This is a genomic window from Actinoplanes sp. NBRC 101535 (assembly GCF_030269225.1).
In the GTDB taxonomy this organism is placed as follows: domain Bacteria; phylum Actinomycetota; class Actinomycetes; order Mycobacteriales; family Micromonosporaceae; genus Actinoplanes; species Actinoplanes rectilineatus.
Genome location: NZ_BSSY01000010.1, coordinates 1 through 113,298, shown reverse-complemented (window position 1 = coordinate 113,298; position 113,298 = coordinate 1). Strand labels below are relative to the sequence as shown.

Genomic DNA, 113,298 nt, shown 5'->3' with positions numbered 1-113,298 from the left:
TGCTGGCCATCAGGGCGAGTCGCTGCCCGGCCGTGCCCGCGAACGTGAACAGCGTTGTCTGTCCGGGGCGGGTCACGTTGATCGCCGAGGTGCTTCCGACAGTCAGCGCGCCGCCCTGCACCCGCTGCGACCAGGTGACGACCAGGGAGCCGGTAACGGCTGTGGTGGCGTTGATCAGCAGGTGGAAGGTGCCGGTCGTAGCGGGGGTGAGATAGATGACGCCAAGTGATCCGGTGGTGAAGTCGTTGACGACGACGCCGGACGGGTCAACGATGCGGGTCCGCACGGAGCTGGTGGCCGGCAGAGTCCAGCCGCTCAAGCCGAACGTGTAGGCCTGGCCGGCTGTGGCGGTGAAGGTCAGGTCGGCCTGGGCGCCGGCCTGGCCGAGGGTCACCGTGGTGCCCGTTGCGGTCAGACTCAGCGTGCCCGCACTCTGCCGTTGCAGCAGCCCCAGGGTGAAGGTGCCGGTGCCGGAGTAGAGGCTGATCCGGGCCGTGTAGCTGCCCGTAGCCGGGAGTGCGGGAAGGTCGAATCGGCCGCTGGTCGCCGTTCCTTGGGTGAGCACCACGCCGTCCGGGCCGACCACTTGAACGGCCGGCACGTACGTGGTCGTCGCGTTGACGAAATCGAGGCTCAGCAGCTGCCCCGCAGTGCCGCTGAACGTGGTGGTCACGTCCTGGCCGGGCCGGGTGACGGACACGGACTTCGTGGCGGCGGTGGTCAGTGCCCCCAGAGCCTGTGCCACCGAGGCGGTGACCGTGACCGACCCGGTTCCGCCGTCTGCCGAACCCAATGTGAGCGTGTACGTGCCGGTGCTGGGCGCCACGAAGTCGACGTCGCTGCCGTCGAGGGGGATGTTGACGCGGGGATCTTTCGAGCCGTCGCTGCGGTTCCACAGCAGTGCCGCGCCGGAGGCATCGATGATCCGGCCGGTCAATGCCGTGGCGGTGAACGTCTTGCCGGTCAGGCCGATGCCGATCTGCTGTCCCGCGGTAGCGGAGAAGGTCAGGTCTGCCTGTTGGCCCGCACGGTTCAGCGCCACCGACGAGCCGGCGCCGGTGAGAGAAAGGGCGGTGCCGCCCCGGGTGGACAACGTCGCGGTGGCCGCACCGGTGGCGGTGGTGGTGACCGGCTTCAACGCGAACTGGTAGGTCCCGCTCGCCGGTAGAGGCGGGAGCGCCAGGCCGCCGGCCAGCGCCGTGACGCTCCATGGACCTTCCAGTTCCTGGCGTGCAAACGCGGCACCGAACGGCGTATAGCCGTACACGAAGATGTCCCCGGCGGTGGAGCCGGTGATACCGAGGCTGAGGCGTTGCCCCTTGGTGCCGGTGAACCGCAGCAGCGCGGCCTTGTCTGCGGTGCTGAAGTTCACGCCGGTAGCAGTGCCGTCGATGGTCAACGTGCCGGTGGTGCCTACCGATTCAGCGGTGAACGGCTTGGCCACTGCGACGAAATCCGCAGGACTGGTCGCCGTGCCGCCTGACGTAGCCACGGTGACGCGGCCGGTACCCGCCGCCTGTGGCACAGCCACCGTCAGGCTGGCTGCCGACGCTGCGGTCACTCGCGCCCTGGTCCGGCCGAAGGACACGTTGTTGCCGGCCGCGGTCGTCGAGAACCCGGTTCCGGTGATCGTCACGCTCGCGCCGGCGGCGGCGATCAGCGGCGACACGGCGGTGACGGTGGGCGCGGGCACCGACGTCAACACCGTGAACGTCTGTGTGCTGGTAGCCGTGCTGCCGGCGGTGGTCACCGTGATGGTGCCGCTGGTGACGCCGGAGGGCGCAGTCGCTACCAGCCGGGTCGCCGACGCCGACGTCACGGTGGCTGAGGTGCCGTTGAATTTCACCGCGTTCGACGACGTGGTCGTCGAGAACCCGGTGCCGCTGATGGTGACGGCCGCGCCGGCTGCTGCGCGGCTCGGCTCGATGCCGCTCACTGTCACGGTCCCGGCAGCGGACCTTGCCACTGACTGCGGGTTGCCGCTGTCGTCATAGCTGTAACGGGCACTGCCTTCCGCGGTGCTCACCCCACGCAGCTGACCTGCTCCGTCGTAGGAGTAGTCGCCGGGAACCGACGCTGCAGCGGCACGAACGTCTTGGCTAGCTGCCGAAGGTGGATCGGGTGGCTCGGCCACAGCAGCAGCGGATGCGGGCGCGGTCGGGGTAAGGAACGCGGGTGTGCCGGCGAGCAATGCCAGCAGGACGGCCCCCGTGAGCCGGCGAGGGGGATGGGACAGGGTACGCAAGATGGCCTCCAGGCGCGACGCCGTCCCCTTCGGACCGCGTGCGCGAGATCATCCTGCGATCAAGCCAACACAGAAAGCGATAGCAACATCACTCATCCGGGACAGATCCGGGACAGTCGCGATAGACATTCACTGTGTTCAAAGTTCCGAGGATGGGAAGCCCCGCGCGGGAGATCTTCGCCGAGAGGCTGCGCACGGTACGGGAGAGATCCGGCCGTACGCTGCGGGAATTGCAGGCTGCAACGTTCGTCAGTGACTCCTCGCTGTCGCGATACCTGTCGGGGCAGAGCGTGCCGCCCTGGACCGTTGTGGTCGCGATCTGCGAGCTCGGCCAGGTCGACCCCGACCAGCTGCGCCCGGCCTGGCTGGCCGCCCGGGGCCGGCGCGAGACCCAGGCTGCGGCCGCGGCTTCCGAGGGCCGCCTCGGCTCAGCGCTGCGCCTTGACATCGCAACGGTCGCGAAAGCCGTGACGGTCGCGATCCAGTCGGTCCGCAACGGCGAGGGCCCGGTCCTCGAGCCGCTGCTGGCTGCGGAGCGGGCGGCAACGGCTGCCGCACGTCGGCTGGCTGATCAGTCCGTCAGCAGACCGTTCAAAGCGCTGGGTGACGGCGGCACGAAGAAGTAGCCGCCCCCGAACGGCAGCACATAACGGTCCAGCGCTTCCCCGGCAAGGCGGCGCTGGACCGCCGCGAATCCCTGGTCAGGATCGCGTTGAAAGCAGATGAACAACAGGCCCTCGTCACTCGCGTTCTGATATGAGTAGCCTCGTCGCAGGATGCGGGTCGCCCGTGTCTGCGGCGTACGCGGGTTGGCCCGGCGGATGTGCGCATCCAGCGGGATGAGCTGGCCTGCAGGGTCCGCCGAGTAGTCGAACGTGGCGTCCTCGGGGCCACCCTGGAGTGGTGTTCCGTTGTCGCGGTGCCGGCCGATCATCAATTCCTGCTCCGGCACCGAATCGCGGTTCCACAAGTCGGTGGCGAACCGGATGAGCCGGACCACCTGATATGTCCCGCCGTCTTCGGTCCACACCAACTGGTTCATCAGGTTCTCGTCCGCGGGATCAGGGTTGCCCGCGCCCTCACGGAAGCCGAACAGGTTGCGAGTGCTCGGCTGCCCGGCGGCGGTGACACCGTTCTCCGCCCGGAACCCCGCCATCCGCCACCGGACCCGCACAGCCGAGCCGGCCGTCTTCAGCACGTCATCAGCGACCGCCGCCACCTGATCCGCGCCGTCTCCGCAGACCTGCAGCAACAAGTCGCCGTGGCAGTACGCCGGGTCGAGGACATCGTTGGGGAACTGCGGCATGGTGGTCAACAGCGGCGGCCGATGCGCTGCCAACCCGAACCGGGCATCGAACAACGACGCCCCCAATGCAAGTGTCGCCTCGACTCCGGCCGCAACCGCCTGCTCGACTCGCCCAGTCAGCGACCGAAGAGCAGCCCCCGGAGTGCCGACGACGTCGATCGCAACCAGGACGACATCGGCCGGCGGGGGCGTCACCACCCCCGGCTGATGGCTGATTCCGGCAACGCCCCCGTCAACGGAGTCGCCGCCCGAGCAACCACCGATCAGCCCGGCCGTCGCAGCCACGGCCCCCGCCGCCACCACCGTCCGGCGTCGAACACCCAGTACCATCGAGCCTCCCGACCACGTCCGAAACGCGAGCCTAAGAGCCACACCAACGGTCCGTCATCGACCCGACGGCAATCCGGGACAAGGTCGGGAAACTCAACAGTGCTGCCGATCCCCTCCGTCAGCGCTGCTGACCACGGTTCACCCATCAGTCCATCGAGTGAGCCACGGTGCGGTTCTACGCCGCCCCGGTCGCCGCCGAGAATGTCGTCGCCGAGCGCCCAGGCTGGGGAGATATCGTTCTCGGTTTCGACTCCGACGGACGTCTGCACGACGTGGAGGTCATCGGTGCCACAAAGCTTCTTCGCACAGCGATCCTCATCGCTGTGCGGCCGATTCTGACCCGCGTAACCCTGCACGGCCCGTAGAGCGCTGTCAGCGGCAAGAGAGTGCGACCGATACTCCAGCACTCCACTACGGGATTACCGGCCAACATCCTGCTCGACGAAGCGCGGGAGAACGCGGTCCTCGCCGATCTTGGCTCCGCGGGCAGAATCGAGCCGGACACCGACACCGCACCCAACTACGGCGGCACGCCTCTTTACCTCGCGCCGGAAGCGATGACAGTCGGCCGGGTGACTCGCAGATCGGACCTCTACTCGATCGGTGTCGCGACCGTAGAGATGCTCGCCGGCAGGTTCCCGTACGAGGAGTTTCTGTTCGACGACGTGGACGAGCGCAATGCGGCAGGCAAACGCGCCCTGATCGATAGCTTCTACTCACTGCCGCCGTCCGTGCCGCCGGCCGTGCGAAAGTTCATCGGATCCCTGATCCAGATCAATCCCGCCAAACGGCCGGCGACGGCACGCGCCGCCCTGCGTAAACTCAACAGCCTCGATTACGTCGATTGGCGGCGAACGGCCGGGACCGGACTGATCGGCGAGTGGGTCGGAACGTGGCCGCCTCGAAAGATGCCCGAAAGACGCAGGCAGTACCGCATCCGCTCATCACCTGTGGAACGCGGCGACAATGCCGGCAGGATCGGCCTCATCGCAGACTCGAAGAAGCCCGGCCGTGAATGGCGAAGCCACCGTGGCCTGCAGCGCTACGCGGAACCCCGCACACGGCCTGGCAACTTGCCGCCGTACTGCGCAGCGTCTTCATGCACAACAACGCCTTCACCGACTGGCTGGCGACCGCCCGGATCGGGCTCGAGGCAGCCCGGACGATCGGCGACAGGCGGGGCGAGGCCGAAGCCCTCGAAAGTCTCGGCAAGGCGCACTTCCAGGCACGCCAACTGACGGAAGCCGCCAGGTTCCACCAAGCCGCTCTCGCCATCCGCACCGACATCGGCGACGACTATGGCACCGCCGTATCCATCAACGCCCTCGGGCTGCTCGGCCTACGCCACCGCCGCCTCGACGAGGCCCGAACCCACTTCCAGAAGAGCCTGGCCATCTTCGAACGCCTCGGTAACCGGCGCTGGCAGGCGCTGCTGCTCAGCAACATCGCCGAAGCCGCCTACGAGACCGGCGACCTCACCGGGGTCGTCACCCTTCTGGAGAACGCGGTCGCCGTCCAACGCGAGATCGGCGACGAGGGCCAGGAGGGCAACTCACTGTTCTTCCTCAGCATGAGCCTGCGGGAACTCGGCCGCCTCGACGACGCCCGGCAGGCCATCACCCGAGCCCTCGACATCGCCGACAAACACACCAACCGACTCTGGACGGCACACTGGCTCGTCGAGTACGCCCGGCTCGAACGCGCGTCCGGCAGGCCGGCCATCGCCCTCGAAGCAGCCCACCGAGCCGCCACCATCCAGCGCACCATCGGCGATCAAAACCGTGAGGCACTGGCACTCGACGAGGCCGGCGAGGCATACCGAGACTCGGCCAGCCGGAGGAAGCCGTCGCCTTCCATCGGCGTGCAGTCGCCGTCCACCGGCAACTCCACGACACCTGGCAACTCGCACTCGCACTCAGCCACCTCGCCCTCGACCTGGCCGAGGACAGCCGCCCCGAGGAGGCCCGGCAACACTGGCGAGAAGCCGATTCCCTACTGGCCGGCTTTCCCGACTTCCGAGCCGCCAACGCCCGCGAGCACATCCACGGGCTCCTGCCGGATCAGTGACGGCGACCCCGGCACCGAGCCGATCGATCGCCATGGGATCACCACGTCCCGCATCCTGAGCCGAACACTCCAGCTCAGGAGACCTCAGGAACGGTGGTCAACAGCCATGCGATGGGTTGCGCACCGGCGGGGTCCGGCTCGTACTCACCGGTCTCGACGTTGAGACTGTGCCGGTGCACGGCAGTGACGCTGTCGCGCTCGACGATCCAATAACGCGGAATCCCAGCCTTCGCATACTCCGCCTTCTTGATCACTCGGTCGATCACCTCGGAACCCCGGGACACGACCTCGATCGCGAGCAGCAGCCCCGCCGTACCGGCATAACTCGACCGGGCGCGACGCGGGGGCATCCCCTCCGCCCACACCGTGAGGTCAGGCACCCGTCCACCGCCAACGTCGATGCCACAGTCCGTAACGACCTGTTCCGGACCATAGCCGTTGGTCAGAAACCAGGCGAACATCCTGGAGACGAGCAACGCATGGTCGGGATCCGCAGGCGGCACGACTGACAGCACTCCCTCAGGGCTCAGTTCGTAACGATGGTTCTCGTCAGCGGCAGCCATCTGGGCAAGGTCGTCCAGCGTCACCTGGGTCGGCATTCCCGCGCCTACGGCTTCGGCGCTCATCATGCCCCCACGCGATTGACGGGTTCGAAGCCCGATCGGGCGAATTCCAAGAGGGATCGACACGCCTGTGACACGCGATCACCATCCGATCACCACGGCCCCATCGTGTGGGACAACCAGAGCCGAACCCGGGAAAGCAACAAGGCCGTGACCGCATTTCTGCAGTTCACGGCCTTGATTACCTTGTGCGCCCGAAGGGACTCGAACCCCTAACCTTCTGATCCGTAGTCAGATGACTAGTGGTCGCGGGTACACTCTGTAGCCTCCGGGCTCAAAGCCGTTTACGAAGACATATTAGCAGCTCAGAGCGACTCTACGTTTCCGCAGGTCCGGGCCGAGTGTATGAGCTAAGCGCCTCGCTGATCGATAGCCACCACTCGAACGTGCTGAAACGGTCGCGCCCGTGCTGAAACGGTCGCCGACATCCGATCACCACCGGATCACCACGCGACACCATCACACAGCGTAGAACCCGCTTCATTTAGTGCTGCTCAGCGCGAAGTGCCAACGTCGCTGATATTGAAGCTTACTGCGTCGCGACACCCGCCGGAGCGACATCGGATCACCTGCGGATCACCATCCTCAACACGGCCGCGGCCCACCAGCCCGAGCCGCCGCCAATGCCCGTGGCTGACAGCGACCGCGAAGAAAGCATCTGATCCATAGCATCACGCATCGTGCGCGCTGTAGCAGCGACGCCCGGACCTGCAGCAAGCTCGGATAAGGGCCTACTCAAACACTTGCTTAGGCCCGGCGGCTGAGTTGCTTTGCCACTCAGTGGAATTGTAGCGGAATCGCGCCATCTCGATCGTGACGCTGTAATGATCGGCAATTTCCTCAATGCCCATCTTCCTGGACGCGGCTCGGATCAGCAACGGTCGCGGAAGCAGTAAAGTCCCGCCCAATGCAGTCGCCTGTTCTTCCTCGGCGGGAAGGCAGGTTCGGAAGGGCACGCCTTCGAACTCGGTAATCTCGGAGAGTTGATGCTCGAGAAGGATGTGTGATATCTCGTGCGCTAAGTCACTGGCGACCCGGCCGCCTGCTCTTAGCGGGTTCGTCACGATGAACTTTTTCCCGCTGATCTCGAACGTGACTGCTGAGAAGGCAAAGGCTTGGAGGCGTTCGAGTTCCTCAAGGCGCTCTAGTTCGACCAGCGAGGAGGCGCTGATGACCTTCAACCGCAAATGATCGGCGACAGCATGCATGTCTAGTGGGTCGTGCGGGGCAAGTCCAAGCTCTGCTCGCAGGTGCACGGCCCTCCGTTCGGCCGCGGTGAAGAACCGGCTCAAACGCATGCAGTACCGCCATGATCTTGTCGACAGATACCTCGCCGGAACCGGACTATCCCCACCAGCCCCCGCCAGACCCTGACCCCAAAAGGTGTCAAGCGGCGTCAAACGCGATCACCAAGGCACCATGCGACCACCTACGGAGCACTACCCTCAGCAAAGGCCATTGCTGACAGCCATGAATCATGGAAATCATCTGATCCTTAGTTTGAGGTTCAGATGATCGCCAATCTAAGCTCACGATACACCTCGTTGTCCGGAAGCGAGTGACCTGCCCCGAGCGCGGCTACCTGCCCCCCTTGTCTACGCCAACCACCGATGGCGTATGCGTAGTCGACGAGTTCGCGATATATCATGATGCCGGGTGGCTGCACGACCGCTTGCCAGCCATCAGGAAGGACTTCGATTACCCTGCGCAAATGTTGCATCAACGGCACGGGACCCGGTTCGAGAACGACAGTTCGGCCCCCATAGTCAACGACTGATTCACGGTCCGCCCGAATTTGGCTTCTCTCTGAAGCAAATTTGAACAAATCGAAAGGCACCGCCTTTTTAAGCGCGAGGAGAGCATCAAGCACTGGAATCTCCCGACCAGCTATTTCATGCAGATTAACACCTACTCTGAAATCCACTGGCCTGTCAATGAACCATTGACCAGGGCGGCCGTCTGGGCGCCCGCGTCCTACGTCTTTTGGTGCGAACCCTTCCGAGATGTTCCACCCGGCCAGACCTTCCTCCCGGTAGCGCTTAATCAGCACCGACTCTGGGGCAGCAGAGTCCACGAATTTATCGACATATAGACAGCGAAATTTCATGTCTCTCACGTCGATCCCCACCCGCCCCATGCATCGCCTTAGATGCTGATAAAGCCTTACCCGCAGAGTATCTTGGGACTTACCGAAGTACTTGGACTCATCTCGCCAAAATAACTGGTAGACGCCGTGTTCGAAACTCAGGATGTCGAGATTTTCGCCGGTTAAGGCGACCGGCTCAAGCTCATTCAATCTAGCCGGTAACTGCTCCAAAAGGGCAGCGTTAAGATCAATGGCGAATGCGTCCGCGAACGAAGTGATATCCCCGCGAGGTCGCGTACGAGGCGGCATTATTCCACATCCCAGCTCAAATTGAAAGACCGACCGCACATTAAGTTAACAGCACCCCTATCAAGAATTCTTGTCATTCTTTACGCAAAAATTCTCGTCGCTAGAACCTCTCCCCCTACGGGGATGAGACGACATTTTCGCTACAACTAACACGCGCCAAAGGAATTTATCAAATCTCATCTGTGATCTACCGACGCGACTCGTGGCTGATCCGTCGAACCCTGGCCTTCCTTCACCGACCATAAGGGACCGAACTTCTACAAGCCCGAATCAAGGACTATCAGAACGCGGGAAGATGATTTCCAGCAGCCATTCAGGATCTGTCAACAATGGCGACGTTGCGGGCTGATGTGACTCTGGTTGTGAATAAAACCAGACGTTTGTCTTTTCCGACCGCAGTCTGCGGCGCGACGAGATGGAATGCCAAGGTAACCTGCGAAGGTTTCAGTTCCTCATCGACTTTCCCCGGTATCGATGAATCCTCTGCTCTATCAACGAGGGGGTAGATAATGATTGCCCCGGACCGGCTTGCCGCCAATCGGGCGGCCTCGTCGCCGATATCCGGCCGTCCACGCTTGATGAGCTCGATAGGGCGGCGATGAGTGACCTCACTGATCGCGCTGTAATAGTCGGCCTTGAGTCTCCGACGGCTGAAAACGCTGATGGGTTCATGTCCAAGTATACGACGACGGGTACTTGTTCCCTTCTGTTGAGGAAGGATGACAAGCCAGCCGTCGATTTGCTGCTCGGTCAATGAGAGGAGCCAGCGAAGGTCGGGTGTGAGCGCGTCTGCGGGCACCAGTTGTAGCGATCGGACCGCTTCAACAAGTTGTTCGTGGCTGACTCTGCCGATCCACGCGTAGTAGTCCCATGAACCCGAGGTGTTGAATTCATCTTCATCTGGGAGCGTGCCCCATAGCCGGGTGCACGTCGTCGCGGCGTCGATCAGCGGCTTGAAGGCCTTAGTGTTTGCCTCCTTGAGCGTCGCGGCGGCGGGCCATCCGCGGGGTTCCACCGCCATGCCAGGCGACCGACGTTCTGCCAGCTCGGCGTTATACATCTTGTTCGTCGCGGCGGGCTTGAGCCAGCTCAGGTGTTGCGCGACCAAGGGCGGCACCTCAGCCGGCGTGACTTGTTTTTGGCCATCGACCGGGTCGGCGTACTGCTTGAGTTCGGCGCGGAAGTGTTCCTCGTCGCGGCAGCTGGCTTCGAAAGCGGTGTGCAAGGTGGGATCGATGTAGAGCCGCACGAGGTCCTTGTAGTGCGGACGGAAACCGAACCAGCGTCCCATCTGCATCAGGGTATCTTGCTGCTTCGTCATTCGTCGGTAGTACGAGATCGTCAGCCCTTCAACGGTGAAGCCACGAGCTAGGCTGTTGCCGCCGACGAGGATACGCCATACCGCCCCGCCATCGAAGTCAATCTCCTCATTCTCGAGGCTTTTCTCGCTATTGACAACGATGACCGGATCGCCACTCTGCCCGATCCGGCGAACGGCGCCTGAGATGTGATCCGACAGCTCCGCGAAGTCGGCTGGGATGGGTTCGCCAGGCGCGGTGGCGCGAGCGACGGGCGCGAAGTCTCGTTCGAAGAGTTCGCGAAGGCGATGAAAGCAGTCGGTGGAGTAGTAGCCGCCCGTCCGCCACGCGGTTCGCACGTCTTCGGCTCTCTCCGCGTGCACCGCGCGTTGCATCGCGTGATGCACCAGCATGGTGTGGTGTCGGAATTTTCCGGTACCGTGCGATTCTCGGTAGAGCTTGAACGCCCCGCTCAGGACGAAAGCGTCGATGGCCTCCTGCAGTCGCGACTTATCGTCTGGGTCGTCGCTGAGCATTCGCACATGGGCTTCGACGTTCGAGGTACCTATACTCGCCGATTGTTCGCTGAAGTCGGCATCGAGGTCCTGGAAGTCCGCAGCGCCCATGTAGCCGAACGGGCGCTTCAAGGAGATGAGGAAGTCGCTTGGGAAGATGTCCTCGGCGTCCGTTGGGTCGATGAAGACGTTGGCGAAGGGCGTCGCGGTATATCCGACATACTGGCACCGGTGAAGCAGGCCCATGAGTTCGCCGATGCGCTTGTTGATGATGGTGCGTTCCTTCTGGTCCTGCTGCCACTTCTTCGGGTTACTCGTGTTGGGTGAGGCCTGATCGGACTCGTCGTCGATGATGAGGGCTGGGATATCCGCGAGCCGGGTCGTGATCTTTCCGAGGTCCTTGACTAGTTTCCCGAGTACAATTCCGTTCTTCTTGACGACAACAAGTCTCGCGTTGCTGCCGGCTAGATTGACCGGGTCGTACATCGGCTTAGTGCGGTCGGGACGTTCGAAGTCCAAGGCGCTGATGCCTTGCTGGAGGCTTCGGTAGTCGAAGGCTCGGGTGGTGAGGCGGACGATGTCGGGACGCCCGGCGTCGGATGGTCGGATGCCGTGCTGGACGAACTTTCCGTCGAGCCAGTCGCGGTCCGAATGGTATTCGAAGGCCTCGGTGTCGGTCTCGCTGATTCCACGCAGTAGGTTCTCGCGGCCGACCAGTTCCATGTCGAGGCGCCGTTGGGTTTGTGCGCGCAGCAGGTCGGTGCTTCCGGTCAGCACGATGATCAGGCGGTAGCCGGCGTCGACTGCTTTGGCGATCACGCCGGTGAAGTTCGCGGTTTTGCCGCTCTGCACGTACCCGACGACGAGTCCCTTGGATTGGTAGCGAGCTGGGGCGGCCGGGTTCGCGAGTCGTTCGACGACCTTGGTGGTCGCGGCGTCGAGGCCGGCGATGGCAGGGCCGCCGAAGCCTCGGTTGTTCATGAGGTGGTCGCTGTAGTGCTGCCAGTAGAAGTTCCCGTTCTGGCGCACCTGCGGGGTGTACCACGGTGTCCAGTCACCGTCGATCACGGTGTCGTCGTCAACAACGACGGGAAAACGATCGAGAAGAATCTGGGCGATCTTGTCGCTGACCTCGAGCAGACGAGTGACATGCGCTCGCCGCTGGGGCGTGCCGGGTTCGGTGTCGCCGATCCAGGACTCGCCCTCAGTGGCGTCCCAGGTGGCCAAGGTGACCGCGAATTGCCGACGCAGTGGGTCGTCGGAGTCCGCCGCCATCAAGTAGGCACCGAGGCTGTCATCGTTGGCGGGGCTCGAGGGATCCTCGGCCATCGCTGTGGCTATGGCGTGGATGGGACGCGGTCCTCGCAACGACATCGCGTTCAACGCGGCGCGGTAGCTGAGGGCAAATGACTCGTTCATACGGTCACCTCGGTAGCGATAATGTCGGATAGGAGAGCCGGGACCGCGTCGCTATGGCTTTGCGTGCTGAGATCGATGCGGTAGTTGACCGAGACAAGGCGACTTCGGTCGTAGTCGACGTGGGCGAGCTGCGTTGAGGTGAGCCGAGGGAAACCAGCGGCGACGAGGAACGCCTTGGATGGCGATCGCCGCCGCCATCGGGTCATACACAGGTCGGCGAATGGCTCGGACCATCCGGCGGCGGCGAGACGGTCGTTGAAGGTGGCGGTGGCGCCTGTCGCGGCGAAGAGGTCGCGGGCTGTATCGACAAGATCCGGAAGACGCCACCCTTCCTGCGGGCCAGCCTCGGTGAGTTGATGGGAGACCACCCATAGGGGGGTGCCCTCATTACCGTCCAACTGTGTGAGGGAGTTAATCCAGTGCGTGCGGCGTTCCGTGGCGGTGGTCTTGACCTCGACGTCCATGCCGGCGATGGAGAAGTCGTGTTCCTCCGCATGCGGTCCCCGCCACCCCGCGATCGCCTCCTGAGGGCCGAGGTGACGGCCGGTGCCTAACAGGATGAGGAGTTCGCCGCAGAGGCCGAGTTCCCGTTCCCGGGACAACGCGCGGCCCAGTTGCAACAGCGAGCGCAGGCTGTTGACGCTCTCCATGATCGCCGACGCGAAGTCCTGGCCGCTCAGTTGGACGCGATCCGCGATCGCGCATAACAGCGGGTAGGCGTCGAGAAGTAGATCGGCGTCGGTGATGACGAGCTGGAGTTGGCTGGGATCGCGCGACCATCTGCTGATCTTGATGTTGTCGGTGTGGAGAGCTGGGGTCGGTTTCCCGCTCGGGTATGAGCAGCGCAAGGTCAGGGCGGGAATGTGTGGGTCGATGATCAGGGTCAGCGGCGGGTCGCCGTCGATGGGATGGGCGATGGCGACGCCGCTGGCCAGGTACTGGCGAAACCCGGCGAGGCTGAGATGCCGCTTCGGGATGGTCACTGGCGCGTACTTCGCGCGTGTTGGGACCGAGCCGCGGCGGTGAGGACTTCCTGCCACAGCGCGATGTTGTCCTTATCCTTGGCCCCGAGGTATTCGCCCTGGAACACATCCTCGATGAGAAGGTAGACGAGTGCCTTGACCATCGGGGCGTCGTTGAGCCCGCCGCGTGCCTCGCCGATGATCGATTGCCGGTATCGATCGTTGAGCCAGATCGTCCGGTTCTCCCGGTCGATGGCGAAAAAGTCGAGGCCTTCCTCCCGTCGCCATCGGACGTCGATTGGTTCTTCTCCGTCGATGAAGGGGATCTCCTCGCCGATGGCTCGTTTGACGGCGGGTTCGAAGCCCTTGCCAGGGGGAAGCATCTTGCGGCGGTCCCGGCTGCGCTCACGCGAGCGCTTGTAGACGCTTTCCGCGTCCCGTAGGTAGTCGCCGATGGTGGAGCCGTCGGGACTGCGGGCCGCTTCGATCAGGTGTGCGAAGTCCGGGCCGACGGTGATGCGCGACTTTTCGGGATTCATAGAGAACAAGCCGGCGATGTCGTCGGTTATGTCGATCGTGACCCGCGCCAACTGGAGGCGAGGGTCCGTCACGGTCAAGCCGTCCCAGCCGCCGGCGTGTAGGAGCCGATCGGCGCGGTAGAAGTAGAGGCCTTGGCGCTCGTTCGCGCCGCCCGGAAGCTTGAACTCCGGCAGCTTCGACCGTCCCGGCCAGATGTGGCAGGACAGGTTGAGCGAGATGCCGTCGCGTGCGGCGGTGAGCGTTTTCGGGTAGTCAGGGTGGCCGGGACGGTGGTATCCGAAGGGGTTAAGCGCCTCCGCCTCGAAACGCGCGCCAACGGCGGCGCGATCGACGTCCTCGACATCGACGAACACTCGAAGGGCGTCTCGAGCGAGGAATCGATGCAGCACTAGACCGAGGTGATTGAGAATCTTGGTGATAGTGGCGGTGAGGAACCCCTGAACTCGATCACGGTCATCGCTGGCCGTGAAGCCCGTCACGTCGTCCCACCGGATAACGGTGCGTCCGCCCGCGCCCGCCGACTTGAATCCCCAGTCTCGGTCGAGTTCTTCCCCGACGAACTCCGGCGCCACGATGTCACAGCGGAATTCCGTGGCGCTGCCTAGGTGCCACCGGCGACCGCTCGTAGCGCCATCACCCGTACGGGTTAACACTGTGAGACTACGGGCCTGGCTGAATGAGGCCGCCTTCATTCCCAGCCCGAACTTACCCAAGCTTCCCTGCTGGTAGTCACGACGCCCGCCGACTGTCATGGCGGAGTCGATCCGTGACGCCGCTATTCCCCGGCCGTTGTCCGCCACGTACAGCGAGCAAAGCCTTCCCCGACGCTGGACGAAGCGGATGACGACCTCGGTCGCGGACGCGTCGATAGAGTTGTCAACAAGATCAGCCAGCGCGGTCTCGAGGCTATGGTTTCGACCGATACCCTCGAGAGCGTGCGCATCTGGAGGTAGATGCACCGAACCATCGGTGGGGACGCTTTCCCGCCACGTTGACAAGCCAATCCTCCAGCTACCTCTAGTTATTGTCAGTTGAGTAGGCCGGTCGGCGCTGGCGATCGGCGATTGTTCTCATTCCAGGTGCCAGTAACGATGAGCGTTGAGTTCCGAACCCGCAGTGGGACGTCTGCTAGCCGCCTAGCGTTCGGGTGGCCCGAGTTGCACCGTAGTGTCGGCGAGCTGGCCGCCCTCAAGCACGAAACGCCCACCCTTGGTTCAACATTTCAGCCGTATGGCCATGCCACGAGCACCCGATCAGCTCGGGACTGGCGTACCTTCGTCAGCGTTGCCCGCTGGCAGTGCGTCAGACGGCCCTCGCCTGAGCGTCCGGGTTGAGTGTGCGGCGAGGTAGCCGTCGGGCCCGAACAGGGCGGCTCGGTCAAGATAGTGATTGAAGCGGTCACAAACGGGTTCTCCGAGATGCAAACAGGCTTGGCATGCGCCTCCATGACGGCGACAAGCGGGGTCGAGCGGACATCGAGTCTCGGCGCTTAGCATCGAGTTGAGGAAGTGGTGCAGATCGTTCTCGAATACCGCCTGCACCCCGCCGAGCACGAAGTCACCGCGGGTGGCGGCGTAGACGAAAAAGACGCCGTGGCTGGGAATGAGGTATTCGCCTAGGCTTTCTCTGTCCACTCCCGCGAAGACCGACAGGTTACGGATAACCCGGTGCGCATATGTATGGACCAATTCGATGAGGTCCCGGCCGGCCGGGGTGGCTTGCTCCTCATCGACGAAGCGGTCCGGTACGGAGATCGCGGCGGCGAGGATAGCCCGTGCTTCACTGTCGTCGGTGGCTGGATCGAGGTGGTGGCCTCGGCTGGCCAGCCAGTGGTGAACGCGCAGCGGGTTGAGGCGGAACATGAGCGCTTCGGAGTCTTGAGGGTCGGCGTAGATCCGGGTGCCGCGGCGACCGCTAAATAGGTTGAGCCGGGTCTTGCCGGGCTCCAGGCCGCCGCGGGTATAGCCGTAGGCCGCCCGCAGAATCGGGAATCGGTCGATCAAGTCGATGCCGGAGAAGCCGGCTCGGTCGATCGCGGCCGGGTACTCGGTCTCATAGGTCCGCCGGGCGTGGTCCGGCGTCTCCGGCTTGATGAGGTCCTCGACCAAGACGCGGGACTCGATGGTGGCTAGGGCGATATCAACGGCCTGACGTTCGGCGTCTTCGATGCGGGCAACTGGGGCGTTAGCCAGGGCGCCGATGTTGTCCTCAGGGCCGAGCGCCCCGGCGTCGGCGGCGACAGCAGCCATCTTTTCGGCTGTCTGTCGATCGAAACCCATGTCGAGCAGCTGGCTGATGGTCGAGGCGCTGGTGTGCTGGTCTGATCCGGGCTTGCGTGTGTGGAATCCGGAGATCGCCCAGGCGAGCGCGCGGCGAGGCCCGCCGGCATCGGTGACCTCAGCCATGCGCTTACGGCTGCGAGGGTTGATCAACGTGAATGTTTGTGGGGCATAGACGGTGGAGGCGCGGTGCACGTTGTATACCAGTGTCGTACCGTTGCGTCGTGTGCCCCACGATCGGCCGCAGGGGCATTTCCTGTGGACCATGCCCTGGCGGATCAGGGTTTTGCATTTCGGGCACTCGAAACGGATCCGGCTGGCGTCCATGCTCTTCTGGTACGGCATCCGGCTGACGTGATGGGCCGGGCACCGTGGGATGACGGGCGCCTCGAGGTAACCGCATTCGTGGTAGGCGACGAAGTGGAGCTGGTCCCATTGGCGGGTGGCGCCGCAGGTGGGGCAGGGTCGGTCGAGGCGATCCTCGACTGTCCTGCATTTGCGGCAGACGTAAACGTTGGGGAAGCGCTCGACGCGGACTCCGCGATCAGGGTTGACTTCGACGACCTCGAGCGGTCCGCCACGGCGGAGACTTGCCGTGATGCCGGTGTCGTCACCGTGGTTGGCCCATCCGTTTAGTTGGTCCATGAGCCGGCGGCGGATGATGGCGTCGTCGACGTCGACCGGTTTGGGGTCGCGCCATTCAGTGGTGCGGTAGATGCCGCCGCGGAGGTCGCCGGTTTGTTGCGGCAGGAATCCGTAGAGGACCTGCGAGCCGCTGCGTGTGTCCTTCATTGTGTCGCTGTCCCCGTACTAGTCGTCGCTGATCGGGATCTGCGCCTCGACGTCGCGCAGTGAGAGCATGGGCCTACGATTAAGCAGCTCGCTGGGCCACTTCAGTCCTAGTCCGTACTCCTGCAGCTTCGCGAAGTACCCGTCGATGAGGTCGGTCTCGAGGTCCTCACGCAGTAGGTACTCGGTGTCACGGACGCCGAGGATCGAGGCGATCGCGTCGACCTCGGCCTCGGGGGAGAGTCCGGTCAGGTTGACGTACTCGCGCAGTAGCTGGATGGTGGTGAGCCGTTGCTGGGGCGAGCGTGGCTCGTGGACGAAAAGGCGGCGGGCCTCGACGGCGGCAGGTGTGGTGAGCTCTAGTACTTTCCGGCTTGATCGTGTGATGGGTACGGGTTCGACGAATCGGTCGCCCTGTTCGACGAAGGCGCGAAAGTGGCTGTAGACGGTGGAATCTCGCTCGCGACCCACTTTGTGGATGACGTAGACCAGGCCTGGATGGGTACGTCCGACGCGGGCGGTCGCTTGGATGAATTCGGCGGTCGTAAGCGGGACACCGAGTACGGTCATGATGTTGAGGCGGTCGACGTCAACGCCATGCGAGATCATGGATGACGCAGTGACCACGTGGATGCGGTCGTTGAATTCGGTGCCGGGGTTGATGAGATCGGCGAGGACGTCACGGACCTCGGTGAAGCTGGTTTGGCCGGTGAGTGACTCGACGCGCAGCGGTTCGATGGGGACCTGGGTGCCCATGGATCGGCGGGCGGCTTCGACGTCGCGGACGGTGTTGCCGTAGATGACGTCGGTGCCGTAGAGGTTAACGATGTCGGTGGCATGCTGTGAGTCGATGCCGATGTCACGGCTCAGCGTCTCCGGATTCTCCCGCAGGTCTCGGATGCTCTGCTGCAGGATCGTCGTGGTGCGGTCCGACACCCATTCCAGGGTAACGCCGCGGGGCCATACAGCCACGAATCGGCGCAGGAGCCGATCGGTTTCTCGACTCCAAAAGCTTTGTCCGGCCGTCGGGCCGGCCTGTGGGAATACTCGACCCGGTCTCGAGTAGAGGGTGTCGACCTGACGGGCGTATCCCTCGAGGGTCGCGGATGACGCGATGATTTTGCTGGTGCGGCCGGTGAGTTCGCGCTGCAGCCCGTCGAGGATGGCTTCGTAGTGGGAGTCGACCGCGCCGAGAGAGTCTCGCAAGAGGTGTAACTCGTCCTGGAGGCGGAAGGTGGGTGCGAAACGAGACCTCTGTTCTTCGGTGATCGGCAGCGTGGGTGCGTCGCAGTCGGGTACCAAACATCCGCTCTTACGCGAACCGCGTTTGGCGTAGGTGAAGCCGTGCCCCTCTCGCGTGCACCAGGCGGTAGGACCGTGGACGAATCCGCGCATATTGGCCTGCATGCCGATGACTGAGGCCTTGTCGAGGGTGCCGATCACGACAGTGGGCAGGAATCGGTAGATTTCGGCGTCAACGATGTACAGCGGCAGTGGTTCTCCCGCGAGGTCACACTTCGCGTTGAGGCAGCGGTGCTCCAAGCGCCACTCGCGCCGGTTGAAGCGAGTCTCGACCGTGGTCGCGGCGCAGAAGGAGCAGCGGCTCAAGATCTGAAACTTCGCGGGCATCGTGTCGTCCTCGACGTCGATGGGGTTCATCTCGGTCGGCTGTTTCGGAATCTCATTGGGGGTGGAGGTGCCACCGATGAAGTAGCCCAGCGCGATGGGGTGCCCTTTGATCTCGTGCCTTCGCCGGACGAGTTCGCCGGCGGCGAGAGCGTCGGCGAAACGCTGGGTCTGCTGAAGTGAGAGCATCCTAAGCGGGAACCGGCTCCAGGCGGTGATTCCCGACCTCTTACCGCGTAGGCGGTCGTGGAACGCAGCGAGGAGCAGGAGCCCGAGGTAGGTCTCGGTCTTGCCGCCGCCGGTCGCGAACCAGACGATTTCGACGGTGTCCCACTCCTGCTGCCCGTCGACGAGGCTCGGCAGGACGGAGAGGATGAAGCCGAGCTGGAAGGGTCGCCAGTCGGGGTACTTCCCGCGAGCGGCGAGTGACATGGCCTCGTTCATCAACGTGAACGACCGGCGCAGTGTGGCATCCGAGGCGAGGATCTCAACACCGCGACGGATGCGAGCGGCCTCAGCGCGATACTCGTCGGCCTCCGCTCGTGCGTAGTCGGCCATCTCGGCACTCCAGCCTTCTTGCCGGGCTCGGGCGTCGAGTACATGATCGGACCAATAGCGGTCGCCCCAGCGGTGATAGGCGTCGGCCAATTGCCGGGTGGAGTCCAGCGGTGCCTGTGCCAAGGTGTCGAACTTAAGGTCGAGTACCTCCCTGGCTGTGTCGTCGAACGTGTACTCGGGACGGCAACGTTCGACCACGATGGTGTCCGCCGTCATCAGAGTTTCGGTCTTGGGATCCTTCTCGATCCCGCAGTTGATGCCGATGGCGTCGAGCGAGCGGTCGTAACGGAAGCTGTCGGGCAGCGACTCAAGAACGAATGGGACAGTTTTGAGCCCGCTGATGGTCAGCTTGGTTTGAAAGAGGTAGCGCTCACCGCGAGGCACCTGCTTCCCCTCGGGGGTCGTATTGACCAGTTCAACGGTGATCTCCGGCCGGCCGTCTCGCCATGACTCGTCGGTGACCCGGATCTCGGCTGTCGCCGACACCCCCACCGCGCGTAGCCGTGTCGTGATCGCCTCGGCGCCAAAGGTTCGCTCGACTCCGGCGGGCATGTCGATTGGCACGTCGACCGTCACGATCTCGGACTTGGCCCATTTGTCACTCCCGCCGCCACCCGAGCCCGCCTCGACACGGTGCCAGCCACAGGCCTCGACGCACACTCGAAACGCCCATGGGCCCGGCGCGGCGAGTCGGATCCGCGCACCGACGGCGCAAGGATCCATCCGCCGCTCGCGACCCGAGCGCGCGACTGCGGCGCTTTCAGGTGCCAGCCGCCCTAGCCAGAACACGCCCGAGGGGTCGACGTCCAGGGCCTGGAGAAGGTCGCCACGGCCTTCATGGGTAACCCGTGTGTCGAGCCAGCGAACGAAGCGCTCATATGCCACATGTTGGCTCACGCGACACCGCCCAGCACGGTTTCCGCCAACGTGCGGACCTCCTTATCGCTTCGTAGAATCTGGAAAATCTTCTTCTCGATCTGCCGGACTCGTTCTCGGGTGATGCCGAGTTCGGCACCCAGGTACTCCAGCGTCCGCTCCTCACCACCACCGAGGCCGAACCGGCCTTCGACGATGCGCATCGATCTTGGATCGAGGACCACCTCGAGTCGCCGGATGAGAGCTTGTGCCACCAGTTGGTCGATAACGCGGTCTTCCGGCCCAGGCTCCTGATCGGAGAGGACGTAGTCGGCGAGGGTGGCACTCCCGCCATCGTCCTCGCCGACGGGCGCGTCGAGGCGAGCGACGGGGGCTACCGCGTCCAGCATCGCTTGGACGCGACCCGGATCCTGTTCGACCCCCGTGGCCAACTCGGCCAGGGTCGGGCTTCGACCGTTACGCACCTCGAAATCGCGGGCGTAATGCTGGATCCGGCGGATCTCCATGCACAGGTGCACCGGCACTCGAATCATCGCGCCGGTGTCGTCGATGGCGCGTTCCACATGCTGGCGGATCCACCACGTTGCGTAGGTGGAGAACTTGTAGCCCTTCTCAGGGTCGTACTTGATCGCGGCCCGGTAAAGCCCTCGGGTGCCTTCCTGTACCAAGTCGTCGAAGTCCAGATCGCCGGCGCGGTAGACGTATCGGCGCACCATGCTCACGACGAGCCGGACGTTAGCGACGATCAGGTCGTTTCTAGCGCTTTCACCATCAGCGATGATGGCTTGCTCGTCCGTACGGGGCGGCCGCCGCTCGATGAAGCATCGGGACGCTGTACCAATGCCAGCTTGAATACGCTGTCCGAGAGTGACTTCTTGTTCCGGCCTGAGGATCCGGTGGACGCGCATGAGCGCCGGCAGTGATCCGGACACGTTCTTGTCGTCGTGCCCGGTGGCGAGCCGAACTCCGGACGGTACGCCGACGACATCGACGTCGAGGTCGTTTAGGGCCGCGAGCAGGTTCGCGACCTCGTCGGCGAGCCCACGCGCAGCGGCTACCCGTACGACATCAGACCAACTGATCCCGCCAGCGCGTTCGGCGTCGTCGACCAGCACATCGAGACACCGAGTGAACGGTTCGCCCTCCATGTGATCCCTCCTCATTCAACAGACCACCAAACCACGCCAAGAATGCGCGCGCCCTTCGCGTTCGGTAGCACCGTCCGCCTTACTGCACTACACAGTGGAGATTTTCCACGAGGCGCGCAAGGCCCTATCGGGAAAGGCACGGAAATTGCCTTAGGTACGCGTCGCCGCCGGTTTTTGAGGAATTGCCGCACCCGTCGGTTATGCCCAAAGCGTTGACGCCGATTCACCGCTCAGATAAGTTCCTGTCAGGGCCAGCCTTAGACCCTGCGGTCCATGGTTCGTACATCGAATCCTCCGATGCTTTGACCCTTGCGATCCGCCATCAGTTGCTCCGCCGCCATGAAGATCACGACGACACGCCTATTGGGCGCTGGCCGCCTCGCCTGGCGAGCGCTTCGCCGCGGTTGACTGCGACCACCGTATCGAGACGATGCTTTAGAGTGATCGCCTTGAGTGCTGACGGCTCCGGTACCACGGATGTCGCCGGCAGTGGCGTGATAGTTGGACGCGGGGAGATTCGGGATGGACGCATGGATCGCCGAGTTTCGACTGAGCATCACGCGGGCGTTGGCCGATCAACTAGCCACCACGCTTAAGCCGCTCTCACCAGCCGTGCTGGGCCCAGGGGCGCTTAGTAAGGTCGAGGCGCGGCCGGGGGTGTATGTTCTCTTCGTCGATGGGAAGCGCGTATACGTCGGCAAGGCGGCGAGCAACCTCCGTGCCCGCCTCGAGCAGCACTACCGGAAGCTCTCCGGACGTGCTGGCATCACGATGTCTGACGTTCGTTTCACCTGCGTCTACGTGGACGAAGACCTAGACTCCGCCGCGCCTGAGAAGCTCCTGATCAAGAAGTATCGACTCGACGACACAATCCCCTGGAACACCAATGGCTTCGGCAACAAGGACCCCGGCCGGAACCGTGACCGAAGCGTCGTGAAGGCCAAACACTTCGATGCCGTTTATCCGATCGATCTTAACTATCGGCTGAGCATCCCGGTCACTGGTTGGGCGGTGGCCGATCTCTTGGACAAGCTCAAACGCGAACTTCCGTACCTTCTGCGGTACGAGAACAAGAACGGGGCGCACCTGGCGGAGCTTAAACGCACGCGTGTTGAGTTGCCGGCTGTCGAGTTGCCGGCCAGGGAGGCGCTGATCTCGATCATCGACGCGCTGCCCGCAGGCTGGCAGGCGACCGCGCTCCCCGGATACGTGATCCTCTACAAGGAGGAGACCTCGTACGACAGCGCTCTGCTGTGGTGGCATCGTGACCCCAGGGACGGTGAGGTGTACGAGACGCCGGGTCCGCAGCGTTTTGACACCGGAGATGTCGAGACGTCGGAACAGGGTGACCTGTTCGACTGATGATCGCCTCATTTACGGGTGCCGCGGACGGCGGCCTCAACCCGCTCCGCCGCCGGCTGTGGCACCTCGTGCTCCCATACTCGGATCGTTGTCCAGCCCGCTGCCGCCAATAGCTGGTCGGTCTCCGCGTCGCGGGCTTTGTTGCCCTCGATCTTGGCGTGCCAAAACTGTTGATTCGCTCGAGACGGGCGGTAGTGCTCCGGACAGCCGTGCCAGTAGCAACCGTCAACGAAGACGGCGATCTTCAGGCGGGGGAAGAGTAGGTCCGCCGTGCGGCGCAGACCTGGTATCGGACGCGCGTTAACGCGGTAGCGAAAGCCTCGTTGGTGGAGATGGGTGCGGAGCTTGCGTTCGGGGGCGGTGTCGCGGCCTTTGTTGCCTTGCATGGAGGAACGCACCGCGCGGTTCTGAGCCCATGATTCCGGTGGTGGGGCGGCTGGCGCGGTCAGTCCTTTGGCGTGAGCCAGCCGCCAGCCCTCCTTGAGGTTCTCCCCACGAGTCGGGTGTCCGACCTCGCCGAGGTACCGCTCTGGGGATCGGCCCCTGTCTGACCAGCGCAGGTAGGCTCTGATTCTTCGAGTTCGCGAGAAGAGTTTTAGGGCTACCGAGGCGTGTGCCTGCCGGCCGTCGTCGAGGTTGACCCAGCGTTGGTCGGGTCCGCCAGCGGCACGGTCCTGTTCGGCGGCGAGCGCGCGCCGACTCCGGCCCTGGCGGCCGCGCCAGGCGCGGTCGTCGGGGCAGGAGTCGGCCCAGCCGCGTTCGCCTTGCTCGTGGGTCTCTTTCATCGCCGTTTGTCGGCGTCGTCCAGCGCGGCCGCGACGGCGGTGGCGAAGAACTCGGCCAGCTTGACGGGTACGGCGTTACCCAGTTGGCGCATCTGCTCGCCGCGAGGTCCCGCGAGTTTCCACTCGTCGGGGAACGTCATGACACGTGCGGTTTCCCGCACTGTCATGTATCGGTGCCGGAACACCGCCTGTTCGTCGTCGATGGTCTCGGCGAACTGATCGTCGGTGAGGAGCACCGACTCTCCGCCGGGGACGCCGTGAACACCCGCCTTCACGGTCTTGGCGGGCTTGTCCAACTCGTTGGGTGTGTGGCCGGGGTAGATGCGGGCTGCGGGCCAGCCGACGTGGTATCTGATCCCGTTCGGTTCACGGTCGATGCGGTCGAGGTGTTCCCAGGAGACCGGGGGTAGGGGGTTCTCCTGGTACTCGCCCTTGTCGTACTCGTACAACAGAGCGTCTCGGAGGGTCAGCCAGGGCACCTTTCCGTCGTCGAACGGCTCCTGCTTCGGCAGGCGCGACTCGACGAGCGCTTTTACCGCGGCGGGAATCGGTGGAAGCTTGGCCTTCTTCCGGGCCTTGTCGTGCCGCTTCCAGTAGGACCCGTCCTTAATCGAGCGGATGAGTGCCCCCTCCGAGTGGGTGGGCGCAATCGACTTCTTGAACTTCTCGACGTCGACGCCGAGATCGCTCCGGAAGGCCACGATGATGATTCGGTTACGGATCTGCGGGACACCGTAGTCGGCTGCGTTCACCCTGGTCGTGATGACCTGGTATCTCTTCTTCGGATCAGGCGACTCGGCCGACAGACGCTCTTGAAGGATCTTGTCGTGCTCTTGCCAAGTGGCACCCGCGTCACGTTCCTCGAAGGGCAGGCCGAGCTCGCGTTCGATGTATTCGAAGTACGGGCGGAACGAGGGCCGCAGCAGTCCCTGAACGTTCTCGCACATCACCACTTTGGGCTGGATCTCCCGGATGGCCCGGAACATTTGGGGAAACATGTTCCGTTTGTCCTCATCGCCCCTCGCGACGCCACCAAGGCTGAAGGGCTGGCACGGAGGCCCTCCAGCCAGCAAATGCACCCTGTCCCAGAGGTAGTGGAACTCGACCTCGCTGACGTCGCCGGGAACCAGCGGCCACTTATCGCCTGGTTCGGGTAGGCGCTCCTGATCACCACGCAACTCGGCCTTGTTGGCCGTCAGGGTCGCGCAGGCGTGTTTCACCAGCTCGTTGACCAGCAGTGGCCGGAAACCAGCGCTGTGCACCCCCCAGGCCAAGCCGCCGCCACCCGCGAACAGCTCGACCGAGGTGCGGTCATTAGTCTCGTTTATGCGCGGCTCAAGCATGATTAAACCATACCGCGGAGTTGTTGATCTTGACTAGTAACACGCCGATCGTTCTCGATCTGAGGCCTACGACACGAGGCCGGCGAGCCGGGAGGAGGTCGCGGGCGGTGCCGGTAGATTGGCGAGCACTCGGCACGGTCACCGAACAGACGCTGGCGGTTCGAGTCACCGCCTAGCGAGGAGTGCGATGGCCACCTGGAACGTCGGTCCGTTCGACAACGACGAGGCCGTGGAATGGTGCGATCGCTTCCACCTCACGCCCCCGGATCAACGCAGCGTCTTTGTCGAGACGACGCTGGCCGACGCGGTCGCGATTTCGGCGGGGCTGACCAGTGCGACGTGCTCGGAGGCTGTCGCCGCCGCTACGGTCGTCCTGCAGACCACGGCCATCGGGTTCGTCCCCGCGACGCCGTACGCCACCGTATCCCCCATCGATCCCATCGGTATCACGGCCACTCCTCGGCTAATCAGCCTCGCGCGGGGCGCGCTGCAGGCCATAATGACCGAGGAGTCGGCATTTCGGCATAAATGGTCCGGCGACATAGAGGAGGATCTGGCCTTGGAGACCATTCAGCGGCTCCAGCGTGGACTCGCCAGTCAGTAGAGCCGTGGCCATGCTAGGCCCGGGCTGATGTCTACGTTTGACTGGCGTCCATGACCCCACCCCGCAGTGACGATCTAGTCGGCGACGTCTTGAGCCTGTGCCGAGCCCTCCGGGACGCGAGAGGAATGCTCGGGCTGGACTTGGACACCGAATCCGAACTGCTCGAACACGTGGCCCTCGCAGAGCGTACCGCCACGGCTAATCCGATGGACCGTGCGGCCGTCATAGCTCATGTGCAGGCGATTCGCTATCGCTTGGTCGAGATAGCGGACGGTCCTATCGCAGCTTTCATGGCCGATGACGCGGCGAGGATTCTGGGCGATGGGATCGGCAGGCTGTTCTTCTAGCGCCGCTCGACGCCGCTGTCCGTGGCCGGCTTTACCGCAATCTCGGCGGAGGAGAGCCTGTGAGTACTGAGCACGCCCTCGTACAGCATCTGCTCATCCAACTGAGCAAACACCCGGTGACCGATCGGACTCGGCAGGTCATCCTCGGCGCATACGCGGGCGAGGAACAACTACAAGATGACCTGGGCGAAGCCACGGCTCAATTGACGGGACAGGCGGCACCAGACGCCGAGCGAGGGCATATCTTTCTGGAGCGGATCGGTGTGGCGGGTTTCCGTGGAATAGGTCCCGCCGCCACGCTGCACCTGCAGCCCAAGCCGGGTCTCACCCCAGTCATCGGTCGTAACGGCTCCGGCAAGTCGAGTTTCGCCGAAGCGATGGAACTCTGCCTCACCGGCGACAGCCGGCGCTGGGCCGAGAACAACCGGATCTTCCGCGAAGGATGGCGCAATCTTCATCAGCCGGCACCCGCAGGTGTTGTGGCCGTCACTCGCGTCGACGGGAGCGCCGATCCGATACGGCTGCGCCGCCGCTGGCACGACGACGACACGGAGGCGGGCCAGGCCACACTCGACATTCAGCACGGCGATCACACCTATGCCGGTATCGACGAGCTCGGCTGGCGGCAGCCACTGGAGACGTACCGCCCGCTCCTAACCGCTAATGACTTGGGCCAACTGGTCTCCTCACGCTCAGTGACCTGTTCGACGCGCTCGCTCCGCTGCTGGCCATCGAACCTGTCACCGACGCCGACAACCCGCTGAAAAGGGTCCGCCGGAAACTCGATACCCAGGTCAAAGCCATCGCAGAGCGGCGGAAGGCGCTCCGGCTCGACATGAACACTGCCGTCATCCACGCGCATTGAGCAACTGAGGTAACAGTGGGTTCTGCAACATGAACCTGAAAGTATCTCTGGTCGTACACCAAGTCGTCGGGCCGAGGAGTGGGTTCCTCTGGCTCATACCGACTTTGGTCGATGAGCGGAGGTGCGATGGAACAGCTATACGTCGATACGAACGGGCTCAATCAGCTCTACAACCAGATGCAGAGAGCCTCGGACGACGCCGCGAACACTCTCGACTACGTGCACAAGCACTGCGATCTCAGCTTCGTCGACGTCGGCCTGATCATGCGACTGATCTCGCCGCACCGGAAAGCCTACGGCGAACTCACCTCCGCTCTGGAGCGCCTGCAGCAACTCACCCAGACCGCGGGAACCCAGGTCAACCGGGCCCAGGTCGCTTACTCCCAGACCGACCTGCAAGCGGCTGCGGCGCTCGACGCCGCCTACCCCGGCGCCAAAGACGCCGACACCCTCCGACGGGCACTCGCTGAGCAGCAGGACCCTGGTGTCGGCGGCGCCGCGTTCGCCGATGTCACCGAGCCGGCCCAGTTCCTGCGCAACCCGGAGTACGCGATCGGGATCGAGATGTGGGCGATCAACCCCATGGTTGACCTCATCAGCCCTGCGGCATGGCTACGCCAGACAATCATCTGGGTCTTCGGCCATGACCCCCTCGAGGGATGGGCGAGTCAGTTCAGCGGCGACTGGAAGGCGTACGTGCACTGCGGCCAGGCCATGGGCCAGGCCGGCGGGACCGCCCGCGCGATCGGCCGCAACCTCATCGCCGGCGCGATGGACGTCCCAGAGGCCTGGCGCGGGAACGCCGCCGACGGATTCCGCGAATGGGACCTATCGCTCGGCAACGCCACCGCCGAACTCGAGCAGATCTGCCAGCAGTACAACACCCTCTACGACCAAGCCGCCGAAGCGATCAAGAAGCTGTACGACGTCACCGCCGGCCTAATCAGCGACCTCCTGGACCTGATGCTCGTCATCAGCGGTGCCCTGGCCGCCGGGACCGCGACGCTGGTGAGCGCGATCGGGCCGATCACCGGCTACTCCATCGCCGCCTACTACGCCTGGCAAGCCTGGGACCTCTACAACGAAATCTCGAAGTTCTACGGCCAGGCGGAAGACCTGCTCAAGCTCATCGGCGGCTGGATCGGCGGGGTCAGCGCCGCTCTGGCGGTCAAGGACATCCCGACCATCGCCCCGTACCACCACCCCGCCGGATACTAGGGAAGGGCCAGATCTCATGAGCGGTCGAGTCTTCCGCGATCCCCTCGCCCAGGCCGTCCTTCGGCACGTCGCCGAGGCCAAGGGCAAAGACGACCCCTTCGGCTCGCTAGCCGACGCCATCCTGAAAGGCGAGGCCACGCTGCATGACGTCGGCCACAGCACCTGGTACGGCGAAGGGCTCGTGAAGGCCATCGACACCGCGCTCGAAGCCCAGGCAGCCCTGCCCGCTGAGCAGCGCGCCATGATAGAACGCGATGCCGAGCGGCTCAGGGCGCCCGGACAGCCGACCGATTCCGCCGATGACAGAGAGAACACGTGAATGCACTGAAGCGGTGGCGCATCGCGGTCCCCCTGCTCTTTTTCTCCGTAACCCCCCTCGCGGCGACCATCATCGGCGCCGTCGCGTTCTGGCAGGACGACAGCCCGGCACGGCAGGCCATGACCGTCTTCCTAGCCTTCATGTTCGCGCTCTGCGCCGGGATCGCCCTGCACATCGGCTTCGACCGCAAGATGCAGGACCCGCCGTGGATGCGGATCGGCACGATCGTCGTGTTCATCGTGCTGGCCTGCGGCGTCAGCTGGGTTCGCGACCTGGTCTGATCAAGCCGGATGCATGAGTGCCCAATCACGGCCTCGAGGTGCTGCCGTCATGCCGTTACTCGCCGCTCAGATCGATGAGGCGGCAACCACCCTCGTCCTGGTAGGTCCAGACGCGTTCAGATGGCGACAGCCGTCGGGATGCGGCGTAGTCGCGGGCGCCGGTGGCTACCGGGACGAGACGGGGCAAATCAGCGAGTCTCTGGCGGAGGTTGCGTTCCCGCGTTGACGAATGGAGCCAAAACAGCACCGGCCAGGCACGGCCGATAGTGGTGAACAGGCTCGCGTAGCCGGCGAGTTTGGCGGTCAGGACGCTGAGTTGTTCAGTGCCGGTGTCGTACTCGAGGAAAAACGGCACCCGGCGGCCGTCTTCAATCCAGATGCCGTATCCGTCGGAACGTACCGTGGGTTCGAAGGCGCGGACCAGTGCGGGGTCGTCGTCGGTGGTGAATGTCCCGGCTCGCTGGCAGACGGCTTCGGGCAGCCACAGGTCGAGTCGGGTTCCGGGATGGGTGCGGGCGTGGCCGGCGAGGTCGGTGAAGAACTGGTTGACGCCGAGGCGGTGGTCGAGGGTTCGGGTGGAGGTCCAGCGGCGGCGTTCGAGGCGGGCGTGGTCGCGGCGGGGCGGGCGTTCGTCGCGGGCGGCGGCGACGACCTCGGCGCCGAGCTGGTCGATGAGCCAGTGGTACGGGTACGAGCCGCCGTCGGCGCGCTGGGGCCGGAAACGGGCGATCAGGCGCAGTTGGTAGAGGGCTCGCAGCCGTCGCTGGCAGAAGTCCAGTGAGGGGAACAGGGCGTGGGCGAGCTGGGGCGTGGTAAACACGCCATGGTCGTAGAGCCAGCCCAGCAAGAGCCGGTCGCGGATGGTGAGCTGGGACTGCACCCGCAGGACGGGATCATCCATGACGTACCCCCGGGGAGACCCAGAGGATGACGGGGTCTGTCGGAGGACGCGCCGTCGTCGGTGGCAGGCGCTCTGACCTGCGCTGTGAGGCGGTCGCGGGGGTCGGTTCGGGGGTCCGGTTGAAGACTGACGTCAACACTGACGGCAAGGCTGACATCCGACCGGACGATCGAACCGTTGTCGTTGATGAGTACACGGGTGGCACAGCGTTCTCCTCGAATGTCGAGTGAAGTGGGATGGGCGGAAGCCGTCCAGCGCCGGCCTGGTCGCGGCTACCGAGTTGAGGCGGGTAGGGCCCTCGCCGAGCACGATCTGGTCGGCGGTGGTGAACGCCTCCACCCTCGAAACGGGGTTTGTCAGCTGTGGCGAACACTCCCCGGACTGACAGTCGTCTGACAGGTCGGCGTGGATGTCTGACTCCGCAGGTCAGCGGTGTTCATAAGGAACCGGTCCTCACCTGCGGATGCAAGGTCGTCCGGTCTGGCAGCGCGTGGCGCGTCGGTCTGACAACATCGCGGGCCGTGAACGGCAAGGATCCGTGTCAGCCGCCTCCGCCGGTTTCGTGATCAAGGCGTTGAGCTGGGCTGTCAGGTGTTCGCGGGGTCGTTGTCAGACCGCTGTCAGCTCGGGGAGTGTTCGCCACGGCTGACAAACCCCGTTTCGAGGGGGAAGGCGCGTCTCGTCCGGTGTCGAAGGCCGAGGGATGCGTGCGAATCTCTCGTGCGACAGGAGCACTCCCACCATGAACGCCCACCGCCACCCCAGCGACTCCATCGCGAACGACCCCGCCAGTGTGTGGACCGAGGACCGCATCCGCGCCTTGGGCGCGGTCACCGATCTGCCCACCGCTGCCCGGATCTTCGGCCTCGGCCGGTCCCTGGCCTACGACCTCGCCCGCGACGGCCGGTTCCCGGCGCCGGTCATCCGTGCCGGCACCCGCTACCGGATCCCGGTCGCCGGCATCCTCACCGTCCTCGGGCTGTCCGCCGGCTGCGACTTGACCAGGTCGGCGATGCGAAGCGTGGATCACCACGGCGGAATCAGAACGACCGCCGCCGACGACCACGTCCAGCAGGGAGAACCGTGATCAGCGAAGGATCCATCACCAAACGGTGCGGCTGCAAAGACCCCGCCACCGGCAAACGACTCAACAGCGCCTGCCCGAACCTGCGACGCTCTAACGGATCATGGAACCCCGGCCACGGCACCTGGGGCTACCAACTCGAACTACCCAACGTCCCCGGACGCGGGCGCCGACTCCTACGCCGTAGCGGCTTCGCCGACCGCGACGCCACCCGTACCGAACTCGACCACGCCCGTTCACTGCTCGCCCTGGCCGGCGACGACACCGGCCTCGCCGCCCAGATCGGCGACCTGCTCCACGGCTGCAGGAACGGCGTACCGCTTCCCGACCGCGACACCGTCGCCGCCCGCGTCCGCGCCGGTGTTCCCGCCAGCGTGCCCACCACGACCGGCGAATACCTCACCGCATGGCTCACCGGACGACGCGGGCTGTCGCCCAACACCATCCGCTCCTACGGCGACCACATCCGCTCCTACCTCATCCCCCACCTCGGCGACATCCCACTCCAGAGCCTGCGGACCAGCCACATCCAGGCCATGTTCACCACGCTCGACCAGCGCAACGAACAGATCCGCGACGCGAAGGCCGGCACCGACCCGATCGAACGCACCAGGTTTCGGGGGATCCGGCCGATGGGACCGTCCAGCATGGTCCGTCTCTACGCCACCCTCCGCGCCGCGCTCAACGACGCCGTACGCCGCGCGCGTCTCATCCCTACCAACCCAGCCCTGGGCATCGAACTCGAATCCGGCGCCCGCCCCAAAGCCCGCGTCTGGACCCCGAAAGCCATCGAACTGTGGAAAGCCACCGGCGACCGCCCCAGCCCCGTCATGGTCTGGCGCCCCGAACAGGCCGGACAGTTCCTCGACCACGCCCAGAACCACGACGCCGTGCTCTACCCGATGTTCGAACTGATCCTGCACCGCGGCCTACGCCGCGGTGAGGCCATCGGCCTGCGCGACTACGACGTCGACCTCGACGAGGCCTACCTCAGCGTCGTCCAACAGATCACCGCCGTCGGCTACACCCCGGTCACCCGCCAGGTGAAAAGCGACGCCGGCGACCGAATCATCCCGCTCGGCCCCACCACCGTCGCCGGGCTCACCGCCTACCTCGACATGCGCCACCGCTGGCAACAGGTCAACGGCAACACCTGGCCGAACACCGGACTGTTCTTCGTCCGCCCCGACGGCCAGCCCTGGCACCCCCAGACCATCAGCGACCGCTTCGACCACCTCGTCAAAACCAGCGGCCTACCACCCGTACGCCTCCACGACCTACGCCACTGCGCCGCCACCTACCTACGCCACGGCGGCGCCGACATGAAAGAGATCCAGGAAGTCCTCGGCCACTCCACCCTCAGCCTCACCGCCGACACCTACACCTCCGTCATCCTCGACCTCCGCCGCCCCAACGCCGACGCCGCCGCCAACCTCATCCCCCGCAAAGCCGCATAGCCCAGCCCCACACGCCGCAGAGGTCAGCGCACACCGGAATCGCGCTGACCCTGCCCTGTTCGCCACGCCCCGGCATTCTCGGATGACGCTTCGTCGGCAAACCCGCTGTTGTCGAGGAACAGGTGCAAGAGGTCCGCGAGCACGTCGATGCGGTCCTGCCCGAGGAAGGCATGACTCCGCTCGGCAAGGTGGTCGGCGACCCGCTCGGCCAACTGCCGGGCAGCGTCCTCGCTGCCGTGCTCTACGGCTGCGCCCGACTGCTCTCCCGGCCGCCGGTCGCGGATCCAGGCCTCTACCTCGTGCGCCCACCAGACCCGTCCCATCGTCAACTCATGAAACGGCGCCGGAAAGTCCGCACGATCGGCCAACTGCTGAACCCGCTGCCGCGACACCCCGAGCCGAACCTCGATCTCCCGGGCGCCCACCAGCCGCAGCATCCCGCGCAGCCGATCCGGAACACGCGCATGCCTCACCGGGCACCTACCGGTCGTCGTGACCGTAGGCACCGCGGCCGCCTGGCCATTCCCCGCCATCTCGGCAGGTCACCTCGGCCACGAACCGGCGTAGCGCTTGCGGCACGTGTTCCGGATGTGGTCGCAGGAAGATCACGCCACGCCGTTCGTCGAGACCGAGCCCGTCGATGTCCAACGGGATGCCGTCCAAGCTGATCTGCACCTCGACCTCGATCCCGATGGCAGTCAACGCCGCGATCAGCTCACTTCGCAAAATCACACCCCACCTCACTTCGTGCTTGTCCGATACCCAGGTGTTCCGCTCCGTTCAGCCGCCTCTCGCAGCGCCTACGGCTCATCGGCTCTTAAGGCTCGAGCCTCGCCGGCCTTCTGGAACCACCCGGAGCCGGCGCGAACCGCGCCGACCAGTTCCGGGCGCGTGGCGCCGGGCTGACGGGTCGGCAGCCGCAACGTGCGGGAGAAGATCACCGCCGCGTTCTCACGCCGCCGGCACGGTCCGAACGATCCGCATGCCAGGCACCGGCCGGTCGCACTGGACGTCACGTGCTCGTCGAGGATCTCCTGCGCTTGATGCAGTTGGTTCTGAGCGGAAGCCGCGTAGTACGTGTTCGCCTCTGCCATCGTTCGTCTCCTCGTTCCCGCGGCAAGCACACCGGATACGGCCCCGATGGCCGGACTGCCGTGTTCTCCGCCCACCAACTGGCGGGTTGAGCTCCGGTCCTGCAGGTGGGGTCTGCGGTCCACCATGGCCCGCTCACACGGCGCGAGTGAAGGATCTCGGCCGGGGAGGGAGGGGGAGGGATCCGCAGGGAGGGGAGGGGATGGTTCCCGGGCCTCCCGTTCTGGCTCATGTCGGCCGGCTGATGCAGCACGGTACGCTGCGCGGGGTGCCATATCCGCGCATCCGCACTGTTCACCGTCTGGGATCTGGCGGAGGTGCTGGTTGATCAGTACGTATGTCCGGCGGCTTCGTCTGGCGGCGGAGCTGACCGCGCTGCGCCAGCAGAGCAAGCTCTCCTCTGATCAGCTGGCCCGCGCCGCCGGCCTGCCGCGGACCACCGTGTCCCGGCTGGAGAACGCCCGGATGCGGCCGGACCCCGACGACGTCATGCGGATCCTCCAAGCGCTCGACGTCGTCGACGGCGACCGGTGGCTGCAGATCACGACGATCGCCCGCGAGGCCGGCGAGCGGGGCTGGTGGGAGTCCTGGGCCAACGAGATGGGCACCCGGCAGGCGTTGTACGCCAATTTGGAAGCCGGTGCCGCCTCCATTCGCGAGTACCAGATGACCTTCCTGCCTGGCCTGCTCCAGACGTCCGCGTTCAGCGAGCAGCGGGCCCAGATCGACAAGGCCGACTGGTCGTCGCGGTTCGATCCGGCCCGCGCGGTCGAAGCCCGGGAGCGGCGTCAGCGGATGCTGCACCGTCCTGGCGGGCCGGACTACGAGGTCGTCATCGACCAGCTCGCCATCCGCAGGCCGGCTGTCACCCTGGAGGTCCTGCACCTCCAACTCGGCCACATCGCGGACCTGGCCACACGTGACCGGAAGGTTGTCGTCAGGGTGCTGCCGATCGATGCCCGCATCGCGGGGCTCAGCGTTCCGCGGTCCGGGTTTTCCCTCTACACCTATCCCGATCCGGGTGACCCGGTCGTCGTCGCTGTCGACACCGTCACCGACGACCTGGTCCTCACCGATCCGGACGCTGTAGGCCACTACCTGGAGCTGTACGCACGCCTCAACGACGCCGCGCTCACCCCGACAGCCAGCGTGCGACTACTCAAGGACACCGCCGGAAAGACCGGAAAGCTCACTTCGACAGGAACGGCAGCGTGACAGAACCGAACTTCACCCAGTGGCGGAAATCGTCACGCAGCAGCGGCGGCGCCAACTGCGTGGAGATCGCCCCCGCCGACAACGCCCCACTCATCGCCGTCCGCGACACCAAGGACCGCGACGGCGGCACTCTCGTATTCACCGACCAGGCATGGGCCGACTTCCTCGACGGCGTCCGGGCAGGCGAGTTCGACCCGCGCTGAATTCCACAGACAGAAACATGGCCGAGCCCGCTGGGCCGGCCATGTTTTTTCGTGCCGCCGACACATCCTTCGGGCTTCAGTTTCACCTGGACAGTTGATGACGATCACGCACGGTGCCATCCTGTTCTCACCGACGCACTGAACAGTTCAAAAGATGCGCCTTTCACATCACCTGTGACCTCGCGGAGGCCGTCGTGCCGAGTGCCAGACCCGAGCCCAACCTTCTTCTCCTGCGAGCGCGGGAGCGGCAACGGTCGCCCAGCCAGCCAGGCGAGGACATGTCCCGGGGCGAACTGGCCGGCGAAGTCAGCAAGATCCTGTTTCCCGATCCTCGCCAGCGCCTCACCAGCCCCTTCAACGCCAACTACGTCGGAAAGCTGGAGAGCGGCGTCATCAGACGCCCCCACCGGGCGGACTACCGCGCCGCGCTGCGCACTGTGCTCGGGGTGTCCTCAGACGACGAACTCGGCTTCCCCTCCCCCCGTAACGGAACTTCTCGCTGGGCCGACGCGCAGGCACCGCAAGCCGCCACCCCGGCTGTGTCAGGACCGGTCACACGCCGCCCGGCACCGGACCTGCTGGCCCCTGACCGCGACGAGGACGTCCTGCCGAGAACCGTGTCGCCGGAGGACGTCGCGCGGATCCTGGCCACCGCAGACCTGTTCGAGCACTGGGACAACACCCACGGCGGCACCCTGGCCAGAGAGATCGCCGACGACAGACTCCGCACGACAGCCCGCCTCCTCGACGTGACCTGCCCGCCGGCACTGACCGAAGACCTGGCCACCGCCATCGCCCACCTCGCAGGCGTCGTCGCCTTCATGCACTTCGACGCCTACGCCCACCACGCCGCGCGCCGCCGGTTCGCCTTCGCCCTGCAGTGCAATGACATCGGCGGCGACTGGCACCAACGCGCCGCCCTCTACGCGAACATGGCCCGCCAGGAAATCTGGTGCGAACGCGCCGACGACGGGCTCACCTACACCGAGATGGGCCTCGTGCGCGCCGACCGGCTCACCGCCACCGAACAGGCCATGCTCCACACCGTACGAGCCCGCGCCCTCGCAAAGATGGGACCACCACGTGCCCAGGACGCGCTCCGAGCGGTCGGTATGGCAGACGAGGCATTCAGCCACGCGAACCCCGGCGAAGACCCGGCCTGGATGCGGTTCTACGACGCCGCCCAGCACCACGTCGACACCGCACACGCGCTGTTCGACATCACCATGCGCTCCGACCGCATCACCGATGCAATCGACCGTTTCCGTTACTCCGTCGAGCATCACGAGCCCGAGTTCGCCCGATCACGCGCGATCTCCGGCACCAAACTCGCCGCGCTGACCATGGTCACCGGCGATCCCCGACAAGCCGCCGCAGTCGGCTGCCAGGCCCTCGACGACGCCGGCGCAGTCGGCTCCCGCCGGGCAGCCGACGACCTCCGCGAACTACACCGGCTGGCCGGCGCCCACACCACGATCCCGGAGGTCGCGGCCCTGCGCGCCCGGATCGCGGCCACGGTCGGAGCGGCAGCGTGACACCGGCATCAGACGTCCTGCTCACCGCGTGCCGAACGCTCGGTGTCGACTCCACCGGTGCTGAACTGATCCGCGCCGCAGAAAACACCTTGTACCGGCTCCCCGGTGGCGTCGTCGCCCGCATCACACGCGCCGGCCAGTTCGAGACCGCCCGCAAGGAAATCCGCGTCTCCCGATGGCTGCAGCAGGAAGGCATCCCGGTCGTCGAGGCCCTACCGGACCTCGCCCAACCGATAGAGGTCGACGGCCACGCCGTCACCTTCTGGCGCGAGCTACCCGCGCACCGGGAAGGCAGCATCCAGCAAGTCGCCGACGTCCTACACCGGATCCATGCGCTTCAGCCTCCGCCGGAACTCCAGCTCCCCCCGCTGGCTCCGTTCGTCCGGCTCCACCAGCGCATCGCGGAAGCAACAGTGTTCGGCCACTCCGACCGGGAATGGCTCCTCGAGCACCTCACGGACCTCGAACAACGGTACGCCGAACTGCCCGCCGGCCTGCCCGCCGCAGCAGTTCACGGCGACGCCTGGGGCGGCAACATCGTCGACACCACGTCCGGCCCGGTCATCCTCGACCTCGAACGCTTCGCCTCTGGCCCACCCGAATGGGACCTCACCTCCATCGCCGTCGACCACGACACCTTCGCCACCATGACAGCCCAAGAGTGGGCGACCTTCTGCCATCAGTACGGCCACGACGTCACCGAATGGCCCGGATACCCCGTCCTCCGCGCCGCCAGGGAACTTCGCAAGGTCACCTTCGCCGCCCAGATGGCCACCCAACACCCCCAGCTCGAAGACCAAGCTCTGTACCGCCTCGCCTGCATCAAAGGCGAAAGAGGGGACCGACCCTGGCATTGGACCCCCGTCCCCTGACGCGCCCCGCAGTCGCATCCACCGGCAGCCCGTTCGAGCCGGGCCAGGTTCGGGGGCCACTCAGGCATCACAGGACGGACGATCACCACCGGATCACCGCATAGATAAAGAAGACTTCCACCCGACAGCGGGACAAAACGGTGCCAGCGGCTCTGCCTTCGAATTCATATCCATTTCTGCTATGAATCGATTACCGAGGGCAACAATCGCCGCCAAACGGCCCGGTCTCAGCGGCCAGCCGATCCCACGGCGGCCCGCACCCGGGGGCGCGCGGACAGAAAAGAGCTGGTCAGCACCCAGACAGACGGAACCCGCGATCAGCACCGGATCACCACATCCCACATGACGGGATTTCTTGGCTCGAAAGCGGGAAACAAAAAACGCCGGAGCCTGCGTTTCCGCAGGTCCCGGCGTTAATTTCTCGGTGCGCCCGAAGGGACTCGAACCCCTAACCTTCTGATCCGTAGTCAGATGCTCTATCCATTGAGCTACGGGCGCTCCCTGTGTTGCTCAGTCAGCCTACAACACCGACTTTCGCGCGGAGACTCCGGGATTCGAACCCGGGAGGGGCTTTAAAACCCCAACCGCATTAGCAGTGCGGCGCCATAGACCAGACTAGGCGAAGTCTCCCCGGCAGCCCTGAAGCTACCGAGGCTTGAGAATACCGGACCCCATGAGCGTCGCACAAAGAGGATGCCCCACAACCCGCGAAAGATCTTCCCAAGGGGTCACGAACAGGCGAAACGTCGCGGGAGGGACTAGGCTGCGTGCGATGGAGGAAGACTCTGGTCCCCAAGCTCCGCGGGCTCGGGATCCGCGGGCCTCGTTCAGCGCGCCCGAGCCTGAGGGCTCCGAGGGGCGTCCGGCGCGTGGCCGGGCGCGTCGCGGTGTGCCTCCGGCGGTGACTTTCCAACCCCCGCAACCTGGCCAGGGTGCCGAAGGTCACTCTTCAGAACCTTCAGGGGGTACGCGCCACACCTCCCCACCCGCAGAGGCCCCCTCCCCGAAGAGCGGAGGTGTTCCGCGAACCCCGCGTAAGGCGGTTTCCCGCCCGCCCGTGGTCCCGCCCCAGCCGTCGCCGGCGCCGGAGGCGGCGGTCCCGCCCGCCAAGAGGGCCGCCCCCGCGAAACGCGCGGCACCCCGGAAAGCGGCCAAGAAGGCTGTCCCCGAAGCGGCCCCTGCGCCGCCGTTCCTGGACACCCTGGCCCGTGACCTTCGGAACTCACCCGATCGGGCCCCGGAGACCCTGGCCAGCGCCGCCGTCCAACAGCTCGGGCCGCGAGCCGCCGCCTGGGCCGCCCGCACCCGAGCCTCCTACCCCCGGGCCACCCCGGACGCTCTGGCCCGCCTCGCCGTGCAGCGGTTCGCCCGGGCTGCCGCCGTCCGCGGCGCTCTCGGCTCGTTCGCCGGCGCGTACACCCCGGCCGCCCTCTTCGCCTCCGGCGTGGTCACCCACGCCGGGCTGGTCCTGCATCTCGCCGCCGTCTACGGGCTGGACGCCACGGATCCGCGCCGCGCCGAGGACCTGCTGGCCTGCCTGCACCTGGATCGGCGGAACCTGGCCGGATCGGCCGGCGCGTGGGCCGCCCTGCGACTGACCGGGCGCGCTTTCCCCGGGCTGACGCTGCTCGCCACCGCCGTCACCGCGCACTCGACGGCGGAGGCGGTCGCGGTCCGGGCTCAGCGTCGATTCAGAGCAGTTCGGGCGTACCCGAAATAAGAGATTGAAGGGTCTAGGACGGGTCAGACTTGAGCCAGGTCAGCCACTCGTCGGGCATCGAGGCGTACCCGACGAACGCCACGATGTCGAGCAGGCTGTGCGCGACGATCAGCGGCATCACCCGCTTGGTCCGCAGGTAGAACAGGGCGAACACCACGCCCATCACCACGTTGCCGATGAAGCCGCCGAAGCCTTGGTACAGGTGGTAGGAGCCGCGCAGTACCGACGAGCACACGATGATCCAGGCCGGGGACACGTTCATCGCCTTCAGCCTGGTGATCAGGTATCCGACCACCAGCACCTCTTCGAGCACCGCGTTCTGCACGGCGGCGAGTGTCAGCACCGGCACCGCCCACCAGTACGGCTCCAGGGCGGCGGGCACGATCTGCGCGCTGATGCCGAGCTGTAGCGCGGCGTACACGAGAAGGAGGCCGGGAAGCCCGATGCCGGCGGCGAGGCCCGCGCCCCAGCCCGCGTCGAAGCCGGGTCTGCGGAAGTCGATGCCCATCTCACGGGTGGGGGAGATCCGGTCGCGCCACAGCAGGAAGAGGGCGAGTACGACCGGGATCAACGCGAAGAAGATCTTCAACAGTTGGTACGTGAGGTCGAAGTACGGCCGGGGCGACTGGCTGGCGTTGAGGGTGGCGGTCTGCTGGGCGAGCGGGGTGGCCGCGGTGAGGCTGGCGGTCAGCGAGACCACGGAGTAGATCGCGGACTTGCCGAGGGACAGCAGCAGGACGATGCCGATCTCGACGATGTACACCGTGCGGGTGGACTGCTGCCGCTCTTCCAGGGTCACCCGGCAACTTTACGGCAGGCACAAACACACCTAATTCGCCAAACGACGCGCCGGAGAGGGTGACGAGTCGCACTTTTGGTGCGTCGTGTACCCGACTGCGCTGACCACCCTGAATGCATGGGAGACCTCGCACGCTTGCTCAAGGAGAGCTGGAGCCTCGTCGAGGAGCATCAGGACAAGGTCGCCGGCTATTTCTACGCCCGCATCTTCCTGTCGCACCCGGATCTGCGTGATCTCTTCCCGGTGCACATGGACGTGCAGCGTGCCCGGCTGCTGGGCGCGATCGTCACCTCGGTGCAGACGCTCGGCGATCCGGACAGGTTCGACGACTACCTGCGTGCGCTCGGCCGGGACCACCGGAAGTTCCACGTGGAACCGGAGCACTACGAGGTTGTGGGCGGGGCATTGATCGAGGCGATGCGAGCGTTCGCCGGCGAGGAGTGGGGTGTCGAGTACGACCAGGCGTGGGCGGACGCGTACGCGGTGATCGCCTCGAAGATGCTGGCCGGGGCGGAGGCCGACACCAGTCCGCCGTACTGGTATGCCGAGGTGGTGGCGCACGAGCGCCGCTCCAGCGACATAGCCGTCTTCACCGTGCTGCCGATGCAGCCGCTGGACTTCCGGGCCGGGCAGTACCTGAGCCTCGAGTGCCCGCGTCACCAGCCGCGGCTGTGGCGCACCTACTCGCCGGCGAACGCCCCGCGGCGCGACAACACGCTGGAGTTCCACGTCCGCGCGGTCGGTGCCGGCTGGGTGTCCAGCGCGCTGGTCCGCAAGCTCGCGGTCGGCGACATGATCAAGCTGGCCGCGCCGATGGGTGCGATGACGCTGGACCGGCGGTCGACCAGGGATGCGGTGTTCGTGGCCGGTGGGACCGGCCTGGCGCCGATCAAGTCGCTGCTGGAGGAGCTGACCCGGTACAACCGGACCCGCTGGGTGCACGTCTTCTTCGGTGCCCGCAACCGCGACGACCTGTACGACCTGGCCGAACTGAACCGGCTGGCGGCCCGCTATCCGTGGCTGTCGGTGGTGACCGCGTGCAGCGACGACCCCACCTTCTCCGGCGAGCAGGGGAAGATCTCCGACGTGGTGTCCCGGTACGGGCCGTGGCAGGAGCACGACTTCTTCGTCTCCGGGTCGGGGGCGATGGTGAAGGCGACCCTGCGGAATCTCGCCGAGTTGCAGGTGCCGCCGATGCGCATCAAGTACGACAGCTTCACGGATCAGTAGTCCCAGGGGCGTCCGCTCTGCTGGTACTGAGCGACCGGCAGCAGTTTCGAGTCGGATTCCATCCGGTCGACGTAGAGCCGGCCCTCCAGGTGGTCGATCTCGTGGCTGATCAGCCGGGCCAGCGCTCGCTCGAACGTGGTGACCACCCGTGTCCCGTCGAACCGGGCGTGCTCCACGTGGATCTGCAGCGGCCGGGCCACCAGTCCGCGGTAGTCGAAGAATGACAGGCAGCCCTCATATTGCTCGTCGAGTTCCGGGGATTCGCCGACCACCCGCGGGTTGAGCAGGACGACCGGGTCGGTGTCGCGTTCCGGCGGGCGCACCACGGCGGCCGCCACCGGCACGCCGATCTGGATCGCGGCCAGGCCCACGCCCTTGCTGAACTCGTGCAGGTCCTCCAGCCGGCCCAGCGAGGTGAGCAGCCGGGTGACGGCCTCCTGGGCGGAACCGGTCTCCCGGGGCAGCTGGAAGTGCCGGGCCCGCTGCCGGAGCAGGTCGGAGCCGCGCTGGATGATGCCGATGCCCCGCATCTGGTGGGAGGCTCGCGGCAGGACCGGTTCGGCCGGCCCGAGTTCGTCGTAGACCGGGGCGCCCGCACCCCGGAATCGCCACTCCAGGCGGTACCGGGCGTTGAGCAGCGGCGCGTCGGTGGACCATTCGAATATGGCGCGGCCTCCCTCGGTGTGGCGTTCCAGGGGGGTACGCACCGGCACCTCGGCGGCCAGCGAGGCCTCCACACCCCAGACCTGCGCCTCGAACGTCTCGGGGAAGTTGAGGCGGACCGTCAGCGAGCGGGTCGGCAGGCGTACGGCCCGCTGGAACCACTGGCCCCATTTCTCCTCGCCGACGGTGTACGCGTACTCGATCATCGTCCGTTCGCCGGGGTAGAGCGGGAACTGCCCGCGCTCGTTGGCGAACAGCAGCCAGATCTCCTTGGCGGCGTCCCGGTCGAGTTTGACCCGCCACTGCATCGGCTCGGCGGCCTGTCCCTCGCCGGCCAGGGCCCGCACGTCCATCTCCTCGAACGTGAGCGGGTTGTCCCGGTGGTGGCGGTTGGAACCGGCCGGGTCGTGCGGGTACCGGTCCACGGAGATCTTCGCCAGGTAGCGGGTGACCGGTTCGACACCGGCGTTGTAGAGGGCCCGCCGCACCCGGCACCGGTACGCGCCGTCGGTGTAGATCAGCTCGGCGATCTCCTGCTCCACGACGAGCCCGGTGCCGGGTGGCAGCCACTGGACCGGCACGGGCGGGTCACGGTGCAGTGTGGACCCGCGGGCGTGACGGAGTTCGTCGTACTCCTGGAAGCGTTGCCAGATCATGCCGCCCGCGCCCAGGACCGCTTCGGCCCGGCGGGCGAAGTCCTCGGTGGGTTTGTGCCGGCGGCCTTCGACGTGGCTGACGTAGGAGGGATCGAAGCCCATGCGCGCGGCAAGTTGCTTCTTGGTCATCCCGCGCTCGACCCGCCATTGCGCCAGCGCCGTAACGAACTGATCTGCGGCCCGTTCAATGGGCGAGGTGGTCATCACGGATGTCCCCTTCGCGACGGCACATTCAGTGTCGCCGCGTCAGGTGTCCGCACGGAGTTAGTAGCGCGTTGCCGACAGATACCTTGACGAATCCGCCAACGCCGCAACGCTACGTCAAGTAATCATAGCCTTGGGTATTCGTCCGAAAGATCCCAGCGGGGACTGTGGTTAGGCTACCCTTAACCGAGTACGGTGGGTCGCCTTGAGGCCGTTCCGATCAGATCCCGGCTAGGAGTTGCGGTGACCCAGCGTTCCGTGTCGTCACTGGCAGGCGGCTGCCCGTGACGATCACCCTGGAACTCACCCGCTCCCTGCGATTCGGCGAGCCCCTGGCCCCGATCACCGCGACGCTGCAGGCCATGTTCGGCACCAGCACCGAGATCCCCGGCCTGGCCCCGGACCTGATCGTGCCGCACATGGCGGGCTGGACACCGACCGCCCGGCTAGCCGACATCCACCTCGCGACCCTCCTCGACGCGGCCGGCGCCCGCTGGAACGCGCAGCCGCACGCCGCCGCCGCGCTCGCCTGGAAGGCCTACACCTACTGGCTGACGTTACCCGCCGTGCTCGGCTGGGCCTCCGCGCGCCGAGTCCCGCTGCTCACCGCCAGTAATGCTGTCATGCATTTCGATGACCCCCGGCCTCTGATCACTCTGGGTATGCATCCGGACACTGAAATCGCCGTCCTCCCCAGTGATCCTCTGGCGGCGAGCGGCCACCCGAACGTCCGCGTCGTCCCCGACGAGGCCGCACTGCTGACCGAATTCCGCCGCTCCGTCTTCGACGAACACCTCGGCCCGCTGCTCGACGCCCTCCACACCACGGTCCGTCTCGGCAAGCGCCCCCTGCTGGGTTCCCTCGCCTCCGGCATCGCCTACGGCATCCTGCGCTCGGCCGACGCGGTCCCCGGCCTCCCCGGCTCGTCCGAGGAGAACATCGACGCGCTGACCGGCGCCCTCGGCATCCGCGACCTGATCGAGCTGCACCCGGGCCCGGCCGGCGCACTCGAACTGCGCCGCAAGACCTGCTGCCTGGCCTTCACCCTGCCCACCCCGAAGGTCTGCCCCGGCTGCTGCATCAAAACCGCATAACCCTTCCGGGGGTACGCGCTGAGCACTCGCAGCCGGCGAGAACGTCCACCGGCCCGGCACGGCGGCGACCAGCCCCTCTTCGCAAAGCAGATCGGCCCGGTCGACGTAGACAGCGTCGCCGTCGCAGCTTCGCGCACCGACAACCTGCGTCAGGTCCCCATCGACGACGCCACCGTGACGTTACGACTACCCGTGACGGTGGCGGATTCGAGCACAAACGGCGGTGTAGGTGAACATCTCGCCTTGCTGGACCCGGCTGCGAGCTGACGGGCAGGACAAGTGGGTCAGCGTTGACGGTCCGGCCGAGAGTGCACGCGAGCCCTGGGTCGGATTGTCCAGGCGCGCTGATCGCTTGGCGCCTTCATCTGTACTACATGTCTCGAGGCCACACGGATTCGTCACGGGGCGCTGAAGCCGCCCAGCGTTCGGGGGCGCCCGGTCGCGGTGGAGAAGGATGCACACTCTTTCGGGGGTGTCGGCTTGTCGGTGATAAGCCTCTCCGCATATGTATTACACCGTGGTACATTGGGCTGACGGAGAGATCTTCTGGACTGACGATTCGGTAGATCACATCGCGAAACACAACGTCACCCCCGATGAGGTCGAAGAAGTCCTCTATGGCCGCCCGCGGCTCCCCCTGCAGGGCCGTGAAGGCACTCGTCTCGTGTTCGGGCAGACCTACGCCGGCCGCTATCTGCTCGTCGTGACCGCGAAGTCCGGCAGGGATCAGCGATACATCGTGACCGCACGCGACATGAACGATCGGGAGAGGCAGCAGTTCCAGCGGAAGGGGCGATAAACGTGGACAACGTCGACGAACTGCGGCAGTACTACGACGAGACTGACCTGTCTGCGGACCTGAAGGCCGCCATCGACGACGGCACGGTGCAGTGGGATGACAGTGCTGACAAGGACCCCCTGGTCGGAACGTCACTCCGTCTTCAACGATCCTTGTTGCAGAGGATCAGGTCGATGGCGGGGCAGCAGCAGATGCCGACGACGATGTTCATGCGGTCGCTCTTGGTGAAGGCGCTGGCTGGAGCCGGGTCGCGAGCCGGTGACCCGGAACAGCTCGCGACAGAGGTGGCCGCCCTCAGGGGGCAGGTGGACGAGCTTCGCGATCTGGTGCTGCTCCTCCGGGAAGATCTCCGGGAAGCCCGCGATGCAGGCCTCTCGCCTGCACCCGCAACCCACGGAGGACAGACGGCGGCAAGTGACGTCGGCCTCGTTTTCGGTCAGGTTGACAGCGGAAAGATCAAAAAGTCTGTTGCTCGCAGTGCTCTTCGGAAAGTCGCTACCAAGAGGTCCGAGACCAGCCTTCTGCCGCTGAAACCATCCGGGCATGCACGCGGGGCCGGAGCCGAAGAATCTGGTCACCTGAAGAAGCGCTGAGGACTTCTGTCACGAGACCGGCATCGACCCATCCAGCGCTGACGCTCTGCCATCGGCGGGGGTCTCGACCGGCAGGTGTGCCGGACGTACGGAATCCCGAGCGGTCGGCGTCCTGTCGGCCGGCTCCTCGCAGGCGGCGAGCGCAGCCGTCGCGACGATCACGGCCACAAACGCGGTCGCCTCGCCAGGTGCGGTCACCGAGTGTCGGTCATGCGTCCTCGTTCGGCTGCTGCTGGGGTGAGCTGTCGGGACGACAGTAGGGTCCCGGAATGCGCATGAACGACTACCAGCAGGCCGCTCTCCGCACCGCCGCCCCTCGCGACAAGCACAACGAGGTGTTCCATCTGCTGCTCGGCCTGGTGGGCGAGACCGGTGAGATCGCCGAGAAGGCCAAGAAGATCGTGCGGGACCGGGACAGCGACTTCACCCGCTGGGACACCAGCGATCTGACGAAGGAGTTGGGCGACGCCCTCTGGTACCTGGCGGTGCTGGCCGACCACTTCGACCTGAGTCTGGACGACATCGCCGCCCAGAACATCGCCAAGCTGGCCGACCGTCAGAGCCGGGGTGTCCTGGGCGGCAGCGGCGACGACCGCTGACGGAACCACGGAGCGGAGGACGTGGGATTCGAACCCACGAAGAGTTTCCCCTTACCGGTTTTCAAGACCGGCGCCATCGGCCACTAGGCGAGTCCTCCCGTGATGCCGCTCCAGTCTGCCACCCGCCCGGGTTTCTTGTCGTACCGGTGGGGCAGAGTCGGATTCATGCACGCGATCGTGATCGACAACAAGCAGTTGGTGAGCGCCGAGGTGCCCGTTCCGGAGGCGGCGGACGGCGAGGTCGTCGTCGAGGTGACCGCCGCCGCCGTCAACCGGGCCGACGTCCTGCAGCGCCAGGGTTTCTATCCGCCGCCGCCCGGCGCCTCCCCCTATCCGGGGCTGGAGGTCTCCGGGGTGATCAGCGCGATCGGTCCCGGTGTCGAGGGCCGGCATGTCGGTGAGCGGGTCTGTGCCCTGCTCGCTGGTGGTGGCTACGCCGAGCAGGTCGCCGTCCCGGCCGGGCAGCTGCTGCCGGTTCCGGCCGGCCTGTCGCTGGTGGAGGCCGCGTCGTTGCCCGAGGTGGCCTGCACGGTCTGGTCCAACGTGGTGGACCGGGATCGTCTGCGGCCGGGTGAGACGCTGCTGGTGCACGGCGGCGGCAGCGGCATCGGCACGTTCGCGGTGCAGCTCGGCAAGGCGCTCGGCGCGCGGGTGATCGCCACCGCGAGCGCGGCGAAACACCAGCGTCTGGTCGCTCTGGGCGCCGATCTCGCGGTCGACTACAAGACCGATGATTTCGTACGGGCTGCCCGCACCCTGACCGGCGGAAAAGGTGTCGACGTGATCCTCGACATCGTCGGTGCGAAATACCTGGCCCGCAACATCGAGGCGCTGGCGCCGGACGGCCGGATCTCGGTGATCGGCATGCAGGGCGGCGCCCGCGCCGAGCTCGACTTCCAGCAGTTGATGGCGAAACGCGGCCGGATCTCGTCGACGTCGTTGCGGGCTCGTCCGGTCGCCGACAAGGCTCGGATCGTGGCGGGTGTGCAGGATCGGGTGTGGCCGCTGGTCGCCGCCGGCCTGGTGAAGCCGATCATCCACGAGACGTTTCCGCTGGCCGATGCGGCGCGGGCGCATCACCTGATGGAGTCCGGCGAGCACTTCGGAAAGATCATCCTTCTGCCCTGATCACTCTTTCCGGGGAACTTCAGCAGAGGTATATGCCGGATATTGTCAGATATGCGGCGAGTCGCGACGTCCTTTTGGCGCGCCGCACCCAGCATGGGCAACGGACAACGTGTCCGGTTTGACCGACACGTCCCGTATCCGATTGCTGGGGGACTCCGTGACGTACGCACCACATGGCTCCGCGACCAACCGGGTCGCCGCGCTGTTCGACTACGACGTCATCGACGCGCAGACGACGCGCGTGAAGACCCGGAACTGGATCGGCGGCGGAATCGCCGCCGTGTTCACGCTCGTCGCATTCGGCACCTGGGCGGTGGTGACCGCCGATCACCGCACACCCGCACAATTGCGGGCACTTCCCGGCGCCGCGCTCGCCGGCACCTTCGAATTGGCGGTGACCGACCTGAGGTGTGGCGTGGACTCGGTCGGCCCGAGCGGCATGGAACAACGGCCCTTCGGACAATTCTGTCTGCTCGGCGTGACGGTGAAGAACGCCGGCACCGAGCCGGAACTGTTCGACAGCGGCGCGCAGCGTGTCTATGACGCCAACGGAGTAGCTTACGCGGTCGCCGACCAGGCCGCGGTCTTTCTCAACGATCACGAGACCACGCTGCTCGACGAGATCCGCCCGGGTGACACCGTCGCCGGCGTGTTGCCGTTCGACGTCCCGTACGGTGCGCGCCTGTCCGAGGTGTCGGTGCACGGCTCGATGTCGACGCCGGGTGTCCGGCTGTTGCTCCCTCCCGAGGAGGAGCAGTAGCCGAAAAACGAACCCGCTCCAGCACCGCACACCGTTTATCGGCCCGTGATCGGCAAAAAATTACGTGAATCCGGCCACGTTGGATTCGATGGTGTGTTGGCATGGTCCACGGAATAAGCACGGTTGTCCGGGTTCCCATTGCCCTCATAGAACGAGGACAAACGAACGGTGGGACGCTTTCCGCCGTTCATCAGATGGGATTCGCGTGAGTGCCCCGGGCCTAAATCGGAGGCAACACTGCACGGTTCGTCCACACGCCGTGCGTTGACCGCCGGCGCTATCGCGCTGGCCGTCATCGCACCGGCCCTAGACTCCGCCGAGCACGCCACAGAGGCCGTGACAACGCCTCCCCAGGCCCTGCCGGCAACGCCGGAGAACCCGGAGATCCCGCTGCGAGCGGCCATCCGGGAGCGGCAGCAACGCATCGTTCACGCTTCACGATCGCTGCGGACCGTGCCTCTGGTCGATCCACCACTGCAGAGTCCCTTGCGGAGCGATCTCCGGGACGTCGCGCTCCGGGCACCCGGCGAAAGAGCACTGTGGGTGCGGGCTCTGGGCGAGCGAGCCCCGGGAGAGAACCTGTTGGACGCCGGCGTGCAGAGCCGTCTGCTCGCCAGGCGGGCCGGTCCGCGGGCGCTCCGCTCGTTTCCGCTGGTACGGCCTGGTGCGACGGCACTTCCGGGCGGCCGTCCCGCAACGGCACCGCCCCGCAGCCAGGTCAAGCCCCGGAGCACGCTGAAACCGCGCAGCGTGGTGAACCGGGCGATCCGGGCCGTGGAACGCGCCGCGCGAACCAATGCTCGCCGGGTGGACCGTGGACTCCGTCTCGCTCGTCCCCAGCGGCTGGCCCGGACCGCGGCGCACCGGGCCCTGGCCCAGCAGCGGCGGATCCTCGCACAGCGGGCCCTGGCCGAGCAGCGGCGGATCGCACTGGCGAACCGCGTCAAGCACCGGCGGATCGCGTTGGCGAACCGGGCCACGATGCGCCGGTCCGCCGTGCTCCGCAGGACGAGCGTGCGGAACATGCGGGCGGTCGTGGCGTTCGCGCGGGCCCAGGTCGGCAAGCGCTACGTCCGTGGTGGTGAGGGCCCGAACGGTTTCGACTGTTCCGGGTTCACCAAGCGCGCGTACGCCCGGGCCGGTCTTCGCCTGCCGCATTCGTCCGGGGCGCAGGCCCGCCGGGCGCGGCCGGTGTCGCGGGCCAAGGCCCGTCCCGGCGATCTGGTGGTCGGTCGTGGTCATGTCGGCATCTACATGGGCCGCGGCATGATGATCGACGCGGGGAACTCCCGGACCGGCGTGGTCTACCGCAAGCTCTACCGCGGTCTGCGGGTCGCACGTCTGTGACGACCGGCGCCTGTTTCGTGGGGGCGGGCACTGAGTAGTGGCCCGGCCATTCTGACGAAGCAGGCGCCACGGGCCGGACAGCAGTCAGCACCCGCCGTTCGCTGACGGGTGCCGACTTGCTGACCGCCGTCTCCGACGACCGATCGCGACCAGGCGCGGGGATCTCTGCCACACGCACCCGGTCGGATGTCTGACAAAAGCATGACCCGGCTTCCCTCGAGGTATGCGCACCACCTGTGCGTTTACTCGTTCGGGTGACGGAGTCCGGTTATCCGGACGAAAAGCGCTGGTCACGTCAGACGGTTAGTCTCGGCCCATCGTGGGTAGTCCTGCTCAGTTCCTCACCACGTCGCCGGAGGCCTGAACATGAGTCTTGACCGAGCCCTGGCTCCCGACCCGTACGATCTTCTGCCTCCGGTCCCGTCGTTCACGGTGACCAGCGCGGACGTGACGGACGGACAGCCGCTCGACGTGCTCTTCGTGCACACCAGCGTGGGTGGCAAGAACCTGTCGCCGCAGCTCGCCTGGTCCGGGTTCCCCGAGGAGACCCGTGGGTTCGTGGTCACCTGCTTCGACCCCGACGCGCCGACCGGCAGCGGCTTCTGGCACTGGGTGCTGGTGAACCTGCCGGCTTCGGTCACCGCGTTGGAGCGCGGCGCGGACCCGTACCCGGATGGTGCGTTCTGTGTCCGTAACGATTACGGCGAGCGGAACTACGGCGGTTCGGCGCCGCCGCCCGGCGACCACCCGCACCGGTACGTGTTCGCGGTGCACGCGATCGACGTCGACCGCCTCGACGTGACCCCGGACGCGACTCCGGCGTACGTCGGCTTCAACCTGGCCTTCCACACCCTGGCCCGGGCCACCGTCCGGCCCACTTTCCAGGTGCGCGCCTGACCCGGAGAAGAGATCCGCTCCTGAGGACAGCGAAGGCCGCCGGCTGAGCCAGCGGCCTTTCTGGAGAACTACGAATCTGAAAAGTCACGCACGCCTCAGCGCGGCACGCGTCCCACGCAGAAGACCGACTGACCGAACGGCGGCTTCATCAGACTCTCGGCGGCCTTGGTCACCGGCAGCACCGTGCTGTCGTAGAACTTGACCATCGGCCCCTCCTTGGGGGCGAGCTTGAAGATGCTCGTGGCGCCGTAGTAACCGATCAGACCCAGCGCGTTCGCGTAGTGGATCTTCTCGATCTCGAGGCCGGCCTCGGTGAAGGCCGAGGAGAGCGTCTTCTTGGTGTAACGCCGGATGTGACCGGTCGCGATGTCGACCTGACTCATCGCGAACATGAAGGCCGGCACGATGATGATCACGCGGCCACCCGGGCGGACCAGGTCCTTCATGCTGCTCAGGGCGCCGACGTGGTCCTCGATGTGCTCGAGAACGTTGTACGACACCGCAGCGCTGTACTCCCCGTTGGCCTCCGGCGCCGGAAGCAGCATCTGCTTCACGTCGATGTTCGGACGCTCCGCCATGCGCTCCTTGAGGAGCACCAGGCGGTCCGGGTCGGCCTCGGTCGCGGTGAACCGTGGCAGGTGCTCCGACCACTCCAGCGCATAGTCACCGAGACCACTACCGATCTCGATGGGGTTGTCGCCGAGATAGGGGAGAGCAAGCTCGACGAACCACCGACGGTGGTTCACAGCCGTGGCGAGGCCTTCGAGCACTTCGGACTGGATCCGCTGGTCTCCAGTGATGTCTGCCATAGGTGAGGTTCCCTCATCTTGCCGATCTGAGTTGCAGCGGGACCGGTGAAGTTAACCATCTGACGCGCCTATCCGAAAGTTGAGCGCGGGTCGACACCGATTTTTTGGCCTGATTGAGACATAGGCGGTGCGGGCACTCGTACGGGTTACGCACCTCAAGTCCACCAGGTGGACGCGAGTCTCGGACACGCGGAAAACACGCGTACATATCGTCTCTATCACGCCTGCGGCGCTCACCGCTGTTCTCTTGGAAACCTCGGTTAGGCTCGCCGATGCTATGACGATTACGGGTTATGACTCGACAGGCCAGTCGACCGGCGAGAACGTTCTCCCGCCTCGTCAGGTGACCACCACCGACGATCTGGATGCGGAGCTGCGCGCACTGGAGAGCGAGGTCGCCGCCGAACCGGCGACGATCCTCTCCACCGAGACGGACAAGGCCGATGAGCAGGAGATACAGCCTGCTCGTCGCCGCCTTCCATGGCGCGTGCTCACGTGGCGCGACGTCCTGGCCATCGCCTCTTTCGCCGCCGTGGCCCTCTTCGTCACCGCACCCTTGTGGCTCAATCTTGATCATGAACTGCGTGATGATCCGCAGGATCAGGCTTTCTTCGAGTGGATGCTGGCACACGGTGCCCGCGTGCTCACGGATGGCGTCTATCCGTTCTTCTCGGATCGCTTGAATTACCCCGACGGGGTGAACATGATGGCCAACACCTCGGTGTTGGCCGTTTCGTTGCCACTGACGCCCATCACTCTTCTGTTCGGCCCGCATGTGGCCTTCAACGTATTTCTCACCGGCGCATTGGCATTAACCGGCGCTTCGTGGTATCTGGTGCTGTCCCGGCGCTTCGTGGCTTCCCGGGCCGCCGCCTGGGTCGGCGCACTCGTCGCCACCTTCGCCCCGAGCATGGTGTCGCACGCCGGCGGGCACCCGAACATCGTCTCCCAGTTCCTCGTCCCGCTGATCATCTGGCGCACGATCGAACTGCGTACCCCGCGCCGTTCCGTCCGTAACGGGCTCCTCCTGGCCGGTCTGCTGATCTGGCAGGCGTTCATCAACCTCGAGATCCTGTTCATGACCGCGGTCGGTCTCGGCTTCTTCTGCGCGGCCATGTGGCTGGTGCGGCGCAGGGCGAACCCGGGCGAGCTCCGCCCGTTCCTCGCCGCCCTCGGCGTGACCGCGGTGACCACGCTCGCCGTGCTGGCGTACCCGCTGTCGGTGCAGTTCTTCGGCCCGCAGTCGTACCAGGGTCTCGCCGAGTTCGTCCGGGGCTTCGGCGCCGACCTGGGGTCGTTCGTGTCGTACTCGAGCCGCTCGGTGGCCGGCAACGACGCGGTCGCGGCCACCCTGTCGCAGAACCCCGCCGAACAGAACGCGTTCTTCGGGTGGGGGCTGGTCATCCTCTTCTTCGGGCTGCTCCTGTGGATGCGGCGTACCCCCGCGGTCCTTGCCCTGGGTGGGATCGCGCTGCTGTTCGCCGCCATGTCGCTCGGGCCGCGCATCATCCTCGACGGCGTCGACACCGGCATCCCGGGCCTCTGGTCGATCCTGCACAGCATCCCGGTCCTCGACTCGGCCGTGCCGACCCGGTGGGCGATGGCGATCGCCCCGATCGTCGGCATCGTGCTCGCCCTCGGCTGCCAGCGCGCCGCCGAGATGGTCCGCAGCCAGCCGCACACCCGCGGACCGGTCCGGGTCGCGATGGCCACCGCGGTGGTGATGGCGCTGGTCCCGCTCGCCCCGACCCAGCTCGAGACCGTGCAGATGGACCCGGTGCCCGAGTTCGTCACCTCCGGCGCCTGGCGCGAGTACGTCGACGACGACCACGCCGTGGTGGCCCTGCCGCTGCCGGACAGCAGCTACCCGGACCCGCTGCGCTGGAGTGCCGAGACCGGTCACGACATGCGCATCGCCGGTGCGTACGCGCTGCTGCCGAACGAGAACCCGCAGAACCCGGCGGACCGCACCGCGGTCTTCTCGCCGCCGTGGCGGCCCACCAGCGGCCTGATCACGTCGATCCGGATGGGCAACCCGATCCCGGAGATCACCGACGCCCGCCGGGAGATGACCCTGGCCGACCTGCGGTACTGGAACGCCGCGGTGGTGGTGCTCACCCCGCAGACCCGCGACATCGAGATGCTCCGCACGATGTCCGAGCTGCTCGGTTTCCGGCCCACCTGGACCGGTGGTGTCTGGCTCTGGGACGTCCGTGACCTGGTCGACGACCCGGAGGCCCGGCCGGCCGCCGAGGGCGACCGCTGACCACCTGACCTACCGGCGGCTGCGCTCGTCCTCCAGGTAACCCAGGACGGCGACCACCCGCCGGTCGGTCTGCATCCGGACATCGACCGACGCCCGTCCCGCCCCGCTGTGCCTGGCGACGTTCGTCAGCGCCTCAGCGACCACGAAGTAGACGGCGGCGCCAACCGCACCACCGAGGGCGACTCCTGCGCCGCCGTGGGCGGCGACACCCGCATCACCTGCGAACGCTGAACGACGGACGGCCCGGGCCGCCTTGAGGTTTCAACCCGTCACGAGACCGCGGGGTCGTTCACACCGGGCCGTCGCCGCTGGCGCGGTGGCAGATCGCCGGCACGCCCGGGGCCTGCCCTCCTCAATGGAATGGTAGCCACCGGCTGTAGATCACGTGCGCACATTCAGTCCGGGAGGGGGTTGAGTATCGCCTGGGGGCCGGCGCCCTGGACCGAGAGACGGTCGCTCGGGTTGACCAGTTTGCACCGCTGCAGCGACAGGCAGCCGCAGCCGATGCAGCCGCTCAACTGGTCGCGCAGCCGTTCCATCATCGCGATGCGCTCGTCGAGGCGGTGCCGCCAGAAGGCCGACAGCCGGGACCAGTCCGCCCTGGTCGGGGTGCGGTTGTCGGGGAGTGAGGCGAGTGCCTCGCGGATCTCGTCGAGGGAGACGCCGACCTGCTGCGCGATCTTGATGAAGGCGACACGGCGGAGTTCGGCGCGTTCGTAGCGGCGCTGGTTGCCGCCGGTGCGGGTGGCGTGGATGAGGCCCTCGCGCTCATAGAAGCGCAGGGCGGACTGGGCGACGCCGCTGCGGGCGGACAGTTCGCCGATGGTCAGGGACTCCACGCATCCTCCTTGAGCTGAAGTCAACTTCAAGTTGCAGCCTATGTCCATGACGGTAACCAGCACATCCGTCCACCGGCTACCGGCGCTGTTGAGCCGGATCACCGGGGACGAGAAGCACGCGCCGAGCGCCCACTCCACCCTGGACGTGCTCTGGACGCTCTACGACCGGGTGCTGAACATCAGCCCGGAAACCGTGGACGACCCGGCCCGCGACCGGTTCCTGCTCTCCAAGGGTCACGGCCCGGCCGCCTACTACGCGGTGCTCGCCGCGAAGGGCTTCATCCCCGAGGAGTGGCTGGACGGCGTCGCCGGATGGGACAGCCCGCTCGGCCACCACCCGGACGCCACGCTGATCCCGGGTGTGGAGATCGGCAGCGGTTCGCTCGGGCACGGTCTCGGACTGGCCGCCGGCGTCGCGCTCGGGCTCCGGGCGCAGGGCCTGCCCGGCCGCACATTCGTGCTGCTCGGCGACGCCGAACTGGACGAGGGCTCGAATCACGAGGCCATCGCGTACGCGGCCGCCGCCCGCCTGCCGATCACCGCGATCGTCGTCGACAACCAGTCCGCGACGCACGGCTGGCCCGGCGGGATCGCGATCCGGTTCCCCGGATGGGGTGTCTCGCTGGTGAACGGGCGCGACCACGACGAGATCGAACACGCCCTGCGCATCGACGACCGCCCGCACCTGGTGGTCGCCCGGACCGAACCGAAGTGGAGCTGACCGTGCGGGATGTCTTCGTGGCGACGACGACGGCGCTGCTCGAGGAGGATCCGCGTACCGCGCTGGTGCTGGCGGACATCTCGGCGGACGCGTTCGCACCCGCCCTCCGTCGTCATCCGGACCGGGTGCTGAACGTGGGGATCCGGGAGCAGCTGATGGCCGGAGTGGGTGGCGGGCTCGCGCTGACCGGGATGCGGCCGATCCTGCACTCGTACGCGCCGTTCCTGGTGGACCGCTCGTACGAGCAGCTCAAGCTCGACCTCGGGCATCAGGACGTCGGCGCCGTGCTGGTCAGCATCGGCGCCTCGTACGACGCGTCGACGGGCGGCCGCACCCACCAGTCACCGGGCGACGTGGCCCTGTTCGACACGCTCGGCGGCTGGACCGTGCACGTGCCGGGTCACCGCGACGAGGTGCCGGCGTTGTTGCGTGCGGCGGCCGGGCACGACGGCCGGGTCTACATCCGGTTGTCGACGCGGGAGAACCGGGAACCCCACCCGACGATGCGGCCGATCGGATCCGGACGGGGTCCGCTGGTGCTGGCGGTCGGGCCGATGCTCGACCCGGTCCTTGCGGCGACCCGGGACCTGGACGTCACCGTCGTCTACACGAACACGCCACGGCCACTGGACGCCGAGGGCCTGCGGGCGCTGGCCGGGGACGCCGTGATCGTGGTCGAGCCGTATCTCGCCAGCACGTCGGCGGCCCTGGTGGCCGAGGCGATGAGCGGTCGCTCGTACCGGTCGTTGCACCTCGGCGTCGGCCGGGGCGAACTGCGCCGTTACGGCGACCCGGCGGACCACGAGCGGGCCCACGGCCTCGATCCGGCCGGGCTCCGCGAGTCGATCACCCGGTTCCTGAAGGTCTAGCTAGGCCAGGACCGGCACGGAGGAGGACACCGTCCGGGACTTCCGTGCCGGCGCCGGCTCACCCCGTTTACCGAGGAAGATCCCGCGCAGCGATTCCTCGGTCTCCGCCACCGCCACCTCGTCGCCGAGTCGCAGCCGGAAGCGTTCCCGGATCCCGTCCATGACGGTGACCGCGAGTTCGAAGCCCGGCCGGTCCACGTCCGCCCGCCAGGTGACGTTGCTGAGGTGGCGCAGGTTCGTGTTGAGGTGCAGGCGCTGCCGGCGCAGGGGCCAGGTCCGTTGCACGACGACCAGCCGGCGGCGGGTGAGCAGCAGGTGGTGACTGCCGGCCATCGGCTGGCCGGGCCGGGTGCAGCGGGTCACCAGGATCACCGGGTCGTCCGGCTCCACACACCGGGAGAAGATCGACAGGTGCCGGTGGGCGGCCGGATCGGACTCGGCGGCACGGTGGAACGTACTCAAGAACACGTCCATGTGATGTTTAACGGAAAATGAACGCCACGGAGGCGGGTGAGCCCGCTGAATATCGAATTACAGCAGCGCACCGATGGTGGTGCTGGTCATTCCCGATGCCATAGTGAACGCATGCACTGGCGCGTGAGACCCGTCCTGCCGATCACCAAACTGCTGGGCGCGACGGCCGTCGTGGTGCTGGCGACCGCCTTCGCCGGCGGCGACCGGGTCCGCTGGGTGATCGCCGCGGTGATCGCGGCCGGACTGGGTCTCTGGGCGTTGCGCGACGTCCTGGTTCCGGTCCGCCTGACGGCGGACGCGGACGGCGTCACGGTGGTCACCGGATTCGCCCGGCGCCGGCATCTGCCCTGGTCAGAGGTTGAGCGGGTACGCGTGGACACCAGTGTCCGCCGCGGCCTGCGCAGCGAACTGCTCGAGATCGACACCGGCGAGGAGATCTTCGTGTTCGGTCCGCACGACCTCGGTGCGGTCCCGGAGGACGTCGCCACCGCGCTGGGCGACCTGCGCGCCACCGCCCGCGGTCTGCGGCCCTGAGGTCAGCCCAGGATGTTCTGGGTGCGCCAGACGGCCGCCACGACCAGCACCAGCAGCACCACGGCCAGACCGGCGGCCTGTTTGACGCCACGGTTCTGCTGAGGGGCGTACGCGAGGGCGAAGCTCGCGGCGGCACCGGCCGCCAGACCGCCCAGGTGACCGGCGATCGAGATGTTCGGGATCGTGAACGTGATGATCAGGTTGATGATCAGCAGTGGCATCAGTGAGCTGGTGTCGCGCAGCAGCCGCCGGTTGACCACGATCATCGCGATCACCAGGCCGAAGGTGGCCGTCGACGCGCCCGCCGAGGGCTGGTTCGGCGCCTGGAAGACGTAGGCCGCGACGTTGCCGCCGAGCCCGGCCAGCAGGTAGAGCGCGGCGAACCGCAGCGGTCCGAGCTGGGCCTCGAGATAACGGCCGAGCTGGACGACGAGCATCATGTTGAGCAGCAGATGCAGCACGCCGTAGTGCAGGAACATGCCGGTGATCAGGCGCCACCACTCGCCCTGGGCGATGCCGTGCACCTCGCCGTCGGCGTAGAGGGCCAGGCCCAGCACCTCGCCGAGGTCGGTGAGCGGGGTCCCGGAGCCCATCAGGCCACCGAACCCGCCACCGCCACCGCCGGCGATCGCGCCCGGGCCGCCCAGGACGACCGAGGCGACCATCACCAGTACGTTGACCGCGACGATGCCCTTGGTGACGTAGCCGAGCTGGCCGGCGCTGCTCCCCCCGAAGGCGGTGCGCGCCGGCCGCTGGCCACGATTTCCCTCTTTGACGCAGTCGGGGCACTGGTGACCGACCGCTGCGTCGTTCATGCAACTGGTGCAGATCGGACGATCACACCGGCTGCATCGGAGCATCGTCTCCACCGACGGATGGCGGTAGCACACCGGGACCGTCGACGGAGCCTCACTCATGGCACCAAAGGTACCCCGAGGTGTCAGGCGCGCTCGATCGTGACCCGCTCGATGACGACGTCCTCGCGGGGACGGTCGCCGGGACCGGTCGGGGTGTTGGCGATCGAGTCCACCACCTTGGCGGACTGGTCGTCGGCGACCTGGCCGAAGATCGTGTGCCGCCGGTTCAGGTGCGGGGTCGGGCCGACCGTGATGAAGAACTGCGAGCCGTTGGTGCCGGGCCCGGCGTTCGCCATCGCCAGCAGGTACGGCCGGTCGAAGGAGAGCTCCGGGTGGAACTCGTCGGCGAACTGGAAGCCCGGGCCACCGCGACCGGTGCCGGTCGGGTCGCCCGCCTGGACCATGAAGCCCGGGATGACCCGGTGCGAGATGGTGCCGTCGTAGTACGGCCCGCTGCCCGGCTGACCGGTGCGCGGGTCGGTGTACGCCTTGGTGCCCTCGGCCAGCTCGGTGAAGTTCCGGACGGTCGCCGGGGCGTGGTCCGGGAAGAGCTGCAACCGAATGGCGCCGTGATTGGTGTGAAGGGTGGCGTAAAGCTGCTCGGCCACGGGTACTCCCGTCTGCGTGGGGAACTGTTCTCGTGCAATTCGGATCCTCCCCCATGTCGTGGATCCGGCCGCGCGGGGGTACCCGAGAAGGCAACATGACGTGGGAGAAGACCACAGGAGGTGGGACTGGTGTTCGCAACGATTCGCCGCCGCAGCCGGAGCGCTCGGATGCGCAACGAGATCGGCCAGAGCGTGGATCACTTCAAGCGCGCTGCCACGATCGCGGCCAAGGAGACCAGCTCGACCGTCGGCCCGAAGATCAACGCCGCGCGTGACCGGGTCCAGCCGGCCGCCGGCAAGGCCCGTGACGCCGCCTCGAACAGCTGGGACAGCGCCCTCGCGGCTCTGACCCCGCTGGTCGCCGCCGCCACGGACAACGTCCGCGAGGCCGGCAAGACCAGCAAGAAGGCCGTCAAGCGGCAGGCCAAGGTCGAGCGTAAGAACGCCCAGAAGCTGCAGAAGCGGGCGTCCAAGGCGATGGGCCGCAGCTCCAAGAGCGGCCGCGGCAGCCGGCTGGCCGGGTTCGCCCTGCTCGGCACCGCGGTCGGTGTCGGCGCGGCGTACTACGCCAAGAAGCGCCGGGAGGCCCAGTGGGACGAGTACGACCCGGCGCCCCGCAGCGGCGCTGACGACGCGGCGTTCGAGCCGATCGAGCCGAGCGTCTACACCACGTCCAACGGGACCGTGACCGACAAGAGCGAGCAGAACCCCCGGTAACGACCGCTACGGACGGCCGGCCCGGACGGGGTCCAGGGCTGGTCCGGACGGCAGGTAGGCGACGAGCAGCGCCGGCACAGGCCGGGGCTGCTCGTCGGGGTATCCGAGGCGGTTCAGCAGTTCCGGGCCGGCCAGCGGGAAACGCAGTCCGGCGTCGGTGACCAGACTCACCTTCCGATCCGGGGTGGACGCGGCGGCCACGAGCGCCCCCGCACCCCGCGCTATGTGGATCCGGTCCACCGGGGCGGCCCCGCCGGGTGCCTCGCCACCCGGGAACGTGCTGTTCACGCGTACCCCGGCAGCGGTCGTGGAAGCGGAGAGCGTGACGCACGCGCTCGCCGGATCCGGCAGCAGGCCGGGAAGGACCGTCGGCGGGGCGGGCGCCTCCGGAATCGCCCGCAGCCACGCCGCCGCCACCGGCCAGGACGCTTGCGAGGCATCGGTCAGCGCCGCCGGCAGCAACACCCGATGACCGGAAAAGATCAGATGGGTACGCCCCCGAGCATCGTGCACCAGCAGGCCGCCGGACAGCGCCGTGCCGCCCGCCGGGGACGCGCCCACCAGCAGGGTGCCGCGGGGCCGGCCGTCCACCACGGCGGTGCAGACCGACCAGTCGCCGTCGAGCAGATCCGCCGCGGCGGGCAGTGAATCCGGTGCGCCCGGAATGCCCAGTGGAGCACCCAGTGGCACTTCGGCCAGCCGTCGCGCCGACATCGTCGCGATCGCCGGCCGATCCTCTCCCACCAGCAGCAGACCCGACGTGTAGTTGAGGATCGGGTGCAGGCGGCCGTCCTCGCGACGAAAGACGTAACGCGCGCCGGACTCCCGTTCCTGCAGGATCACCCCGGGATCGGTCGGTGCGGTCAGCGTGTGCCCGGTGACCAGCCCGTAGACGGCGAACAGGCCGGTCAGCAGCACCGCGACCAGCAGACCGGTCAGCGCCCGGGCCCCGGCCGACCGCAGCGCCGGACGGGGTGGATCCGGATCGTGGCCGACCAGGGCCGCCACCGCGCGTGCCTGCACGGCACCACTCTATGAATCGACGGGCGTCAAAGCCATCCGTTGCGGCGGAACGCCCGGTACAGCAACACCGTGATCACCGACAACAGCAGGACCAGACCGGGATAACCGTATTTGAAGCCCAGCTCCGGCATGTAGTCGAAGTTCATGCCGTAGATGCCGGCGAACGCCGTCCAGACCGTGGCGATACCGGCCCAGGCAGCGATCTTGCGCATGTCGTTGTTCTGGTCGACGGTGACCTGCGCCAGCCGGGCCTGCAGGATCGAGTTGAGCAGATCGTCGTAGGAGGAGACCTGCTCGACCGTGCGGGTCAGGTGGTCCTGGACGTCCCGGAAATACCGGCGGATCTCCTTGGGGACCACACCCTGACTGGAAGTGATCGCCGCCAGCGGGCGCTGCAACGGCACCACCGCCCGGCGGAACTCCACCAGCTCCCGCTTCAGCTGATAGATCTGCTGGATCGGGGCGGTCCGGTCCCGGGAGAAGACGCCCTCCTCGATCAGGTCCAGGTCGTCCTCGACCTCGTCGGCCACCTCGAGATAGTGGTCCACCACCCGGTCGGTCACCGCGTACGCCACCGCCCACGGACCCTGCTGCAACAGGACCGCGCGGCCGGTTTCCAGGTCGGCGCGCACCGGTGCCATCTCGGAGGCGTCACCGTGCCGGACCGTGATCACGAACCGCTCACCGATGAAAATCATCATCTGGCCGGTCTCGACCACCTGCGAACTCTCGGTCAACTCCTGATGCGGCACATACCGGGCGGTCCGCAGGACCAGGAAGTGCACCGCGCCGAACTGCTCCAGCTTCGGACGCTGCTCGGCCTTGACCGCGTCCTCCACGGCCAGCTCGTGCAACCCGTACGTCCGGGCGATCGCGGCCATCTCACCCGCCGTCGGCTCGTGCAGACCCAGCCAGACGAACCCGCCCTCACGCCGGCACGCCTCCACCAGCGCCTGGTCCGGGGTGAACTCACCGGGGATCCGCTCGCCACCGGCATAGACGCCACAGTCGACCACCGCGCTGACCGGACCGTGCACGCCATCCCGGTCGGTGTGCTGCTCGCCGCTGCCGAGGAGCCGGTTCACCCGGGCCGCCAACGACTTACCCAGGGGCTGGCCCCGGGTCCATGCACGCTCCGCCATGCCGACCTCCCCCGGTTGTCCCAAACCATCCGAGGCTAGCCCTTCACCGGGCGGTCGAGTGCCGGGTGGGTGACCGCGAGTCGGCGGGGGGAAGGAATCGCGGGCACCACCCGGCATGGAGAGGTATCCCCACGCCGGGCGGAAGCGAAACTCAGCCGCGGATCTCCTCGATCGCGTCGGCGATCCGGCGCACGCCCTCGTCGATCTGGTCGACGGTGACCGCGGAATACGCCAGGCGCAGCGAGTGGTTGCCGCCCTCGAGCAGGAAGTCACTGCCCTTGACCACCGCGACGCCCTTCTTCATGGCCGCCGGGAACAGCTTGTCCACATCCACGTCCTCGGGCAGGTCGACCCAGAGGAAGTAGCCGCCGTCCGGCTCGGTGAAGGTCGCGCCGGGGATGTGCTTGCGGATCGACTCCGCCAGCACCCGGGCCCGCTCGCCCAGGGCGGCGCTGACCGTCCGGACCGACTTCTCGATGGCGCCGGAGACACAGAACTGGTGGACGATCGCCTCGGAGACCATGCCCGGGGAGATGTAGAGGTTGGTCGCCTTCTTCGCGATCGCGTCGATCAACGCCGCCGGGCCGACCAGGTAACCGACCCGGACACCCGGGCAGACCGTCTTGGTGAAACTGGAGGCGTGCACCACGAGGTTGTCCGAATCCAGCGACAGCATCGAGGGCAGCGCCTCGCCACGGAACCGGATGTCGACATACGGGTCGTCCTCGAAGATGAGGAACTCGTACTGCGCGGCGAGGGCCAGCAGCGCCTGCCGCTTCTCCAGCGACAGCGTCAGGCCGGCCGGGTTCTGGTAGTTCGGGATGATGTGCGCGAGCTTCGGCCGCACCCCCGACTCGAGCAGCCCGCGCAGCTCGTCGATGTCGATCCCGTCCTCCTGCAGCGTCACCTGGTGCACCTTGGCGCCGAGGTTCTGCAGGTTGAGCAGCGTGCGGTCGTACGTCGGCTTCTCCACCACGACGTCGTCGCCCGGCTTCACCAGATGCCCGAACAGGAAGGCGTCGGCCTGCAGCGAGCCGTTGGTCACGATGACCTGGTCGGCGGAGGCGCCGTGCTTGTCGGCGATCCACTTGCGCAGCGGGAGATAACCGACGGAGGTGCCGTAAGCGGTCACACCGGCCGGATCGGCGTCGAAAGCGCGCGTAGCCGCGGCCTTCAGGCCCTCCACGTCGACGATGTCCAGCGACGGGGCGCCTCGGGCAAACGAGATCAGCTGCTCAGCGGTCATGCCCACCAGCTTAGAAGCCGGGTCTATACCATTTTATCGGCGACCCTCACGAGTCCTGCAGATGGGACACGTGCCGCTATCCTCGCTGGGCACCCCCACACTCGTTGGAAGGAACCACCCCATGATCGGTCTGGTACTCGCCGCCGGCGCCGGGCGCAGGCTGCGCCCCTACACGGACACGCTGCCGAAGGCGCTCGTCCCCGTCGACGGGGAGACCACGATCATGGACATCTCGTTGCGGAACCTAGCCGCTGCCGGGCTGACCGACGTCACGATCGTGGTCGGATACTGCGCCGGTGCGGTGGAGGAGCGCGTCGAGGCGTTCGAGAAGAAGTACGGCGTGAAGATCTCCCTGGTTCACAACGACAAGGCCGAGGAGTGGAACAACGCGTACTCCCTCTGGCTCGCCCGGGACCACTTCGCGCAGGGCGCGCTGATGGTCAACGGCGACACCGTGCACCCGGTCAGCGTGGAGCACACCCTGCTGGCCGGGCGCGGCCCGAGCATCCTGCTCGCCGTCGACACTGTGAAGAAGCTGGCCGACGAGGAGATGAAGACCGTCTTCAATGAAGATGGCCAGCTGACCAAGATTACGAAGCTGATGGAGCCCTCCGAGGCCTACGGCGAGTACATCGGCGCCAACATCATCGAGGCGTCCGCCGCCGGCAAACTGGCCGACGCGCTCAAGGCCACCTGGGAAGCCAACCCCGACCAGTACTACGAGGACGGCTTCCAGGTGTACGCGGACCGCGGCGGCGAAGTCCGTGCCGCCCCGATCGGCGACCTGCCGTGGGTCGAGGTCGACAACCACGACGACCTGGCGAAGGCCCGGGACATCGCATGCCGCTACTAGCCCGTAGCGTCCAGACCCCGCTGCACATCGAAGTGCGGCGGGGCGCGGTCGCCGACCTCGGCAAGATCCTCGCGGACGGGCGCATCTCGTCCGGCGGCGAGGTCGCCGTGGTGGTCGGGCCGGGCCTGGGTGAGCGGGTCGTCGAACTACTGCGCCCCTCCCTCCAGTCGGCCGAGGTCTTCGTCACCACCGGCGGCAGCCTCGACGCGGCGCTGGAACTCTCCGGCAAGCTGCGCTCCGGCCACTACGACGCGGTCGTCGGCATCGGCGGCGGCAAAACGGTCGACACCGCGAAATACGCCGCCAGCCGCTGGGGCCTGCCGATGGTGACAGTGGCGACCAGCCTCGCCAACGACGGCATCGCCTCCCCGGTGGCCAGCCTGATCAACGACGGCATCAAGGGGTCGTACGGCGTACACATCCCGTTCGGTGTGATCGTCGACCTGGACTTCGTCGAGAACGGTCCGGAACGGGTCAACCGGGCCGGCATCGGCGACGTGATCAGCAACATCAGCGCGCTCGCCGACTGGGAACTGGCCCGTGAGGTCCGCGGCGAACCCGTCGACGGCCTGGCCGCGTCCCTGGCCCGGATGGGCGCCGAAGCGGTCCTCACCATGCCCGGTGACATGTCCGACGACGCGTTCGTCACGGTGCTCGCCGAAGCACTGATCTCCAGCGGCCTGGCGATGGCGGTCTGCGGCAGCAGCCGGCCCTCCAGCGGCGGCTGCCACGAGATCATGCACGCCATCGACTCGCTGTTCCCGCGCACCGCGTCCCACGGCGAACTGGCCGGCCTGGGCGCGCTGTTCTGCACCTTCCTCCGGGAGGACGAGCGCCGGTTCGTCCAGATGGCAGAATGCCTCCAACGGCACCAGCTGCCCCGCACCCCGAGCGACGTCGGCCTCGACGCCGACCAGTTCGTGCAGGCCATCGACTTCGCGCCGCGGACCCGACCGGACCGCTACACGATCCTCGAACACCTGGCCATGACGCCCGAAGAGACCCGGAGGAAGCTGGCCGAATATGACGACGCCGTCGCGGCCCTCTGACCAGGGCAGAACTCCCCCACCACCGACCGCCACCATGCCGCAGCCGTCCGGTGCCGGCGCCCCCACCGCGGCCGACTACTACGCGGTCAACCGGGGCGGCGGCCTGTTCAGCGAGGCGATCAGCCAGCGACTCGGCTCGCACATCGCGGTGTGGGCCCACAAGTACAAGCTGACGCCCACCGTGCTGACCGTACTGAACCTGGGCATCGGCGGCATGATCTCCTTCGTGGTGATCGCCGCCGCCGGACCGGTGGCGGACGACCGCGTCTGGGCCTTCCCGATCGGCCTGCTCGCGCTGATCGGCTGGCAGTTGGCGTACGCGTTCGACTGCGCCGACGGCCAACTGGCCCGCGTGACCGGACAGTCCAGCCCGGCAGGCGGCCGCCTCGACGTACTCTGCGACGTCGCAGTGCAATCCGCCCTCGTTGCGGCGCTGGCCCAGGTCGCGAAAGCACAGGAGGCGGACACCCCGGCGTGGCTGCTGGCCGCGTTCGCCGCCACCTGGATGGTCAACCTGGTGACATCGGTCATGCAGTCCGGCGCCCAGGCATCGAGCATGGTGAGCAGCACGTCACTGCCCGTCCGAGCCGTCAAGCTGGTGCGCGACTACGGGGCGGTGATCGCGCTGGCCGGCGCGATCCTGACCGTGGCGCCTCAGTGGACGGTCTGGTTCGTCGGCCTGTTCACCCTGATCAACGGCGGCTTCCTCGCGGCGAGTATCGCTTTCACCGGCCGGGCCGCCCTGCGGGGCTGACCGTCCTCCCCACTCGCGCGGCCACCACAGCCGACCGAGCCGCACCACCCGGCACCGACGGGCCGAGTCCTATCCGGACTCGGCCCGTCGCCGTTCCACCTGGTTCCCGTCACCACTCCACCTGGCTCCCGTCACCACTCCACCTGGCTCCCGTCACCGCCGTTTTGCCTGCCTCAACCAGAATTCCGCCGCTAAACAATCGGCTTCACCAGAACTCCAGTAGTGGGCGACCTGGCCTCGCCAGAACTCCAGTAGTGGGCAACCTGCCCTCACCAGAACTCCAGTAGTGGGCAACCTGCCCTCACCAGAACTCCAGTAGTGGGCAACCTGCCCTCACCAGAACTCCAGTGGTGGACCCTGGATTGATCAACAGATGAATCCCGCACCCGATCAAGCCACTGGGTGAGGGCACCGCCCCAAGTCGACGGGCCCACGCCCCCAAACCCTTGATCGCGCGCGCCCAACCCCTCGGTTCGCATGATCGGGAGCGGCCACCTACCCAGCCCTTACAAGTAGGACGGCAAACGCACCCGATCACGAGACTGGGCGCAGCCAACACCCCAGAGCCGAGGGCCCACGCACCCGATCAAGCCACCGGGTGCGACCACCACCCGAAACGACAGGCCCACGTCCCCAAAACCTTGATCGGGTGCACCCACCGTCCAGCCCCGACCGACGGTGCAGCAAACGCACCCGATCAAGCCATCGGGTACAACCACCGCCCCAAGCCGACGGGCCCACGCACCCAAACCCTTGATCGGGTGCACCCAACGCCCTCGATCCGCACGATCGGGTGCGGCCACCGTCCCAGCCCTCAGAGCGGGGCGGTAAGCGCACCCGATCACGTCACCGGGTGCAACGACCGCCCCGAAACGACGGGCCCGCGTCCCCAAAACCTTGATCGGGTGCAGCCACCACCCTCCGACAGCATGATCGGGTGCGCCTACCTTCCTTGCCACCACAACGGGTTCGACCAACGCCATCGCCATCGCCAGTGGGTGCGGCCGCCGCCCTCGCCAACACCAACGGGTGCGGCCACCTCGCTGGCCCTGCCAACGGGTGCGGGCACCGCCCTCGGGGCCGTTGACGGACGCCGCCGGGTTGGCCGCCGTGACTGACGGCCGCCATGACAAGCGACCCCCGTCGACTGGCGACCGGTATGACAAGCGACCGCCGTCGACCGGCGACCGCGATGACGGGCGACCGCCGTCGACTGGTGACGGCCGGTGACGGGCAACCGCCGTCGACCGATGACGGCCGATGACGGGCAGCCGCCGTTGACCGGCGGCGGTCGGGCGGGTGCGGAGGGCTGGGATGGTGGGGACTGTGCTTTGGGCGTACCCGGCAAGAGGATCAGACCCGGACCGGGATCGCCGAAGAGGAACCAAGGACCTGGTTTGAGGCGTTCAGGGCTTCTGCTACGACATATTCGGGCAAACCCGTGATCGTCAACTCGGTCTCGAAGCCGGCATGGTCCGCCTCGACCGCAGCGGTCAGCGAACCCGGCTGGGAACCGGACCGGGCACGCCACCGTGATACGCCCGTGTGACCGTTCCAGCTCATCGTGACGACGACGTTGCCGCCTTCGGCCCGTAGACCCAGGGCGGGCTGATCTCCGGGCGCAGCGGCCCACTCAGCCTTGTACGCCCGGTACGACTGGTTGTCCGCCGGCAGGCTTCCCGCCAGCCGGACAGTGCCGTCGGCGTGATGTTCGGTGAAGTGTGGCCGCTGGCCCCAGCCTACGAACGAACCGCCGTCGGAGAGTTCCCGGAAGTTGCCCTGTGTGGGGGCGGAGACCCGGTCCGGGTGGACGTGTTCGGCGACAAACGTGACCGTTTTTGCCTTCTCGTCGAGGGTGAAGATCAGGCCGCGGGAGTAGGCCCGTTCGACGGTGATTCCGGCGCCGTTGTCGAAGATGCTGTAGGTGCCGTCGGACCGCCGCTGGAAATCGTGCTGCCACGAGAAGGACGAACGTTCGTCCACCTGGAAGTCGCTCTTCTTGCCGCCGAGTCGCCAGAGCACCTCGCCACTGGCCCGGTCCACCTTGTAGAGCCCCCACGTGTGCCGGGCCGAGAAGAGCAGGTTGCCGTCGGCGTCCAGGCTCACCGAGTTGGGGTGCAGGTAATCGTAGGGCAGGTGCGCCGAGTCGCCCTGTGGCAGCGGCGCATACGACTCGTCGACGCCGAGGTGATCGCGGGCCCGCCACTGCGACACCAGGGAACCGGTCGCGATGTCGACCTCCTGGAGCACCCCGTCGTGCAGCACCCCGTCGGCCGGCCCGCCGAACGCGGTCAGGTCGAACGCGACCGGGTCGTAGACCCAGAACAGTGCCGTCCCCCGGTCGGTGATCACGAAGTCGTGCTGGTCGGCCTGCTCGGTGCCGGACGCCCGTACCCGGGTGATCTCCCGGTACGACTGGTCGGCGATCACGAACTCGCCCTGTCCGACGCCCTGTCCGCCGGTGCCGCCGATCGTCCCCTCCCACCAGGTCAGCACCGGCCTGCCCTGGTAGGTCTGTGCCTTGAAGTCGATGGCGACGGTCGCCGGGTCGGGCACCTTGCGGAACCAGACCGGCGAACCCGTCTCGTCCACGATCAGCGGGCCGCGCAGTGCGGTCGCCGCGAACGGGGTCAGGAAGATCGAGCCGGGGACCGTGCCGGCGGCGGGCACGGTGATCGTCACGTCGGGGAGCGCGTCGAGATCCGGCCGCGAATGGTATTCAACCGATTTTCCCGATGCATCCGAAGCAGCGGGCGGATCGTCGCCGGCCGACGCGCTGAGACGACCGCCGAAGAAGCCCGCCGTGGCTGCGGCACCGGCCGCCCCCACGACGCCTACCAGCAACGCACGCCGTGAGACGACGGCCGAATTCGAGTCAGGTCCGGGGGCGGCATCATTCACCCGCCCCGTTTTCCCCGACCAGCCTGTGGATTACCTCAGTAAGCCCTGTGAATCGGCCGCCATCTCGGCGTACACCTCGATGAGACGCTTGGTGAGCACGTCCGGATGGAAGTTTCGCAGGTAGCGCTCGCGGGCCGCACGTGCCGCCACCGCCGCGCCGTCCCGGGCCCGGGGCAGCATCTCGGCGAGCGACGCCGGGTCCGGCGCGGCCAGCCAGCCGGACGCCTCCGCGCCCGCGCCCACCATGTACGGGATCCCGCCCACCGAGGTGCCGAGCACCGCGCGCCCCGCCGACATGGCCTCCAGGATCACCGTCGGCAGCACGTCCTCCCAGGTCGGCACGGCGATCACCACGGCCGACGCGCGGCGCGCGGCGGTCATCCCGGCCCGGTCCAGCGGGCCCAGGTAGGTCACGTCCGACCGTTCCGCGGCGACCTGCTCGGCGAGCGGCCGCAGTTCCCCGTCGCCGGCGATCCGCAGCGGCCCGAGTGATCCGTCCGGGTGCCGCCGCCAGGCGTCCAGCAGCAGGCCGAGGCCCTTCTCCGGGGAGAGCCGGGCACCGTAGAGGAAGCCGTCACCGAGTGGTTCCGGGGCGCCCGGGTCGGGCAGGCCGTTCGGCTTGATCACGATGCGCTCACCGGCGATGCCGTAGTCGGTGAGATGGGCGGCGATCTTGTCGGTCAGGGCGATGTACCGGTCCACCGAGTGCCAGGTCGGCCGGTGCAGGGCCAGGGTGGTCGCCATGATCGCGCTCTGGGCCGCGGAGCCGCGGTAGCACCTGTGCTTGATCGCGGGCAGGCCGATCAGTCTGCCGCGGCAGTCCTGGCAGTTGTGGCCGTCGCGGAAGTACAGGCCGGACGAGCAGACCTGGCGGTAGTTGTGCACGGTCTGGATCACCGGGACGCGGTGCTGGTGGGCGGTCCGGATCACCCAGGGCGACAGCAGGGGATACGGATTGTGGAGATGGAGAACATCCGGTTTCTCCCGCTCCAGCAGACTGGACAGCTCCTTCTGCGCCTCGAACCCGAAGATCGGCGAGACCGGCAGCAGCACCTTGCGTGCCGCCGACATCGTCCCGATCGCGTCGGAGCTGCGCTGGAACGGCACCACCGCCACGCCCGCCTCGCGCAGTTGACCGATCTCGGTGTCGACGATGACGTTCTCCCCGGAGGGGATCGCCTCGCGGTACCGGTTGTGCGCTACCACCACCTTCATGGCGCGAAACGCTACCGTGAGGAGGTGCCCGAACTCCCCGAGGTCGAGGCGCTCGCTGCTTACCTGCGGGAGCGCGCGGTCGGCCACACCGTGCAGCGTCTGGAAGTCTCCTCGTTCAGCGCGATGAAGACGTACGATCCCGCCCCCACCGCGGTCGCCGGGATGCCGGTCGCGAGCGCCGGCCGGCACGGCAAGTTCCTCGACATCGGCCTCGGCGAGGACGACGGGCTGCACCTGGTCGTGCATCTGGCCCGCGCGGGCTGGCTGCACTACCGGGACGCCTTCAAGTCGCCGGCCCCGCTCAAACCGGGCAGCGGGCCGATCGCGATCCGGATGCGCCTCGACGACGGTTCCGGGTTCGACCTGACCGAGGCCGGCACCCAGAAATCCCTCGCCGCCTATCTGGTGCGCGATCCGTCCGAGGTGCCCGGCGTGGCCCGGCTCGGCCCGGACGCGCTGGCGGTCTCCCGCGACGCGTTCGCCGCGCTGCTGAAAAGCCGCAACGGCCAGGTCAAAGGGGTGCTCACCGATCAGGAGGTGATCGCCGGGATCGGCAACGCGTACTCCGACGAGATCCTGCATGTGGCGAAGTTGTCCCCGTTCGCCCTCACCGGGAAGCTCACCGGGGAGCAGGTCTCCGCGTTGTACGAGGCGATGCGAGACGTGGAGACGGACGCGGTCGAACGCTCGGTGGGGCAGCGGGCCGCGGAACTGAAGAGTGAGAAACGTGCCGGGATGCGGGTACACGCCCGGACCGGCCTGCCCTGCCCGGTCTGTGGCGACACGGTGCGCGAGGTGTCGTTCGCTGACAAGAGCCTGCAGTACTGTCCGACGTGCCAGACCGGCGGCAAGCCGTTGGCGGATCGTCGCCTGTCCAAGTTGGTGCGCTGATTTGCCACCAGGCGATTACCCACCGTACAAGTCGGGATTGCCGCCGCATCGTCACCTTTTCTCCGGCCGATCCATCGGTATAGTGGCTCGGTCCCTGGTAACCGTTGTGAACCGAACGGGTACCCACGGACCTGCCGAGATCCAAGGGGTCGTGGCGGTGCGTAATCTTTTTCCGGATGCGGGAGGACGTAGGCGAAGTGACGACTAGCCTGCATCGCCCACCGACCGACAGCAGCCGGAGCCAGCCCGTGCGCTACGACAGCTTCGAGTGGCAGGAACAGCAGCCACCGAGCAACGGCGTTCCCCGTTCGGCGTGGACGCGACAGCAGCGGCGACTCTCGCGCTGGCACCGGCCCTACACCGCGGTCCTGATAGTCCTCGATCTGCTCAGCAGCCTGCTGGCCTCGGCGATCGCCGACGTCGTGCTGGAGAAGTCCAAGAGCGGTTTCATGTACCGCTCGTGGGGACCGTTCGACGACATCGAGCTGTTCAACTTCTTCGCCTACGTGGTCCTGCCGATCGGCTGGCTGATAGTGCTGTGGGGCGGCGGCTCCTACGACCGCCGGGTCCTGGGCCTGGGCAGCGAGGAATTCAAACGGGTCGTCCGCTCGTCGGTCACCGTCGTCGCCGGGGTCTCACTGCTCGCGTTCGCCACCAAGACCGACCTGTCGCGTGGCACGGTCGCCGCGGTGTCGCTGAGCGCGGTCATCTTCATCCTGATCAGCCGGGTCGCCGCCCGGCAGGTGCTGCACTTCTCCCGGCGGCGCACCGGCCACGGCGCGCACCGGATGATCCTGGTCGGCACGCTGCCCGAGGCGCTCGAGGTCTACACCGCGGTCACCCGCAGCCCCGCCGCCGGCCTGATCCCGGTCGCGATCCACCTGACCGACGGTTACGCCGCCGCCCGCGGCATCGAGACGCCCGTCCCGGTCTTCGCCGGACGCGACGTGTTGTCGCTGGTCCGTGAGGTCGGCGCGGACACCATCGCGGTCTGCGGCTCGGCTAGCGCCGAGCCGGGTGAGCTGCGCCGTCTGGCCTGGCAGCTCGAGGGCACCGGCGTCGACCTGGTGGTCGCGCCGCAGCTCACCGACATCGCCGGCCCGCGCGTGCACATCCGCCCGATCGAGGGCCTGCCGCTGCTGCACGTCGAGGAGCCCACGCTCTCCGGCCCCGGCTGGCTCACCAAGAACCTGCTGGACCGGGTCGCCGCCGGCCTCGGCCTGATCGCGGTCAGCCCGATCCTGCTGTTCATCGCCATCGGCATCCGCCTCTCCGACCCGGGCCCGGTCTTCTTCCGCCAGCCGCGGGTCGGCCACGAGGGCCGCACCTTCCGGGTGTGGAAGTTCCGGACGATGTATGTCGACGCCGAGGAACGCAAGGCCACGCTCGAGGAACTCAACGAGTCCGACGGCATGCTCTTCAAGATGAAGCACGACCCGCGCATCTTCGCTTTCGGTCAGAAGCTACGGGCCACGTCCCTCGACGAGCTGCCCCAGCTGATCAACGTGCTCAAGGGCGAGATGTCCCTGGTCGGCCCGCGCCCGCTGCCCGCCGACGACGGCGACTACCTGGGCGACGTCCGCCGCCGCCTGCTGGTCCGCCCCGGCATCACCGGCCTCTGGCAGGTGAGCGGCCGCTCCGACCTGAGCTGGGACGAGGCGGTCCGGCTGGACCTCTACTACGTGGACAACTGGTCGCTCACCTACGACCTGTCCATCCTCTGGCGCACGATCTGGGTGGTCCTGAAGCGCAAGGGCGCTTACTGAAACCCACGATCAAAATCGGAAGACCGATGTCGTAGCGGGGCGGTGGGTACAGACCGTCGCTCCCGCCGAGGGCCCACCGGCCCGAGCTGGCCGCTACGCGTCCAAAGCACTCGACCCGGTGGGCGACCTGCGTGAATGGTCAGTCCCACAACCACCACCCACGGCGGCATCACCGATCCAGCCTGGTGGATTTCGGGCGCAGGGTCCAGGATCGGGACGTGCAGGGACAGGTCGGGAGTCTGGTGGCGGTGATAGCCGTCCTGGCGATGCTGGGCGCCACCGTCGGGGCGGTGTTCCGGCTCCGCGCACGACGGGGGATCGCCACCGCGATGCAGCGGGCCACCTACGACGTGCTGCACACCGCCACGCTGGCCGCCGAGCCCCTGAAGACCGGGCTCACCACGGATTCGGCCGGGAAGGCGTCCCGGCATCTCAGGACGCTCGTCGGCGCGGTCGGGCTGGCGATCACCGACGGGGAGCGGTGTCTGGCGTACGACGGTCGGGGCGGCCACCACGCCGACCAGCTCACCGCCGCCGCGAGCCGCGCGGTGAGGAACGGCCGTTCGGTCGTACTCAATGGATCTGATCTGCCGTGTGACCGTGTGGATTGTGTGGTCGGCGGCGCGGTGGTGGCGCCGCTGACCGGTCCCGGAGGTGCGGCCGAGGCCGCGCTGGTGGCGGTCTCCGACGGCCAGCCGGCGCCCGGTCTGGTGCAGGCCACCCTGGAGGCCGCGCGGTGGGCCGGTTCGCAGCTGGCCGTGGCCGAGCTCGAGTCGTCGCGGGAGCGTCTGGCCCGGGCCGAGGTGCGGGCGTTGCGGGCCCAGATCAGTCCGCATTTCATCTACAACGCGCTGACCGCGATCGCCTCGTTCGTGCGCACCGATCCGGTCCGCGCCCGGGAGCTGATCCTGGAGTTCGCCGAGTTCACCCGGTACTCGTTCCGGGCGCACGGCGAGTTCACCACGCTCGCCGAGGAGCTGCGGTCGATCGACCGTTATCTGACCATCGAGCGGGCCCGGTTCGGGGACCGTCTGCAGGTGCGGCTGCAGATCGCGCCCGAGGTGCTGCCGGTCAACCTGCCGTTCCTGTGTCTGCAGCCGCTGGTGGAGAACGCCGTCCGGCACGGGCTGTCGCGGAAGCCGGGCGTCGGTATGGTGAGCATCGAGGCGCGTGATGCGGGCGCCGAGTGCCACATCACGGTCGAGGATGACGGGGTCGGCATGGATCCGGCGGTCTTCGAGCAGCATGCTCCGGAGAGCGAGGACGCGCATCACGTCGGTCTGGTGAATGTGGACGAGCGTCTGCGTTCCGTCTTCGGTGATCACAACGGTCTGGTCGTGGAGACCGCGCCCGGCGCGGGTACGAAGGTGAGCATGCGGGTGCCGAAGTTCCACCCCGGGGTGCGGGCATGAGTCTCGTCGTGCTCGCCGTCGACGACGAGCCGCCCGCGCTGGACGAGCTGGCCTATCTGCTGAACGCGGACGGCCGGGTGGCGCATGTGCACCGGGCCGGTGACGCCACCGAGGCGTTGCGGGTGTTGCGGGACACCGAGGTCGACGCGGTGTTCCTGGACATCCGGATGCCCGGTTTGGACGGCATGGAGCTGGCCCGGGTGTTGCGCCGGTTCGCGCAGCCGCCGGCGATCGTGTTCGTGACCGCCTACGACGTGGGGGCGGTGGACGCCTTCGACCTGGGCGCGACCGATTATGTTCGCAAGCCGGTGCGCGCCGAGCGGCTGGGCGAGTCGTTGCGCCGGGTGGCCGGTCTGCGGTCGTCGCCGGCGGCGGGCCCGTTGGACGAGCCGTCGATCCCGGTGGAGTTGGCCGGTACGACCCGGATGTTGCCGCGGTCGTCGGTGCGCTGGGTGGAGGCGCAGGGCGACTATGCGCGTCTGCACACCGGGGACGCCTCGCATCTGGTGCGGGTGTCGTTGGCGACGTTGGCGGAGCGCTGGGCGAACGGCGGGTTCGTCCGGATCCACCGGTCGTACCTGGTGCAGTTGCGCCTGGTCACCGAGCTGCGGTTGACGGGTTCGGGTTATGTGGTGGCGTTGGACGGGGCGGAGCTGCCGGTGAGCCGACGGCACACCCGGGAGTTGAAGGACCGCCTGATCCGGGCGGTCAAGCACGACTGGACCCGGTAATCCACACGCTTATCCACAGCTGAACAGAGTTTTCCACCGAGTTATCCACAGGCTGGCGCGCCTGACGGTGCACAACCTGTGGACAACGATCTCCACAGGTCGTACACATCTCCACCCCCGCCCCTCCTCAGCGGCTGAATAGGCTCTGGCCACCGGCCGGTGAGTCACGGGGGCGCACCGACCGGTTCCGAACAGAGCGGTGATGGGGGTGCGGACGGCGTGGAGACGATCGAGCGGCGGGTTCTCGTGGTCGAGGACGAGCGGGCCATCGCGGACGCCGTGGCCGCCCGGCTGCGCGCCGAGGGGTTCGCGGTGCACGTCGTCGGGGACGGTCCCAGCGCCGTGACCGCGGCCCGCGAGCTCCAGCCGGACGTCATCGTGCTCGACGTGATGCTCCCCGGCTTCGACGGTCTGGAGGTGTGCCGCCGGGTCACCGCCGAGCGACCGGTGCCGATCCTGATGCTGACCGCCCGCGGCGACGAGACGGACCTGCTGGTCGGTCTCGCGGTGGGCGCCGACGACTACATGGCGAAGCCGTTCTCGATGCGGGAGCTGGCGGCCCGGGTGCACGCGCTGCTGCGCCGGGCGGCCAAGCTCGCCCCGGCCGTCCCGGCGCCGCCGTCCGCGGAACCGGACAGCACCCTGCGGTTCGGCGACCTGGAGATCAACCAGGCGGAACGGCGGGTGCTGCGGGCCGGCGTCGAGGCGCACCTCACCCCGACCGAGTTCGACCTGCTGCTGCACCTGGCCCGCCGGCCGCGCACGGTCCTGCCCCGGGAGCGTCTGCTCGCCGATGTGTGGGGCTGGGCCGACGCATCCGGGACCCGGACCGTGGACAGCCACATCAAGGGCCTGCGCCGCAAGCTGGGCGCCGACCTGATCCGTACGGTGCACGGCGTCGGTTATGCCCTGGAGGTGGACCGGTGATCGACCGGCTCGCCCCGATCTTCGCCTGGCTGCCCCGGCCGCTGGACCCGGTCCGCTCGATCAAGGCGAAGTTGTCGCTGGCCTTGGGCCTGGCCGGCGGCGTGGGTCTGCTGGTCTTCCTCTGGAGCATCGACTTCTACGGCGTCGACCTGCTGTGGATCGCCATCGCGGCGGCGCTGGGCCTGGTCACGCTGCAGGTGATGGCGCACGGCGCGACGATCCCGTTGCGGGAGATGACGGTGGCCGCCCGGGCGATGGCCCGCGGTGACTACACGCGGCGGATCCGGGCCAGTTCGCAGGACGAGGTGGGTGAGCTGGCCGCCGCCTTCAATCAGATGGCCGCGGATCTGGCCGCCGCGGACCGGCAGCGGCGCGAGCTGATCGCGAACGTGTCGCACGAGTTGCGGACGCCGATCACCGCGTTGCAGGCGATGCTGGAGAACATCGTCGACGGCGTCGCCACCGCCGAGCCGGAGACCATGGAGACCGCGCTGGCCCAGACGCAGCGCCTGAGTCGTCTGGTCACCGATCTGCTGGACCTGTCCCGGCTGGACGCCGGGGTGGTGCCGCTGCGCACCGCTCCGATCGACGTGCCGTCGTTCCTGGCCGCGGTGGTCCGGGAGGCCGCGGTGAACGCCGAGGGCAGCGGATACTCCGTGCACTTCGAGGTCGCCGCGCCGGAGCTGGTGGTGGCGGGCGACCGGGAACGCCTGCATCAGGTGTTCGCGAACCTGCTGGACAACGCGGCCCGGCACAGCCCGCCCGGCGGCACGGTCGCGGTCCGCGCCGAGCGTCACGACGAGCAGGTGCTGATCGTGGTGACGGACGAGGGCGCGGGCATCCCGGCCGAGGAACGGGAACGGGTCTTCGAACGCTTCACCCGCGGTGAGCGGGCGACCGGTGGCGGCACCGGTCTGGGTCTGGCCATCGCCCGCTGGGTGGTGCAGATGCATCGGGGCACGATCGCGGTGGCCGAGCCGGACGGCCGTCCCGGGTGCCACATCCAGGTACGTCTCCCCCTGTAGAGCAGAGCCCGAGAGGCAAGGACGCCATGACTACGGCACCAGAATCTCCTTCAAAGGGACAAATCACCTTAATGCAGGCGCCGCTCAACGGTCCCTGGCCGCTGTCGACGCCCTGGGGGCGCCGCTGGCCCGGACCGGGACTGCCGGCCTCGGCCACCACCGTCGTCGCCCTGCTGGTCGCCACGATCGTCGTCGCGCTGAGCGTCCCGCTGGACCGGCCCGGCATCGGCTGGCTGGTCGCCGTGCTGGCCGCCGTCGTGGCCCTGATCGTGGCCCGGCTCGCGCCGCAGGCTCCCGCGGTGGCGCCGCTGGTCAGCCCGGCGCCCGCGGAACGGCCCTGGGACCGGTACGCCTGGACCACGGCCACCGTCGCGCTGCTCGCCGTCGGCGCCTTCCGGGCAGCCGGCTGGCTGTTCCTGCTCTGCCTGATGACCGCGACGCTGACCACCGTGCTGGCGCTGACATCCGGGCGGTCCCTGCGCTCGATGGTCGCCACCTACCTGCTCATCCCGGCCGCCACGCTGCGCGGTGTGGGCTGGCTGGTCCGGGGCGCCGTACTGGCCCAGCGCCGGGGACGCGACGGCGTCCCGGTCCGGTTCGTCACCACCGCGGTGCTCTCGCTGGTGCTGCTCACCGTCTTCGGCTCACTGTTCGTCTCGGCCGACGCCGCATTCGCCAGGATCTTCGCGGCGGTGATCCCGGATCTGAACCTGCCGGTGGTCAGCCGCTGGATCTTCGTCGGCCTGGTCACGCTGCCGCTGCTGGCCGGAGCCGCCTACCTGCGGGCCGCCCCGCTCGCCCTCGGCGAACTGGACGCCGCCGAGAGCCGCAAGGTCGGCCGCCTGGAATGGGCGGTACCGCTCGGCCTGCTGGTGCTGCTCTTCGGCGCGTTCGTCACGGTGCAGCTCACGGTGCTGTTCGGCGGCGCCAAGCACGTGGTGGAGACCGACGGCCTCACCTACGCCGAGTACGCCCGCAGCGGCTTCTGGCAGCTCTGCACGGTGACCGCGCTGACCCTGGCGGTGCTGGCCGGCGCGGCCCGGTGGGCGTCACGGGAGACCCCGGCCGACCGGACGCTGCTGCGGGCGGTGACCGGCGCGCTGGCCGTGCTCACCCTGGTCGTCGTCGCCTCCGCGATGCACCGGATGAACGTCTACACCGACATGTACGGGCTGACCCGGCTCCGCCTGCTGGTCGCCTGCTGCGAGGCGTGGGCCGGCCTGGTCCTGCTGATGGTCCTGGGCGCCGGGGTGCGCCTGCGTGCCCCCTGGCTGCCCCGGGTCGCCATCGCAACCGGTGTGCTGGCGCTGCTCGCACTGGCCGTGGCGAACCCGGACGCCCGGATCGCCGCGAACCACGTGGACCGGTTCCAGCGGACTCAGCAACTGGATCTGGCGTTCCTCGCCGACCTGTCCCCGGACGCCGCCCCGGCCTTCGCGGAGATCTCCGACGGGTACCGCCGCGACTGTCTGCTCTGGGCGGTCGGCGGGCAGATGGCCGACCCGGACGACTGGCGCGGCTGGAACCTCGGCCGGGTGACCGCCCGCTCGTTGGTGGCCGGCGATCCCCCGGCCGACCCGCAGAAATGCGCCGAAGAGATCTACCGGTATTGACATTGCGGCGAGGGCGGCGAGACTGCCGGACATGGCCGTCGATCCGTCCCCGCTCCCGCGAACCCGGGTGGTCCTGGCCGACGCCACCGCCCGCCGCGACCCGGCGGACCGGACCCGCACCGACCTCACCGAGCAGACACCGGTCGGCGAGGCACTGGTGAAAGGTCTGGTCCGGGCGCAGCTGGCACTCGCGCTACGACTGGCGGCGGTGGTCGTGGCCGGCCTCGGAACGCTGCCGCTGCTGTTCGCGGTCGCCCCCGCCGTCGGCCGGTTCCGGGTCCTCGGCGTGCCGCTGCCGTGGCTGCTGCTCGGCTTCCTCTCCTTCCCGTTCCTGGTCGGGGTGGGGGCGGCGTACGTGCACTGGGCCGAACGCAACGAGCAGGACTTCACCGCCCTGATCCGCAGGCCGGACCGGTGAACCCGTACCTGTTGCCGGGCCTGGTCGTGGTGGTGCTGCTGACCGTGGCGATCGGCGCGTACGGCCTGCGGTTCGCCCGGACCACATCGGACTTCCTGGTCGCCTCCCGGTCGGTGAGCCCGTCCTGGAACGCGGCCGCGATCAGTGGCGAGTACCTGTCCGCGGCCTCGTTCCTCGGGGTGGCCGGCCTGGTCCTGCGGTACGGCGTCGACGTGCTCTGGTACCCGGTGGGTTTCGCCGCCGGCTATCTGGCGCTGCTGCTGTTCGTGGCCGCCCCGCTGCGCCGGTCCGGGGCGTTCACCCTGCCCGACTTCTGCCAGGTGCGCCTGCGGTCGGTGCCGGCGCGCCGCCTGGCCACCCTGTTCGTGCTGTTCATCGGCTGCCTCTATCTGCTGCCGCAGTTGCAGGGGGCGGGGCTGACGTTCCGCACGCTGACCGGCGGGCACTACGCGTGGGGTGCGCTGCTGGTGGCGGTCGTGGTCACCGGCAACGTGGCGTTCGGCGGGATGCGGGCCATCACCTTCGTGCAGGCGTTTCAGTATTGGCTGAAGTTGACGGCTCTGGCCGTACCCATGATCTTTCTGATTCTGCAGTGGCAGGCGGACGCGCGACCGGCTGTCACCCCGCCCGCCGGCGCGGTCTTCCCGGCCGCGACGACGGTGGTGATCGAGCAGGACGCGGTGCTGGACAGCGGGCGAGCGGTGCACGCCGGTGAGACGCTGAGCTTCGCGGCGGGCGACCCGGTGCCGACGGTGAGTGCGGTGGACGCCGGTTTCGGCGACGGGTGGCTGCTGCCCGGCGGCCAGAAGTCCCTGTTCGCGACGTATTCGCTGATCCTGGCGACGTTCCTGGGCACGATGGGGTTGCCGCACGTGCTGGTCCGTTTCTACACGAATCCGGACGGTTCCTCGGCCCGCCGGACCACCCTGGTCGTGCTGGCCCTGGTCGGTCTCTTCTATCTGCTGCCCACCCTGTACGGCGTGCTCGGGAGGATCTACACCCCGCAGCTGCTGATGACCGGGAACACCGACGCGGTGGTGCTGCTGCTGCCGGAGGCCGCCCTGGGGCACGGGCACCTGGGCCGCCTGCTCGGTGCGCTGGTCACCGCGGGTGCGCTGGCCGCCTTCCTGTCCACCTCGTCCGGACTGCTCACCAGCGTGGCCGGGGTGATCTTCACGGATCTGCTGCGCAGCGGGCGCAACGGTTCGGTCCGCGACTTCCGGCTGGCCACCCTGCTGGCCGCGGTGGTGCCGACCGGCCTGGCGCTGTTCGTGTCCGACATGGACGTGTCGCAGGTGGTGGGCCTGGCGTTCGCGGTGGCCGCGTCGAGTTTCTGCCCGCTGCTGGTGCTCGGCATCTGGTGGCGCGGGTTGACCGACACCGGGGCGATCGCCGGCCTGATCACGGGTGGCGGGGCGGCGGTGGCCGCGGTGCTGCTGACCGTGCTCGGCCCGCCGCTGGACGGCTGGGCCGCCGAGGTGATCGGCCAACCGGCCGCCTGGACCGTGCCGCTGGCCTTCGCCGTGATGATCGGCGGATCGCTGCTGACCGGCCGACGCCGACCGGACGACATCAACGCCACCATGCTGCGGCTGCACGCCCCGGAATCGCTGCGCACTTGATTTAAGGATCTTTAAGGTTGGATTCCCGGCTGCGATCGAACCCTCTCCCGTAAACCCGGGCATGAGACGACGCAGTGCATACAAGCGACCGGGCCGGGGAATCTCCGGGGGCAACCGCAAGATCGCCATCGGCGCGGCGGTGGCCGCTCTGGTCGCCGGTGGGCTCGCCGTCGGAACCGGGCTGAGCAGCGCGTCCACCGCCTGCGACGGCCTGGACCAGTCGCTGCGGGACACGCAGCAGTTCATGGCCGAGCAGCGGGCCAACCCGAACGCGCAGACCGAGGCGATCCTGAAGAACCGCCAGGAGGTCATCGACCTGATCAACCTGCAGCGCCGGCAGGCGGGTTGCACGGGCGACGTGGCCGCTCCGCCCACCGCGCCGCCCGCCGCGCCGCCCGCCGCTCCGCCGGTAGCGGAGACCACGGCACCCGCTCCCGTCGAGGAGACGACCGCGCCGCCTGCGAACAACGGCGGAGGGGACGCAACGGGCGAGGTCGTCTGCAAGGGCTCGACCGTGACCCTCTCCGGCGAGGCCGGCGCGCCGTTCGCCTCCAGCGGCACCTTCCCGCTCGGGACCCGTCTCAAGGTGACGAACCTGGACAACGACAAGAGCATCACGGTCAGCGTCGAGAGCACGTCCGGCAGCTGCATCCTGCTCAACAACGCCGCGTTCGAGGAGGTCCGCGAGCCGGGCAAGTTCCTCATCCGTCGCGCTGTGATCGAGCGGGTGGGCTGATCGGATCCCGCCCGGACCGGCGGAGGGGTGCCGCCGGTCCGGGTGTTCCTGTTCCACCCGGTCAACCGATACGTTCGGATGCATGAGCATTCCCGCACAGCGCACACCCGGCGCGGGCACCCCACCGGCGATGGCGCTCCGCGGTCTGGTCAAGCGTTTCGACACCCGCCTGGCGGTCTCCGGGGTGAGCCTGGACGTGCCGGCGGGCTCCTTCTTCGGACTGCTCGGCCCCAACGGCGCCGGCAAGACCACCACCCTCTCGATGGCCGTGGGCCTGTTGCGGCCCGATGCGGGCCAGGCCGTCCTTCTGGGGTACGACGTCTGGCACGCCCCGTCCGAGGCGAAGGCACTCGTCGGGGTCCTGCCGGACGGTGTCCGGATGTTCGACCGTCTCAGCGGGCCGGAGCTGCTGGCCTATCACGGTCTGCTGCGCGGGATGCCGGCCGACGTGGTCGATCAGCGGGCCGGTGACCTGCTCGACGTGCTGGAGCTGGGCGCCGGCAACCGGACCCTGGTGGTCGACTACTCGGCCGGGATGAAGAAGAAGATCGGGCTCGCCTGCGCGCTGCTGCACGCGCCGCGGCTGCTGGTGCTCGACGAGCCGTTCGAGGCCGTGGACCCGGTGTCGGCCGCGCTGATCCGCGACATCCTGCAGCGGTACGTCGCCGGCGGTGGCACCGTGGTCTTCTCCAGTCACGTGCTGGAGGTCGTCGAGCGCCTCTGCTCGCACATCGCGATCATGTCGGACGGCGTGCTGCGGATGCACGGCACACTCGGTGAGGTCCGCGGCGACCGCACTCTGCAGGACGTTTTCGTGCAGGTGGTCGGCGGCCGGGTGGCCACCGGCTCGGAGCTGGCGTGGCTGTGAGCGTCCTGCCGTTCGTCCGGCTCAAACTCCGCATCACCCGCAACGGCCTGCGCGGGCGCCCGGCCCGGATCGCGATGTTCGTGGTCGGCGCGGTCTTCGCCGGTCTCTTCGCGGTCGGCGGCTACCTGATCTTCGCCCTTCCCGGCCTGCTCGAGCACAGCCGCTCGGCCGGGATCCTGCTGCCGCTCGGCGGCGCGCTGCTGGTGCTGGCCTGGACCTTCATGCCGCTGCTCTTCTTCGGCGTGGACAGCGCCCTCGACCCGGCGCAGTTCGCCCTGCTGCCGGTGCCGCGGCGCACCCTGCTCGCCGGCCTGTCGGTGGCCGCGCTGATCGGTTTGCCGGCGCTGGCCACCCTGGTGGCGACCGGCGGCATGGTGCACACCGCGGCCCGGCTCGGCGGTCCGGTCGCCGCGGTCGCCGCGCTGCTCGGCATCGTCTCCGGTCTGCTGCTCTGCGTGGCGCTGAGCCGCTCGGTGACCAGCGCCTTCGCCACGGCGCTGCGGTCCCGGCGGTCCCGGGACACCGCGACCATCCTGTTGGCGGTGGTGGCCGCGGCTCTCGGACCGGCCCAGTTGCTGCTGCTCGGCCTGCTGGACCGGGCGGACTGGGACACCGTGACGATGATCGCCCAGGTCGTCGGCTGGACGCCGCTGGGCGCGCCCTGGTCGGTGGGCGTCGACGCCGCATCCGGGCGGCTCTGGGCCGTACCCCTGAAGCTTCTGATCGTGCTGGCCGTCGCCGGTGTTCTCGTCTGGTGGTGGAGCCGGACGATCGAGCAGGCGATGCTGGGCGCCTCGACCGCGGGCGGCCGGCGCGCGACCACGGCTCCGGACACCCGCCGGCCGGTGGAACGTCTGCTGCTACGGGGTCTGCCGCGCAACCGGTTCGGGGCGTTGACCTCGCGTGAGGCGCGGTACTGGTGGCGGGAGACGCGGCGGCGCGCCACCCTGGTCACGCTCGGCGTGGTCGGTGTCTTCCTGCCGCTGTCCAGTGCCTTCGGCGGCGCGCCGGAGGGTGCGGGCGGCCTGGCGGTGGTGGTCGGTGCCATCGCACCGCTCGGTCTTGCCAACCAGTTCGGGTACGAGGGCAGCGCCTACGCCACGAACATGGCCACCGGGGTGCCCGGCCGGCTCGAGGTGTACTCCCGGGCCGCGGCGCACGCTCTGTTCACCGTGCCGATCCTGCTGCTGGTGGCGCTGGTGACCGAGGTGTCGGCCGGCAAGCCCGAGGTGGTGGCGGCGCAGTTCGGCACGTTGCTGGCCACCTACGGCGTGGGGCTGGCGCTGGTGCTGCCGATCTCGGTGTGGGCGGCCTATCCGCAGCCGGACACCTCGGGGCCGTTCGCCCTGTCGTCCGGCGGTGGTGCGGCCAAGGCGCTGCCCAGCCTCGGTGCCATGCTCGGCGCGTCGATCGCCACCGTGCCGCTGCTGATCGCCGGTTTCCTGCTCGGTCCGGCGTGGTTGTGGGTGGGCCTGCCGCTGGGCCTGGCCTACGGCGCCGGGGCGTTCTGGCTCGGCGCGATCCTGGCCGGCCGGATGATCGACCGCCGGATGCCCGAGTTGCTGGCCGCGGTCTCGGCTTAGGGATGCCGGGCGCCGCCTCCGGTCCGGGGGTCCGGTGCCCGGGTGAGGGCCATCGGCCGCAGACCGTCGCGGCGCACGAAGATCCGGCGGCGCTGCAGGGCGTTGCCCGTCGCGCCGAGAACGTAGCCGTCCAGCCAGATCCACCCGTCGTAGGTGATCCGAGGGTCGACCCGAATCACCCGAAATGTCAGCGCCCGATCCCCAGAAAACTGGACGCTTGCCTCATTTCCAACATGCACGACATCGCCCGGCCGCAACGCCACCTGGGGCATCCGCCATCCCCTCTCCGCTGGTCGCCGTCGCCTCCTAAAATAGTTGTTGATCAATTACACGGGATAGCGGCATGCACAATCTGTAATAGGCAGAATGATCGGGTGAACTCGTACGAACCGGGTGGCCGCATCCACTCCACCGATCCGTTCGCCGTTCCGGAGTCGGACAAGTCCGAGATCCGGCGCCTGCGCGGGCGTCTCGCCGCCCCGGTGACCCTCTGGACCACGCCCGGGACGTCCGGTGCGTCCGGCCTCACCGTCTCGTCGATCGTGGTGGCCGACGGCGATCCGGGACGGATCGTCGGCCTGATCGACGAGGAGAGCGACTTCTGGGATGCCGCCGAGCAGTCCGGCCGCTTCGCGGTCACCCCACTCACTCCGGCCGACCGTCAGCTCGCCGACCGGTTCGCCGGGCTGATGCCGTCACCGGGTGGCCTGTTCGCCCTCGGCGAGTGGCGGCAGACCGACTACGGACCGGTCCCCGCACACACCGGCACCTGGGCCGGATGCCGGCTGGACGGCAGCCGTCCGTGCGGGTGGTCGCTGCTGGTCGAAGGCGTGATCGAGACGGTCACCGCGGCCGGCGGCGAGGCGCCGTTGCTCCACTATCGAGGCCGGTACGCCGATCTGGGGTCCACCGCTTAGCGCAGTCAGACCACCACTCAGCGCAGACGATGACCAGTCTCAGGTGACCTGGGCCACTCCTTCGTACGGTGCCGGAGAGTCCGACCCCACGAAGGTGGTGATCCCGTGCCGGCACCCGCCGAGAAATACCTCGAAGTCCAACGCTCCGACGAATTCGCCCAGCTTCGCCACAGGCTGCGTACCTTCATCTTCCCGACCACTGTCGCGTTCATCGTCTGGTACTCGCTCTACGTGCTGCTCTCCGCGTACGCGCGAGACTTCATGGGCATCAAGCTGATCGGCAACGTCAACGTCGCACTGATCTTCGGTCTGCTGCAGTTCATCTCGACGTTCCTGATCGCCTGGTACTACTCGCGGTACGCGGCCCGCAACCTGGACCCGCTCGCCGACGACATCCACAGCGCGATCGACAAGGCCCCGGCCACCACCGACGGGGGTAAGAGCTGATGGCGCCCGTACTGCTCGCCGCCGAGGCGTCCGCCGGCACCTCCCGGACGCTGACCATCACCCTGTTCCTGATCTTCGTCGCGATCACCCTCGGCATCACCATCTGGGCCAGCCGGCAGACCAAGACGGCCACCGACTTCTACGCCGGCGGCCGCCAGTTCTCCGGTTTCCAGAACGGCATGGCGATCGGTGGCGACTACATGTCGGCGGCGTCCTTCCTGGGCATCGCCGGCCTGATCGCGCTGTACGGCTACGACGGCTTCCTCTACTCGATCGGCTTCCTGGTCGCCTGGCTGGTGGCGCTGCTGCTGGTCGCCGAGTTCCTGCGCAACTCCGGCCGGTACACGATGGCCGACGTGCTGGCCTTCCGGATGCGGCAGCGGCCGGTACGGACCGCGGCCAGCGTCTCCACCATCGTGGTGTCGATCTTCTATCTGATCGCGCAGATGGTCGGCGCCGGTGCGCTGGTGTCGCTGCTGCTCGGCATCAAGCCGGACACCGAGTTCCTCGGGATGAACGCGAACACCGCCAAGATCGCCACGATCATCCTGGTCGGCGCGCTGATGATCATCTACGTGACGGTCGGCGGCATGAAGGGCACCACGTACGTCCAGATCGTCAAGGCCTTCATGCTGATGACCGGTGCACTGATCATGGTGCTGCTGGTGCTGGCGCACTACAAGTTCAACCTGTCGGCGCTGCTCGGCGACGCGGCGGCCCAATCCGGCAAGGGTGACGCGTTCCTGGAACCGGGACTGCGGTACGGCGTCGAGTCGGCCAGCGCCTCGGCCACGTTCTACAGCAAGATGGACCTGCTGTCGCTGGGCCTCGCCCTGGTGCTCGGCACGGCCGGCCTACCGCACATCCTGACCCGGTTCTACACCGTGCCGACCAGCCGGATCGCCCGCAAGAGCGTGCTCTGGGCGATCGGCATCATCGGCACCTTCTACCTGTTCACCCTGGCACTGGGCTTCGGCGCGGCGGCCCTGGTGGGCGGCGCGAACATCACCGCGCAGGACAAGGCCGGCAACACCGCCGCACCCCAGCTGGCCCAGCAGCTCGGCATCGACTACCTGGGTGGGGACAGCGGCGGCGCGATCATGCTGGCGGTGATCGCGGCGGTCGCGTTCGCCACCATCCTCGCCGTGGTGGCCGGGCTGACCCTGGCGTCGTCGTCGAGCCTCGCGCACGACTTCTACGCCAGCGTGATCAAGCGGGGCCAGGCCTCGGAACGTGACGAGGTCCGGGTGGCCCGGTTCGCCGCCCTGCTCATCGGCGCGGTCGCCATCGCTCTGTCGATCTTCGCGCAGAGCCTGAACGTGGCGTTCCTGGTGGCGCTGGCCTTCGCGGTGGCGGCATCGGCGAACCTGCCGGCGATCCTCTACAGCCTGTTCTGGCGCCGGTTCAACACCCGCGGCGCGCTCTGGTCGATCTACGGAGGCCTGGGCGCCGCGGTGCTCCTGGTCTTCTTCTCCCCGGTGGTGTCCGGTTCGGCCACCGCGATGTTCCCGGACCAGGACTGGCACTGGTTCCCGTTGTCCAACCCGGGCATCATCTCCATCCCGCTGGGCTTCCTGTTCGGCTGGATCGGCACGGTCACCTCGAAGGAGACCGATCCGGAGAAGTACGCCGAGCTCGAGGTCCGGTCGCTGACCGGCCACGGCGCCCACTGACCACACTCCCGGTACGGGCCGGCGTCGTCGCCGCGCCGGCCCGTAGCACCCCGGCGTACGGGCCGGCGTCGTCACCGGCCCGGCCCGTACGCCGACTACGGTCAGCATCCGCCCGGCTGCGAATAGCTCCCACGTTCGTGCCGAAGGCACTCTTCGATCCGAATCATCGGGCATCACTCCGTAATCTGGAGTCATGTCAGCCACCACCTCCCCCAGCGGCAACTCCTCCGGCCGGGCGTCGGTGCCCGGGGCCGGCTCCTCCGGTCACGACTGGCCGCCGCGAGGAGGTGGCAGTGGCAACGGCCTCGGTCCGGGCGGTCCCGGGGGCCCCGGCGGACCCGGCGGACCCGGACGGTCCTACCGGGGACGCCGTCCGCGACCGCGCTGGGGCCGCATCGCCCTCGTCGCCGGTGGCGTCATCGTGGTCATCGCGCTGATCGCCGGCATCGTCGGATACGGATACGTGTCCGGACTGGACGACGACCTGAAGCGCACCAACGCCTTCTCCGACATCACCTCGGACCGGCCGGAGAAGACCATCGACGGCGCGTTCAACATCCTGCTGGTCGGCAGCGACTCGCGGGACCCGGACGCCAAGGCCGACGAGGCCGGCCAGTGGCGCGCCGACACGCTGATGATCATGCACGTGCCGGCCGACCACAAGTCCGCCCAGATCGTGTCGATCCCGCGTGACCTCTACGTCCAGATCCCCGGCGGCAACAACGAGTCCTGCGACTCGGGCACCCGCAACAAGATCAATGCGGCGTTCGCCTTCGGCGGCCTGCCCCGCGCGGTGCGCACCGTGGAGTGTCTGACCGACGTGCACCTCGACCACGTGATGGCCATCGACTTCGGCGGCTTCAAGGAGGTCACCGACGCGCTCGGCGGCGTGGACCTCAAGGTCGACCAGTCGATCACGTCGATCCACAAGCCGTTCCGCAAGTTCACCAAGGGCACCATGCACATGAACGGCGCGCAGGCCCTGGACTGGGTGCGCCAGCGCAAGCAGTTCGCCCGTGGCGACTTCGCCCGCGTGCAGCACCAGCAGGAGTTCCTCAAGGCCCTGATGGACAAGGCGGCCAGCAGCGGCACCCTGACCAGCCCGACCAAGCTCGACGCCTTCCTGGACGCGGTCGCGAAGGCGGTGACCGTCGACGAGACCTTCTCGCTCAAGGACATGGTGGTGCAGTTCCGCAGCCTCCGCGGCGAGAACCTGACCTTCATGACCGCCCCCAACAAGGGCAGCGAGACGATCGACGGCCAGTCCGTGGTGGTCCAGGACAAGGAGAAGGGCGGGGCCCTCTATCAGGCGATGGCCGGCGACACGATGGCCGCATATCTGGCGGCCAACGAGCAGAAGAAGTGACTTCAATCTGAAACGTGGAAGATCTTCAGTTGGCCCCTGAGTGTCCGTAAGGTGATGCAGCCTTCGATCTAGCCCCTGGAGCGCTGCATGACCGTCACGTCCGAACGGCAGACGCCGGACCAGGATCGTGTCGAACCTCAGGAACCGCCTCCCGTCGCGGAATCAGCTCCAGCCGGGGCCGTCGAGCCGGCTCCGGCTCCGGCTCCGGCTCCGGCTCCGGCCCTGAAGATCAAGAAGAAGGCTCCGCTCTGGGCCAAGCTGACCACCTCACTCGGAGTGCTTCTGCTCCTCTCCAGCGGCGGTGGGCTGATCGGCGGCCGGATGCTGATCAGCCGCACCACCGAGACCATCGTGGTGGAGGACCTCACCGGTGAGGCGCAGAAGACCGAGGAGGAGGGCGGCGGCAGCACCGTCGAAGGCCCGATCGACCTGCTCCTGATGGGCGTCGACGCCCGGCTCCGGCTCTCCGAGGACAACCTGCGGGCCGACACGATCATCGTGCTGCACATCCCGGCCACCCACGACCGGGCGTACCTCATCTCCATCCCCCGCGACACCGAGGTCGAGGTCCCGGAGTTCGCCCCCAGTAAGTACGAGGGCGGCACCGCCAAGGCCACCGAGGCGTTCTACTGGGGCGCGCAGAACGGCGCCGGCTGGGGTGGTGGCGCCCAACTGCTCGCCAAGACGCTGAAGAAGTCCACCGGCATCAGCTTCGACGGCGCCGCGATCATCAACTTCGGCGGTTTCAAGAAGGTGATCGACCAGCTGGACGGCGTGACCATGTGCGTCGACCAGCAGGTCACCTCGAAGCACATGGTCTACGTCGGCGGCACGGCGATGTTCCTGGCCGACGCCCGCAAGACCGGCAAGGCGACCAAACCGGTGGTGCACAAGGTGGGTTGCCGGGAGATGGAGGGCTGGGAGGCCCTCGACTACGCCCGTCAGCGGTACGGCCTGAAGAACGGCGACTACGACCGGCAGCGCCACCAGCAGCAGCTGATCAAGGCGATGGCCAAGAAGGCCGCCTCCAGCGACCTCCTCACCAACCCGCTCAAAATCAGCAACCTGGTCAAGGCGGGCGGCGAATCGCTCGTCCTGGACACCGGCGACATCCCGATCACCGACTTCGTGCTGGGCCTCAAGGGCATCGCGGCCGGCGACATGGTGCTGCTGCGGACCAACAACGGCACCTTCGCCGGCAACGACAGCGGCCGGGAGATGATCACCGAGGAGAGCCGGGCGATGTTCGAGGCCGTCAAGGACGACGACCTCGACCAGTTCGTGCTCGACCACCCGGACGTCGTCGCCAACGAGAAATAGGTCCTAAGATTCTGGCGTGTTCGGACCTCAGGTACCCAGTGTCTCCGCCGCCGACGTCACCCCCGGCGCCTACCTCCTCGACGTGCGCGAGCCCGACGAGTGGACAGCCGGGCACGCCCCCGGCGCGCACCACCTGCCGATGATGGAGGTGCCGGCCCGGATGGCCGAGGTGCCCACCGACGGCGAGGTGGTCGTCGTCTGCCGGATGGGCGGCCGCTCCGGTCAGGTGGTGGCCTACCTGATGAACAACGGCTGGGACAACGTGCGCAACCTCGACGGCGGGATGCGGTCGTGGGACGCGGCCGGTCGTGACATCGTCAGCGAGGATGGTCAAGCGGCCCGGGTGATCTGAACCCCTGGCCCGGTCCGGCGGAGGACCCGATGGATCACACCCCACTGGTGATCGCCCACCGCGGGGGAGCCGACGCGCTCCCCGAGCACACGCTCGGGGCCTACCGGCGCGCCCTCGACGAGGGCGCCGACGGCGTGGAATGCGACGTCCGGCTCACCCGCGACGGTCACCTGGTCTGCGTGCACGACAGCAGACTGGACCGCACCAGCAACGGCCGCGGCCGGGTCAGCGCGAAAACGCTCGCCGAACTGGACGGACTCGACTTCGGCTCCTGGCATCCGGGCTGCCCGGCCGACGAGGAGTTGCCCGACCTGTTCCGGCTGCTGACCCTGGAGCACCTGCTCGACACGCTCCTGCACAGCGGCCGCCGGGTCCGGCTGCTGATCGAGACCAAGCACCCCACCCGGCACGGCGCCGAGGTGGAACGCCGTCTCGTCGCGATGCTCCGGCGCTTCGGGCTGGACGAGCCGAAACCCGGCGATCCGGTCCAGGTGACGGTGATGTCCTTCTCCGCCATCGCACTGCGCCGACTGCGGGCGTGGGCGCCCCGGCTGCCCCGGGTGTACCTGATGGAGTTCGTGCCACCGGGCGTCGGCCGAGGACACCTGCCGTTCGGCGCGCGGACCGCCGGCCCCGGGGTGGAGCTGATCCGGGCCAAGCCCGGACTCCTACCGGCATTCCAGGCGGCCGGTCACGCAGCGTACGTGTGGACTGTCAACGAGCCCGAGGATCTCGAGCTGGTGATGCGGCACCGCGTCGATGCGGTGATCACGGACCGTCCCCGCTTCGTACTGGAACAGCTCGATAGAGTGTGACGTACACCACGAGGGGCAGGTCCGGGCACCCGATCCGTGCGGGTTCGTCTGCCCAAATCGGCCGCGGCGAGGCAGACTCGCAGTCATGCCGGAGCGCCCCGATTACCCGACCCTGATCCGGGGTCAGATCGCGGTCCTGGACCGGATCACCACCGGCGCCCCCGGCCTCTCCGTGCTCCAGCAGATCGTCCGGCTCGCCGAGGAGACCCTCGGCGCGCGCGGCGCCTGCTTCGTGGAGTTCGACGAGGGCCACGGCCGGATCATCGCCGCCTCCGGGGTGTGCGAACCGTCGATCGGCCTGCGGGTCGACCCGCTGCCCCTCGAGACGGCGGACGCCGTCGTCGCCACCACCGGCGCCGGGTCGCTGCACGCTTTCTTCGGCGACGGCGGGCCACCCGGCAACGTCGATGACGGCAGACCGCCCGGAGACGGCGGGCCTCCCAGAGAATTCAGTAATGACGGCGGGACACTCGGGGACAGCGGGACGCCCGGAAACCTCGGGGACGGCGGGACACTCGGGGACTTCGGTGACGAGCACCAGGCTGTCCTGGCCGTGCTCGCCGGCCTCGTGGACCGGGTCTACGACCTGCGGTCCGGCCTGCCCGCACATCCCGAACCGGCCCGTCACCAGGCCGACCGGGACCTGTGGGTGGCGGTGACCAGCCACGAGCTGCGCACCCCGGTCACCGTGATCAAGGGGTACGCGGACACGCTCACCAACCACTGGGACACCCTCGGCGAACCGGGCCGTCGCGAGGCGGTCCGCGTGATCGGCGCCCGGGCCGGCGAACTGGCCCGGCTCGTCGACCGTCTGCTCTCCGCGGCCAGCGAGGACGGCTCGGTCGGTTCGTCGCCGGCCGGCCCGTTCGACCTGACCGAGGCGCTGCGCGAGGCCGCCGGTGAACTGCCGTCCGACCTGCGGCAGCGGATCCTGTTCGGCGAACTGCCGAGCGGTCTGCCGAAGGCGTACGGCAACCGCGATTCGATCGCCACCATCCTCACCGAACTGGCCACCAACGCCGGAAAATACAGCGCCGACGGCTCCACGGTCGAGATCTGCGCCGGCACCGACGACGACACCCTGCGGTTCCGGGTGTCCGACCGCGGCGTGGGCATCCCGCCCGAACACGTCGAGCGGGCGTTCGAACGCTACTGGCAGGGCGACACCGGCGACCGGCAGCACCACCCGGGTGCGGGTCTCGGGCTCTACCTGGTTCGCCGCCTGGTGGAACGTCAGCAGGGTTGGGTGTCGTTGCGCCCACGCGAGGGCGGCGGCACCGTGGCCGAGGTGCGCCTGCCCCGCGCCTGACCCACCGATCTCTCCGCGGCTCTCGACCTCGACAGTTCCGGCCGACGCCGCCCTCCGATCGACGCCGCCCTCCAACCGATACCCGCCTCCCATCGATGCCGCCATTCGACCAACTCCGTCATTCGACCGGCACTGTCTCCGACCAGCGCCACTTCCGGCCGGCGCCCTCTTCCGGCCGGCGCCGCCATTCGACCAGCGCCGCGTTCCGGCCGGTGGCGTCCTCCGGCCGACGTCGATTCCGGGTTCGACCGTGGCGGCCTCAGGGCTGGACCATGGCGCCTCCGGGGCTGGATGTCGCTGATACAGGTGGCCCACGTCACGGACGCGCCGGTCACCGTTAGGCTGGTTCCTCGTGAGTAAGCGTCGCAAGTCCCGCGAAACCGCACCGAAGACGAAGGTGCGTGACATCTTCGTCGCCCGTCCCTTCGAGGGTCTGGCCGACGAGCCGGAATGGGTGGCCCTGCGCGAGCTGGTCCCGGCCGCCTCCGCGCCGCTGACCCTCAAGCCGGAGTTGGTCGAGGAGTTCAGCGAGTTCGGCGCACGCCCGATCACGCTCTCGACGGTGCTGCCGATGGCCTGGCCGGCGATGGCCCGCGCCGACGGGCAGATCTTCATCGGACTGCAGCGGCACGTCCAGTCCGGTGACGTCTCCCGTGACCTGGCCGTGGCGATCCTCAACGCGCTGGGCACCGCCCCGGGCAACACGGTCGCCGTGCCGGCGCTGCCGGGTGAGGGTCCCCGCCTGCAGGACCTGCTGGTCGACGGTCCGCTCGAGATCACCATGCACGAGGGCTTCGAGTACTGGCTGGACGCCGAGCAGATCCAGGACGCCAACGTGAAGGCGTCGCTGGAGCGGGCCAACGCCTCGATCTACCCGACGGTGCGGCTGGCCGCGGCCAAGTCGGCGTACTGGTGCCGGGTCGCCCCGGACAAGAGCCACGTGCGCTGGGTGCTGTCGGACCCGGAGGACGACGCTCTGGACGCGCTGGCCCGGCTCTCCGCCGCCGGGGAGCTGTTGCTCGGCGAGGACACCAAGTTCGCCGGCATGTTCCGGGCGCACGGCCTGCTGGTCCCGGTGTGGGACGTGCCGGGCGGGCCGGAGGGTGCCGACTTCGAGGAGCCGCTGGCCGCTTTCGCCAAGCGTTACGCCGACACGCTGGCGATCACCGAGCCGCTCGACGCGGCCGGCCGCCGGGCGAAGCAGGGCCTGATCGGCCGCCAGCTGACGCTGCGCTAGACACGTTTCGCAGTCAGGGTCTGCCTCCGTGGTGATTTCGGGCGCTCAGCACGCCCGAATTCACCACACCCACAACAGCGTGGTGATTTGGGGCGTCCAGCGCGCCCGTATTCACCACACCACCAGGGGTGTGGTGATTTGGGGTGCCCAGCGCGCCTGAATTCACCACACCCGCGCTGGAGCGTGGTGACTACGGCCGCGTTGGGCGCCCCAAATCACCACGGACGTTGAGCGCGGGGCGTAGACCCTTCTTCGGGTACGCGATGATGGGCCGTCCTCTCCAGGGCGGCCCATCCGTCTGTCCCCGCATCCGACACGGGCGCTGTCCGTTTTTCCGACATCCGGCGTGAGCGTCGTCCGTTTTTCACCACGTCCGGCGTGAACACCGCCCGACTGAGAGCCCGCGTGGTCGAGCGTGACCACTCACTCACGTCGCCCGGCGGGCTGAGCGTTCTGGACGCGCCAGCGGCCAGCGAGGACCGCCGGGCCCTCGGCGGGAGCGACGGTCTGCACCACCCACCTCGCTACGACATCGGTCCTCAGATTTTGATCTTCAGGGATTCGCGTTCGACGGGGCAGCTCATGCATCGCGGGCCGCCGCGGCCGCTGCCCAGTTCGGAGCCGCTGATTCGGATGACTTCGACGCCGGCCCGCTCGAGTTGGACGTTGGTTTCGACATTCCGCTCATAAGCCACACAAAGGCGCGGGGCGATGGCCAGCGTGTTGTTCCCGTCGTCCCACTGCTCGCGTTCGGCGGTCACCGGGTCGAGACCGGTCTCGATGGTTCGCAGCCGGTCGATGCCCATCGCCTCGGCGGCCGCCTCCAGGAAGGGCCGCGGCGCCCGGACCAGCAGCTCGTCGTCCGCCCCGGCGGTGATCGTCCAGGCCTGCAGCGTGTCGGCGACCTTGGGGTACATCACCACCGCATCGACGTCCACCATCGTGCACACGGTGTCCAGGTGCATGGTGGCGCGCTCCTGGGCGATCGGCACCGCGAGCACCGTGTGTGCCAGACCGGCCCGGATCACCCGGCGGGCGAGACGTTCGGCTCCGGCGGGGGTGGTGCGCTCGCCGACGCCGATGGCGAGCACCTCGGGGCCGAGCACGAGGACGTCGCCGCCCTCCACGTGCTCAAGTGTCGGATCAAAGAGCATCCTGGTGCCGGCGAAGCGGGGATGGTACCGATAGATGGCGTGGGTGAGCGTGCTCTCCCGGCGGCGGGCACGCATGGCGAGGCTGGTCACGGCCACCTGATCGCCGACCCAGACCGACGAGTCGCGGGTGAACAGCAGGTTGGGGAGGGGGTCGACGACGAAGTCGTGGCGGTCCATCATCGGATAGACCAGCCCACCCGTCCGCGGTGTGATCTCGTCGTGGGCCAGGCCGGCGGTGAGCACGCCGGCGAAACGTTCCGGGGTGAGGTCGGCGAGGTAGGACGCGACGCCGGCGCGCAGCGAGTCGCCCAGGCGCGGGTCGGAGAGGATGCCGAAGGTGAGTTCGGCGCGGGCCTCCTCGACGGCGAGCACCTCGGTGAGCAGGCCACCGAGATAGAGCACCTCGACACCGTGGGAGCGCAGCGCCTCGGCAAAGGCGTCGTGTTCGTCCTGTGCCCGGCTCACCCAGGGGATGCCGTCGAACAGGAGGGAATCGTTGTTGCGGGGGGTCAGGCGGGCGAGCTCAGGTCCGGGGCGGTGCAGCAGGACCGTGCGGAGCCGGCCGACTTCACTGTCGACGTACACACGACGACGGTAGTCCGTACCGCCTGCGAGCGTGCGGTGACAGATCGACTAGATCTTGGGACACTCATGCATCGTTCACGGTCCGGGGATAGCTTGTGGGGGTGCGACGAGAAACGCGGCGCTCAGGCGCACAGATGCACCATGCGAAAGAAGATGCTGTCGTGAATGCGGCATTCATCCCTACTCATTCCCCTTTCTTTCCCACCCGTCGCCCTGTTCCGTAGGGATTCGAGCACGTACGGTAGTTGGAAAAGAGAGCCCAACTGACCTTTTGCCGGAGGTCGCAGTGACTGTCTTCCCCGCCCGCCCCGCTCTGCCCGTGCCGACCAAAGCGCTCGACGCCGGTGAGCATCCGTCGCCCGAACTCGACCAGTCCCGTCTCACTCCGATGGAGTGGGCACGCCGCCGCCGAGCCGAGCGTGGTGTCCGCCGCGTCGAGGCCGCCGGGGCACGGGCACTCACCCGTCTCGACCGTCTCGGGCCCAACTGGCACATCGTCGACTGGCCGCGGACCGACCTCACCAACGCTTATCACGAGCCGGACCCCGCTGACGACCGCGCCGGTTTCCTGGCGATCGGTCCCGGTGGCGTATACGCGGTGACCGTGGCCGACCACGGCCGGTCCCGGGTGTTGATCGCCGGTGACGTCGTCCAGATCAACGGCAAGCGCCCGGCGTACGTCGCCGAGGCCCGCCGGGACGCCCGTCGCGCTGCCAAGGCCCTCTCCGCCGCCGTCGGCCTCAACGTTCCGGTCACCGCCGTCCTGGCGTTCGTCGGCAACGGGGTGATCAGCGTCCACGGTCTGCCCAAGGACTGTCTGGTCGCCACCGACAAGGAGCTCGACCGCCTGCTGATCGCCGGAGGCGCGAAGATCTCCCCGGCCACCGCGATCAAACTCTCGGCTGTCGCCGCCCATCCGGCCACCTGGGCGAATGCGCCTTACCGGCCGGCCGGTGACTACCGTTGGTACAGCAACGGCCAGACGGCCGCTGACAAGCGGCCGACCCGCCGGTAACGTTCCCTCCTGACGTCGTCGATGTCGGCGTCGCCTCCGACCCGCCGGGAGACCGGCCGGCCGGAGGTGACGCCGGTGTCGCCGCGAAGGAAACGAGGAGGAGCGGGTGGCGCATGTTGAGCTCTCCCTCTCGGGAGCGTTCGTCCCCCAGGCGCGGACACCAGCCGAGGCCGAGTTCGTCAGCAGTGTCGAGCGATGGGCCTCGACGGTGGCGAGCGCCGTCGAGCCGTGCCTGGTCGTCGACCTCAGCGGCCTGATCATCGCCGTCTCACCGTCGTGCAGCGAGCTGCTCGGGCTGGGCAAGCCGGTCGAGGCGCTCGGTCAGCGGCTGGCCTCCGCACTGCGGCTGATCGACTTCACCGCGGGCGCCGGCCGGCTGGAGACCGCCGAGGCCGACAACATCCCGCCGCTGCAGGCGCTGCGCACCGAACGGCTGGCCCGTGGGCTGATGCGCGCGGTGATCGGCGTGGAGGAGACCCCGGTCACGGTCGACGCGGTCGCGACACCGCTGTTCTCGGGTGACCGAGTGGCCGGATCTTTGACGTTCCTGTCCCCGGTGCGGTTCTAAGTCCGGTTTGTCTACGACGTTGTGTCGTTCGACGCAGGCGGTGGGGATTGGGTGTTACCGACTCGCAACGTAGTCTGCCCTCATGCTCGATCTAGACCTGTTACCAGATGAGTACTCGGTGTGCCGATTGCCCGTCGGCTCCACCCTGCCCGACTCGCTGACCGCAGGTCCGGACGACAAGACGGTCGTCTCGGTGACGTGGGGCCTCGACGAGCTCTCGGTGATCTGCCCGAGCAACCGGGCCCCGGCCGGTGCCGAGACCGACACCGCCTGGCGATGTCTGCGCGTGGCCGGGCTGGACCTGGCCATGACCGGCGTGCTCGCCTCGCTGGTGGGCCCGCTCGCGGAGGCCCGGGTCAACATCGTGACCTTCTCGACCTTCGACACCGATTACCTGCTGGTGCCCACGGTCCGGCTGACCGAGGCGGTCAACACCCTGACCCGGGCCGGTCACCGTATCGCCAGCTGATCGACGGACTTCTACCATGGGCGCGTGTCCCCCCGCACGCGCCGCATCCCCCTGACCGTCGGCGTCCTGCTGCTGAGCGCGGCCTGCGGCGCCCCGCCGGAACCGCTGCCCACCGCACCGTCGCTGCCGCACGGCAGTGGTGCGCCGGTGGCGGTCCCGTCGATCGTCATCCCGCCGCCGGCCACGGTCCCGACTGCCGCTCTCCCCACGGTCGCGCCCACGTACACGACGTACACGCCCTACCCGACCTACCCGACCTACACCGTTGTTCCGACGCCGACCACCACGGCGCCGCTGAGCAAGTCGCCGACACCGACACCGGCCCACGCCGCCGCGTGCACCGGCCAGCCGACCGGCGCGGAGATCCTGGCACTGATCGCCGACGACCCGGGCGTGCCGGACAGGGAACTGGAAGTCGCCGAAGGACCGTTCTGCTCCGGTGACTGGTCCTTCACCACCGTGCGGATCGCCGGCTCGGCCACCTCGGTGGAGCCGCTGATGGTCGCCACCACCGGCAAGGGCACCACGCTCGCCCTGGTCGCCGCCGGCACCGACGTCTGCAACCCGCGGATGCAGGCCGAGGCGCCGTCCGGCATCCGCGTCCTGGCGTGTGGTTTCTAGATCCGTTCCGGGCGGTCATAGACTTTCGGGATGTCGACGCGCTTCACGTACCTCGGCCCCGAGGGCACCTTCACCGAGGCCGCCCTGCGCACCATCCCCGCCGCCGAGCGGGGTCGGCGCGTCCCGGCGCGGAGCGTGCCCGAGGCGCTCGAGGCGGTCCGCTCCGGCGACGCCGACGCGGCCCTGGTCCCGTTGGAGAACTCGGTGGGCGGCGCGGTCCCGGTCACCCTGGACGAGCTGATCACCGGCAGCCCTCTGATGATCACGCAGGAGGTGCTGCTGCCGGTCGAGTTCGTGTTGGGCGCCCGGCAGCCGACCCCGCTCGGTGGCATCCGGTCCATCGCGGCGCACCCGCAGGCCTCCGCTCAATGCCGGCACTGGCTGCGGGCGAACGTGCCGGACGCCGTCGTGGTCGACGTGCTGTCGAACGCGGCCGCCGCGGTCAGCGCCGCCACCGGGGAACACGACGCCGCCCTGTGCGCGCCGATCGGCGTCCCCCGCAACAACCTGACCGTGCTGGCCGAGAAGGTCGCCGACCACGCCGAGGCGGTCACCCGGTTCGCCCTGCTCACCCGCCCCGGCGCCCCGGCCGCACCGACCGGCGACGACGTGACCTCGCTGGCCGTGTCGATCCGGCACGACCAGGTCGGCGCGCTGCTGGCGGTGCTGACCGAACTGGCGGTCCGCGGCATCAACCTGTCCCGGATCGAGTCCCGGCCGACCGGGGAGCAACTCGGGACGTACGTGTTCTTCCTCGACTGCACCGGGCACGTGGCCGAACCCCGGCTCGGCGAGGCGCTGCAGGGGCTGCGGCGGATCTGCGCCGACGTCCGGTTCCTCGGCAGTTACCCGAAGCACCGCCTGCAGCCGGAGGCACCGGTCGCGCCCCCGGCGAACCTCGCCGACGCCGACTTCGCCGCCTCCGCCACCTGGCTGGCCGCGATCAGGTCCGGCACCTAGGGCCTAGTCGTCGAAGAGGTTCTCCAGGATGCCGCCGGATCCGCCGGAGCTCCCCTTCTGGGTACCGGCGAGACCACCGGGCGGTTCCTCGGAGGGCTGCACGATGACGAAGCCCTGACCGGCGAAGCTCATCGTGAAACGCTCACCCGTGGTGCGCCCGAGCAGCGTGCCCAGACCGAACTGCTCGGCCTTGTGATAACCGGTCTGCAGGCTCGCCGACCAGGCGATGGCCGCCTGCGGGTCGACATAGGTCGGCTGGTCCACGTTGAGCACCACCGGCGTTCCCTTGGTCGTCACCGCGATCCGGCCGTGGCCGCTGAAGACGCAGTTGAACAGGCCCGCGTTGGACATCATGCCGACGCCGCCGACCACCTTGATGTCGTAGTTCAGCGTGCTGTCGAAGGCGAGCACGTTCGCGCCGTTGATGGAGAGCGCGTCACCGGGCTCGAGGTCGATCAGGTGGATGTCGGCGGCGTTGTCGGCGAAGAAGACGTCGCCCTGCCCCTTCACCCGCATCAGAGGGACACCCTCGCCGGTCAGTTTCTGCTTGAGGAACTTGCCGAGGCCGCCGGAGCCGAGCGCCTCGAACTGGACCTGACCCTGATAGGCCACCATCGAGCCGGTCCGGGCGAGCACCTCGCCGTTCAACTCGGCCTTCAGCAGCTTCGCGTTCTGCAGACGGAGACCGGGCTGGGCCGACTCCTTCTCGAGGTTCTCCGGGGAGAAGAGTTCGCTGCGCATGAGTCCAGGTTAGGACGGGGACACAACGCGTCAGCCCCATCCGAGGTGGTGCAGCTGCTCGTCGTCGATGCCGAAGTGGTGGGCGATCTCGTGCACCACGGTGACGGTGACCTCCTCCACCACGTCGTCCTCGGTGTCGCAGACCTTCAGCGTGGGGAGCCGGTAGATGGTGATCCGGTCGGGCAGGAAACCGGCGTAGTCCCAGCCCCGCTCGGTGAGCGCCACACCCTCGTAGAGCCCGAGCAGATCGTCGGTGCCGTCCGCGGGCCGGTCCTCGACCAGGAACACCACGTTGTTCATCAGCGACATCAGCTCGGTGGGAACCTCGTCGAGGGCCTCACCGACGAGTTCCTCGAAGCGTTCGCGACTCATCTCGACCGGCACGCCGACCATTGTGCCCGGGAACGCCGGCGCGACCAGCGCGCCGGCGTCACGGAACCGGACTCAGGCGAGCTTGGCGACCAGGCTGATCTGGGCGCCCGGGCTGAGCAGGCGGGAGATCGGGCAGTTCTCCTTGGCGCTCTCGGCCAGCTTCTGGAAGGTGGCCTCGTCGATGCCGGGCACGTCGCCGACCGTCTCCAGCTCGATCCGGGTCACCCCGAAACCGCCGTCGGTCTTGTCCATGTGCACCTTGGCGGTGGTCTCCACCGAGGTGGGCGTGTGACCCTCGTCGGCGAGACCCTTCGAGAAGGCCATCGAGAAGCAGCCGGCGTGCGCGGCGGCGATGAGCTCCTCCGGGTTCGTCCCCTCGCCCTCCTCGAAGCGGGACTTGAACGAGTAGTTCCCCTGGAGGCCGCCCTTGCCGGTCTTGACAGTTCCGGAACCCTCGGTGAGGTTCCCTTCCCAGCGAGCAGAAGCAGAACGAATAGGCATAACCAGAACGCTAACCCATTTCCGGCTCGGCCATGATGGATCGCATGTCCGAAGAGGTAGTCAACTTCGGCTCACCGGACCCGGAGTCCGGCGAGCCCCGCGGTCGCAGTGTCTCGAACCGGGTCACCACGTTCCTGCACGGACTGCGGGCGGACCGGCGGCTCCCGGTGCTCACCGCCGGGCTGGGCGCGGTGGCGCTCTTCGCGTCACTGGTCTCCGAGTGGCAGGTCACCACCGTCGAGGGCATCTCGTACAGCGACGAGGACCTGGCCGACCGGCAGATACTACCCGCCGACCTGATCGACCTGGGCGGGATCGCCGCGGGCTACCTGGGCGGGCTGTTCCTGCTGGTGATCGCGGTGGTGCTGACCCTGTTCGGGCCGCCGGCCGGCCGGCGGTACGCGAAACTCACCGGCCTGGCCACCGGCGGACTGCTGACCGCCCTGCTGATGGCCCTGGTTCAGCTGCTCGGCAGTGAGACCCGGCTGGTGTCGCGGTACTTCACCATGCAGCTGGACACCACCCAGACGGCGGTCGCGTACGGGCGCGGCCTCTGGTGTGCCCTGGCCGGGGTGGCCGCCGCGATGATCGCCCTCGGGATCGGCGACCGCACCGACGCGGAGGAGGAGGCGCCGCTGTGGTCCCGAGACGACGAGGACGAGGACGAACCCGAGGTGGACGAGCCCCTCGACCTGACGATCACGTCGTCGACGCCGTTCGCCGCATACCCCGATCAGCCCGGCCAACCGCACCGATCGTGACACCGGGGCATATCCGGGTGTCGACCGGACCGGGCCGCCGGTAGGCTCGGCAACCGTGATTGACCTGCGTCTGCTTCGCGAAGATCCCGAACTGGTCCGCGCCAGCCAGCGACTGCGTGGCGAGTCCACCGAGCTGGTGGACACGCTGCTGCGCGCCGATGAGGAGCGCCGTTCCGCCACCCAACGGTTCGAGGCGGTCCGGTCGGAGCAGAAGTCCCTGGGCAAAGAGGTCGCCAAGGCCAAGGGCGACGAGCGTGCCGCGCTGCTCACGCGTACCAAGGAACTCGCCGTTGAGGTGAAGGCCGCCGAGGCGGCCGCCGGCGAGGCGGAGCAGACGCTGCGCGCCGCGCACATGGCGGTGCCGAACATCGTGCAGGGCGCCCCTCCCGGCGGTGAGGACGACTTCATCGTGCTGCGCGAGGTCGGCGACCGGCCGGAGATCGCGGCGCCGAAGGACCACCTGGAGATCGGTGAGGCGCTGCGCGCGATCGACACCGAGCGTGGGGCGAAGGTGTCCGGCTCGCGGTTCTACTTCCTGACCGGCGTCGGCGCGCTGCTGCAGCTCGGCATGCTGCAGCTGGCGATCCAGCAGGCGGTGGAGCACGGCTTCATCCCGTCGATCACGCCGACCCTGGTCCGGCCGGAGTCGATGGAGGGCACGGGTTATCTCGGTGCCCACGCCAGCGAGGTCTACCGGCTGGAGGCCGACGACCTCTATCTGGTCGGCACGTCGGAGGTGGCGCTCGCCGCGTTCCACTCCAACGAGATCATCGATCTGGACGGTCCGCGGCGCTACGCCGGCTGGTCGTCGTGCTACCGGCGGGAGGCCGGCTCGCACGGCAAGGACGTGCGCGGCATCCTGCGGGTCCACCAGTTCGACAAGGTGGAGATGTTCTCCTACTGCCGTCCCGAGGACGCCGAGGCCGAGCACCTGCGCCTGCTCGCGATGGAGGAGGAGATGCTGGCCAAGGTCGAGATCCCGTACCGGGTGATCGACGTGGCGGCCGGCGACCTCGGCACCAGCGCGGTGCGCAAGTTCGACTGCGAGGCGTGGGTGCCGTCGCAGCAGCGGTACCGCGAGGTCACCTCGACGTCGAACACCACCACGTTCCAGGCCCGGCGGCTCAACATCCGGTACCGCGACGAGGACGGCAAGCCGCAGACCGTGGCGACGCTGAACGGGACGCTGGCCACCACCCGCTGGCTGATCCCGATCCTGGAGAACCACCAGCAGCCGGACGGTTCGGTGCGGGTTCCCAAGGCTCTGCAGCCGTTCCTGGGCCGCGAGATCCTGGAGCCCGTCAAGTAATGATCTGTAAACCGGGCGGCTACCAATTGTCATAGCAGCTGGTCGCCGCCCGGGTGTACCGTTCTCCTTCCGCCCTCCGCGGGGGTTCATGACCCCGGAGGTGGAAATGCGTAAGCCCGGTCTTCCGAAACTGATCGCCACCGACCTCGACGGCACGCTCGTACGCAGCGATGACACCGTCTCCGCGTATACGCATGAGGTCCTCGACCGGGTTCGCGCCGCCGGCATCCGGATCGTCGCCGCCACCGGCCGCGGCCCCCGCCTGACATCGCTGGTGCGCACCGACATCCGGGTCGCCGACTATCTCGTGCTGGCGCAGGGCGGCTGGGTGCTCGATCAGTCCGAGGACCGTTACCTGCGGCAGGCCCGGATCTCCGGCGAGGCCCTCGGGCAGGCGCTCGGCACCATCGAGTCGGTGGTCGGTCCCCTCTCGGTGATGTTCGAGGCGCTGCACCACGACGAGTCGCCGCTCTGGGGCGACTACGACCCGACCTGGCGTTACCCGGTCCGGGTGGAGGCCCGCACCCGTCCCGAGTGCCTCACCGGCGACGTGATCAAGGCGTTCGCCCGGTCGTTCCAGATCGGTGTGGACGATCTGCTGGCGGTGGCCCGCCGGGTGGTGCCGCCGGAACTGGCGACGGTGACCCAGGCCGGACTGGACTACGTGGAGATCTGCCCGCCGGCCTGCGACAAGGGCACGGGCCTGTCGGTGGTCGCCGAGGCGGTCGGCGTCGATCCGGCCGACGTGCTGGTCTTCGGTGACATGCCCAACGATCTGCCGATGTTCGCCTGGGCCGGCTGGGGCCGGGTGGCGGTCGCCAACGCCCATCCGGAGCTGCTGGCGGTCGCCGACGAGGTGACGCTCACCAATGACGAGGACGGCGTGGCGGTGTTTCTGGACCGGCTATTGTCGAGGTGATGGCACCTTTCCGGCTCGTCGCCACCGACATCGACGGCACCCTCATCACCTCCGAGCGCGTGATCTCCCCCGCCACCATCGACGTCCTCAGCCGGGTTCCGGTTCCGGTCGTCCTGGTCACCGGCCGGCCGGTCCGCTGGCTCGCCCAGCTCAACGACCAGTTGCCCACACCGCTGCCGGCGGTCTGCGCCAACGGAGCGGTGATCTACGATCCGGCCGCCGACCAGGTGCTGCGCGCCCACACCATCGGCGTCGACCTGCTGCTCGAGGTGACCAAGCAGCTCCGTGACGTGGTGCCGGACGTGTCGCTGGCCGTCGAGGTCGAGGACGGCCGGGCCTTCCGGCACGAAGAGACCTGGCAGATCCGGTGGGAGCACGACCGGCGGATCCGGGTGATCGCCTCCCCGGAGGAGCTGACCTCCGAACCGGCGGTGAAACTGCTGGCCCGCTCGGCGACCGCGGACCCGGACGACTTCCTGGAACTGGTCAGTCGCACGCTCGGCGACCGCGTCGAGGCGACCCGGTCGTCCTCGTCGGCGCTGGTGGAGATCTCGGCGGCCGGGGTGACCAAGGCGGCCGGGCTGGCCTGGTTCTGCGAGCAGCGCGGCATCACCGCCGACGAGGTGGTGGCGTTCGGCGACATGCCCAACGACATCCCGCTGCTGGCCTGGGCCGGCCGGGGAGTGGCGATGGGCAACGCGCACCCGGCGTTGCGGGCGGTGGCCGACGACGTGACCGTCACCAACGACGACGACGGCGTGGCCACCTATCTGAGCCGCCTCTTCGCGCTCTGACCCCTTTTCGGGTACGCCGGAGAGCCTTTCACGCGTACCCGGAGAAGAGGTTCTAGAGGTATTGCCCGGAGGGCCCGTGCGCCTCGCCGGCCTTGCCCGGCAGGATGCTCCCCATCGGTAGCGCCGGACGGCCGGTGCCGCCGCCACGCATCTGCTCGAGCTGCAGGCGGGCGGCCATCTGCTGGGCCACCAGTGCCGCCTGGATGCCGTGGAAGAGGCCCTCCAGCCAGCCCACGAGCTGTGCCTGGGCGATCCGCAGCTCGGACTCGCTCGGCGGGGTCTCGCCCTCGAACGGCAGCGTGATCCGCTCCAGCTCCTCACGCAGCTCGGGGGCCAGACCGTCCTCGAGCTCCTTGATCGACCGCTGGTGGATCTCCCGCAGGCGGCCCCGGCTGGCCTCGTCGAGCGGCGCGGCCCGAACCTCCTCGAGCAGCTGCTTGATCATGCTGCCGATGCGCATGACCTTCGCCGGCTGCTCGATCAGGTTGCCGGGCTCCTCCGGGGTGAGCATGCCGTCCTCCCCGACGGTGCCCATCGGACGGCCGTCCGGGCCCACGACGATGACCGTGCCATCGTCCTTGTGCTCAGTGGTTCGGGTGTCGTCGGTCATGCGATCCATCTTTGCGCAACGGGTCTCAGGGGCGTAGTTCGGCCACCGCGCACTTGACGCTACCGCCACCACGCTTGAGCTCGGAGAGGTCCACAGATATCGGGTTGTACCCGGCAGCTCGCACCTTATCCCTCATCGCGGCTGCCTCGGTGTTGAGGATCACATTGAGGCCGTCACTGACCAGGTTGAGGCCGAACGCCTCCGCGTCGCCGCGGTCGGCCAGGACCGCATCCGGGAAGAGTTGCGCCAGCACCCGCTGGGACGCCGGGGAGAACGCGCCGGGGTAGTACGTGACGTGCCGGTCGTCGAGCGCCGCCAGCGCGGTGTCCAGGTGGTAGAACGCCGGGTCGATCAGTCTCAGCGAGACCACCGGGCGGCCGAGCACCTCCTGCGCCTCGGCGTGCGCGGCCGGATCGGTCCGGAAGCCGTACCCGGCCAGTACGATCCCGCCATAGGCGCCCGGGAGGTACGCGAAGTCGCCCTCACCCTCGTTGACGTGCTCCGGAGCAACGAATCGCCACGACGGCACGGTCCGGTAGAACGCCTGATGCGCGGCGGCCTCGTCGGCCCGTTGCGGGTGCCGGAACCGGGCGCCGTAGACCGTGCCGTCCACCGAGAAGGCGCCGTTCGCCGAGTACACCATGTCGGGCAGGCCGGGCCGCGCGTCGAGCACGTGCACGGCGTGACCGAGTTCGGTCAGGGTGTCCTTGAGCATCGACCACTGTTTCAGGGCGAGCGCCGGGTCGACCGGAACCGAGGTGTCCATCCACGGGTTGATCGCATACTCGACCGTGAAATGCTCCGGCGGACACATGAGGTATGTCCTGTTTCGCGGCAAGCGCTCCGTGTAGCTCATGAGGTTAAAGGGTAGGTAGGCTCCGTTGCAGCAAACAGCTCGAAGTCTTGCTCCCCGGAGGGGATTCGTTGCAGATCGACGCCGTTGACCAGCGAATCATTGCGTTGCTCGTCGCCGACGCCCGCTCTTCGTACGCCGACATCGGCGCGAAGGTCTCCCTGTCCGCCCCGGCGGTGAAACGACGCGTCGACCGGCTCCGATCCTCCGGCGTCATCAAGGGATTCACCGCCGTCATCGAACCGGCCGCGGTGGGCTGGACCACGGAGGCGTTCGTCGAGCTGTTCTGCACCGGGCGGACCACACCGGCGCAGATCGCGGTGGCCGCCCGGCGGCACCCGGAGGTGATCGGCGCCTACACGGTCTCCGGTCAGGCGGACGCGCTCGTGCACCTGCGGGCGGCCGACATCGGCCACCTCGAGCAGGCGTTGGAGAAGCTGCGGGCGGAGCCGTTCGTGACGTCCACCCGCAGCATGGTGGTGCTGTCGCGCCTCCAGGAGACGCCGACCACGATCCCGATCTAGAGGTACATGCCCGGCCGGTGCTCGTCGCTCGACGGAGCCTCCTTGGCCGGAGTCGGCTTGTCGCCCTCACCGAAGAACCGCTTGCCGCCGAACTCGCCGTGCAGCCGATCGTCGAGTTCGTCGGCGAGACCGGTCATCACCTGCACCGCGAGCATCAGGTGGATCGCCTGGAAATTGCGGCCGAACACCGGGATCGACGCCCAGACCGTGTCCTGCGCGCAGTACAGCCGGCCGATCGGCATCCGGTTGGTCAGCTCGGACAGCTTCACATAGAGCTGCTCGGTCGGCTCGACGTCGGTCAGGATCGGTGAGAAGACGTCGACCAGCGGCGGGTTGTCCCGCACCCGGACGAAGACCATCGCCGAACCGGCCCGGATGCCGATGTCGCCGTCCGCATCCACCTGGAGCTGATCCACGGTCGTCTTGGACATGGTGGCGACCACCGTGCGGACCCGGTCGTCGAGCGGGACGACATCGCCGGTGACACCCTCGAGCGCGGCGTCCAGGGCCGCCTCGTCGTCGAGGTCCTCGAGGCTGATGCCGGCACTGATGCTCGGCTCGTGCCGGGCGGTGCCCAGCGGAGCGGTCTCGATCGGCTCGTCCTCCTCGTCGTGCACCAGATAGACGAGGAAAGCCGGGTGCGGAGCGCCGTAGACGTCCCGCAACGTGCGGGTGACCACGGTGGCCAGCTGGCTCGCCTTGTCCTGGGAACCACGCACCCCGAAGGAATCGCCGGAGTCGGCCAGCACACCGGGCGGGGACCAGCCGAGCGCGACCATCGCGGCGACCGCCGCACGGTCCATCCGGAACTCGGCCGGGAGCGCCGCGTTGCCGACCGCGAGTGCCTCGACGACACCGTCCGCCAGCACCCGGATGCTCACCGAGTAGATCGCGGTGCCGGTGCCGGAGGCAGTCGGGTCGAGGGTGATGTCGACGTGCCCACCCGACGGCAGCTCCGGGAGCAGGCCGGACAGTGCGGTGGCGAACTCGCGCCAGGCCTGCGTCACCTTCTCCCGCAGGTCAGCCGTGGTCGGTTCGTCTAGCAGGCCGCCCTCATAGGCGTCGCCCGTGGCGCCTTCTGCCGTCATGATCGCACCTCCGTTCCCGTCACCCTATCGAGCGGCGCCGCGAATTTTCACCGGGTGCGATCGGGCCATCTCAACGCCAGCTCGCTGATCGTGGCAGCGGCCGCCGCCGGGTCCGCGCCGCGTCCCACGGCCACACCGATGAGGTACGCCGTGACCGGAGCCCCCGGCCGCAGAACGTTGTGGGCCACATCACGGGCCATGTCGAGCAGCTCGGTCGTCGGCACCTCGTCGGGTCGCACCCCGAGCGCCGCGCCCGCCTCGGCCACCCAGGCGTCCAGGTCACTCAACGCGCCCACTCCTCAGCGGTCCGCAGGTCGTCGTCGGTGTCGCAGTCGAACCAGGGCGGTGGCCCCGGTCGCCGCCAGGACACCTCGGCGACCCGCAGGTGGGAGAGCAACTCGCGCATCGAGGCGCCGTGCAGGCTGCCGCGGTCGTGCGCCAGCCGGACCAGGGCCTCACGCAGCGGTTTCGTCCGCCACACGCCGCACAGCATCTGCAGGTGTCCGTCAGCGTCACGGTAGACCGCACCGGTCATCGGCGCCGACTCCATCGTGAGACGCAGCACGTCGATCGCCTCGCCGGTCAGCAGCGGCAGGTCGGCCGCGAGCAGCGCGGTGAACGCGATGGTCTCGGGCACCAGGGCGAGGCCTGCCGCGGCCGCCGCCACCGGGCCGCCGCCGGGCGGCTCCTCCCGCGTGACGTGCACCGGAACAGGCAGGTCATCGGGCACCCGGCCGACGACGACGCGTGGATCAGCATCGTGCACGGCGGCCAGGACCCGGGTCAGCATCGGCTGGCCGGCAACAGCCAGGTTCGGCTTGTCGGCACCACCCATGCGCCGAGCCGCACCACCGGCCAGCACCACCGCCGCGAATCCCCCCACCCGAGTACCGTATCCCGCCCGGCTGTCGAGCGTGACCGCGCGCTCAGTAAGACGTGCTCGCCGTCTCCGTATCCGCGCCGTAAGCTCCGCCCATGGGGAGGAAGACGACACGCCGGTCCGTGGTCACCGTCGATCTGAGCGCGTCGCCGGGGTCCCGCCGCCGGCAGGACGAACTCGCCGCCGAGGAGCCGCTGGAGATCCGGGTCGGCAAGAAGCCGCTCGCGGTCACCATGCGCACCCCGGGCGACGACATCGATCTGGCCATGGGGTTCCTGCTCGGCGAGGGCGTGATCGGCAAGTCCGGTGACATCGTGACCGCCCAGCTCTGCGCCGGTACGGACACGCCGAACACGTACAACGTGGTGGACATCGTCCTCGACCCGCACGTGCCGCCGCCGGTGACCGACCTGAGCCGCAACTTCTACACCACCAGCGCCTGCGGGGTCTGCGGCAAGGCCAGCATCGACGCGGTCCGCACCAAGTCGCTGTTCGACGTCACGCCCGACCCGATGCGGGTCGCCGCGCAGACCCTGGTCGAGCTGCCCGGCAAGCTGCGGGCGGCACAGCGCACCTTCGACCGCACCGGCGGGCTGCACGCGGCCGGCCTGTTCACCGCCGAGGGCGAGCTGCTGGTGCTGCGCGAGGACGTGGGACGGCACAACGCGGTCGACAAGGTCCTCGGCTGGGCGCTGAAGGAGGGCCGGCTGCCGCTGGCCGGGCACGTCCTGCTGGTCTCCGGGCGGGCCAGCTTCGAGTTGACGCAGAAGGCGTGGATGGCCGGGGTCCCGCTGCTCGCAGCCGTTTCGGCGCCGAGCACTCTCGCGGTGGAACTCGCCGACGAGGCGGGGATGACACTTGTCGGGTTCCTCCGCGAGCCGCGCATGAACATCTACGCTGGGGCGCAACGCGTCACGTTCTGACCACATCGCATTTCCGCTACGGCATATTTGCCGTCATCCATGGCCGCGAGGCTGCGAACATGTCTGTCTCGCGTCGTACCCTGCTGCTGAGCTCCGCCGCCGGAGCCGCCGTCGTCTGGCCGTCGGGCGCCTTCGCGGCGCCCCACCGCGGGCCCTTACGCACCGACCCGTTCACCCTCGGCGTCGCATCCGGCGACCCGGCACCGGACGGATTCGTGCTCTGGACCCGGCTCGCCGTCACCCCGCTCGCCGAGGACGGACTCGGCGGCATGCCCGCCCGTGACGTCACGGTGCACTGGGAACTCGCCGCCGACGAACGGTTCCGCAAAGTGATCCGCAAAGGCACGGCCACCGCCCGGGCGAGCCGGGCCCACAGCGTGCACGTGGAGTTGGACGGGCTCTCGGCGGGACGGGAGTACTTCTACCGGTTCCGGGCCGAGGGCTACACCTCCCCGGCCGGCCGGACCCGCACCGCACCGGCCCGCTCGGCATCCGGCGGGCCGCTGGCGATGGCATTCGTCTCCTGCTCCCAGTACGAACACGGGTACTTCACCGCGTACCGGCGGCTGGCCGAGGACGAACCGGACCTGATCCTGCACCTGGGCGACTACCAGTACGAGTACGCGCCGGACACGTACACCGTCCCCGGCGGCAACCCGCGCGACCACGAAGGGCCGGAGACCGTCACGCTGGCGAACTACCGCCAGCGGCACGCCCAGTACAAGGCCGACCCGGACCTGCAGGCGGCACACGCGGTCGCCCCGTGGGCGGTGGTCTTCGACGACCACGAGGTGGACAACAACTGGGCCGGCGAGGTGCCGGAACAGCCCGACCCGGATTTCCGTACCCGCCGGGCCGCCGCGTTCCAGGCGTACTACGAGAACATGCCGCTGCGCCGCACCTCCATCCCGCGGGGCATCGACATGCAGTTGTACCGCCGGCTGCACTGGGGCAGGCTGGCCACCTTCCACATGCTCGACACCCGGCAGTTCCGCGACGACCAGGGCTGCGGCGACGGATACCGGGACTGCCCGGCGGCGTCCGACCCGGCCCGCAGCATCACCGGCCCCGAGCAGGAGAAGTGGCTGCTCGACGGGTTCCGCCGGTCGACCGCCCGCTGGGACGTCCTCGGCCAGCAGGTCTTCTTCGGGCAGCGGGACAACAACGCCGGGCCGCAGAAGGTGCTCAGCATGGACTCCTGGGACGGCTATCAGGGCTCCCGGGACCGGATCACCCGCGGCTGGGTGGACGCCGGGGTCCGCAACCCGGTGGTGCTCACCGGCGACGTGCACGCCCACTGGGCCGACGACCTCAAGCTTGACTACGACGACCCGACGTCACGGACGGTCGGCACCGAACTGGTCTGCTCGTCGATCACCTCCGGGGGCGACGGCGCCGACGTGGCGAGCGGCAACCACAGCTGGTCGGCATGGAACCCGCACCTGCGGTTCTACAACAACCAGCGCGGGTACGTCCGGACACGGATCACCGGTGACGCGCTGACCGCGGACTTCGTGGTCCTGCCGTACGTGACCACCCCGGGTGCGGCGGCGCACACCCGGGCCACCTTCGTGATCGAGGACCGGGTGCCCGGCCTGACCCGGGTCGCCGACAACCCGACCCCGTCGGCGACGCTGCGGTCGGCGGCGGAGCAGGGCGCGGAGACCGTCCGTCAGGAGACCGACCGCCCCTGACCGGTTCGTCTCCGGCGCGGCCGCCGCGGCCGGGCACGGACCTCGGTGGAGATCAGCATGCGGGGCGGCACCGCGAACCCGAGCAGTTCGTGCAGCATCGACGCCAGGCGGTGGTCCGGATTCTCGGCGAGCCCGCGGTCCAGCGCGACCCGGGCCAGCGCGCCGTGGCCGGACCGCCAGGCGGCGTACGCCAGCAGGCAGGCCGGGCCGGGCACGTAGACCGGCTCGACCCGGCGCAACACGTCGGTCCAGAGCCGGATCCGCCAGTCCTCACCGTCGCACCGGTCCAGCGCGAAATCCTCGGTCCGGACGTCGACGAGCAGCATGCCCAGCCAGGCGGTCTCGTCCGGGTCGAGCGTGCCGCCGTCCCGGTAGCGCCGCTCGGCCGCCCGGATCGCGTCCCGGCCGGCCTGCCGGATCATCCGCCCGTGCCGTCCGGCCCCGAGGTCCGCGGCGGCCAGGTCGGTGAGCCGCTGCCGGGCCCGGTCGGTGGCCGCGACCATCGCCACCCGGACCGGACCGTCCAGCCGGGACACCTGCGCCACCAGGTCACGCCGGCTGGGCAGGGCCACACTCCCGCGGTAGGTGGCCTCGGCGGCGATCACACTGTCGGCGGGCAGGCACGGTGTGCCCTCCGGCGGGCAGCAGCGCGGCTCCCGGCAGACGTAGGACCACCACCGCCCGCCGGTCACCCGGATCGCGTCCTCCACGAACAGGCCGGCAGACCGCAGTGCCTCGCCGAGGACCGCGATCGCCGTGGTGATCCGGTCAGCCGGCCCGTAACCGATCAAGATCACTGTCTGCGACCCCTGCACCGCGACGGCCTCGACGAACTCCGCCGTGCGGGTCGTGGCCGCCGGCGCGGTCAGGTCGTAACAGGCACCGAAATCGAGGTTGAGGCCGGTCACCCCGACCACGACCATGGCGTCAGCGGGGTGATAACCCAGCAGGAACGGCAGGGCGGCGACGAGGTCGGACGGGGTGCGGAGCGCCAGCGCGCGTTCGGTTCTCATGCGGGCAGCGTCGCCGCGGGACCGTGCACGGCGAGTGCCGAATCTCCGGCCTGTGGACGACACGCTCGTCGTCCACAGCGGTCACGAACGGAACGGCAGCTCGTGGAGTTGCAGGCTGTCCTCGCGCCGGGCGTTGCTGTGCCGGTCCAGGTCCATGGTCAGCTCGATCGACGACACCACGTCGTATCCGGCGGCGTGCAGACTGCGGATCGCCTCGACGTTGCGCGACTCGGGGGAGATCGTCAGGGCGGTCATGTTCCGCCGCTTGGCCTCCCCGGCGACGTGCTGCAGCAGCAGACGCCCGACACCCTTGTGCCGGTGCGTGACGGTGACGACCACCGGGTCGACCTCACCGGCCCGCCCCCGGATGATCAGCCCGACCATGCCGACCACGCCGTCGTCCGCGTGGTCCGCGACCCAGAGACCGGAGAGGTCCAGCCTCGTCAGGTACTCCTCGAAACCGGCGCCACCGTCGTCGTCGCCCCCGCCGTACATCTCGTGGTGCTGCCGGGTGAGTTCCGCCCACAGACGCCGGCCCGCGGAGTGGTCACTCGGGCGGTAAGAACGCACAGCGACAGGGGCCATGCGGACATTTTGCCTCTGAATAGGGACTTCCGTCACCCGAAGAGCAAGATAACCACGTGGACATGGCGTACCTGCGCGCGCATCCCCAGCACCTACCGACATTTCTCACCCATCAACGGATCCGGGAGACCCCGGTGGGCCGGTCGGTGCGCCGTCTGACGCTCGACGACGGCACGTCGCTGTTCGCCAAGACCCTGCCCGCCTCCTTCGCCGCCTCCTCTGTCGCTGCTCCCTCTGTCGCTGCTCCCTCTGTCGCTGCTTCCTCTGTCGCTGCTTATTTCGCCGCCGAGGCTGCAGGCCTCGATTGGCTGCGGTCAGCGGACGCGGTGCCGATCCCCGAAGTGATCGCCGCCCTCCCGGATCTCCTCGTCACCACCTGGATCGAATCGGGAACGCCGACCCCGAAGGCGGCCGAGGACTTCGGACGCGGCCTGGCGGCACTGCACCGCTCGGGCGCCGACACCCTCGGCGCCGCCTGGCCGGGATACATCGGCCCGCTCCCGCTCGACAACACCCCCTCCGAGGGCCCGTGGGGCACCTGGTTCGGCAACCGCCGCCTGCTTCCCTACCTGCGCATCTCAGCGGACCGCGGTGCTCTCCCGGCCGGTGACGTCACGCTGATCGAGCAGATGATCAACACCCTTGTGGGGTACGCGCAAAGCACCGTGCCCGCCCGCATCCACGGCGACCTGTGGCCGGGCAACCTGATGTGGGGTGCCGACGGCCGGTGCTGGCTGGTCGATCCCGCCGCGCAGGGCGGCCACCGGGAGACCGACCTGGCGACACTGGCGATGTTCGGCGGCGTCCCGCATCAGGACCGGATCCTGGCCGCCTACCGGGAGGCGTGGCCGCTCGACGACGGATGGGCGGATCGGGTCGCTCTGCACCAGCTGCATCTGCTCCTGGTGCACACCGCGGCGTTCGGCGCCGGGTACCGCGATCAGGTCCGTGCCGCGGCGGAGAAGGCCGGCCGGTTTCTGGCAGGGCTGCGGTGAGTTTCCGCATCGATGTCGTCCCCGCCGGGCTCGTCGCTGTCCACAGGCCGAAAAATGCGTGTCGGCACCGCGGCATGGGAGAGGATAGATTCGATCGGTGAGTGTTTCGAGGAGATCAGCCGAACCGGCCCGGTGGCGTCCGTGACTGTGCTCGCCGACCGCTTCGGCCGCATCGCCACCGATCTCCGCGTCTCCCTGACGGATCGGTGCAATCTCCGCTGCACCTATTGCATGCCGGCCGAGGGTCTGGCCTGGATGCCGCAGCCACAGCAGCTCACCGACGACGAGGTCAACCGCCTGGTCCGGATCGCGGTGGAGCAGCTGGGCGTCACCGAGGTCCGCTTCACCGGCGGCGAGCCGCTGATCCGTCGCGGCCTGGTCGGCATCGTCGCCGCCGCGGCCCGGCTCGACCCACGCCCGCAGCTGTCGGTCACCACCAACGGCATCGGCCTGGACAGGGTCGCCGGCGCGCTCAAGGAAGCCGGACTCAACCGGGTCAACGTCTCCCTGGACACCCTCGACCCGGCCCGCTTCCACACCCTGACCCGCCGCGACCGGCACGCCGACGTGCTCGCCGGCCTGCGCGCCGCCGCCGACGCCGGCCTGACCCCGGTCAAAATCAACACGGTGCTGATGCGCGGGGTCAACGACGACGAGGCCGCCGCCCTGCTGCAGTTCGCGCTCGACCACGGCTACCAACTGCGCTTCATCGAGCAGATGCCCCTCGACGCCCAGCATCAGTGGACCCGGGCCGAGATGGTCACGGCCGACGAGATCCTGGCCGCCCTCAAGCCGTTCGACCTCCGTCCCGACAATGTTTCACGTGGAACAGCACCGGCCGAAACCTGGCTGATCCCCCACCACGTCGACGCCGCCGGCGAACCAGCCCGCGTCGGCGTGATCGCCAGCGTCACCCGCCCGTTCTGCGGCGACTGCGACCGCACCCGCCTGACCGCCGACGGCCAGATCCGCAACTGCCTCTTCGCCACCGACGAGAGCGACCTGCGCAAACTCCTCCGCGACGGCGCCCCCGACAACGAGATAGCCGACGCGTGGCAGGTAGCCATGCGAGGCAAACGAGCCGGCCACGGCATCGACGACCCCACCTTCTTGCAGCCCGCCCGCCCCATGTCCGCCATCGGAGGCTGACCGATGCCGACCGTCCGCTACTTCGCCGGGGCCCGGGCCGCCGCCGACGGCATCTCCAGCGAACTCGTCGACGCCCCCACCCTGGACGCCTTGACCCAGCTGCTGTCCGACCGCCACGGCGAACGCCTGGCCCTGGTCCTGAAGGCAGCCAGCTTCCTGGTCGACGGCCTCGCCTGCCACGACCGAACCACCCCCCTCCCCGCCGAGGCCACCGTCGACGTGCTCCCTCCCTTCGCCGGAGGCTGACCCACACCCCGCTCCACCCACCCGCCAGCCCCGCCACCAACACCGCCCGTCGCTCCGCCCGGCCGCCTCGTCCACCGAATCCCGCACACAGCCGCCGGACGATGCGGGCAATAACGGCAACGTGCCGGGGTGCTGGCCTGCCGGGGTGCTGGACGCTGCAAACGATGAGCAACGTGCCGGGTGCCGGGTGCCGGGTGCCGGGTGCCGGGTGCCGGGTGCCGGGTGCCGGGTGCCGGGTGCCGGGTGCCGGGTGCCGGGTGCCGGGTGCCGGGTGCCGGGTGCCGGGTGCCGGGTGCCGGGGATGTTCCTGCCACCGATCGCGGGCATCAAACTGGTCAGCCGGTCCATCACTCACCAGCCCGCTCCAGTAGTCGTACCTAATCGCGCAGTTGTCGTTGCCAGCCCCCGTTCCGGCCAGCCCTCACGATGGCGGTGCACCCCACCGCACTTCGGAGTACGCCCGCACCCGGCAACTGAGTGGGTGCTCCCACCATCGCACCGCTACCTGCACTCGCACCCGCACCCGCACCCGCACCCGCACCCGCACCCGCAACGAATTTGGGCGCGCTTACCGCTCCACGCTCGATCGCAGGAAACCCCGCCCACGACATTAGGTGCTTTCACCACCCCGGTTCGGGGCACAACCACACCCAGCCAATGCGTTGGGTCCGCTCACCACCCCGATCCGGACCACTGCCGCACCCGAACTACAACGTTGGGTGCGGTTATCGCCCCACCCCGCCTCGCCCAGCCCCACCCCACCCCGCCTCGCCCAGCCCCACCCCGCCTCGCCCAGCCTCAGAGCCGGGCCCGCACCCTTCGGCATAGGCGACCGGGCTCTCCCCGAACAGAGAGTGGGTCCAAGCAGTGGCGGCAGGCGCACCCGATCACGGGTTTGGGGGTGATTACCGGTCGACTTTGGGCGGTCAGTGCACCCGATCAACAGAACGGGTGCGCTTACTTGTCTGGCTGCCGGCTGCCGGCTGCCGGCTGCCCGCTGCCCGCTGCCCGCTGCCCGCTGCCCGCTGCCCGCTGCCCGCTGCCCGCTGCCCGCTGCCCGCTGCCCGCTGCCCGCTGCCCGCTGCCCGCTGCCCGCTGCCCGCTGCCCGCTGCCCG

Annotated in this window: 113 protein-coding genes, 4 tRNA genes and 1 pseudogene (1 of these 118 only partly in view); 71 read left to right on the top strand and 47 right to left on the bottom strand. The window is 68.2% G+C overall.

All coding sequences use genetic code 11. The annotated features are described in order from the left end of the window. Positions 1–1,399 carry the beginning of an RHS repeat-associated core domain-containing protein gene (locus tag QSK32_RS26690; RefSeq protein ID WP_285473472.1) on the bottom strand. It extends 5,057 nt beyond the left edge of the window, so the window shows 1,399 of its 6,456 coding nt (coding positions 1–1,399); the start codon lies at positions 1,397–1,399; the stop codon falls past the left edge of the window. Between the two features lie 111 nt (positions 1,400–1,510). Beyond that, a pseudogene (locus QSK32_RS45550) lies at positions 1,511–1,936 on the bottom strand (IPT/TIG domain-containing protein); the annotation flags it as partial. A 461-nt stretch (positions 1,937–2,397) separates the two neighbouring features. On the opposite strand from QSK32_RS45550, the gene QSK32_RS26680 reads away from it, so the two are divergent. Next, on the top strand, positions 2,398–2,871 hold the full coding sequence (locus tag QSK32_RS26680) for a helix-turn-helix domain-containing protein (protein WP_285473470.1): 474 nt from the start codon (positions 2,398–2,400) through the stop codon (positions 2,869–2,871). Here QSK32_RS26680 and QSK32_RS26675 read toward each other — a convergent pair. After that, positions 2,817–3,836, bottom strand: a complete 1,020-nt coding sequence (locus tag QSK32_RS26675) for a Dyp-type peroxidase (protein WP_285473469.1) — start codon at positions 3,834–3,836, stop codon at positions 2,817–2,819. The genes QSK32_RS26680 and QSK32_RS26675 overlap by 55 nt on opposite strands. A gap of 212 nt (positions 3,837–4,048) precedes the next feature. Here QSK32_RS26675 and QSK32_RS26670 point away from each other — a divergent pair, with 212 nt between their 5' ends. Genes QSK32_RS26670 through QSK32_RS45760 form a run of 3 tightly spaced genes read left to right on the top strand, consistent with a single transcriptional unit; the run spans position 4,049 to position 6,111 of the window. Beyond that, positions 4,049–4,246, top strand: a complete 198-nt coding sequence (locus QSK32_RS26670) for a hypothetical protein (protein WP_285473468.1) — start codon at positions 4,049–4,051, stop codon at positions 4,244–4,246. Between the two features lie 21 nt (positions 4,247–4,267). Continuing rightward, positions 4,268–5,119: a protein kinase domain-containing protein gene (locus QSK32_RS26665; RefSeq protein WP_285473467.1), complete on the top strand. Its 852-nt coding sequence runs from the start codon at positions 4,268–4,270 to the stop codon at positions 5,117–5,119. Further along, positions 5,008–6,111, top strand: a complete 1,104-nt coding sequence (locus QSK32_RS45760) for a tetratricopeptide repeat protein (RefSeq protein WP_285473573.1) — start codon at positions 5,008–5,010, stop codon at positions 6,109–6,111. The genes QSK32_RS26665 and QSK32_RS45760 overlap by 112 nt, the downstream gene beginning before the upstream one ends. Here the strand turns inward: QSK32_RS45760 and QSK32_RS26655 are convergent. The 10 genes from QSK32_RS26655 to QSK32_RS26610 form a co-directional block, all read right to left on the bottom strand. Continuing rightward, complete coding sequence (locus QSK32_RS26655; RefSeq protein ID WP_285473466.1) at positions 6,023–6,577, bottom strand: Uma2 family endonuclease; 555 nt, start codon at positions 6,575–6,577, stop codon at positions 6,023–6,025. The two genes, QSK32_RS45760 and QSK32_RS26655, sit on opposite strands and share 89 nt — an antisense overlap. A 183-nt stretch (positions 6,578–6,760) precedes the next feature. Further along, a tRNA-Arg gene (locus tag QSK32_RS26650) sits at positions 6,761–6,845 on the bottom strand. Between the two features lie 457 nt (positions 6,846–7,302). After that, complete coding sequence (locus QSK32_RS26645) at positions 7,303–7,779, bottom strand: ImmA/IrrE family metallo-endopeptidase (protein WP_285473465.1); 477 nt, start codon at positions 7,777–7,779, stop codon at positions 7,303–7,305. Between the two features lie 299 nt (positions 7,780–8,078). Then, positions 8,079–8,888 carry a GIY-YIG nuclease family protein gene (locus QSK32_RS26640; protein ID WP_285473464.1) on the bottom strand — a complete coding sequence of 270 codons (810 nt, stop codon included), beginning with the start codon at positions 8,886–8,888 and terminating at the stop codon, positions 8,079–8,081. Between the two features lie 391 nt (positions 8,889–9,279). Further along, entirely contained in the window at positions 9,280–12,198 is a 2,919-nt protein-coding gene (locus QSK32_RS26635) for a Z1 domain-containing protein (RefSeq protein ID WP_285473463.1), read from the bottom strand. After that, positions 12,195–13,181 carry a PD-(D/E)XK motif protein gene (locus QSK32_RS26630; protein WP_285473462.1) on the bottom strand — a complete coding sequence of 329 codons (987 nt, stop codon included), beginning with the start codon at positions 13,179–13,181 and terminating at the stop codon, positions 12,195–12,197. Before QSK32_RS26630 ends, QSK32_RS26635 begins: the two co-directional genes overlap by 4 nt. Continuing rightward, entirely contained in the window at positions 13,178–14,659 is a 1,482-nt protein-coding gene (locus tag QSK32_RS26625) for an ATP-binding protein (protein ID WP_285473461.1), read from the bottom strand. The genes QSK32_RS26630 and QSK32_RS26625 overlap by 4 nt, the downstream gene beginning before the upstream one ends. 294 nt (positions 14,660–14,953) lie before the next feature. Further along, positions 14,954–16,771, bottom strand: coding sequence for a DUF8724 domain-containing protein (locus QSK32_RS26620; protein WP_285473460.1), 1,818 nt, complete (start codon positions 16,769–16,771; stop codon positions 14,954–14,956). 18 nt (positions 16,772–16,789) lie between these two features. Then, positions 16,790–19,849: a DEAD/DEAH box helicase gene (locus QSK32_RS26615; RefSeq protein WP_285473459.1), complete on the bottom strand. Its 3,060-nt coding sequence runs from the start codon at positions 19,847–19,849 to the stop codon at positions 16,790–16,792. Further along, positions 19,846–20,976, bottom strand: a complete 1,131-nt coding sequence (locus tag QSK32_RS26610; protein ID WP_285473458.1) for a sigma-70 family RNA polymerase sigma factor — start codon at positions 20,974–20,976, stop codon at positions 19,846–19,848. Before QSK32_RS26610 ends, QSK32_RS26615 begins: the two co-directional genes overlap by 4 nt. 522 nt (positions 20,977–21,498) lie before the next feature. Between QSK32_RS26610 and QSK32_RS26605 the strand changes: the two genes are divergently transcribed. Then, on the top strand, positions 21,499–22,338 hold the full coding sequence (locus QSK32_RS26605) for a GIY-YIG nuclease family protein (RefSeq protein ID WP_285473457.1): 840 nt from the start codon (positions 21,499–21,501) through the stop codon (positions 22,336–22,338). 8 nt (positions 22,339–22,346) lie between these two features. Here QSK32_RS26605 and QSK32_RS26600 read toward each other — a convergent pair whose 3' ends face one another. Both QSK32_RS26600 and QSK32_RS26595 read right to left on the bottom strand, forming a co-directional pair. Beyond that, complete coding sequence (locus QSK32_RS26600; RefSeq protein WP_285473456.1) at positions 22,347–23,123, bottom strand: very short patch repair endonuclease; 777 nt, start codon at positions 23,121–23,123, stop codon at positions 22,347–22,349. Further along, positions 23,120–24,466: a DNA cytosine methyltransferase gene (locus tag QSK32_RS26595; RefSeq protein WP_285473455.1), complete on the bottom strand. Its 1,347-nt coding sequence runs from the start codon at positions 24,464–24,466 to the stop codon at positions 23,120–23,122. The genes QSK32_RS26600 and QSK32_RS26595 overlap by 4 nt, the downstream gene beginning before the upstream one ends. A 187-nt stretch (positions 24,467–24,653) precedes the next feature. On the opposite strand from QSK32_RS26595, the gene QSK32_RS26590 reads away from it, so the two are divergent. The 6 genes from QSK32_RS26590 to QSK32_RS26565 all read left to right on the top strand — a co-directional run bounded on the left by QSK32_RS26590 (position 24,654) and on the right by QSK32_RS26565 (position 28,100). Next, positions 24,654–25,070: a DUF4259 domain-containing protein gene (locus QSK32_RS26590; protein ID WP_285473454.1), complete on the top strand. Its 417-nt coding sequence runs from the start codon at positions 24,654–24,656 to the stop codon at positions 25,068–25,070. 140 nt (positions 25,071–25,210) lie between these two features. Continuing rightward, positions 25,211–25,417: a hypothetical protein gene (locus QSK32_RS26585; protein ID WP_285473453.1), complete on the top strand. Its 207-nt coding sequence runs from the start codon at positions 25,211–25,213 to the stop codon at positions 25,415–25,417. A 59-nt stretch (positions 25,418–25,476) separates the two neighbouring features. Further along, on the top strand, positions 25,477–26,181 hold the full coding sequence (locus QSK32_RS26580) for an AAA family ATPase (protein ID WP_285473452.1): 705 nt from the start codon (positions 25,477–25,479) through the stop codon (positions 26,179–26,181). 212 nt (positions 26,182–26,393) lie between these two features. After that, positions 26,394–27,500 (top strand): hypothetical protein, encoded by a 1,107-nt coding sequence (locus QSK32_RS26575; protein ID WP_285473451.1) that lies wholly within the window; start codon positions 26,394–26,396, stop codon positions 27,498–27,500. Between the two features lie 16 nt (positions 27,501–27,516). Then, positions 27,517–27,819, top strand: a complete 303-nt coding sequence (locus tag QSK32_RS26570; RefSeq protein ID WP_285473450.1) for a hypothetical protein — start codon at positions 27,517–27,519, stop codon at positions 27,817–27,819. Continuing rightward, a complete protein-coding gene (locus tag QSK32_RS26565) occupies positions 27,816–28,100 on the top strand; it encodes a hypothetical protein (RefSeq protein ID WP_285473449.1) in 285 nt (94 codons plus the stop codon). Before QSK32_RS26570 ends, QSK32_RS26565 begins: the two co-directional genes overlap by 4 nt. 55 nt (positions 28,101–28,155) lie before the next feature. Here QSK32_RS26565 and QSK32_RS26560 read toward each other — a convergent pair whose 3' ends face one another. Continuing rightward, positions 28,156–29,001 (bottom strand): replication-relaxation family protein, encoded by an 846-nt coding sequence (locus QSK32_RS26560; RefSeq protein ID WP_285473448.1) that lies wholly within the window; start codon positions 28,999–29,001, stop codon positions 28,156–28,158. A 742-nt stretch (positions 29,002–29,743) separates the two neighbouring features. On the opposite strand from QSK32_RS26560, the gene QSK32_RS26555 reads away from it, so the two are divergent. Next, complete coding sequence (locus QSK32_RS26555; protein ID WP_285473447.1) at positions 29,744–30,088, top strand: helix-turn-helix transcriptional regulator; 345 nt, start codon at positions 29,744–29,746, stop codon at positions 30,086–30,088. Next, positions 30,088–31,542: a tyrosine-type recombinase/integrase gene (locus tag QSK32_RS26550; protein WP_285473572.1), complete on the top strand. Its 1,455-nt coding sequence runs from the start codon at positions 30,088–30,090 to the stop codon at positions 31,540–31,542. Before QSK32_RS26555 ends, QSK32_RS26550 begins: the two co-directional genes overlap by 1 nt. Before the next feature lie 23 nt (positions 31,543–31,565). On the opposite strand, the gene QSK32_RS45535 is transcribed toward QSK32_RS26550, so the two are convergent. From QSK32_RS45535 to QSK32_RS26535, 3 genes are all read right to left on the bottom strand, one after another. Further along, on the bottom strand, positions 31,566–31,979 hold the full coding sequence (locus QSK32_RS45535; protein WP_353050988.1) for a helix-turn-helix transcriptional regulator: 414 nt from the start codon (positions 31,977–31,979) through the stop codon (positions 31,566–31,568). 43 nt (positions 31,980–32,022) lie between these two features. Further along, a complete protein-coding gene (locus tag QSK32_RS26540) occupies positions 32,023–32,274 on the bottom strand; it encodes a hypothetical protein (protein ID WP_285473446.1) in 252 nt (83 codons plus the stop codon). Between the two features lie 68 nt (positions 32,275–32,342). Then, positions 32,343–32,636 carry a hypothetical protein gene (locus QSK32_RS26535; protein WP_285473445.1) on the bottom strand — a complete coding sequence of 98 codons (294 nt, stop codon included), beginning with the start codon at positions 32,634–32,636 and terminating at the stop codon, positions 32,343–32,345. Between the two features lie 322 nt (positions 32,637–32,958). On the opposite strand from QSK32_RS26535, the gene QSK32_RS26530 reads away from it, so the two are divergent. From QSK32_RS26530 to QSK32_RS26515, 4 genes are all read left to right on the top strand, one after another. Beyond that, positions 32,959–33,849, top strand: a complete 891-nt coding sequence (locus QSK32_RS26530; protein WP_285473444.1) for a helix-turn-helix domain-containing protein — start codon at positions 32,959–32,961, stop codon at positions 33,847–33,849. Next, positions 33,846–34,052: a DUF397 domain-containing protein gene (locus QSK32_RS26525; protein ID WP_285473443.1), complete on the top strand. Its 207-nt coding sequence runs from the start codon at positions 33,846–33,848 to the stop codon at positions 34,050–34,052. Before QSK32_RS26530 ends, QSK32_RS26525 begins: the two co-directional genes overlap by 4 nt. Positions 34,053–34,246: 194 nt before the next feature. Next, a complete protein-coding gene (locus QSK32_RS26520) occupies positions 34,247–35,587 on the top strand; it encodes an NsdA family TPR-like regulatory protein (RefSeq protein WP_285473442.1) in 1,341 nt (446 codons plus the stop codon). Next, on the top strand, positions 35,584–36,459 hold the full coding sequence (locus QSK32_RS26515) for an aminoglycoside phosphotransferase family protein (RefSeq protein ID WP_285473441.1): 876 nt from the start codon (positions 35,584–35,586) through the stop codon (positions 36,457–36,459). Before QSK32_RS26520 ends, QSK32_RS26515 begins: the two co-directional genes overlap by 4 nt. A 425-nt stretch (positions 36,460–36,884) precedes the next feature. On the opposite strand, the gene QSK32_RS26510 is transcribed toward QSK32_RS26515, so the two are convergent. After that, a tRNA-Arg gene (locus tag QSK32_RS26510) sits at positions 36,885–36,957 on the bottom strand. A 41-nt stretch (positions 36,958–36,998) separates the two neighbouring features. Then, positions 36,999–37,089: transfer RNA gene (locus tag QSK32_RS26505), tRNA-Ser, on the bottom strand. A 427-nt stretch (positions 37,090–37,516) separates the two neighbouring features. Between QSK32_RS26505 and QSK32_RS26500 the strand changes: the two genes are divergently transcribed. Further along, positions 37,517–38,179 carry a hypothetical protein gene (locus tag QSK32_RS26500; RefSeq protein WP_285473440.1) on the top strand — a complete coding sequence of 221 codons (663 nt, stop codon included), beginning with the start codon at positions 37,517–37,519 and terminating at the stop codon, positions 38,177–38,179. Between the two features lie 13 nt (positions 38,180–38,192). Here the strand turns inward: QSK32_RS26500 and QSK32_RS26495 are convergent, their stop codons facing one another. Continuing rightward, positions 38,193–38,978, bottom strand: a complete 786-nt coding sequence (locus tag QSK32_RS26495; RefSeq protein WP_045744630.1) for a CPBP family intramembrane glutamic endopeptidase — start codon at positions 38,976–38,978, stop codon at positions 38,193–38,195. A 117-nt stretch (positions 38,979–39,095) separates the two neighbouring features. On the opposite strand from QSK32_RS26495, the gene QSK32_RS26490 reads away from it, so the two are divergent. Then, positions 39,096–40,208 carry a globin domain-containing protein gene (locus QSK32_RS26490; protein WP_045744631.1) on the top strand — a complete coding sequence of 371 codons (1,113 nt, stop codon included), beginning with the start codon at positions 39,096–39,098 and terminating at the stop codon, positions 40,206–40,208. Here QSK32_RS26490 and QSK32_RS26485 read toward each other — a convergent pair. Then, positions 40,202–41,731: a peptide deformylase gene (locus QSK32_RS26485; protein ID WP_045744632.1), complete on the bottom strand. Its 1,530-nt coding sequence runs from the start codon at positions 41,729–41,731 to the stop codon at positions 40,202–40,204. The two genes, QSK32_RS26490 and QSK32_RS26485, sit on opposite strands and share 7 nt — an antisense overlap. Positions 41,732–42,093: 362 nt before the next feature. Here QSK32_RS26485 and QSK32_RS26480 point away from each other — a divergent pair, with 362 nt between their 5' ends. The 4 genes from QSK32_RS26480 (at position 42,094) to QSK32_RS26465 (ending at position 44,816) form a co-directional block, all read left to right on the top strand. Then, complete coding sequence (locus QSK32_RS26480; RefSeq protein WP_285473571.1) at positions 42,094–42,825, top strand: IucA/IucC family C-terminal-domain containing protein; 732 nt, start codon at positions 42,094–42,096, stop codon at positions 42,823–42,825. Positions 42,826–43,330: 505 nt separating this feature from the next. Beyond that, positions 43,331–43,624: a BrnT family toxin gene (locus tag QSK32_RS26475; RefSeq protein ID WP_285473439.1), complete on the top strand. Its 294-nt coding sequence runs from the start codon at positions 43,331–43,333 to the stop codon at positions 43,622–43,624. Between the two features lie 2 nt (positions 43,625–43,626). Further along, positions 43,627–44,217: a hypothetical protein gene (locus QSK32_RS26470; protein ID WP_285473438.1), complete on the top strand. Its 591-nt coding sequence runs from the start codon at positions 43,627–43,629 to the stop codon at positions 44,215–44,217. 269 nt (positions 44,218–44,486) lie between these two features. Further along, entirely contained in the window at positions 44,487–44,816 is a 330-nt protein-coding gene (locus QSK32_RS26465; RefSeq protein WP_285473437.1) for a nucleoside triphosphate pyrophosphohydrolase family protein, read from the top strand. Between the two features lie 13 nt (positions 44,817–44,829). On the opposite strand, the gene QSK32_RS26460 is transcribed toward QSK32_RS26465, so the two are convergent. Next, a tRNA-Ser gene (locus QSK32_RS26460) sits at positions 44,830–44,914 on the bottom strand. A 67-nt stretch (positions 44,915–44,981) separates the two neighbouring features. Here QSK32_RS26460 and QSK32_RS26455 point away from each other — a divergent pair. The 4 genes from QSK32_RS26455 (at position 44,982) to QSK32_RS26440 (ending at position 48,948) form a co-directional block, all read left to right on the top strand. Further along, positions 44,982–45,944, top strand: coding sequence for an NAD(P)H-quinone oxidoreductase (locus QSK32_RS26455; protein WP_045744698.1), 963 nt, complete (start codon positions 44,982–44,984; stop codon positions 45,942–45,944). A 157-nt stretch (positions 45,945–46,101) separates the two neighbouring features. Then, the gene (locus QSK32_RS26450; protein WP_045744699.1) at positions 46,102–46,704 is read left to right on the top strand and encodes a DUF4352 domain-containing protein; all 603 of its coding nucleotides are present in this window, start codon (positions 46,102–46,104) and stop codon (positions 46,702–46,704) included. A 543-nt stretch (positions 46,705–47,247) separates the two neighbouring features. After that, on the top strand, positions 47,248–48,051 hold the full coding sequence (locus QSK32_RS26445; RefSeq protein ID WP_285473436.1) for a C40 family peptidase: 804 nt from the start codon (positions 47,248–47,250) through the stop codon (positions 48,049–48,051). 366 nt (positions 48,052–48,417) lie between these two features. Next, entirely contained in the window at positions 48,418–48,948 is a 531-nt protein-coding gene (locus QSK32_RS26440) for a YbhB/YbcL family Raf kinase inhibitor-like protein (RefSeq protein WP_045744634.1), read from the top strand. Positions 48,949–49,043: 95 nt separating this feature from the next. Here QSK32_RS26440 and QSK32_RS26435 read toward each other — a convergent pair whose 3' ends face one another. Next, positions 49,044–49,757, bottom strand: coding sequence for a class I SAM-dependent methyltransferase (locus QSK32_RS26435; protein WP_045744635.1), 714 nt, complete (start codon positions 49,755–49,757; stop codon positions 49,044–49,046). A gap of 277 nt (positions 49,758–50,034) precedes the next feature. On the opposite strand from QSK32_RS26435, the gene QSK32_RS26430 reads away from it, so the two are divergent. Next, positions 50,035–52,023: a DUF6311 domain-containing protein gene (locus tag QSK32_RS26430; RefSeq protein ID WP_083449269.1), complete on the top strand. Its 1,989-nt coding sequence runs from the start codon at positions 50,035–50,037 to the stop codon at positions 52,021–52,023. A 9-nt stretch (positions 52,024–52,032) separates the two neighbouring features. On the opposite strand, the gene QSK32_RS26425 is transcribed toward QSK32_RS26430, so the two are convergent. Continuing rightward, positions 52,033–52,167 carry an ATP-binding protein gene (locus QSK32_RS26425; RefSeq protein WP_285473435.1) on the bottom strand — a complete coding sequence of 45 codons (135 nt, stop codon included), beginning with the start codon at positions 52,165–52,167 and terminating at the stop codon, positions 52,033–52,035. Between the two features lie 251 nt (positions 52,168–52,418). After that, a complete protein-coding gene (soxR, locus tag QSK32_RS26420) occupies positions 52,419–52,910 on the bottom strand; it encodes a redox-sensitive transcriptional activator SoxR (RefSeq protein WP_045744704.1) in 492 nt (163 codons plus the stop codon). Here soxR and QSK32_RS26415 point away from each other — a divergent pair. Beyond that, a complete protein-coding gene (locus QSK32_RS26415) occupies positions 52,909–53,583 on the top strand; it encodes a thiamine pyrophosphate-binding protein (protein ID WP_045744637.1) in 675 nt (224 codons plus the stop codon). The two genes, soxR and QSK32_RS26415, sit on opposite strands and share 2 nt — an antisense overlap. A gap of 2 nt (positions 53,584–53,585) precedes the next feature. After that, a complete protein-coding gene (locus tag QSK32_RS26410) occupies positions 53,586–54,452 on the top strand; it encodes a transketolase family protein (RefSeq protein ID WP_285473434.1) in 867 nt (288 codons plus the stop codon). Here the strand turns inward: QSK32_RS26410 and QSK32_RS26405 are convergent, their stop codons facing one another. After that, positions 54,453–54,920 carry a hypothetical protein gene (locus QSK32_RS26405; protein WP_245674097.1) on the bottom strand — a complete coding sequence of 156 codons (468 nt, stop codon included), beginning with the start codon at positions 54,918–54,920 and terminating at the stop codon, positions 54,453–54,455. A gap of 117 nt (positions 54,921–55,037) precedes the next feature. On the opposite strand from QSK32_RS26405, the gene QSK32_RS26400 reads away from it, so the two are divergent. Beyond that, the gene (locus tag QSK32_RS26400; protein ID WP_045744640.1) at positions 55,038–55,460 is read left to right on the top strand and encodes a PH domain-containing protein; all 423 of its coding nucleotides are present in this window, start codon (positions 55,038–55,040) and stop codon (positions 55,458–55,460) included. A 2-nt stretch (positions 55,461–55,462) separates the two neighbouring features. Here the strand turns inward: QSK32_RS26400 and QSK32_RS26395 are convergent, their stop codons facing one another. Continuing rightward, entirely contained in the window at positions 55,463–56,377 is a 915-nt protein-coding gene (locus tag QSK32_RS26395) for a rhomboid family intramembrane serine protease (protein WP_045744641.1), read from the bottom strand. A 23-nt stretch (positions 56,378–56,400) separates the two neighbouring features. Beyond that, positions 56,401–56,925 (bottom strand): peptidylprolyl isomerase, encoded by a 525-nt coding sequence (locus QSK32_RS26390; protein ID WP_045744642.1) that lies wholly within the window; start codon positions 56,923–56,925, stop codon positions 56,401–56,403. Between the two features lie 129 nt (positions 56,926–57,054). Between QSK32_RS26390 and QSK32_RS26385 the strand changes: the two genes are divergently transcribed. After that, positions 57,055–57,642, top strand: a complete 588-nt coding sequence (locus tag QSK32_RS26385) for a hypothetical protein (RefSeq protein WP_285473433.1) — start codon at positions 57,055–57,057, stop codon at positions 57,640–57,642. Positions 57,643–57,648: 6 nt separating this feature from the next. On the opposite strand, the gene QSK32_RS26380 is transcribed toward QSK32_RS26385, so the two are convergent. The 3 genes from QSK32_RS26380 to QSK32_RS26370 form a co-directional block, all read right to left on the bottom strand. Next, positions 57,649–58,665, bottom strand: a complete 1,017-nt coding sequence (locus QSK32_RS26380) for a type VII secretion protein EccB (RefSeq protein ID WP_052720799.1) — start codon at positions 58,663–58,665, stop codon at positions 57,649–57,651. Positions 58,666–58,691: 26 nt separating this feature from the next. After that, positions 58,692–59,807: a magnesium and cobalt transport protein CorA gene (locus QSK32_RS26375; RefSeq protein ID WP_045744644.1), complete on the bottom strand. Its 1,116-nt coding sequence runs from the start codon at positions 59,805–59,807 to the stop codon at positions 58,692–58,694. A gap of 151 nt (positions 59,808–59,958) precedes the next feature. Next, complete coding sequence (locus QSK32_RS26370) at positions 59,959–61,053, bottom strand: aminotransferase-like domain-containing protein (RefSeq protein WP_045744645.1); 1,095 nt, start codon at positions 61,051–61,053, stop codon at positions 59,959–59,961. A gap of 121 nt (positions 61,054–61,174) precedes the next feature. Here QSK32_RS26370 and QSK32_RS26365 point away from each other — a divergent pair, with 121 nt between their 5' ends. From QSK32_RS26365 to QSK32_RS26355, 3 genes are read left to right on the top strand one after another with little or no spacing between them, the layout of a single operon-like run. Further along, a complete protein-coding gene (locus QSK32_RS26365) occupies positions 61,175–61,906 on the top strand; it encodes a phosphocholine cytidylyltransferase family protein (protein ID WP_045744646.1) in 732 nt (243 codons plus the stop codon). After that, positions 61,894–62,955, top strand: a complete 1,062-nt coding sequence (locus tag QSK32_RS26360) for an iron-containing alcohol dehydrogenase family protein (RefSeq protein ID WP_045744647.1) — start codon at positions 61,894–61,896, stop codon at positions 62,953–62,955. The genes QSK32_RS26365 and QSK32_RS26360 overlap by 13 nt, the downstream gene beginning before the upstream one ends. Before the next feature lie 34 nt (positions 62,956–62,989). Further along, positions 62,990–63,709 (top strand): CDP-alcohol phosphatidyltransferase family protein, encoded by a 720-nt coding sequence (locus QSK32_RS26355; protein WP_045744648.1) that lies wholly within the window; start codon positions 62,990–62,992, stop codon positions 63,707–63,709. 1,353 nt (positions 63,710–65,062) lie between these two features. Here the strand turns inward: QSK32_RS26355 and QSK32_RS26350 are convergent. Further along, a complete protein-coding gene (locus QSK32_RS26350; RefSeq protein WP_245674098.1) occupies positions 65,063–66,391 on the bottom strand; it encodes an arylsulfotransferase family protein in 1,329 nt (442 codons plus the stop codon). A gap of 249 nt (positions 66,392–66,640) precedes the next feature. Further along, complete coding sequence (locus QSK32_RS26345) at positions 66,641–67,825, bottom strand: glycosyltransferase family 4 protein (RefSeq protein ID WP_045744650.1); 1,185 nt, start codon at positions 67,823–67,825, stop codon at positions 66,641–66,643. A gap of 24 nt (positions 67,826–67,849) precedes the next feature. Here QSK32_RS26345 and QSK32_RS26340 point away from each other — a divergent pair, with 24 nt between their 5' ends. The 12 genes from QSK32_RS26340 to QSK32_RS26285 all read left to right on the top strand — a co-directional run bounded on the left by QSK32_RS26340 (position 67,850) and on the right by QSK32_RS26285 (position 81,417). Further along, complete coding sequence (locus QSK32_RS26340; RefSeq protein WP_045744706.1) at positions 67,850–68,716, top strand: Fpg/Nei family DNA glycosylase; 867 nt, start codon at positions 67,850–67,852, stop codon at positions 68,714–68,716. A gap of 176 nt (positions 68,717–68,892) precedes the next feature. Then, a complete protein-coding gene (locus QSK32_RS26335; RefSeq protein ID WP_045744651.1) occupies positions 68,893–70,482 on the top strand; it encodes a sugar transferase in 1,590 nt (529 codons plus the stop codon). 266 nt (positions 70,483–70,748) lie between these two features. Next, on the top strand, positions 70,749–71,894 hold the full coding sequence (locus tag QSK32_RS26330; protein WP_425394665.1) for a sensor histidine kinase: 1,146 nt from the start codon (positions 70,749–70,751) through the stop codon (positions 71,892–71,894). Beyond that, positions 71,891–72,625: a LytR/AlgR family response regulator transcription factor gene (locus QSK32_RS26325; protein ID WP_285473432.1), complete on the top strand. Its 735-nt coding sequence runs from the start codon at positions 71,891–71,893 to the stop codon at positions 72,623–72,625. Before QSK32_RS26330 ends, QSK32_RS26325 begins: the two co-directional genes overlap by 4 nt. 219 nt (positions 72,626–72,844) lie before the next feature. Further along, the gene (locus QSK32_RS26320) at positions 72,845–73,552 is read left to right on the top strand and encodes a response regulator (protein ID WP_045744654.1); all 708 of its coding nucleotides are present in this window, start codon (positions 72,845–72,847) and stop codon (positions 73,550–73,552) included. After that, entirely contained in the window at positions 73,549–74,577 is a 1,029-nt protein-coding gene (locus tag QSK32_RS26315) for a HAMP domain-containing sensor histidine kinase (RefSeq protein WP_285473431.1), read from the top strand. The genes QSK32_RS26320 and QSK32_RS26315 overlap by 4 nt, the downstream gene beginning before the upstream one ends. Positions 74,578–74,648: 71 nt before the next feature. Then, positions 74,649–76,190, top strand: a complete 1,542-nt coding sequence (locus QSK32_RS26310) for a DUF4153 domain-containing protein (protein ID WP_285473430.1) — start codon at positions 74,649–74,651, stop codon at positions 76,188–76,190. Positions 76,191–76,221: 31 nt separating this feature from the next. Further along, positions 76,222–76,608: a hypothetical protein gene (locus tag QSK32_RS26305; protein ID WP_045744657.1), complete on the top strand. Its 387-nt coding sequence runs from the start codon at positions 76,222–76,224 to the stop codon at positions 76,606–76,608. Then, positions 76,605–78,230 carry a sodium/solute symporter gene (locus QSK32_RS26300; RefSeq protein WP_045744658.1) on the top strand — a complete coding sequence of 542 codons (1,626 nt, stop codon included), beginning with the start codon at positions 76,605–76,607 and terminating at the stop codon, positions 78,228–78,230. Before QSK32_RS26305 ends, QSK32_RS26300 begins: the two co-directional genes overlap by 4 nt. Before the next feature lie 61 nt (positions 78,231–78,291). Next, positions 78,292–78,966 carry an SCO2207 family protein gene (locus QSK32_RS26295; RefSeq protein WP_285473429.1) on the top strand — a complete coding sequence of 225 codons (675 nt, stop codon included), beginning with the start codon at positions 78,292–78,294 and terminating at the stop codon, positions 78,964–78,966. A gap of 82 nt (positions 78,967–79,048) precedes the next feature. Continuing rightward, complete coding sequence (locus QSK32_RS26290; protein ID WP_285473428.1) at positions 79,049–79,834, top strand: ABC transporter ATP-binding protein; 786 nt, start codon at positions 79,049–79,051, stop codon at positions 79,832–79,834. Next, on the top strand, positions 79,831–81,417 hold the full coding sequence (locus QSK32_RS26285) for an ABC transporter permease (protein WP_285473570.1): 1,587 nt from the start codon (positions 79,831–79,833) through the stop codon (positions 81,415–81,417). Before QSK32_RS26290 ends, QSK32_RS26285 begins: the two co-directional genes overlap by 4 nt. On the opposite strand, the gene QSK32_RS26280 is transcribed toward QSK32_RS26285, so the two are convergent. Next, the gene (locus tag QSK32_RS26280) at positions 81,414–81,596 is read right to left on the bottom strand and encodes a hypothetical protein (protein WP_245674100.1); all 183 of its coding nucleotides are present in this window, start codon (positions 81,594–81,596) and stop codon (positions 81,414–81,416) included. The genes QSK32_RS26285 and QSK32_RS26280 overlap by 4 nt on opposite strands. 195 nt (positions 81,597–81,791) lie before the next feature. Here QSK32_RS26280 and QSK32_RS26275 point away from each other — a divergent pair, with 195 nt between their 5' ends. The 9 genes from QSK32_RS26275 (at position 81,792) to QSK32_RS26235 (ending at position 90,853) form a co-directional block, all read left to right on the top strand. Next, entirely contained in the window at positions 81,792–82,334 is a 543-nt protein-coding gene (locus QSK32_RS26275) for a flavin reductase family protein (RefSeq protein ID WP_285473427.1), read from the top strand. A gap of 105 nt (positions 82,335–82,439) precedes the next feature. Next, positions 82,440–82,781, top strand: a complete 342-nt coding sequence (locus QSK32_RS26270; protein WP_045744664.1) for a DUF485 domain-containing protein — start codon at positions 82,440–82,442, stop codon at positions 82,779–82,781. After that, on the top strand, positions 82,781–84,454 hold the full coding sequence (locus QSK32_RS26265) for a monocarboxylic acid transporter (RefSeq protein ID WP_045744665.1): 1,674 nt from the start codon (positions 82,781–82,783) through the stop codon (positions 84,452–84,454). The genes QSK32_RS26270 and QSK32_RS26265 overlap by 1 nt, the downstream gene beginning before the upstream one ends. Positions 84,455–84,647: 193 nt before the next feature. After that, positions 84,648–85,820, top strand: coding sequence for an LCP family protein (locus QSK32_RS26260; protein WP_285473426.1), 1,173 nt, complete (start codon positions 84,648–84,650; stop codon positions 85,818–85,820). Between the two features lie 87 nt (positions 85,821–85,907). Continuing rightward, on the top strand, positions 85,908–87,140 hold the full coding sequence (locus QSK32_RS26255; protein WP_285473425.1) for an LCP family protein: 1,233 nt from the start codon (positions 85,908–85,910) through the stop codon (positions 87,138–87,140). 16 nt (positions 87,141–87,156) lie between these two features. Continuing rightward, complete coding sequence (locus tag QSK32_RS26250; RefSeq protein ID WP_045744668.1) at positions 87,157–87,492, top strand: rhodanese-like domain-containing protein; 336 nt, start codon at positions 87,157–87,159, stop codon at positions 87,490–87,492. A gap of 29 nt (positions 87,493–87,521) precedes the next feature. Then, positions 87,522–88,307: a glycerophosphodiester phosphodiesterase gene (locus QSK32_RS26245; RefSeq protein ID WP_285473424.1), complete on the top strand. Its 786-nt coding sequence runs from the start codon at positions 87,522–87,524 to the stop codon at positions 88,305–88,307. 85 nt (positions 88,308–88,392) lie between these two features. Next, positions 88,393–89,616, top strand: a complete 1,224-nt coding sequence (locus tag QSK32_RS26240) for a sensor histidine kinase (RefSeq protein WP_285473423.1) — start codon at positions 88,393–88,395, stop codon at positions 89,614–89,616. Between the two features lie 352 nt (positions 89,617–89,968). After that, a complete protein-coding gene (locus QSK32_RS26235) occupies positions 89,969–90,853 on the top strand; it encodes a DUF5926 family protein (RefSeq protein WP_285473422.1) in 885 nt (294 codons plus the stop codon). A 539-nt stretch (positions 90,854–91,392) separates the two neighbouring features. Here QSK32_RS26235 and QSK32_RS26230 read toward each other — a convergent pair. Beyond that, entirely contained in the window at positions 91,393–92,592 is a 1,200-nt protein-coding gene (locus QSK32_RS26230; RefSeq protein WP_285473421.1) for an arginine deiminase, read from the bottom strand. Positions 92,593–92,878: 286 nt separating this feature from the next. Here QSK32_RS26230 and QSK32_RS26225 point away from each other — a divergent pair, with 286 nt between their 5' ends. The 5 genes from QSK32_RS26225 to pheA all read left to right on the top strand — a co-directional run bounded on the left by QSK32_RS26225 (position 92,879) and on the right by pheA (position 96,225). Further along, positions 92,879–93,607, top strand: a complete 729-nt coding sequence (locus QSK32_RS26225) for a hypothetical protein (protein WP_045744673.1) — start codon at positions 92,879–92,881, stop codon at positions 93,605–93,607. A 106-nt stretch (positions 93,608–93,713) separates the two neighbouring features. Beyond that, the gene (locus QSK32_RS26220) at positions 93,714–94,175 is read left to right on the top strand and encodes a PAS domain-containing protein (protein ID WP_045744674.1); all 462 of its coding nucleotides are present in this window, start codon (positions 93,714–93,716) and stop codon (positions 94,173–94,175) included. Between the two features lie 82 nt (positions 94,176–94,257). Then, a complete protein-coding gene (locus QSK32_RS26215; protein ID WP_045744675.1) occupies positions 94,258–94,644 on the top strand; it encodes an ACT domain-containing protein in 387 nt (128 codons plus the stop codon). A 24-nt stretch (positions 94,645–94,668) separates the two neighbouring features. Beyond that, positions 94,669–95,265: a hypothetical protein gene (locus QSK32_RS26210; protein WP_052720800.1), complete on the top strand. Its 597-nt coding sequence runs from the start codon at positions 94,669–94,671 to the stop codon at positions 95,263–95,265. Positions 95,266–95,295: 30 nt separating this feature from the next. Then, on the top strand, positions 95,296–96,225 hold the full coding sequence (gene pheA / locus QSK32_RS26205) for a prephenate dehydratase (protein ID WP_045744676.1): 930 nt from the start codon (positions 95,296–95,298) through the stop codon (positions 96,223–96,225). A gap of 3 nt (positions 96,226–96,228) precedes the next feature. Here the strand turns inward: pheA and QSK32_RS26200 are convergent, their stop codons facing one another. Genes QSK32_RS26200 through QSK32_RS26190 form a run of 3 tightly spaced genes read right to left on the bottom strand, consistent with a single transcriptional unit; the run spans position 96,229 to position 97,839 of the window. Continuing rightward, a complete protein-coding gene (locus tag QSK32_RS26200; RefSeq protein WP_045744677.1) occupies positions 96,229–96,966 on the bottom strand; it encodes an AIM24 family protein in 738 nt (245 codons plus the stop codon). Between the two features lie 30 nt (positions 96,967–96,996). After that, positions 96,997–97,359: a metallopeptidase family protein gene (locus tag QSK32_RS26195; protein ID WP_211275444.1), complete on the bottom strand. Its 363-nt coding sequence runs from the start codon at positions 97,357–97,359 to the stop codon at positions 96,997–96,999. Between the two features lie 51 nt (positions 97,360–97,410). Then, a complete protein-coding gene (locus tag QSK32_RS26190; protein WP_045744678.1) occupies positions 97,411–97,839 on the bottom strand; it encodes an OsmC family protein in 429 nt (142 codons plus the stop codon). A 44-nt stretch (positions 97,840–97,883) separates the two neighbouring features. Between QSK32_RS26190 and QSK32_RS26185 the strand changes: the two genes are divergently transcribed. The 4 genes from QSK32_RS26185 to QSK32_RS26170 all read left to right on the top strand — a co-directional run bounded on the left by QSK32_RS26185 (position 97,884) and on the right by QSK32_RS26170 (position 101,622). Further along, positions 97,884–98,600: a hypothetical protein gene (locus QSK32_RS26185; RefSeq protein WP_052720801.1), complete on the top strand. Its 717-nt coding sequence runs from the start codon at positions 97,884–97,886 to the stop codon at positions 98,598–98,600. A 55-nt stretch (positions 98,601–98,655) separates the two neighbouring features. Continuing rightward, on the top strand, positions 98,656–99,909 hold the full coding sequence (serS, locus tag QSK32_RS26180) for a serine--tRNA ligase (protein ID WP_285473420.1): 1,254 nt from the start codon (positions 98,656–98,658) through the stop codon (positions 99,907–99,909). Between the two features lie 106 nt (positions 99,910–100,015). Then, a complete protein-coding gene (locus QSK32_RS26175) occupies positions 100,016–100,828 on the top strand; it encodes an HAD family hydrolase (protein ID WP_045744680.1) in 813 nt (270 codons plus the stop codon). After that, the gene (locus tag QSK32_RS26170; RefSeq protein WP_045744681.1) at positions 100,828–101,622 is read left to right on the top strand and encodes a Cof-type HAD-IIB family hydrolase; all 795 of its coding nucleotides are present in this window, start codon (positions 100,828–100,830) and stop codon (positions 101,620–101,622) included. The genes QSK32_RS26175 and QSK32_RS26170 overlap by 1 nt, the downstream gene beginning before the upstream one ends. A 52-nt stretch (positions 101,623–101,674) precedes the next feature. On the opposite strand, the gene QSK32_RS26165 is transcribed toward QSK32_RS26170, so the two are convergent. Then, positions 101,675–102,232, bottom strand: coding sequence for a bacterial proteasome activator family protein (locus QSK32_RS26165; protein WP_157411220.1), 558 nt, complete (start codon positions 102,230–102,232; stop codon positions 101,675–101,677). Between the two features lie 25 nt (positions 102,233–102,257). Next, entirely contained in the window at positions 102,258–103,088 is an 831-nt protein-coding gene (gene ddaH, locus QSK32_RS26160) for a dimethylargininase (RefSeq protein WP_083449271.1), read from the bottom strand. Between the two features lie 68 nt (positions 103,089–103,156). Between ddaH and QSK32_RS26155 the strand changes: the two genes are divergently transcribed. After that, positions 103,157–103,609, top strand: coding sequence for an Lrp/AsnC family transcriptional regulator (locus tag QSK32_RS26155; RefSeq protein WP_045744684.1), 453 nt, complete (start codon positions 103,157–103,159; stop codon positions 103,607–103,609). Here the strand turns inward: QSK32_RS26155 and QSK32_RS26150 are convergent. From QSK32_RS26150 to mobA, 3 genes are read right to left on the bottom strand one after another with little or no spacing between them, the layout of a single operon-like run. Continuing rightward, the gene (locus QSK32_RS26150; protein WP_045744685.1) at positions 103,606–104,697 is read right to left on the bottom strand and encodes a T3SS (YopN, CesT) and YbjN peptide-binding chaperone 1; all 1,092 of its coding nucleotides are present in this window, start codon (positions 104,695–104,697) and stop codon (positions 103,606–103,608) included. The two genes, QSK32_RS26155 and QSK32_RS26150, sit on opposite strands and share 4 nt — an antisense overlap. A gap of 47 nt (positions 104,698–104,744) precedes the next feature. After that, complete coding sequence (locus QSK32_RS26145) at positions 104,745–104,984, bottom strand: DUF6457 domain-containing protein (protein ID WP_045744710.1); 240 nt, start codon at positions 104,982–104,984, stop codon at positions 104,745–104,747. Then, the gene (mobA, locus tag QSK32_RS26140) at positions 104,981–105,580 is read right to left on the bottom strand and encodes a molybdenum cofactor guanylyltransferase (RefSeq protein ID WP_281179085.1); all 600 of its coding nucleotides are present in this window, start codon (positions 105,578–105,580) and stop codon (positions 104,981–104,983) included. The genes QSK32_RS26145 and mobA overlap by 4 nt, the downstream gene beginning before the upstream one ends. A 92-nt stretch (positions 105,581–105,672) precedes the next feature. On the opposite strand from mobA, the gene fdhD reads away from it, so the two are divergent. Both fdhD and QSK32_RS26130 read left to right on the top strand, forming a co-directional pair. After that, a complete protein-coding gene (gene fdhD, locus QSK32_RS26135; RefSeq protein ID WP_285473419.1) occupies positions 105,673–106,500 on the top strand; it encodes a formate dehydrogenase accessory sulfurtransferase FdhD in 828 nt (275 codons plus the stop codon). A gap of 59 nt (positions 106,501–106,559) precedes the next feature. Further along, on the top strand, positions 106,560–108,194 hold the full coding sequence (locus QSK32_RS26130; RefSeq protein WP_285473418.1) for an alkaline phosphatase D family protein: 1,635 nt from the start codon (positions 106,560–106,562) through the stop codon (positions 108,192–108,194). On the opposite strand, the gene QSK32_RS26125 is transcribed toward QSK32_RS26130, so the two are convergent. Next, positions 108,173–109,207, bottom strand: coding sequence for a DUF4192 domain-containing protein (locus QSK32_RS26125; protein WP_045744688.1), 1,035 nt, complete (start codon positions 109,205–109,207; stop codon positions 108,173–108,175). The two genes, QSK32_RS26130 and QSK32_RS26125, sit on opposite strands and share 22 nt — an antisense overlap. A gap of 81 nt (positions 109,208–109,288) precedes the next feature. Then, complete coding sequence (locus QSK32_RS26120) at positions 109,289–109,792, bottom strand: GNAT family N-acetyltransferase (protein WP_045744689.1); 504 nt, start codon at positions 109,790–109,792, stop codon at positions 109,289–109,291. A 56-nt stretch (positions 109,793–109,848) separates the two neighbouring features. Between QSK32_RS26120 and QSK32_RS26115 the strand changes: the two genes are divergently transcribed. The 3 genes from QSK32_RS26115 to QSK32_RS26105 all read left to right on the top strand — a co-directional run bounded on the left by QSK32_RS26115 (position 109,849) and on the right by QSK32_RS26105 (position 112,182). Next, a complete protein-coding gene (locus QSK32_RS26115) occupies positions 109,849–110,787 on the top strand; it encodes a fructosamine kinase family protein (protein ID WP_285473417.1) in 939 nt (312 codons plus the stop codon). 132 nt (positions 110,788–110,919) lie between these two features. Then, positions 110,920–111,936: a GTP 3',8-cyclase MoaA gene (moaA, locus tag QSK32_RS26110; RefSeq protein WP_045744712.1), complete on the top strand. Its 1,017-nt coding sequence runs from the start codon at positions 110,920–110,922 to the stop codon at positions 111,934–111,936. Positions 111,937–111,939: 3 nt separating this feature from the next. Next, entirely contained in the window at positions 111,940–112,182 is a 243-nt protein-coding gene (locus QSK32_RS26105; RefSeq protein WP_285473416.1) for a MoaD/ThiS family protein, read from the top strand. The last annotated feature ends 1,116 nt before the right edge of the window (positions 112,183–113,298 follow it).

What these genes read in the sequence shown, in the direction of transcription:
- QSK32_RS26130 (WP_285473418.1), top strand. Translation starts at nt 106,560, where the DNA reads ATGTCTGTCTCGCGTCGTACCCTGCTGCTGAGCTCCGCCGCCGGAGCC.
- QSK32_RS26415 (WP_045744637.1), top strand. Translation starts at nt 52,909, where the DNA reads ATGACGGTAACCAGCACATCCGTCCACCGGCTACCGGCGCTGTTGAGC.
- QSK32_RS26355 (WP_045744648.1), top strand. Translation starts at nt 62,990, where the DNA reads ATGCCGCAGCCGTCCGGTGCCGGCGCCCCCACCGCGGCCGACTACTAC.
- QSK32_RS26680 (WP_285473470.1), top strand. Translation starts at nt 2,398, where the DNA reads ATGGGAAGCCCCGCGCGGGAGATCTTCGCCGAGAGGCTGCGCACGGTA.
- QSK32_RS26480 (WP_285473571.1), top strand. Translation starts at nt 42,094, where the DNA reads ATGTTCGGCACCAGCACCGAGATCCCCGGCCTGGCCCCGGACCTGATC.
- fdhD (WP_285473419.1), top strand. Translation starts at nt 105,673, where the DNA reads ATGGGGAGGAAGACGACACGCCGGTCCGTGGTCACCGTCGATCTGAGC.
- QSK32_RS26430 (WP_083449269.1), top strand. Translation starts at nt 50,035, where the DNA reads ATGACGATTACGGGTTATGACTCGACAGGCCAGTCGACCGGCGAGAAC.
- pheA (WP_045744676.1), top strand. Translation starts at nt 95,296, where the DNA reads ATGTCGACGCGCTTCACGTACCTCGGCCCCGAGGGCACCTTCACCGAG.
- QSK32_RS26260 (WP_285473426.1), top strand. Translation starts at nt 84,648, where the DNA reads ATGTCAGCCACCACCTCCCCCAGCGGCAACTCCTCCGGCCGGGCGTCG.
- QSK32_RS26325 (WP_285473432.1), top strand. Translation starts at nt 71,891, where the DNA reads ATGAGTCTCGTCGTGCTCGCCGTCGACGACGAGCCGCCCGCGCTGGAC.
- QSK32_RS26310 (WP_285473430.1), top strand. Translation starts at nt 74,649, where the DNA reads ATGCAGGCGCCGCTCAACGGTCCCTGGCCGCTGTCGACGCCCTGGGGG.
- QSK32_RS26170 (WP_045744681.1), top strand. Translation starts at nt 100,828, where the DNA reads ATGGCACCTTTCCGGCTCGTCGCCACCGACATCGACGGCACCCTCATC.
- QSK32_RS26605 (WP_285473457.1), top strand. Translation starts at nt 21,499, where the DNA reads ATGGACGCATGGATCGCCGAGTTTCGACTGAGCATCACGCGGGCGTTG.
- QSK32_RS26330 (WP_425394665.1), top strand. Translation starts at nt 70,749, where the DNA reads ATGCTGGGCGCCACCGTCGGGGCGGTGTTCCGGCTCCGCGCACGACGG.
- QSK32_RS26335 (WP_045744651.1), top strand. Translation starts at nt 68,893, where the DNA reads ATGCGGGAGGACGTAGGCGAAGTGACGACTAGCCTGCATCGCCCACCG.
- QSK32_RS26200 (WP_045744677.1), bottom strand. Translation starts at nt 96,966, where the DNA reads ATGCGCAGCGAACTCTTCTCCCCGGAGAACCTCGAGAAGGAGTCGGCC.
- QSK32_RS26600 (WP_285473456.1), bottom strand. Translation starts at nt 23,123, where the DNA reads ATGAAAGAGACCCACGAGCAAGGCGAACGCGGCTGGGCCGACTCCTGC.
- QSK32_RS26455 (WP_045744698.1), top strand. Translation starts at nt 44,982, where the DNA reads ATGCACGCGATCGTGATCGACAACAAGCAGTTGGTGAGCGCCGAGGTG.
- QSK32_RS26240 (WP_285473423.1), top strand. Translation starts at nt 88,393, where the DNA reads ATGCCGGAGCGCCCCGATTACCCGACCCTGATCCGGGGTCAGATCGCG.
- QSK32_RS26365 (WP_045744646.1), top strand. Translation starts at nt 61,175, where the DNA reads ATGATCGGTCTGGTACTCGCCGCCGGCGCCGGGCGCAGGCTGCGCCCC.
- QSK32_RS45535 (WP_353050988.1), bottom strand. Translation starts at nt 31,979, where the DNA reads ATGCTGCGGCTGGTGGGCGCCCGGGAGATCGAGGTTCGGCTCGGGGTG.
- QSK32_RS26490 (WP_045744631.1), top strand. Translation starts at nt 39,096, where the DNA reads ATGGGAGACCTCGCACGCTTGCTCAAGGAGAGCTGGAGCCTCGTCGAG.
- QSK32_RS26555 (WP_285473447.1), top strand. Translation starts at nt 29,744, where the DNA reads ATGAACGCCCACCGCCACCCCAGCGACTCCATCGCGAACGACCCCGCC.
- QSK32_RS26620 (WP_285473460.1), bottom strand. Translation starts at nt 16,771, where the DNA reads ATGAAGGACACACGCAGCGGCTCGCAGGTCCTCTACGGATTCCTGCCG.
- QSK32_RS26535 (WP_285473445.1), bottom strand. Translation starts at nt 32,636, where the DNA reads ATGGCAGAGGCGAACACGTACTACGCGGCTTCCGCTCAGAACCAACTG.
- QSK32_RS26105 (WP_285473416.1), top strand. Translation starts at nt 111,940, where the DNA reads ATGCCGACCGTCCGCTACTTCGCCGGGGCCCGGGCCGCCGCCGACGGC.
- QSK32_RS26295 (WP_285473429.1), top strand. Translation starts at nt 78,292, where the DNA reads ATGAGACGACGCAGTGCATACAAGCGACCGGGCCGGGGAATCTCCGGG.
- QSK32_RS26215 (WP_045744675.1), top strand. Translation starts at nt 94,258, where the DNA reads ATGCTCGATCTAGACCTGTTACCAGATGAGTACTCGGTGTGCCGATTG.
- QSK32_RS26305 (WP_045744657.1), top strand. Translation starts at nt 76,222, where the DNA reads ATGGCCGTCGATCCGTCCCCGCTCCCGCGAACCCGGGTGGTCCTGGCC.
- QSK32_RS26440 (WP_045744634.1), top strand. Translation starts at nt 48,418, where the DNA reads ATGAGTCTTGACCGAGCCCTGGCTCCCGACCCGTACGATCTTCTGCCT.
- QSK32_RS26395 (WP_045744641.1), bottom strand. Translation starts at nt 56,377, where the DNA reads ATGAGTGAGGCTCCGTCGACGGTCCCGGTGTGCTACCGCCATCCGTCG.
- QSK32_RS26360 (WP_045744647.1), top strand. Translation starts at nt 61,894, where the DNA reads ATGCCGCTACTAGCCCGTAGCGTCCAGACCCCGCTGCACATCGAAGTG.
- QSK32_RS26610 (WP_285473458.1), bottom strand. Translation starts at nt 20,976, where the DNA reads ATGGAGGGCGAACCGTTCACTCGGTGTCTCGATGTGCTGGTCGACGAC.
- QSK32_RS26290 (WP_285473428.1), top strand. Translation starts at nt 79,049, where the DNA reads ATGAGCATTCCCGCACAGCGCACACCCGGCGCGGGCACCCCACCGGCG.
- QSK32_RS26195 (WP_211275444.1), bottom strand. Translation starts at nt 97,359, where the DNA reads ATGGTCGGCGTGCCGGTCGAGATGAGTCGCGAACGCTTCGAGGAACTC.
- QSK32_RS26375 (WP_045744644.1), bottom strand. Translation starts at nt 59,807, where the DNA reads ATGGCGGAGCGTGCATGGACCCGGGGCCAGCCCCTGGGTAAGTCGTTG.
- QSK32_RS26590 (WP_285473454.1), top strand. Translation starts at nt 24,654, where the DNA reads ATGGCCACCTGGAACGTCGGTCCGTTCGACAACGACGAGGCCGTGGAA.
- soxR (WP_045744704.1), bottom strand. Translation starts at nt 52,910, where the DNA reads ATGGACATAGGCTGCAACTTGAAGTTGACTTCAGCTCAAGGAGGATGC.
- QSK32_RS26635 (WP_285473463.1), bottom strand. Translation starts at nt 12,198, where the DNA reads ATGAACGAGTCATTTGCCCTCAGCTACCGCGCCGCGTTGAACGCGATG.
- QSK32_RS26190 (WP_045744678.1), bottom strand. Translation starts at nt 97,839, where the DNA reads ATGCCTATTCGTTCTGCTTCTGCTCGCTGGGAAGGGAACCTCACCGAG.
- QSK32_RS26595 (WP_285473455.1), bottom strand. Translation starts at nt 24,466, where the DNA reads ATGCTTGAGCCGCGCATAAACGAGACTAATGACCGCACCTCGGTCGAG.
- QSK32_RS26465 (WP_285473437.1), top strand. Translation starts at nt 44,487, where the DNA reads ATGCGCATGAACGACTACCAGCAGGCCGCTCTCCGCACCGCCGCCCCT.
- QSK32_RS26265 (WP_045744665.1), top strand. Translation starts at nt 82,781, where the DNA reads ATGGCGCCCGTACTGCTCGCCGCCGAGGCGTCCGCCGGCACCTCCCGG.
- QSK32_RS26120 (WP_045744689.1), bottom strand. Translation starts at nt 109,792, where the DNA reads ATGGCCCCTGTCGCTGTGCGTTCTTACCGCCCGAGTGACCACTCCGCG.
- QSK32_RS26175 (WP_045744680.1), top strand. Translation starts at nt 100,016, where the DNA reads ATGCGTAAGCCCGGTCTTCCGAAACTGATCGCCACCGACCTCGACGGC.
- QSK32_RS26370 (WP_045744645.1), bottom strand. Translation starts at nt 61,053, where the DNA reads ATGACCGCTGAGCAGCTGATCTCGTTTGCCCGAGGCGCCCCGTCGCTG.
- QSK32_RS26435 (WP_045744635.1), bottom strand. Translation starts at nt 49,757, where the DNA reads ATGGCAGACATCACTGGAGACCAGCGGATCCAGTCCGAAGTGCTCGAA.
- QSK32_RS26345 (WP_045744650.1), bottom strand. Translation starts at nt 67,825, where the DNA reads ATGAAGGTGGTGGTAGCGCACAACCGGTACCGCGAGGCGATCCCCTCC.
- QSK32_RS26150 (WP_045744685.1), bottom strand. Translation starts at nt 104,697, where the DNA reads ATGACGGCAGAAGGCGCCACGGGCGACGCCTATGAGGGCGGCCTGCTA.
- QSK32_RS26185 (WP_052720801.1), top strand. Translation starts at nt 97,884, where the DNA reads ATGTCCGAAGAGGTAGTCAACTTCGGCTCACCGGACCCGGAGTCCGGC.
- ddaH (WP_083449271.1), bottom strand. Translation starts at nt 103,088, where the DNA reads ATGAGCTACACGGAGCGCTTGCCGCGAAACAGGACATACCTCATGTGT.
- QSK32_RS26560 (WP_285473448.1), bottom strand. Translation starts at nt 29,001, where the DNA reads ATGGATGATCCCGTCCTGCGGGTGCAGTCCCAGCTCACCATCCGCGAC.
- QSK32_RS26655 (WP_285473466.1), bottom strand. Translation starts at nt 6,577, where the DNA reads ATGATGAGCGCCGAAGCCGTAGGCGCGGGAATGCCGACCCAGGTGACG.
- QSK32_RS26400 (WP_045744640.1), top strand. Translation starts at nt 55,038, where the DNA reads ATGCACTGGCGCGTGAGACCCGTCCTGCCGATCACCAAACTGCTGGGC.
- QSK32_RS26245 (WP_285473424.1), top strand. Translation starts at nt 87,522, where the DNA reads ATGGATCACACCCCACTGGTGATCGCCCACCGCGGGGGAGCCGACGCG.
- QSK32_RS26570 (WP_285473450.1), top strand. Translation starts at nt 27,517, where the DNA reads ATGAGCGGTCGAGTCTTCCGCGATCCCCTCGCCCAGGCCGTCCTTCGG.
- QSK32_RS26165 (WP_157411220.1), bottom strand. Translation starts at nt 102,232, where the DNA reads ATGACCGACGACACCCGAACCACTGAGCACAAGGACGATGGCACGGTC.
- QSK32_RS26575 (WP_285473451.1), top strand. Translation starts at nt 26,394, where the DNA reads ATGAGCGGAGGTGCGATGGAACAGCTATACGTCGATACGAACGGGCTC.
- QSK32_RS26475 (WP_285473439.1), top strand. Translation starts at nt 43,331, where the DNA reads ATGTATTACACCGTGGTACATTGGGCTGACGGAGAGATCTTCTGGACT.
- QSK32_RS26645 (WP_285473465.1), bottom strand. Translation starts at nt 7,779, where the DNA reads ATGCATGCTGTCGCCGATCATTTGCGGTTGAAGGTCATCAGCGCCTCC.
- QSK32_RS26125 (WP_045744688.1), bottom strand. Translation starts at nt 109,207, where the DNA reads ATGAGAACCGAACGCGCGCTGGCGCTCCGCACCCCGTCCGACCTCGTC.
- QSK32_RS26255 (WP_285473425.1), top strand. Translation starts at nt 85,908, where the DNA reads ATGACCGTCACGTCCGAACGGCAGACGCCGGACCAGGATCGTGTCGAA.
- QSK32_RS26485 (WP_045744632.1), bottom strand. Translation starts at nt 41,731, where the DNA reads ATGACCACCTCGCCCATTGAACGGGCCGCAGATCAGTTCGTTACGGCG.